The organism is Methyloversatilis discipulorum (assembly GCF_000527135.1).
GTDB lineage: Bacteria > Pseudomonadota > Gammaproteobacteria > Burkholderiales > Rhodocyclaceae > Methyloversatilis > Methyloversatilis discipulorum.
Genome location: NZ_AZUP01000001.1, coordinates 743,559 through 858,901, shown reverse-complemented (window position 1 = coordinate 858,901; position 115,343 = coordinate 743,559). Strand labels below are relative to the sequence as shown.

The 115,343-nt window shown below is 64.8% G+C and carries 97 protein-coding genes; 30 read left to right on the top strand and 67 right to left on the bottom strand.

Annotated features, from left to right (window positions below; genetic code table 11):
• Positions 1–173 precede the first annotated feature (173 nt).
• From METFAM1_RS0103830 to METFAM1_RS0103805, 6 genes are all read right to left on the bottom strand, one after another.
• A complete protein-coding gene (locus METFAM1_RS0103830; RefSeq protein WP_019918242.1) occupies positions 174–1,817 on the bottom strand; it encodes an electron transfer flavoprotein-ubiquinone oxidoreductase in 1,644 nt (547 codons plus the stop codon).
• Between the two features lie 144 nt (positions 1,818–1,961).
• Complete coding sequence (locus tag METFAM1_RS0103825) at positions 1,962–2,825, bottom strand: SPFH domain-containing protein (RefSeq protein ID WP_019918241.1); 864 nt, start codon at positions 2,823–2,825, stop codon at positions 1,962–1,964.
• Positions 2,826–2,837: 12 nt separating this feature from the next.
• A complete protein-coding gene (locus tag METFAM1_RS0103820) occupies positions 2,838–3,296 on the bottom strand; it encodes an NfeD family protein (RefSeq protein WP_019918240.1) in 459 nt (152 codons plus the stop codon).
• A 31-nt stretch (positions 3,297–3,327) separates the two neighbouring features.
• A complete protein-coding gene (locus tag METFAM1_RS0103815) occupies positions 3,328–4,254 on the bottom strand; it encodes a histone deacetylase family protein (protein WP_019918239.1) in 927 nt (308 codons plus the stop codon).
• Positions 4,255–4,371: 117 nt separating this feature from the next.
• Positions 4,372–4,560: a hypothetical protein gene (locus METFAM1_RS0103810; RefSeq protein WP_019918238.1), complete on the bottom strand. Its 189-nt coding sequence runs from the start codon at positions 4,558–4,560 to the stop codon at positions 4,372–4,374.
• A gap of 188 nt (positions 4,561–4,748) precedes the next feature.
• A complete protein-coding gene (locus METFAM1_RS0103805) occupies positions 4,749–4,943 on the bottom strand; it encodes a hypothetical protein (RefSeq protein WP_019918237.1) in 195 nt (64 codons plus the stop codon).
• Positions 4,944–5,147: 204 nt separating this feature from the next.
• On the opposite strand from METFAM1_RS0103805, the gene METFAM1_RS0103800 reads away from it, so the two are divergent.
• Complete coding sequence (locus tag METFAM1_RS0103800) at positions 5,148–6,500, top strand: sensor histidine kinase (RefSeq protein ID WP_019918236.1); 1,353 nt, start codon at positions 5,148–5,150, stop codon at positions 6,498–6,500.
• Between the two features lies 1 nt (position 6,501).
• Positions 6,502–7,185: a response regulator gene (locus tag METFAM1_RS0103795; RefSeq protein ID WP_019918233.1), complete on the top strand. Its 684-nt coding sequence runs from the start codon at positions 6,502–6,504 to the stop codon at positions 7,183–7,185.
• A 7-nt stretch (positions 7,186–7,192) separates the two neighbouring features.
• Here the strand turns inward: METFAM1_RS0103795 and METFAM1_RS0103790 are convergent, their stop codons facing one another.
• The 11 genes from METFAM1_RS0103790 to METFAM1_RS0103740 all read right to left on the bottom strand — a co-directional run bounded on the left by METFAM1_RS0103790 (position 7,193) and on the right by METFAM1_RS0103740 (position 18,507).
• Positions 7,193–10,750: a TonB-dependent receptor gene (locus METFAM1_RS0103790; RefSeq protein ID WP_019918232.1), complete on the bottom strand. Its 3,558-nt coding sequence runs from the start codon at positions 10,748–10,750 to the stop codon at positions 7,193–7,195.
• A gap of 77 nt (positions 10,751–10,827) precedes the next feature.
• A complete protein-coding gene (locus METFAM1_RS0103785; RefSeq protein WP_019918231.1) occupies positions 10,828–11,832 on the bottom strand; it encodes a FecR domain-containing protein in 1,005 nt (334 codons plus the stop codon).
• A 2-nt stretch (positions 11,833–11,834) separates the two neighbouring features.
• Positions 11,835–12,347 carry a sigma-70 family RNA polymerase sigma factor gene (locus METFAM1_RS0103780; RefSeq protein ID WP_019918230.1) on the bottom strand — a complete coding sequence of 171 codons (513 nt, stop codon included), beginning with the start codon at positions 12,345–12,347 and terminating at the stop codon, positions 11,835–11,837.
• Between the two features lie 131 nt (positions 12,348–12,478).
• Positions 12,479–13,255, bottom strand: a complete 777-nt coding sequence (locus METFAM1_RS0103775) for a TrmH family RNA methyltransferase (RefSeq protein WP_019918229.1) — start codon at positions 13,253–13,255, stop codon at positions 12,479–12,481.
• Positions 13,252–13,719: a CopD family protein gene (locus tag METFAM1_RS0103770; RefSeq protein ID WP_019918228.1), complete on the bottom strand. Its 468-nt coding sequence runs from the start codon at positions 13,717–13,719 to the stop codon at positions 13,252–13,254. Before METFAM1_RS0103770 ends, METFAM1_RS0103775 begins: the two co-directional genes overlap by 4 nt.
• Before the next feature lie 105 nt (positions 13,720–13,824).
• Positions 13,825–15,399, bottom strand: a complete 1,575-nt coding sequence (gene ahpF / locus METFAM1_RS0103765; protein ID WP_019918227.1) for an alkyl hydroperoxide reductase subunit F — start codon at positions 15,397–15,399, stop codon at positions 13,825–13,827.
• Between the two features lie 134 nt (positions 15,400–15,533).
• On the bottom strand, positions 15,534–16,097 hold the full coding sequence (ahpC, locus tag METFAM1_RS0103760; RefSeq protein ID WP_019918226.1) for an alkyl hydroperoxide reductase subunit C: 564 nt from the start codon (positions 16,095–16,097) through the stop codon (positions 15,534–15,536).
• Between the two features lie 74 nt (positions 16,098–16,171).
• Positions 16,172–17,197 carry an ACR3 family arsenite efflux transporter gene (arsB, locus tag METFAM1_RS0103755; protein WP_019918225.1) on the bottom strand — a complete coding sequence of 342 codons (1,026 nt, stop codon included), beginning with the start codon at positions 17,195–17,197 and terminating at the stop codon, positions 16,172–16,174.
• A gap of 9 nt (positions 17,198–17,206) precedes the next feature.
• Positions 17,207–17,698: an arsenate reductase ArsC gene (locus METFAM1_RS0103750; protein WP_019918224.1), complete on the bottom strand. Its 492-nt coding sequence runs from the start codon at positions 17,696–17,698 to the stop codon at positions 17,207–17,209.
• A 1-nt stretch (position 17,699) separates the two neighbouring features.
• Complete coding sequence (locus tag METFAM1_RS0103745; RefSeq protein ID WP_019918223.1) at positions 17,700–18,170, bottom strand: ArsI/CadI family heavy metal resistance metalloenzyme; 471 nt, start codon at positions 18,168–18,170, stop codon at positions 17,700–17,702.
• A gap of 13 nt (positions 18,171–18,183) precedes the next feature.
• Positions 18,184–18,507 (bottom strand): ArsR/SmtB family transcription factor, encoded by a 324-nt coding sequence (locus METFAM1_RS0103740; RefSeq protein ID WP_019918222.1) that lies wholly within the window; start codon positions 18,505–18,507, stop codon positions 18,184–18,186.
• A 92-nt stretch (positions 18,508–18,599) separates the two neighbouring features.
• On the opposite strand from METFAM1_RS0103740, the gene METFAM1_RS0103735 reads away from it, so the two are divergent.
• Positions 18,600–18,971, top strand: coding sequence for a cupin domain-containing protein (locus tag METFAM1_RS0103735; protein WP_019918221.1), 372 nt, complete (start codon positions 18,600–18,602; stop codon positions 18,969–18,971).
• Positions 18,968–19,303: a cupin domain-containing protein gene (locus METFAM1_RS0103730; protein WP_019918219.1), complete on the top strand. Its 336-nt coding sequence runs from the start codon at positions 18,968–18,970 to the stop codon at positions 19,301–19,303. The genes METFAM1_RS0103735 and METFAM1_RS0103730 overlap by 4 nt, the downstream gene beginning before the upstream one ends.
• A gap of 12 nt (positions 19,304–19,315) precedes the next feature.
• Here METFAM1_RS0103730 and rnhB read toward each other — a convergent pair whose 3' ends face one another.
• The 15 genes from rnhB to rpsB form a co-directional block, all read right to left on the bottom strand.
• On the bottom strand, positions 19,316–19,897 hold the full coding sequence (gene rnhB, locus METFAM1_RS0103725; RefSeq protein ID WP_019918218.1) for a ribonuclease HII: 582 nt from the start codon (positions 19,895–19,897) through the stop codon (positions 19,316–19,318).
• Positions 19,894–21,045: a lipid-A-disaccharide synthase gene (gene lpxB, locus METFAM1_RS0103720; RefSeq protein WP_019918217.1), complete on the bottom strand. Its 1,152-nt coding sequence runs from the start codon at positions 21,043–21,045 to the stop codon at positions 19,894–19,896. Before lpxB ends, rnhB begins: the two co-directional genes overlap by 4 nt.
• Entirely contained in the window at positions 21,045–21,824 is a 780-nt protein-coding gene (lpxA, locus tag METFAM1_RS0103715; RefSeq protein ID WP_019918216.1) for an acyl-ACP--UDP-N-acetylglucosamine O-acyltransferase, read from the bottom strand. Before lpxA ends, lpxB begins: the two co-directional genes overlap by 1 nt.
• Positions 21,824–22,258: a 3-hydroxyacyl-ACP dehydratase FabZ gene (gene fabZ, locus METFAM1_RS0103710; RefSeq protein ID WP_019918215.1), complete on the bottom strand. Its 435-nt coding sequence runs from the start codon at positions 22,256–22,258 to the stop codon at positions 21,824–21,826. The genes lpxA and fabZ overlap by 1 nt, the downstream gene beginning before the upstream one ends.
• A gap of 10 nt (positions 22,259–22,268) precedes the next feature.
• Positions 22,269–23,309 carry a UDP-3-O-(3-hydroxymyristoyl)glucosamine N-acyltransferase gene (gene lpxD / locus METFAM1_RS0103705; RefSeq protein ID WP_024300434.1) on the bottom strand — a complete coding sequence of 347 codons (1,041 nt, stop codon included), beginning with the start codon at positions 23,307–23,309 and terminating at the stop codon, positions 22,269–22,271.
• A 4-nt stretch (positions 23,310–23,313) separates the two neighbouring features.
• Complete coding sequence (locus METFAM1_RS0103700; protein ID WP_020164754.1) at positions 23,314–23,835, bottom strand: OmpH/Skp family outer membrane protein; 522 nt, start codon at positions 23,833–23,835, stop codon at positions 23,314–23,316.
• Between the two features lie 31 nt (positions 23,836–23,866).
• Positions 23,867–26,161, bottom strand: a complete 2,295-nt coding sequence (bamA, locus tag METFAM1_RS0103695) for an outer membrane protein assembly factor BamA (RefSeq protein ID WP_019918212.1) — start codon at positions 26,159–26,161, stop codon at positions 23,867–23,869.
• A gap of 28 nt (positions 26,162–26,189) precedes the next feature.
• Positions 26,190–27,548, bottom strand: coding sequence for an RIP metalloprotease RseP (rseP, locus tag METFAM1_RS0103690; protein ID WP_019918211.1), 1,359 nt, complete (start codon positions 27,546–27,548; stop codon positions 26,190–26,192).
• The gene (gene ispC, locus METFAM1_RS0103685) at positions 27,545–28,705 is read right to left on the bottom strand and encodes a 1-deoxy-D-xylulose-5-phosphate reductoisomerase (protein WP_019918210.1); all 1,161 of its coding nucleotides are present in this window, start codon (positions 28,703–28,705) and stop codon (positions 27,545–27,547) included. The genes rseP and ispC overlap by 4 nt, the downstream gene beginning before the upstream one ends.
• Positions 28,705–29,541, bottom strand: a complete 837-nt coding sequence (locus METFAM1_RS0103680) for a phosphatidate cytidylyltransferase (RefSeq protein ID WP_019918209.1) — start codon at positions 29,539–29,541, stop codon at positions 28,705–28,707. Before METFAM1_RS0103680 ends, ispC begins: the two co-directional genes overlap by 1 nt.
• Entirely contained in the window at positions 29,534–30,286 is a 753-nt protein-coding gene (uppS, locus tag METFAM1_RS0103675; RefSeq protein WP_024300433.1) for a polyprenyl diphosphate synthase, read from the bottom strand. The genes METFAM1_RS0103680 and uppS overlap by 8 nt, the downstream gene beginning before the upstream one ends.
• 16 nt (positions 30,287–30,302) lie before the next feature.
• The gene (frr, locus tag METFAM1_RS0103670) at positions 30,303–30,860 is read right to left on the bottom strand and encodes a ribosome recycling factor (RefSeq protein WP_019918207.1); all 558 of its coding nucleotides are present in this window, start codon (positions 30,858–30,860) and stop codon (positions 30,303–30,305) included.
• Positions 30,861–30,936: 76 nt separating this feature from the next.
• Positions 30,937–31,650 (bottom strand): UMP kinase, encoded by a 714-nt coding sequence (pyrH, locus tag METFAM1_RS0103665; protein WP_019918206.1) that lies wholly within the window; start codon positions 31,648–31,650, stop codon positions 30,937–30,939.
• 14 nt (positions 31,651–31,664) lie between these two features.
• A complete protein-coding gene (gene tsf, locus METFAM1_RS0103660) occupies positions 31,665–32,567 on the bottom strand; it encodes a translation elongation factor Ts (RefSeq protein ID WP_024300432.1) in 903 nt (300 codons plus the stop codon).
• A 68-nt stretch (positions 32,568–32,635) separates the two neighbouring features.
• Complete coding sequence (gene rpsB, locus METFAM1_RS0103655) at positions 32,636–33,394, bottom strand: 30S ribosomal protein S2 (protein WP_020164763.1); 759 nt, start codon at positions 33,392–33,394, stop codon at positions 32,636–32,638.
• Between the two features lie 279 nt (positions 33,395–33,673).
• Here rpsB and map point away from each other — a divergent pair, with 279 nt between their 5' ends.
• The 3 genes from map (at position 33,674) to METFAM1_RS0103640 (ending at position 39,789) form a co-directional block, all read left to right on the top strand.
• Positions 33,674–34,492, top strand: coding sequence for a type I methionyl aminopeptidase (gene map / locus METFAM1_RS0103650; RefSeq protein ID WP_019918202.1), 819 nt, complete (start codon positions 33,674–33,676; stop codon positions 34,490–34,492).
• Between the two features lie 3 nt (positions 34,493–34,495).
• Positions 34,496–37,078 (top strand): [protein-PII] uridylyltransferase, encoded by a 2,583-nt coding sequence (locus METFAM1_RS0103645; protein ID WP_019918201.1) that lies wholly within the window; start codon positions 34,496–34,498, stop codon positions 37,076–37,078.
• A gap of 107 nt (positions 37,079–37,185) precedes the next feature.
• The gene (locus METFAM1_RS0103640) at positions 37,186–39,789 is read left to right on the top strand and encodes a bifunctional diguanylate cyclase/phosphodiesterase (protein WP_019918200.1); all 2,604 of its coding nucleotides are present in this window, start codon (positions 37,186–37,188) and stop codon (positions 39,787–39,789) included.
• A gap of 240 nt (positions 39,790–40,029) precedes the next feature.
• Here METFAM1_RS0103640 and def read toward each other — a convergent pair whose 3' ends face one another.
• Both def and METFAM1_RS0103630 read right to left on the bottom strand, forming a co-directional pair.
• The gene (def, locus tag METFAM1_RS0103635; protein ID WP_019918199.1) at positions 40,030–40,560 is read right to left on the bottom strand and encodes a peptide deformylase; all 531 of its coding nucleotides are present in this window, start codon (positions 40,558–40,560) and stop codon (positions 40,030–40,032) included.
• Positions 40,557–41,306, bottom strand: coding sequence for an S-methyl-5'-thioinosine phosphorylase (locus tag METFAM1_RS0103630; RefSeq protein ID WP_019918198.1), 750 nt, complete (start codon positions 41,304–41,306; stop codon positions 40,557–40,559). The genes def and METFAM1_RS0103630 overlap by 4 nt, the downstream gene beginning before the upstream one ends.
• 128 nt (positions 41,307–41,434) lie before the next feature.
• Between METFAM1_RS0103630 and typA the strand changes: the two genes are divergently transcribed.
• Positions 41,435–43,249: a translational GTPase TypA gene (gene typA / locus METFAM1_RS0103625; protein WP_019918197.1), complete on the top strand. Its 1,815-nt coding sequence runs from the start codon at positions 41,435–41,437 to the stop codon at positions 43,247–43,249.
• 78 nt (positions 43,250–43,327) lie between these two features.
• Here typA and METFAM1_RS0103620 read toward each other — a convergent pair whose 3' ends face one another.
• The 8 genes from METFAM1_RS0103620 to METFAM1_RS0103585 all read right to left on the bottom strand — a co-directional run bounded on the left by METFAM1_RS0103620 (position 43,328) and on the right by METFAM1_RS0103585 (position 54,125).
• Complete coding sequence (locus METFAM1_RS0103620; protein WP_019918196.1) at positions 43,328–43,852, bottom strand: 3'-5' exonuclease; 525 nt, start codon at positions 43,850–43,852, stop codon at positions 43,328–43,330.
• Positions 43,853–43,855: 3 nt separating this feature from the next.
• A complete protein-coding gene (locus METFAM1_RS0103615) occupies positions 43,856–44,401 on the bottom strand; it encodes a hypoxanthine-guanine phosphoribosyltransferase (RefSeq protein ID WP_019918195.1) in 546 nt (181 codons plus the stop codon).
• Entirely contained in the window at positions 44,398–45,300 is a 903-nt protein-coding gene (gene galU / locus METFAM1_RS0103610) for a UTP--glucose-1-phosphate uridylyltransferase GalU (RefSeq protein WP_020164771.1), read from the bottom strand. Before galU ends, METFAM1_RS0103615 begins: the two co-directional genes overlap by 4 nt.
• A gap of 4 nt (positions 45,301–45,304) precedes the next feature.
• The gene (ligA, locus tag METFAM1_RS0103605; RefSeq protein ID WP_019918193.1) at positions 45,305–47,374 is read right to left on the bottom strand and encodes an NAD-dependent DNA ligase LigA; all 2,070 of its coding nucleotides are present in this window, start codon (positions 47,372–47,374) and stop codon (positions 45,305–45,307) included.
• The gene (locus METFAM1_RS0103600; protein WP_019918191.1) at positions 47,374–48,552 is read right to left on the bottom strand and encodes a cell division protein ZipA C-terminal FtsZ-binding domain-containing protein; all 1,179 of its coding nucleotides are present in this window, start codon (positions 48,550–48,552) and stop codon (positions 47,374–47,376) included. The genes ligA and METFAM1_RS0103600 overlap by 1 nt, the downstream gene beginning before the upstream one ends.
• A 20-nt stretch (positions 48,553–48,572) precedes the next feature.
• Positions 48,573–52,079 carry a chromosome segregation protein SMC gene (gene smc, locus METFAM1_RS0103595; protein WP_019918190.1) on the bottom strand — a complete coding sequence of 1,169 codons (3,507 nt, stop codon included), beginning with the start codon at positions 52,077–52,079 and terminating at the stop codon, positions 48,573–48,575.
• A gap of 270 nt (positions 52,080–52,349) precedes the next feature.
• Positions 52,350–52,976: a PEP-CTERM sorting domain-containing protein gene (locus tag METFAM1_RS0103590; RefSeq protein WP_019918189.1), complete on the bottom strand. Its 627-nt coding sequence runs from the start codon at positions 52,974–52,976 to the stop codon at positions 52,350–52,352.
• A gap of 234 nt (positions 52,977–53,210) precedes the next feature.
• On the bottom strand, positions 53,211–54,125 hold the full coding sequence (locus METFAM1_RS0103585) for a hypothetical protein (RefSeq protein ID WP_019918188.1): 915 nt from the start codon (positions 54,123–54,125) through the stop codon (positions 53,211–53,213).
• A gap of 309 nt (positions 54,126–54,434) precedes the next feature.
• Between METFAM1_RS0103585 and METFAM1_RS0103580 the strand changes: the two genes are divergently transcribed.
• Positions 54,435–55,346: a bifunctional GNAT family N-acetyltransferase/nucleoside diphosphate kinase regulator gene (locus METFAM1_RS0103580; RefSeq protein ID WP_019918187.1), complete on the top strand. Its 912-nt coding sequence runs from the start codon at positions 54,435–54,437 to the stop codon at positions 55,344–55,346.
• Between the two features lie 89 nt (positions 55,347–55,435).
• Here the strand turns inward: METFAM1_RS0103580 and METFAM1_RS0103575 are convergent, their stop codons facing one another.
• Complete coding sequence (locus tag METFAM1_RS0103575; protein ID WP_019918186.1) at positions 55,436–56,362, bottom strand: DMT family transporter; 927 nt, start codon at positions 56,360–56,362, stop codon at positions 55,436–55,438.
• A 75-nt stretch (positions 56,363–56,437) separates the two neighbouring features.
• Here METFAM1_RS0103575 and dapC point away from each other — a divergent pair, with 75 nt between their 5' ends.
• The 7 genes from dapC to METFAM1_RS0103540 are packed head-to-tail and all read left to right on the top strand — an operon-like array spanning position 56,438 to position 65,248.
• Entirely contained in the window at positions 56,438–57,652 is a 1,215-nt protein-coding gene (dapC, locus tag METFAM1_RS0103570) for a succinyldiaminopimelate transaminase (RefSeq protein ID WP_019918185.1), read from the top strand.
• A gap of 49 nt (positions 57,653–57,701) precedes the next feature.
• Positions 57,702–58,520, top strand: coding sequence for a 2,3,4,5-tetrahydropyridine-2,6-dicarboxylate N-succinyltransferase (dapD, locus tag METFAM1_RS0103565; RefSeq protein WP_019918184.1), 819 nt, complete (start codon positions 57,702–57,704; stop codon positions 58,518–58,520).
• A gap of 43 nt (positions 58,521–58,563) precedes the next feature.
• A complete protein-coding gene (locus tag METFAM1_RS0103560) occupies positions 58,564–59,745 on the top strand; it encodes a PilT/PilU family type 4a pilus ATPase (RefSeq protein WP_019918183.1) in 1,182 nt (393 codons plus the stop codon).
• A 33-nt stretch (positions 59,746–59,778) separates the two neighbouring features.
• Entirely contained in the window at positions 59,779–60,924 is a 1,146-nt protein-coding gene (gene dapE, locus METFAM1_RS0103555) for a succinyl-diaminopimelate desuccinylase (RefSeq protein WP_019918182.1), read from the top strand.
• Positions 60,921–61,850, top strand: a complete 930-nt coding sequence (gene prmB / locus METFAM1_RS0103550) for a 50S ribosomal protein L3 N(5)-glutamine methyltransferase (RefSeq protein ID WP_019918180.1) — start codon at positions 60,921–60,923, stop codon at positions 61,848–61,850. The genes dapE and prmB overlap by 4 nt, the downstream gene beginning before the upstream one ends.
• Positions 61,847–64,771: a PAS domain-containing sensor histidine kinase gene (locus tag METFAM1_RS0103545; protein ID WP_019918179.1), complete on the top strand. Its 2,925-nt coding sequence runs from the start codon at positions 61,847–61,849 to the stop codon at positions 64,769–64,771. Before prmB ends, METFAM1_RS0103545 begins: the two co-directional genes overlap by 4 nt.
• A gap of 27 nt (positions 64,772–64,798) precedes the next feature.
• On the top strand, positions 64,799–65,248 hold the full coding sequence (locus METFAM1_RS0103540; protein WP_019918178.1) for a response regulator: 450 nt from the start codon (positions 64,799–64,801) through the stop codon (positions 65,246–65,248).
• A gap of 309 nt (positions 65,249–65,557) precedes the next feature.
• On the opposite strand, the gene METFAM1_RS0103535 is transcribed toward METFAM1_RS0103540, so the two are convergent.
• A complete protein-coding gene (locus METFAM1_RS0103535) occupies positions 65,558–67,204 on the bottom strand; it encodes an ABC transporter permease (protein ID WP_019918177.1) in 1,647 nt (548 codons plus the stop codon).
• Positions 67,205–67,336: 132 nt separating this feature from the next.
• Between METFAM1_RS0103535 and METFAM1_RS21380 the strand changes: the two genes are divergently transcribed.
• From METFAM1_RS21380 to METFAM1_RS0103505, 6 genes are all read left to right on the top strand, one after another.
• Entirely contained in the window at positions 67,337–68,434 is a 1,098-nt protein-coding gene (locus METFAM1_RS21380) for an ABC transporter ATP-binding protein (RefSeq protein ID WP_019918176.1), read from the top strand.
• Positions 68,431–69,135 (top strand): leucyl/phenylalanyl-tRNA--protein transferase, encoded by a 705-nt coding sequence (gene aat / locus METFAM1_RS0103525; protein WP_019918175.1) that lies wholly within the window; start codon positions 68,431–68,433, stop codon positions 69,133–69,135. The genes METFAM1_RS21380 and aat overlap by 4 nt, the downstream gene beginning before the upstream one ends.
• 25 nt (positions 69,136–69,160) lie before the next feature.
• The gene (locus tag METFAM1_RS0103520; RefSeq protein WP_019918174.1) at positions 69,161–69,913 is read left to right on the top strand and encodes an arginyltransferase; all 753 of its coding nucleotides are present in this window, start codon (positions 69,161–69,163) and stop codon (positions 69,911–69,913) included.
• Between the two features lie 294 nt (positions 69,914–70,207).
• Complete coding sequence (locus METFAM1_RS0103515) at positions 70,208–71,224, top strand: quinone-dependent dihydroorotate dehydrogenase (protein ID WP_019918173.1); 1,017 nt, start codon at positions 70,208–70,210, stop codon at positions 71,222–71,224.
• Positions 71,221–72,600, top strand: a complete 1,380-nt coding sequence (locus METFAM1_RS0103510; RefSeq protein WP_019918172.1) for an MATE family efflux transporter — start codon at positions 71,221–71,223, stop codon at positions 72,598–72,600. Before METFAM1_RS0103515 ends, METFAM1_RS0103510 begins: the two co-directional genes overlap by 4 nt.
• Positions 72,601–72,730: 130 nt before the next feature.
• Entirely contained in the window at positions 72,731–73,507 is a 777-nt protein-coding gene (locus tag METFAM1_RS0103505; protein ID WP_019918171.1) for an energy transducer TonB, read from the top strand.
• Between the two features lie 42 nt (positions 73,508–73,549).
• Here METFAM1_RS0103505 and METFAM1_RS0103500 read toward each other — a convergent pair whose 3' ends face one another.
• From METFAM1_RS0103500 to METFAM1_RS0103490, 3 genes are all read right to left on the bottom strand, one after another.
• Positions 73,550–74,557, bottom strand: a complete 1,008-nt coding sequence (locus tag METFAM1_RS0103500; protein WP_019918169.1) for an NAD-dependent epimerase — start codon at positions 74,555–74,557, stop codon at positions 73,550–73,552.
• A 10-nt stretch (positions 74,558–74,567) separates the two neighbouring features.
• Positions 74,568–75,890 carry a UDP-glucose dehydrogenase family protein gene (locus METFAM1_RS0103495; protein WP_019918168.1) on the bottom strand — a complete coding sequence of 441 codons (1,323 nt, stop codon included), beginning with the start codon at positions 75,888–75,890 and terminating at the stop codon, positions 74,568–74,570.
• Positions 75,891–75,963: 73 nt separating this feature from the next.
• Complete coding sequence (locus tag METFAM1_RS0103490) at positions 75,964–77,094, bottom strand: M14 family metallopeptidase (protein ID WP_019918167.1); 1,131 nt, start codon at positions 77,092–77,094, stop codon at positions 75,964–75,966.
• A gap of 328 nt (positions 77,095–77,422) precedes the next feature.
• Here METFAM1_RS0103490 and METFAM1_RS0103485 point away from each other — a divergent pair, with 328 nt between their 5' ends.
• Positions 77,423–77,869 carry an REP-associated tyrosine transposase gene (locus METFAM1_RS0103485; RefSeq protein ID WP_024300430.1) on the top strand — a complete coding sequence of 149 codons (447 nt, stop codon included), beginning with the start codon at positions 77,423–77,425 and terminating at the stop codon, positions 77,867–77,869.
• Between the two features lie 215 nt (positions 77,870–78,084).
• On the opposite strand, the gene METFAM1_RS0103480 is transcribed toward METFAM1_RS0103485, so the two are convergent.
• Positions 78,085–79,272 carry a helix-turn-helix domain-containing protein gene (locus METFAM1_RS0103480; RefSeq protein WP_019918165.1) on the bottom strand — a complete coding sequence of 396 codons (1,188 nt, stop codon included), beginning with the start codon at positions 79,270–79,272 and terminating at the stop codon, positions 78,085–78,087.
• A 140-nt stretch (positions 79,273–79,412) separates the two neighbouring features.
• Here METFAM1_RS0103480 and adh point away from each other — a divergent pair, with 140 nt between their 5' ends.
• Both adh and METFAM1_RS0103465 read left to right on the top strand, forming a co-directional pair.
• Entirely contained in the window at positions 79,413–80,927 is a 1,515-nt protein-coding gene (adh, locus tag METFAM1_RS0103475) for an aldehyde dehydrogenase (RefSeq protein WP_019918164.1), read from the top strand.
• 243 nt (positions 80,928–81,170) lie between these two features.
• Positions 81,171–81,560, top strand: coding sequence for a DUF779 domain-containing protein (locus METFAM1_RS0103465; protein ID WP_019918163.1), 390 nt, complete (start codon positions 81,171–81,173; stop codon positions 81,558–81,560).
• A gap of 219 nt (positions 81,561–81,779) precedes the next feature.
• On the opposite strand, the gene METFAM1_RS20495 is transcribed toward METFAM1_RS0103465, so the two are convergent.
• From METFAM1_RS20495 to METFAM1_RS0103410, 16 genes are all read right to left on the bottom strand, one after another.
• A complete protein-coding gene (locus METFAM1_RS20495) occupies positions 81,780–83,009 on the bottom strand; it encodes a DUF1501 domain-containing protein (RefSeq protein ID WP_081627188.1) in 1,230 nt (409 codons plus the stop codon).
• A gap of 36 nt (positions 83,010–83,045) precedes the next feature.
• On the bottom strand, positions 83,046–86,240 hold the full coding sequence (locus METFAM1_RS20325; RefSeq protein WP_157256969.1) for a DUF1800 domain-containing protein: 3,195 nt from the start codon (positions 86,238–86,240) through the stop codon (positions 83,046–83,048).
• A gap of 15 nt (positions 86,241–86,255) precedes the next feature.
• Complete coding sequence (locus tag METFAM1_RS0103455) at positions 86,256–87,686, bottom strand: collagen binding domain-containing protein (RefSeq protein WP_157256967.1); 1,431 nt, start codon at positions 87,684–87,686, stop codon at positions 86,256–86,258.
• 202 nt (positions 87,687–87,888) lie between these two features.
• Positions 87,889–88,659 carry a WecB/TagA/CpsF family glycosyltransferase gene (locus tag METFAM1_RS20490; RefSeq protein WP_081627187.1) on the bottom strand — a complete coding sequence of 257 codons (771 nt, stop codon included), beginning with the start codon at positions 88,657–88,659 and terminating at the stop codon, positions 87,889–87,891.
• 2 nt (positions 88,660–88,661) lie between these two features.
• On the bottom strand, positions 88,662–89,813 hold the full coding sequence (locus tag METFAM1_RS20485; protein ID WP_081627186.1) for a glycosyltransferase: 1,152 nt from the start codon (positions 89,811–89,813) through the stop codon (positions 88,662–88,664).
• Positions 89,810–90,892 (bottom strand): glycoside hydrolase family 26 protein, encoded by a 1,083-nt coding sequence (locus tag METFAM1_RS20480; protein WP_157256658.1) that lies wholly within the window; start codon positions 90,890–90,892, stop codon positions 89,810–89,812. The genes METFAM1_RS20485 and METFAM1_RS20480 overlap by 4 nt, the downstream gene beginning before the upstream one ends.
• Positions 90,889–91,854, bottom strand: coding sequence for a glycosyltransferase family 2 protein (locus tag METFAM1_RS20475; RefSeq protein WP_081627184.1), 966 nt, complete (start codon positions 91,852–91,854; stop codon positions 90,889–90,891). The genes METFAM1_RS20480 and METFAM1_RS20475 overlap by 4 nt, the downstream gene beginning before the upstream one ends.
• Positions 91,851–93,335, bottom strand: coding sequence for an O-antigen ligase family protein (locus tag METFAM1_RS20470; protein ID WP_157256657.1), 1,485 nt, complete (start codon positions 93,333–93,335; stop codon positions 91,851–91,853). The genes METFAM1_RS20475 and METFAM1_RS20470 overlap by 4 nt, the downstream gene beginning before the upstream one ends.
• A gap of 35 nt (positions 93,336–93,370) precedes the next feature.
• Positions 93,371–94,588, bottom strand: coding sequence for a Coenzyme F420 hydrogenase/dehydrogenase, beta subunit C-terminal domain (locus tag METFAM1_RS20465; protein WP_024300427.1), 1,218 nt, complete (start codon positions 94,586–94,588; stop codon positions 93,371–93,373).
• Positions 94,585–95,775 (bottom strand): polysaccharide pyruvyl transferase family protein, encoded by a 1,191-nt coding sequence (locus METFAM1_RS0103440; RefSeq protein WP_024300426.1) that lies wholly within the window; start codon positions 95,773–95,775, stop codon positions 94,585–94,587. Before METFAM1_RS0103440 ends, METFAM1_RS20465 begins: the two co-directional genes overlap by 4 nt.
• 50 nt (positions 95,776–95,825) lie before the next feature.
• The gene (locus METFAM1_RS0103435; protein WP_019918156.1) at positions 95,826–97,049 is read right to left on the bottom strand and encodes an oligosaccharide flippase family protein; all 1,224 of its coding nucleotides are present in this window, start codon (positions 97,047–97,049) and stop codon (positions 95,826–95,828) included.
• A complete protein-coding gene (epsI, locus tag METFAM1_RS0103430) occupies positions 97,046–97,777 on the bottom strand; it encodes an exosortase-associated protein EpsI, B-type (protein WP_024300424.1) in 732 nt (243 codons plus the stop codon). Before epsI ends, METFAM1_RS0103435 begins: the two co-directional genes overlap by 4 nt.
• Positions 97,778–98,187: 410 nt before the next feature.
• Positions 98,188–99,603: an esterase-like activity of phytase family protein gene (locus METFAM1_RS0103425; protein ID WP_019918154.1), complete on the bottom strand. Its 1,416-nt coding sequence runs from the start codon at positions 99,601–99,603 to the stop codon at positions 98,188–98,190.
• Positions 99,604–99,928: 325 nt separating this feature from the next.
• Positions 99,929–102,733 carry a formate dehydrogenase subunit alpha gene (fdhF, locus tag METFAM1_RS0103420; protein ID WP_019918153.1) on the bottom strand — a complete coding sequence of 935 codons (2,805 nt, stop codon included), beginning with the start codon at positions 102,731–102,733 and terminating at the stop codon, positions 99,929–99,931.
• Positions 102,734–102,749: 16 nt separating this feature from the next.
• Positions 102,750–104,438 carry an NAD(P)H-dependent oxidoreductase subunit E gene (locus tag METFAM1_RS0103415; protein ID WP_019918152.1) on the bottom strand — a complete coding sequence of 563 codons (1,689 nt, stop codon included), beginning with the start codon at positions 104,436–104,438 and terminating at the stop codon, positions 102,750–102,752.
• Positions 104,439–104,535: 97 nt separating this feature from the next.
• Positions 104,536–105,459 carry an MBL fold metallo-hydrolase gene (locus tag METFAM1_RS0103410; protein ID WP_232419644.1) on the bottom strand — a complete coding sequence of 308 codons (924 nt, stop codon included), beginning with the start codon at positions 105,457–105,459 and terminating at the stop codon, positions 104,536–104,538.
• A 186-nt stretch (positions 105,460–105,645) separates the two neighbouring features.
• Between METFAM1_RS0103410 and METFAM1_RS0103405 the strand changes: the two genes are divergently transcribed.
• Positions 105,646–105,999, top strand: a complete 354-nt coding sequence (locus tag METFAM1_RS0103405; RefSeq protein ID WP_019918150.1) for a hypothetical protein — start codon at positions 105,646–105,648, stop codon at positions 105,997–105,999.
• Between the two features lie 55 nt (positions 106,000–106,054).
• On the opposite strand, the gene METFAM1_RS0103400 is transcribed toward METFAM1_RS0103405, so the two are convergent.
• Entirely contained in the window at positions 106,055–106,879 is an 825-nt protein-coding gene (locus METFAM1_RS0103400) for a quinoprotein dehydrogenase-associated SoxYZ-like carrier (protein ID WP_024300422.1), read from the bottom strand.
• A 305-nt stretch (positions 106,880–107,184) separates the two neighbouring features.
• A complete protein-coding gene (locus METFAM1_RS0103395; protein ID WP_232419643.1) occupies positions 107,185–108,030 on the bottom strand; it encodes a quinoprotein relay system zinc metallohydrolase 2 in 846 nt (281 codons plus the stop codon).
• Between the two features lie 162 nt (positions 108,031–108,192).
• Here METFAM1_RS0103395 and METFAM1_RS0103390 point away from each other — a divergent pair, with 162 nt between their 5' ends.
• The 3 genes from METFAM1_RS0103390 to METFAM1_RS0103380 all read left to right on the top strand — a co-directional run bounded on the left by METFAM1_RS0103390 (position 108,193) and on the right by METFAM1_RS0103380 (position 114,064).
• Positions 108,193–109,581: a TolC family protein gene (locus tag METFAM1_RS0103390; RefSeq protein WP_019918147.1), complete on the top strand. Its 1,389-nt coding sequence runs from the start codon at positions 108,193–108,195 to the stop codon at positions 109,579–109,581.
• The gene (locus METFAM1_RS0103385) at positions 109,578–110,624 is read left to right on the top strand and encodes an efflux RND transporter periplasmic adaptor subunit (protein WP_020647618.1); all 1,047 of its coding nucleotides are present in this window, start codon (positions 109,578–109,580) and stop codon (positions 110,622–110,624) included. Before METFAM1_RS0103390 ends, METFAM1_RS0103385 begins: the two co-directional genes overlap by 4 nt.
• Positions 110,625–110,899: 275 nt before the next feature.
• Complete coding sequence (locus METFAM1_RS0103380; RefSeq protein ID WP_019918145.1) at positions 110,900–114,064, top strand: efflux RND transporter permease subunit; 3,165 nt, start codon at positions 110,900–110,902, stop codon at positions 114,062–114,064.
• Positions 114,065–114,231: 167 nt separating this feature from the next.
• On the opposite strand, the gene METFAM1_RS0103375 is transcribed toward METFAM1_RS0103380, so the two are convergent.
• Positions 114,232–114,711: a DUF6647 family protein gene (locus tag METFAM1_RS0103375; RefSeq protein WP_019918144.1), complete on the bottom strand. Its 480-nt coding sequence runs from the start codon at positions 114,709–114,711 to the stop codon at positions 114,232–114,234.
• A 92-nt stretch (positions 114,712–114,803) separates the two neighbouring features.
• On the opposite strand from METFAM1_RS0103375, the gene METFAM1_RS0103370 reads away from it, so the two are divergent.
• Positions 114,804–115,247 carry a putative toxin-antitoxin system toxin component, PIN family gene (locus METFAM1_RS0103370; RefSeq protein WP_019918143.1) on the top strand — a complete coding sequence of 148 codons (444 nt, stop codon included), beginning with the start codon at positions 114,804–114,806 and terminating at the stop codon, positions 115,245–115,247.
• Positions 115,248–115,343: the final 96 nt, after the last annotated feature.

Here is a 115,343-nt window from a genome sequence, read left to right as displayed (position 1 = left end):
CCGTGTCGGGGTCAGAAGACCCCTCCCACAGAGGGCAGCCCAGGCTCAGGTCGCCGGCCGGGTGCGCAGCTCCTGTGGGAGGGGTCTTCTGACCCCGACAGCGGCAGTGAGCAGAGTGACAGCGCCGGGTCCCGGCCCAGTCGCGGCCAGGGCCGCTTCCACAGGAAACTGACCTACATGCCGTTGTAGATCGGCCCTTCCCCACCCTGCGGCGTGACCCAGGTGATGTTCTGCGTGGGGTCCTTGATGTCGCAGGTCTTGCAGTGCACGCAGTTCTGCGCGTTGATCTGCAGCCTCGGACCGGTCTGTTCGCGGACGATTTCGTAGACGCCGGCCGGGCAGTAGCGCTGTTCCGGTGCGTCGTAGGCGGCGAGGTTGACGGTGATGGGCACCGCCGCGTCCTTGAGCCGCAGGTGACAGGGCTGGTCCTCTTCGTGGTTGGTGCTCGACAGGAAAACCGAGGACAGGCGGTCAAAGGTGAGCACGCCATCCGGCTTCGGGTAGTTGATCGGCGTACAGCTGGCGGCCGGTTGCAGTGAGGTGTGGTCGGCGGTGTTGCGCAGCGTCCACGGCACGGCGCCCTTGAACAGCAGCTGTTCGGCGCCGTACAGGAAGGCGCCCAGCCACAGGCCTTTCTTCATATAGGGCTTGAAGTTGCGCGTGCGGTAGAGCTCGTCGCGCAGCCAGCTGATGCGGAAGTTTTCCGGGTAGGCGGCGAGCGCGTCCTGCGCGCGTCCGGCGGCGATGGCCTCGACCGCGGCGTCGGCGGCCAGCATGCCGCTCTTGATCGCGGCGTGGCTGCCCTTGATGCGTGCGGCGTTGAGGAAGCCGGCGTCGTCGCCGATCAACGCACCGCCCGGGAACACCAGTTTCGGCAGGCTCTGCAGGCCGCCGGCGGTGATGGCCCGCGCGCCGTAGGACAGGCGCTGGCCGCCCTCGATGTGGGTGCGGATGACCGGGTGCGTCTTGTAGCGCTGGAATTCCTCGAACGGCGACAGGTGCGGATTGCTGTAGTTGAGCCCGACCACGTAGCCGATGGCGACCAGATTGCCCTTCAGGTGATAGATGAAACCGCCGCCGTAGGTGGCGTTATCCACCGGCCAGCCGGCGGTATGCACCACCAGGCCCGGCTGGCTCTGCGCTGCCGGCACCTCCCACAGTTCCTTCAGGCCGAGGCCGTAGGCCTGCGGGTCGACGCCGTCGCGCAGATTGAAGCGCTGTTCCAGCTCCTTGCCCAGATGACCGCGGCAGCCTTCGGCGAACAGCGTGTATTTCGCGCGCAGCGCCATGCCCGGCTGGAAGTTCGGCCCCTGCTCGCCGTCGCGCGTGAGGCCCATGTCGCCGGTGATGACGCCGGCCACCTTGCCGTCCTCGATCAGCAGCTGCGCGCCGGTGAAGCCGGCGAACACATCGACACCCAGCGCTTCCGCCTGTTCGCCCAGCCACTTGACGACGTGGCCCAGGCGCACGATGTAGTTGCCGTCGTTGTGGAAGCTCTGCGGCAGCAGCGCGTGCGGCAGCGATCGCGCGCCGGTTTCGGACAGGAAGAGCATGCGGTCTTCGGCGACCGGCGTATCGAGCGGCGCGCCGGTCGAGGCCCAGTCGGGCAGCAGCTCGGTCAGCGCGCGCGGGTCCATCACCGCGCCGGACAGGATGTGGGCGCCGATTTCGGCCGCCTTCTCGATCACGCACACCGACAGTTCGATGCCGGCCTGTGACGCCTGCTGTTTCGCGCGGATCGCCGCCGCCAGCCCGGCCGGGCCGGCGCCGACGACCAGCAGGTCGAATTCCATGGATTCGCGTTCGATGTCGCTCATTCGTGTTGTCTCAGGTGCGGGGGCGGGCAATGCCGCCTACGGGCCGATTCTCGCCGATCAGGTGCCGGCCCGCGCGTGCGGGCCCGGCATGTCAGGATTCCTGCAGGTTCTGGATCGGCCGATCGGCGGGCCGGGCTCCGGGCCTCAGCCCTTGCCGCCGGCGCGCGCGAAGATGCCGGCGACGGCGTCCTGCAGGTCGGCCGGCAGCACGACGACCTTGGCGTTCGGCGATTCGCCCAGCTTGTTCAGCGCGGCGATGTACTTCTCGCCGAGCAGATACATCATCGGCAGCTGCTGCTCGCCCAGCGATGCGGTGACGCGGCGGATCGATTCGGCGCTCGCCTCGGCCAGCGTCACCTGGGCGGCAGCGTCACGCTTGGCCGACTCCAGCCGCGCCTCGGCTTCGAGAATCATCGACTGCTTCTGCCCTTCGGAGCGCGTCACCATGGCCTTGCGCTCGCGCTCGGCGCTGGCCTGCTGTTCCATCGCGCGCTGCATCGAGTCGGACGGGTTGATGTCCTGGATCTCGACCGACTTGACGGTCAGGCCCCAGTCGATCGCCTCGTCGGCGATGCTCTCGCGCAGCCGCACCTTGATCTTGTCGCGACTGGACAGCGCCTGGTCGAGATCCATCTCGCCGACGATGGAACGCAGCGTGGTCATGATCAGGTTGCGGATGGCCTCGGAAAAGTCGGTCACGCCATAGACCGCCTTGACCGGGTCGGTCACCTTGATGAAGGCGACCGCATTGGTGCGGATGACCGCGTTGTCGCGGGTGATCACCTCCTGCTCCTGCACGTCGAGGATGATGTCCTTGGTCACCACCTTGTAGGCGACGTCGTCAAGGTAGGGAATGATGATGTTGAGGCCGGGCAGCAGCGTGCGCAGGTATTTGCCCATGCGCTGTACCACCCACTCCTCGCCCTGCGGCACCACGCGCAGGCCCTTGGCCAGCGTGACGGCGACGAATATCAGCAGTGCGATGACGACGACCAGTCCGGAACTCATGGGCAATCTCCCTCAGTTTTTGTTGATGTGCGTGCGTCCGACCTTGAGCAACGAGCCCTCGACCGACAGTACCTTCACCCGCTCGCCGACCGGCAACGTGTCGTCGGCGATGCAGTCCCACACGTCGGCGCCCAGCAGCGGCTTCTGGAAGCGCACCTGGCCGCGGCCGAAAGGCGTGATCTCGTGCACCACCAGACCGACCTCGCCGAGCACGTCACCGGCCGACATGCCGGCGTGCGTGCGGTGCTGGTCGGCGCGGAACACGCGGAACCAGGCGAACACCAGCACGCAGGACAGCGCCGCCCACAACGCGAGCTGCAGCGTCAGCGAAAGCGTGGGCACGGCCCACAGCAGCAGACCGATGCCGATCGCGGCGACGCCGAACCACAGCACCACCATGCCGGGCACGGCCAGTTCGATCACCAGCAGCGCAAGACCGGCAACCAGCCAGTGCCACCATTGAATATCCATTTTGAAAGTCCGCAGTGAACGCCGGCGCAGTCTAGACGCTGCAGTCGCCGAGCGCCATCAGGTGAGCCGCCACCGCCGGGCCGATGGCCGGCAGGCCGTAGCCGCCTTCCAGCGTCGACACGATGCGCCCCTGCGCCGACGCCTCGGCGATGTCGCGCAGTTCGTGCGTGATCCAGCGGTAGTCGGCGGCTTGGAGTTCGATATTGGCCAACGGGTCGTCGCGTAGCGCGTCGAAGCCGGCGGAGATCAGCACCAGCTGCGGCCGGAAGGCGCGCAGCTTCGGCAGCGCGACCTCCTTCCAGTGGCGGCGGAAGGCGTCCGAACCCTCGCCCGCCGCCATGCGCAGCGGGATGTAGCCGGCACGCTCGGGAAACTCGCCGCGCGGGTAATACGGATGCTGGAAGCTGTCGGCCATCAGCACACGCGGCTCGCGCCTGAACATCAGTTCGGTGCCGTTGCCGCGGTGCACGTCGAAGTCGGCGATGGCCACGCGCTCGATGCCGTGCGTCGCCAGCGCGTGCGCGGCGCCGACCGCAACGTTGCCGTAGATGCAGAAGCCCATCGCCTCACCCGGCTTCGCGTGATGGCCGGGCGGGCGCGTCGCGCAGAAGACCGCCTTGGCCCGCCCGCTCATGACCAGATCGACGCCCTGCACGACGGCGCCGGCGGCGCGCGAGGCGGCGGCGAGCGAGCCGGGCGACATCACGGTATCGCTCTCCAGTTTGTAAGTGCCGCTCTTGGGGGCGACCCGCTCGACCTCGTCGAGATAGGCGGCGGTGTGCACGCGCTCCAGCTGCGCGCGGGTGACCAGCGGTGCTTCGGCGCGCCGCCAGGTGCGCGTGATGCCGGTGCGCTCCAGTTCGGCGAGCACGGTCTGCAGGCGCGCCGGGGATTCGGGGTGACGGTCGCCCGGACGGTGCTCCAGACAGTCGGGATGGGAAATCAGTACGCAGTCCATGGCCGCAGTGTAGGCGGCCTCGGCGTCGGCGTGGCATACCGGACGCGCACAAAAGAACGGGAGCCGCAGTGCGGCCCCCGTCGGTGCGACAGACCGGGGGCGCCCTGCCCCCCGACCTCACTTCTTCTGCGCAGCCTTCTTCTTTTCGTAGTTGACCATTTCGTCCGGCGTGATGTGGCCGTCACGGTCTACGTCCATCGCCACCCAGTCGCGCGCCAGCTCGGGTTTGTCGGCCTTCGCGTCGGCGGCGTAGGCGCCGGCGCTCATTACGGCGCAGGCTGCAAAAACAAGACTGAACTTCTTCATTGCCATCTCCTGTCGTCGGTTGTGGGATGCATCGTTGCGGCAATACTTAGCGCGCAAATCGAATGCACCGCATAGAGACGGGACCGCACTTTGCAGTTCCGTCCGCCGACAGGCTCTTACCGGTTTTTGCTTTTTGAAAAGTCTTGAAAAAACCATGCGGGGTGCCGGGCCTTGCCGGCACCGTCCGCTCACTTCTTGGCGTCGGCGCGCTTCTTCTCCCAGGCGACCATTTCGTCCGGCGTGATGTAGCCATCCTTGTTGGCGTCCATCTCGACCCAGTCGCGGGCCAGTTCGGGTTTGTCCGACGACGGCTTCTTCGCGTCGGCGGCGAAGACCGGGGCGGCAAGCAGGGCCAGCGTGCAGATCAGGGCAGTTTTCTTCATGGCTTTCTCCTCAGTGACGTGCCGCTCGAACGGCGACAGCGCCGTTCAATATCGGTGAGTCACGCCCGGCGCCGGCAGGGAAATCCAACCTCACGAAAAGGGAGTGTGTCCCGCGCCACGGCTGGCGGCGCGCGATGCGCGGGAGGATTTCCCGATAGCGTTCGCATTACGATGCCCGGTCACGCAACTTCCGGAAATGCCTGCATGAGTCTGCGTTTCAGACTCACCCTGATCATCGCCTCGCTGATGACCCTGCTGGTGATTGCCGACAGCGGGCGCAGGCTCTACGACGCCCACGACGACGCAGTGACCGAGATCGATTCGGTGGCGCGTCTTGCGCACGCGCTGCTGCCCAGTGTGCTGACGCCGGCACCGCCCGGCATGTCGACCGAGTCGCTGCTCGCGCACATCGAGCTCACGCAGGAACTGCGTACATTGCGCCACCTCACCGTCGAGGTGCACGCGCTGGACGGGCGCACCATACTGAGTTCGCGCGACGCGCCGCCGATCGAGGCGCCGGCCGCGCTGAACTGGATGGGCGAACGCCTGCGCAACCTGCCGCCGCTGCGCAAGGACATCCGCGTCGGTGAGCGCGTGGTCGGTTACTACCTGCTGGTGCCGAACGCCGACGACGAACTGCGCGAGATCTGGGACGACTACATCAAGCAGACCAGCATGGTGCTGGCGATCGGGCTGATCGCCTGCTTCATGGTGTACTGGGCGGTTGGCCGCGCGCTGCAGCCGCTGGGCAGCGTCATGCGTGCGCTGTCGGCGATCGGCGAAGGCCGGCTCGACGCGCGGCTCGACAACGTCGGCCCGGGCGATCTGGCGCCGCTGTCCGATTCCTTCAACAGCATGGCGGCCACGCTGGAGGCCGCCGTGAACGAGCGCGCGCGGCTGCTGCGCAAACTGATCACGCACGAAGAGGAAATCCGCCAGTCGCTGGCGCGCGATCTGCACGATGAACTGAGCCCCTACCTGGTGGCCATCCATCCGCATGCGCGTCTGCTGGCCGACGCCTGCGAGGGCCGGCCCGAACTGGCCGAGCACCGTGAGGCAGCGCGCTGGATGTCGGAACAGGTGGGCCACCTGCTGCGTCTGGTGCGCAACCTGCTCGAACACCTGCGCCCGCCGGACATCGAGGAACTGGGCTTGCGCCACGCGCTGGCCGAACTGGGCACCCAGCGCAGCCGCGGCGCGGACAAGGTCGAGGTGGTATTCCATCTCGACGAGGACCTCGGCCAGCTGTCGGCCATGCATGACATCACGCTTTACCGCATCGTGCAGGAGTGTCTGACCAATACGGCCAAGCACGCACGGTGCACCCGGGTCGATGTGCATCTGAGCATCGACCCGCGGCTCGGCCGCGTATCGCTGCGGGTGACCGACGACGGCGAACCAACGCCCTACGTCGCACCCGAAAGCGGCTTCGGTCTGGTCGGCATGCGCGAACGCGCGCTCGCACTGGGTGGTGACTGCCAGGCCGGTCCGCGTTCGCGCGGCGGCTGGGAAGTGACGGCCTGGCTGCCCCTGAAAACCTCGGTACAGGAACACTGACATGGCTCCGAACACTCCCATCCGCGTTCTGCTCGTCGACGACCACGCCGTTGTGCGCGCCGGCTACCGCCGCTTCCTCGAACACAACCGCATGATGGAGGTGGTGGGTGAAGCCGGCAGTTCCGACGAGGCCTACCAGCTGTTCCGGCTGATGAAACCGGACGTCGTGGTGATGGACATTTCGCTGCCCGGCGCCAGCGGCATCGAGGCGGCGCGCCGCATGCTCGCACTCGACGGCCGGGCGCGCGTGCTCATGTTCTCGATGCACGCGCAGCCGGCCTTCGCCCGTCAGGCGCTGGAAGCGGGCGCGATCGGTTTCCTGACCAAGGACACCGAGCCGGAAGCGCTGGTGCAGGCGGTGATCGCCGCCGCCCAGGGCCGGCGCACGCTGAGCCCGCGCGTGGCCGAACAGCTGGCGCTGGACAACGTGATGCCGGACGAAAAGCGGCTCGACGTGCTGACGCCGCGCGAATTCGAAATCTGCCGCCTGCTGCTGGCCGGCATGACCGTGGACGAAATCGCCGACGCGCTCAAGCTGAGCCCGAAGACGATCTCGAACCGGATGAGCGAAATCCGCCAGAAGCTCGACGTGCGCAGCGACGTCGAGCTGGTGCGTCTGGCCACCGCCGCCGGCCTCGTGCCGTGGGCGGCCCGGCCGGACGTGGCCGGAGAATCGGCCGCCTGATCGCTGCTCAGCGCGGATCGAGCTGATAGCTCAAGGTCAGCCAGATTCCGCGCCGTGCGCCCGGTGCCAGGAAGTTGGTGCTGAGCCAGTCACTGGAGTTGTGGTTGTAGCCGTCCGGCCCGATGGCGCCGTGTATCGACGGCGAAAACGGATTCACGCCGAGGCGGCCGGCGCTGAAGTATTCCTTGTCGAGCAGGTTGTTGATGCGCATGCCCAGCGTCCATTCCGGCGTGAGCTTGTAGCTCGTGTGGACGTTGAAGACGACGTGTCCCGGCACCGAACCCTTGTTGCCGGTCGGCTGCAGTCTGACGATCTGCTGGCCGATAACGGCGCCGTTGCCGTCGTAGATGTCGACCGGCACCTGCCGCACGACCCCTTCCCTGTGTTCGTTGTTCTCGTTGCCGCGCACGTAGGCGGTCGAATGGGCGATCGCCGTCACGCCCACCGTCCACTTGTCGGTCACCTCGTAGCTCAGCGTGGCGTTCAGGTTGTGCAGCGGTATGCCCGGCATGCGGTTGCCCGGCTTGACGCGGATGCGCCCGACCGGGTCGTCGAGATCGTAGATGCACTGGCCGGAGGCATTGCAGTAGGGCTCCAGCGTCGCACTGCTGTTGTCGTTCGCCGCCATGACGAATGACTCCTGGAAGGTGGCGTCGGTCAGCGCGTAGTTCAGCCGCAGGCGCGCCTTGCCCAGTTGGGCGGTCATGCCCGCTTCGATGCCCTGCCGGCGGGTGTCGCCGATGCTGTCGAAGAAGCTGCGGTTGCCCGGATAGGTCACCAGGTAGATGTCGTCCTTCAGATCGGTACGGTAGGCGCCGAGATTCCACTCGATGTTGTCGCCCCAGCGGCCGCGCATGCCGAAGTCGATGGTTTCGGCGCGGATCTGCGGCAGGTAGGGGTCGCCCGAAAGCGTCGAGGGCAAGGAGCAGGAGCGGTTCTCCAGCAGCCCCTTCTCGATGTACTTGTTGCCGCTCATCTTGACCAGAGTGTGGTCGAGCGCGCAGCCAAGTTCGATCACCGACGGTGTGCGGGCACCGCGTGCCCAGTTGCCATAGACGTTCAGGTCCGGCTGCGCCTGCCAGGTGCCACCGAACGAAGGATTCAGCGAGCGATAGGTGAAGTGCTCGGTTTCTGCCGGGTTCATGATGCGCGCAAGGTCGGGCACGCGATAGCCGGTGGTCGGACACACGCCATCGACACAGATGTCGTAGAAGTTCGGATAGGCCTCGTACTGGGCAAGATCGAACACGGTGAAGCCGTAGCTGCGCGAGGCCAGTACGTTCTTGACCCGCGTGTGGTTGAAGCGCACCGCGCCGGTCAGGTGCACCGTCTCCACCGGGCTCCATGTTTCGCTCGCATACAGGCTCTTGGTGATCGAGGTGCCGGCGAAGTCGTTGTTGCGCACCTCTTCGTCGGCCGCGGCGTACTGATCGCGGATCTCGTCCGGCGCAAGGTAGGCATTGCGCTCGGCGTCGAGCAGTCCGAGCATCTGCCCGCTGCCGTAGCGCGCCTTCGCGCGATCAACCGAGGCGCCGACCATGAATTTGTGGCGGTCGTAGTTCCAGTTCAGCTGCATCGAGGCGCCGTGGATGATCTGTTCGATCCGCGTATTGGTCAGCACCGCAGTCGGCGTGCCCTCGACCACGCCCGGTCGGGTGGTGCCGAAACCGTCGGTCATCAGCACGTTGCCGGTTACCGGGTCGCGCTGGGTCAGTTCGCCGCGCTGCGAGGTCACGTCCCGGTCCTGCGTGGCGGCACAGTTGTCGCCGTTGAAGGGGGTGACCGTCATGACGGCGTGCTTCACGCCGTCCTGCGTATAAAAGAAGCTCGCAGTCATGCCGCCGATGACGTCGATGTCACCGGCCGGCACTCTGGGTGCGCTGCCACCGACCCAGGTGCCCGCCGTGTACGACGGTTCGCCATTCGAATACGAGGTTGGGTCGCCCGGCAGCACCGGCGGGCGCGTCACCGCCTGCGGCACGTAGAACAGCGCCTGGTGGTAGTTCTTCCAGGTGTCGAACTCGTACTTCGCGTGCGCCGCGTAATCGTCAGGCAGGTCTGCATTGAATGCGCCGTCCGGCAGCAGGGCCGGGTTGGCGACGCCATTGGTCGCGTAGTCAATCAGGAAGTTGAGGAACTCAGGATAGGCCGGCGAGAACCAGTCGTTCGGATCGAAAGCGACGACGTAGTAGTCGGGCAGACCGTACTTGTTGCTGCTGTTGTACAGGCAGGTGTACTGCTCGCCCGGATCGAGCTTGCGCCGCGCGTAGTCGCCGCGCAATTCGGTGTAGACGTCGGCCCCCAGGGCGCGACGATTGCTGTCGCGCTGGTAGACCTGGCCGGTAATGGTGAAGTTGTCGTTGACGATGAAGCTGCCGGACAGCTGCAACTGCAGCAGCCTGTTCTTCGTCGTATCCGGCGACGTGAATACGCCGTTGCGATCCTGCGCATACATCTGGCTCGGAATCATCCCATTGCCGACGAGGTCGTTCCAGACGTACAGCGAGCTGAGGTTCAGGTCCAGCCGGTCGCTGCGATAGCTGCCCTTGCCGAACACCTGGTTCACCTTGGTTGGAGAATTGTCGCGCCAACCGTCTTCGACGAAGAAGTTGCCGGCGCCGAAAAGGCCCACGCTGCCGTTGTTCCAGCCGCCCGAAACCAGCAGCTGGTTGCGGCCGAAGGCGCCGGTGAGCAGTTCGGCCTCGACGCCGGGGCTGTCGAAACCGCTCTTGGTGCGCATCGAGAAGGCGCCGCCCAGCGTGCCGAGACCAAAGATCGGATTCGAGCCCGGAAAGACGTCGAAGCCCGACAGTGCGTTCATCGGAATCATGTCCCAGTTCACGACGTCGCCGAACGGTTCGTTCACGCGTATGCCGTCGATGAAAACCGACAGGCCCTGCGGCGTCCCGAGCTGCGGACTGGCAGTGAAGCCGCGGTAGTTCACATCCATCTGGAACGGGTTGCCCTGGTAGTCGTTCACGTTGACCGACTGCATGGTCGAGTTCAGCAGATCGGCCACGCTGACCGCGTGGGCATTGCGGATGTCCTCGGCGGAGAGGCTCTGCACATTGCCCGGGATTTCCTCTTTCGTCAGACCGAGGCCCGGCAGCGGACCGATCTCGTGGAAACGCTTGGCGCGCACCTGGATCGCTTCGAGCTGATGGACGGACGAGGATGGGTCACCGAGGGCAGGCAGCGGCTGCGCCGGGGCACGGCGCAGTGTGTATCCACCCGCTTCGTCGATACGCAGTTCGAGCCCGCTTCCCTGCAGCGCGGCGGTGAATGCCTCGCGCACCGAGAAATCCCCGCGGACACCGGCGCTGCGCTTGCCGCTGACCAGCGAAGGTTCGAACGTGAACACCACAGCTGCCCGCCGTGCGACCCGATTGAGTGTGTCGCCGAGCGGCCCCGGCGCGATGTCGTAACTGCGCACCGCATCGTTGCGCGTCGCGTCGGCCAGTTCGAGCCGCAGCGCATCGGCCGCCGCCGGCATGCTGACGACGGCCAGCCCCAGCGCAGCCGCACCGAGTACGCGCCTGCCCTTGCCACCCTCTGACCTCTTCATGTGCTCCCCCGCTTTTTTTGTGTAGTCGCGGGCAATGACGAAGGACGAAGACGAAAGTACAGCCGGCGTCGAAAAAATCAGCGGCGTTCGATACGGACGACGTAAAAAGTGAAGCGGGTGATGCGCAGCGGCAGGTTCGCGCTCAGCGCGGCAAGTGCCCGGTCGGTGTCGTCGAGCGGGAACACGCCCGAAACCGAGAGGCCCTGCAGCGCTTCCGCGTCGTAGTAGAGCGTGCCGCGGCGATAGCGCTCGAGTTCGGCAAGTACCTCGGTGAGCGGCTTGTCGTCGACCGCCAGCACGCCATCGCGCCAGCCGATGAGCGCATCGATATCCGCCGCCTCGGCCGCACCGACACCCTCGTCGGTGATCCGGGTCGCGCTGCCGGGCGCCAGCGTGGTGCAGGTGCCGACGGCGCGGCTGCACGCCTCGACGGTGGACTCGATCACCGCGACGCGCGTTGCATCGGCGTCGTCGCGCACCACGTACTGCGTGCCGAGCGCACGCGCCGTCGCGTGCCGGCTTTCGACCACGAATGGACGCTGCGGGTCAGCGCTCACTTCGACCAGAATCTCGCCCCGCCGCAGCACGATGCGACGTTCCTGACCGGTGTACTGCGCGTCTATCGCCGAGTCGGTGTTGAGCGTGATGCGGCTGCCGTCGTCCAGCGTGATCGTCAGCCGCTCGCCCGGCGCGGTGCGATGGTCGGCCAGCAGATAGCGTGCGGTCTGTGACTGCAGCGCCAGCCAGCCGCTACCGGCCACGGTGCACGCGAGCATCAGCGCACCGGCCAGGGCGCGACGGCGGCGCCCGGAGCCGGCGAGGCTCGCGTCAAGGGCAGCCTTTCCGGCGCGCGCATCGACCTGACCGAAGCGCGACCATATCGAATCGATGCGGCCATAAGCGAGACGGTGCATCGGATCGGCCTGCAGCCAGTCGTGCAGCGCGGATCGTTGTTCCGGCGTGCAGGCGTCGTCCTGCGTCTTCAGGTACCACTCGGTCGCCGCGGCCACGACAGCCGCCGACGGCGTACCCTCCTCGGTGGCGCGCTCATGCTGCGCAGCGGTCGATGCCGAATGCGACATGGTCAGCCGTACAGCACGCGGTAGCACTGCATCAGGACGGTAGCCAGATACTGTTTGATCATGCTGACCGACACACCGAGGCGAACGGCGATCTCGGCGTGCGGCAGCCCTTCAAGCCGGTACAGCAGGAAGGCCTTGCGCGGCTTCGGCGGCAGCGTCTCCAGCATCGTTGCCAGTGCATTCAAGGTTTCCAGCGCCGCGTGATGATCTTCGGCCGAGGGCGCGGACGCGTCCGACGAGTACAGCGCCAGCGCGCCCAGATACGACTGTTCGAGCTTGCGACGGCGCAGATGATCGATCAGCAGCCGACCCGCGGTCGTCGTCAGGAAGGCGCGCGGCTCACGCAGTTGCGCCAGTTCGTCGCACTGCATGACGCGAACGAAGGTGTCCTGCGTCAGATCGGCCGCGTCTGAAGGGCAGCGGAGCTTCTTGCGCAGCCAGCCGAACAGCCATCCCCGATGGTCGATATACAGGTCCTTGACCAGTTCCTGACGGACGGGATGTTCGATCTGCATGGCGGGAATCGGAGGGCGCGTGCACCGGTGGATGAGCAGACCTTCAAGTCCGCGGATGCCCGATTCTCAAAACTGCCTCGACGCTTGTACAGGGAAAAGCTCCCTGCCCCACCCGACCACTTTGCGACGCTTCAATCGCGCGTGCGCTGCCTCACCTGCTCGAACAGGCAGACGGTGGCGGCCATCGCGACGTTCAGCGATTCGGCCGCACCGGGCATCGGAATGATGGCCGGGTCGGTCGCCAGCGCGCTGACGGCCGGCGACAGACCGGCGCCTTCGTTACCGAACAGCCAGGCGACCGGACCGCGCAGGTCGAGCGCGTAGAGCGAGCTGCGCGCGTCGAGCCGGGTGGCGACGATGCGGCCCGGATAGCCGGCCAGCGCAGCCGCCACGTCGCAGTGCTCACGGATGCGCAGGCTGAAATGAGCGCCCTGCCCGGCACGCAGCACCTTGGGGCTCCACGCCTGGGCGCAGCCGGTGGTCAGCAGCACGTCGCGTACGCCGGTGGCCCAGGCGGCGCGCAGCAAGGTGCCGAGGTTGCCGCTGTCCTGCACCGCGTCGAGCACCAGACAGTCGCCGGTAATCGGTTCGCCGGGCTCGGCGGGGATGTCGATCAGCCCGAGCAGGCCGGTCGGCGTGTCGGTCGGGCTCAGTTCGTCGAACAGCGCGTCGGCGAGCAGCAGCATCGCTTCGCCCTGCTCCGCCAGCGCCGCCTTCACCTCGGCGTGATCGAGCGCGCGCTCGGCAACGATGGCGAGCTTGGGGCGCACGCCGGCGTCGAGCGCGCTGCGGAACAGGTGCAGGCCGTCGATCAGCGTTTCCGCCGCTTCGCGCCGCGCGCGCGACGAGGTCGCCAGCTTGCGCAGCTGCTTGAACTGCGCGTTGTCGCGCGACTGGACGTGCTTCATCCGGCCACCAGTGCGCGCCCCAGCGTGGCCAGCGCGATGGTGATGAAGCCGAGCACGGTGTTCAGCCCGACCAGCTTGCGTATCTGCGCCAGCGCCGCGCCACCGGCCGGCCAGTCCGATGCGTCGACGGCGCGCAGCAGCCGCTTGTACGGCGCGAAGAACACGTGCATGAAGATGAACATCATGATCAGACCGACGCCGAACATCAGATGCCAGTGGATGGGCGCGGCCTTCATGCCGACCGCCAGCATCATTCCGAGCCCAGTAGCGAGGATGACCGCGACCGAAGCCCACACCAGCGGAAAGAAACCGCCGAACACGCCGCGCCACAGCCGCAGCCGCGCCGGCGGTTCGAGCTGCACCGCGGCCACCGGGCGCAGACAGACATAGGCGAAGAACATGCCGCCGACCCAGATCGTGACTGCGGCGACGTGCAGGAAAAGCAGCAGCGGAGCGTGGCTCATGACGTGAAGACCCTCGGTGAATGGCGCGCATTGGAGGGCGCGCGGCCAAGAAAAAGCCCGCACATCCTGCGATGCGCGGGCTCCGATGTTAACGCGTCCCGGCGATCAGGCCGGTGCCGACGTGCGGATCAGGTGGTCGAAAGCCGAAATTGCCGCCTTCGATCCTTCGCCCATCGCGATGATGATCTGCTTGTACGGCACGGTGGTCACGTCGCCGGCGGCGAACACGCCCGGCGTGCTGGTCTCGCAGCGCGCATCGACCTGGATTTCGCCGTACTTGGTCAGTTCGATCGAACCCTTCAGCCACTCGGTGTTCGGCACCAGACCGATCTGCACGAAGATGCCTTCCAGTTCGACCGTGTGCGACTCGCCGGTGGCGCGGTCGGTGTACTTCAGCGCATTGACCTTGCCGTCGGCCCCACCCGTCACTTCGGTGGTCTGCGCCTGCAGGATCACCTTCACGTTGGGCAGGCTCAGCAGCTTGCGCTGCAATACGGCGTCAGCGCGCATCTGCTTGTCGAATTCCAGCAGCGTCACGTGGCCGACGATGCCAGCCAGATCGATCGCCGCCTCGACGCCCGAATTGCCGCCGCCGATCACCGCCACACGCTTGCCCTTGAACAGCGGGCCGTCGCAGTGCGGGCAGTAGGCCACGCCCTTGTTGCGGTATTCGCGTTCGCCCGGCACGTTCATTTCACGCCAGCGTGCGCCGGTCGCCAGGATGACCGAACGCGACTTCAGCTGGCCGCCATTGGACAGTTGCAGCGTGATCAGGCCGTCGCCCGATTCCGCGGCCGGAATCAGCTTGTCGACGCGTTGCAGCGCCATCACGTCGACCTCGTAGCTCTTCACGTGCTCTTCGAGCGCGGCGGCGAGCTTGGGGCCTTCGGTCTCCTTGACCGAAATGAAGTTCTCGATGCCCAGCGTGTCCATCAGCTGACCGCCGAAGCGCTCGGCAACCACGCCGGTGCGGATGCCCTTGCGCGCGGCGTAGATCGCCGCCGCCGAACCGGCAGGTCCACCGCCCACCACCAGCACGTCGAACGGCGCCTTGGCGTTCATCTTCTCCGCGTCACGCTTCGCCGCACCGGTGTCGACCTTGCCGACGATCTCTTCGAGCGTCATGCGGCCGGCGCCGAACAGTTCGCCGTTCAGGAACACCATCGGCACTGCCATCACCTGGCGCTCTTCGACTTCCTTCTGGAACAGCGCACCGTCGATGGTGACCACCTTGACGCGCGGGTTCAGCACCGCGATCAGGTTCAACGCCTGCACCACATCCGGGCAGTTGTGGCAGGACAGCGACATGAACACTTCGAAGCTGTAGTCGCCGTCGAGCGACCTGATCTGTTCGATCATTTCGTCCGACACGCGCGGCGGGTGGCCGCCGGCCTGCAGCAGCGCGAGCACCAGCGAGGTGAATTCGTGGCCGAGCGGAATCGCGGCGAAGCGCAGCGACATGTTGCCGCCCTTGCGATTGATCGCGAACGACGGCGTGCGCGCGGCACTGCCCCGTTCTTCGCTCACCGAAATCTTGTCCGACAGTTCGGCGATGTCAGCCAGCAGACCCTGCAGTTCGCGCGACGCGGCGCTGTCGTCCAGCGCGGCCGTCAGTTCGATCGGGTGCTGCAGCTTTTCGAGATAGGCCTTCAACTGGCCCTTGAGAGTGGCGTCCAGCATGGTGTGCTCGGCTTTCGAAACGGATGATGCGGAAAACAAAACGCCCGGGCCGGGCGCCGTCAGGGCATGTTCTCAAACCGCTTGAGAACACACCCTGGCACCTGACCCGGGCGCCTCTGCGAAGCGTTGTGCGCTTAGATCTTGCCGACCAGGTCGAGCGACGGGGTCAGGGTTTCGGCGCCTTCCTTCCACTTGGCCGGGCAGACCTGGCCGGGGTGGCTGGCGACGAACTGGGCAGCCTTGAGCTTGCGCAGGGTTTCGTTCATGTCGCGGGCGATCGCGTTGTCGTGGATTTCGGCGGTCTTGATCTGACCTTCCGGGTTGATGATGAAGGTGCCGCGCAGCGCCAGGCCTTCTTCATCGATGTGCACGTCGAACGCGCGGGTCAGTTGGTGGGTCGGGTCGCCGACCAGCGGGAACTGGGCCTTGCCGACGGCCGGCGAGGTTTCGTGCCACACCTTGTGCGAAAAATGGGTGTCGGTGGTGACGATGTACACTTCGGCACCGGCCTTCTGGAATTCGGCGTAGTTGTTGGCCGCGTCTTCGACTTCGGTCGGGCAGTTGAAGGTGAAGGCAGCCGGCATGAACACGATCACCGACCACTTGCCCTTCAGGCTCTCGTCGGTCACGGTGATGAACTTGCCGTTGTGGAAAGCGTTTGCCTTGAAGGGCTGGACGGTGCTGTTGATGATGCTCATGTCGAGATCCTCTTTTGTGGGTGGGGTGAAAGTCGCAATGATATTGCGAAACTGCCTCTTTGTTTAGACTTGATCTAAAAAAGTTCAGCGGAATCCGGAAAAAGATGCGCGCTGCGCCGCGTGAAGGCGACCAGCGACAGCATGACCGGCACTTCGACCAGCACGCCGACCACGGTCGCCAGCGCCGCGCCCGAGTGCAGTCCGAACAGGGAGATCGCAACGGCGACCGCAAGTTCGAAGAAATTCGACGTGCCTATCAGGCAGGCCGGTGCGGCCACCGGATACGGCAGCTTCATCGTCCGCGCGGCGACGAAGGCGATGGCGAAGATGCCGTAGGTCTGCAGCACCAGCGGCACGGCGATCAGCGCGATCACGAAAGGCTGGGCGACGATGGTTTCCGCCTGGAAGCCGAACAGCAGCACGACGGTCGCCAGCAGGCCGACGATGGACCAGGGCTTGAGGCGCGCGACGAAGCCGGCCAGTGCCGCGCCGTTGCCAAGCGCACGGCGGGTGAGCACGCCAGCAAGCAGCGGCAGCACCACGTAGAGCGCGGTGGACAGCAGAAGCGTTTCCCACGGCACGGCCACGTCGGTCACGCCGAGCAGGAAGGCGGCGATCGGCGCGAAGGCGAACACCATGACCAGATCGTTCACCGACACCTGCACCAGCGTGTAGTTGGGATCACCGCGCGTGAGCTGGCTCCAGACGAACACCATGGCCGTGCACGGCGCCACGCCGAGCAGGATCATGCCGGCGATGTATTCGGACGCCGATTGCGGATCGACCCAGGGCGCAAACAGGTGCTGGAAGAACAGCACGCCCAGTGCGGCCATCGTGAAGGGCTTGATCAGCCAGTTCACGACCAGCGTCAGCACCAGCCCCTGCGGCCGGCGACCGACGTCGCGCACGGCGGCGAAATCGATCTGGATCATCATCGGGTAGATCATCACCCAGATGAGCACGGCCACCACCAGATTGACGTGCGCCAGTTCCAGCGCCGCGACGGCGGCAAAGGCCGACGGCGCGACCAGACCCAGCGCGACACCCGCGACGATGGCCAGGCCCACCCACAGGGTGAGCCAGCGTTCGAACATGCCCATGGAAAGACCTCAGTGTGCGGCCAGATCGCGCGCGGTCTGCTGCAGCGCCAGCGCGTGCAGACGTTCGTCCGGCATCGCGACCAGGATTTCGAGACGACGGCGGATGAGCGCCAGCGTGTCGCGAAAGGCGGTCAGCTTCGCCGCATCGCTGCCGGTGGTCGCAGAGGGATCGGCGTAGCCCCAGTGCGCGGTGGCCGGATGGCCCGGCCAGACCGGACAGGTTTCGCCAGCGGCGCTGTCGCATACGGTGATGATCAGATCCATCGTCGGCGCGCCGGGCGCGGCGAATTCGTCCCAGGCTTTGCTGCGCACGCCCGTCGTGTCGATGCCCTGCTCGGCCAGCGCCTGCAGCGCGAACGGATTCACCCGCCCGCTCGGCTGGCTGCCGGCGGAAAAGGCGCGGAAACGGGCGCCGCCAAGGTGGTTGAGCAGGCACTCGGCGAGCACGCTGCGCGCCGAATTGTGGGTGCACAGAAACAGCACGTTGAGCGGACGCGCCATGTCAGCAGCAGCCGGAGGACTTGACGCCGATGTTCAGCGGCTTGCCACGGGTGACCGGCGCCTCGGGGGCACAGCAGGCAGCGCCGCCGCTGGCCGCTTCGTTGAACACCGGAATGTTGCCCAGCGTGTGGAAGTGCTCCCAGGCAATGCCCTGCGGGTCGGTCACCCAGTGCTTTTCGCTGCGCGCGTAACAGCAGGTGGTTTCGCCTTCGTCGAGCAGCGCCATGTCGGCCGATTCGGCGCGCGCCTTCATCGCCGCCAGTTCGGCCGGATCGTCGGTCTGGATGCCGAGATGGTCGATGCCTGCTTTGCTGCCACGGGTCGAGATCGCGAAATTGACCGGCGGATCTTCGAGCATCCACTTCGCGTAATCGGCTTCGCTGCGCGCCGGTTGGGCGTCGAACAGCTTGTTGTAGAAGGCGATGCTCTTCGTCAGATCGTCGACGTGCAGATGGACGTGAAAGCGCTTCATTGCGGTTCTCCGGTCAGCAGTTCGTGCAGGAAGGTGCAGCCTCGACACAGGGTGTGCCACGGCAGCAGTTTTCGGTGAGATAGGCCATCAGCGCGCCCATGCGGGCGTAGTCGGCGCGGTAGATCAGGTGGCGGCCGTCGCGCGACTGCAGCAGCAGGCCGGCCTGGGTCAGTTCCTTCAGGTGGAAGGACAGCGTGGTCGGTGCCACCGACAGCGCCTCGCCAAGCACGCCCGGCGTCATGCCCTCCGGGCCGGCAACCACCAGCGCGCGGAACACGCGCAGCCGGATTTCGTGCGCCAGTGCGGCCAGTGCGCGGATGATGTCCTGCTCTCCCATACTTCAACAATATTTGAATCATTGAATCGATGCAAGTGCCGCGTGCTTTCGACTACGCTGGCGCCCCACCCTGCTTGCGCGCCCGCCCTCCGATGAAAACCCGCTACAAAGACATTGCTGCTTACGTGACCAAGGACGGCTCGCTGATCCGCGAATTGATGCATCCGGCGCAGCACGGCGGGCAGGCTCAGAGCCTGGCCGAAGCGACCGTGCCGGCCGGCACGCGCACCGCGCTGCACCGCCACCGGGTGACCGAAGAGCTGTATCACGTGACCGCCGGTCGCGGCCGCATGACGCTGGGCGACGATCACTTCGACGTGACGGTCGGCGACACCGTGCTCATTCCGCCCGGCACCCCGCACTGCATCGAGGCGACCGGCGGCGAGGCGCTGGTCATCCTCTGCTGCTGCAGCCCGGCCTATGCACACGACGACACCGAACTGCTGGACGAGGCCGCAGCGTGAGCGCCAATCTGTTCGACGGCCTGCCGCCGGCGCCGCAGCCGGAAGAGCTGTTCGAAACGCTGTGCGCGCGGCCCGGCATGCGCATCGAGCGCATCGTGTCGACCGGTCAGTGCAGCCCGCCCGGCTTCTGGTACGAACAGCCGGGCGACGAGTGGGTGGCGCTGCTGAGCGGCAGCGCGACACTCCGCTTCGAGGACGAGGACGCAGGCCGGGAACTGAGGCCGGGCGATTGGGTATTCATCGAGGCACACCGGCGCCACCGCATCGACCGCACCGACGCCGTGAATGCCTCGGTCTGGCTGGCCGTGCATCTCGATCCTGCGGAGGGCTGAGCCGGAGCGGCGTCAGTCGGGCATGCCGAAATCCAGTGCGCTCTGCGCGACCGGCGCAAAGCTGCGCCGGTGTATCGGTGACGGGCCGTGGACGCGCAGTGCGGCCAGATGCTCGGCGGTCGGGTAGCCCTTGTGCTTGGCGATGCCGTACTGCGGATACAGCGCCGCCAGCGCCATCATTTCTTGGTCGCGGCCGGTCTTGGCCAGGATGGAGGCGGCCGAGATCGCCGCTTCCGACGCATCGCCACCGACGATGGCGCGCGCCGGCACGCTGAGGCCGGGCGGCACACGGTTGCCGTCGATCAGCACCCGATCGGGCGGCACGGCAAGGCCTTCGACCGCGCGACGCATCGCCAGCATGGTGGCGTGCAGGATGTTCAGGCGGTCGATCTCCTCCACCGTCGCGATGCCGACCGCCCACGCCAGCGCGCGCTCGCGGATCAATGGCGCCAGCGCTTCGCGCTTCTTTTCCGACAGCTTCTTCGAATCGTTCAGGCCGTCTATGGGGCGCACGGGATCGAGAATGACCGCAGCCGCATAGACCGGACCGCACAAAGGGCCCCGGCCTGCCTCATCGACGCCGGCGATCTTCATGCGCGTGGCAGATGCGGAAGGATGGCCGCGGCAGCTCGCGCCGCCGTACCCTGGCGCAGCGTGAAATGGATGCGCTCGAATTCGTCGATCTGCGCCGCCCGCGCCACCGCGTCGCCGAGCAGCGCGTCGAGCGCGTCAGCGAGCTTTTCGGGCGTGGCGTCGTGCTGCAGCAGCTCGGGCACGATGCTGCGGCCGGCCAGGATGTTGGGCAGGCCGACCCAGGGCTGGTAGGCCATGCGCTTCATGATGCGATAGCTCAGCGCGTGAATGCGGTAGGCCACGACGTGCGGCGCGCGGCACAGGGCCGCCTCCAGCGTCGCCGTGCCACTCGCGACCAGCGCCACGTCGCAGGCCATCAGCGCGTCGCGCGCGTGGCCGAACAGGATGGACACCGGCAGCTCGGTCGCCTCGCAGTCCCACAACGCCTGCTCGAACTGGGTACGCGTTTCGCGCGTGGTCAGCGGCACCAGGAAGCGGATATCCGGATGGCGCTCGTACAGCAGTTTGGCGGCACCGATCCAGGCGTGCGCGTTGTACTGCAGTTCCGACTGCCGGCTGCCCGGCAGCAAGGCCACGATACGCGCATCGACCGGTATGGCCAGCCGCTCGCGCGCCGCGAAGCGCTGTGGCTCGGGCGAAATCTCGTCGGCGAAGGGGTGGCCGACATAGCTCACCGGCACACCTGCCTTTTCGTAGATCGCCGGTTCGAACGGGAACAGGCAGAGCACGCGCGACACACTGCGTGCGATGCCCTTGATGCGGCCACCGCGCCAGGCCCAGATCGACGGGCTCACGTAGTGGATGGCCGGCACGCCGGCGTCGCGCAGCTTGCGTTCCAGCCACAGATTGAAATCAGGCGCGTCGACGCCGATGAAGGCGGCCGGCTTGTCCTTGAGGAGGCGATCAAGCAGGCTGCGGCGGATGCCGGCCAGTTCGCGGTAATGCTTGAGCACTTCGAAATAGCCGCGCACGGCCAGCTTCTCGGACGGCCACCAGGCGTCGAAGCCGGCCGACTGCATGCGCGGCCCGCCGATGCCGACGAAGTCGATATCGGGCCGCGCGTCGCGCAGAGCCTTGATCAGATGCGCAGCCAGCAGGTCGCCCGACGCTTCGCCAGCGACCATGGCCACCGTGATGCGGGAGGCCATTATCGGATGATGCCGCGTCCGCCGGATGCGAGGAAATCGGACAGCAGCGCCACCTCGGGCGTCGCTTTCGCCGCCTCGGCGATGGCTGCCTTGGCGTCGTCCAGCGTCAGCCCTTCGCGGTACAGCGTCTTGTAGGCGCGCTTGATCGCCATGATGGCTTCGCTGCTGTAGCCGCGGCGGCGCAGGCCCTCGCTGTTGATGCCATGCGGGCTGGCCGGCACGCCATTAGCCAGCACGAAGGGCGGCACGTCCTGCAGCACGCTCGAATGCACGCCGCAGAAGCTGTGCGCGCCGACACGCACGAACTGGTGCACGCCGGTGAAGCCGCCGAGAATGGCCCAGTCGCCGACATGCACGTGACCGGCCAGCGCGGTGTTGTTGGCCATGATGGTGTGGCTGCCGACCTGGCAGTCGTGCGCCACGTGCACGTAGGCCATGATCCAGTTATCGTCGCCCAGGCGCGTGACGCCGCCGTCCTGCACGGTGCCGCAGTTCATCGTCGCGTATTCGCGCACGGTGTTGCGGTCGCCGATCTCCAGACGGGTCGGTTCATTGGCGTACTTCTTGTCCTGCGGAGCACCACCTATCGAACAGAAGGGGTGGAACGCGTTGTCGCGTCCGATGCGGGTGTGACCCTGGATCACCACGTGCGCATGCACCTTGGTGCCGGCACCGATCTCGACGTTCGGCCCGATGATGCTGTAGGCACCGATCTCGACACCGTCGGCGATCTGCGCCGCCGGATCGACGATGGCGGTCGGATGAATCAGCGTTGCCATCAGGTCGGACGCACCGCACAGAGCAGTTCGGATTCGGCCACCACGCCGCCGTCGACGCGGGCACGCGCCTGGTACTTCCAGATACCGCGAGAGTGCTTCAGCAGGTCGACTTCGAGGATGAGCTGGTCGCCGGCCATGACCGGCTTCTTGAAGCGGGTGTTGTCCACGCCACAGAGGTAGTAGACCGAATCGGCGTCCGGTGTGGTGCCCAGCGTTTCGAAGGACAGGATGGCTGCCGTCTGGGCCAGCGCCTCGACGATGAGCACGCCCGGCATCACCGGGTGGTTCGGGAAGTGGCCGGGGAAGAAGGGCTCGTTGATGGTGACGTTCTTCAGCGCGCGGATGTACTTGCCTGCCTCGACTTCAAGCACGCGGTCGACCAGCAGGAAGGGGAAACGGTGCGGCAGCGACTTCAGCACCGCGTGGATGTCCATCGATTTCAATTCAGTCTTCCTTGTTGCCTTGCAGCGTTGCAAGTTGTTGCTCGAGCGCCTTGATGCGGTCGGCCATCGAGTCGAGGTGGCGCAGGCGCGAGTAGTTGCGCGTCCATTCCTTGTGTTCCATCGACGGCACCGAACCGGTATAGACGCCCTTTTCCGGAATCGACTTGGTCGCGAACGACACCGCCGATACCACCACATCGTCGACGATGTCGATGTGACCCATGATGTTGGCTGAACCGCCGATCATGCAGCGCTTGCCTATCGTCGTGCTGCCGGCCACACCGGAACACGCCGCCATCGCAGTATGGTCGCCGATGCGCACGTTGTGGGCGATCTGGATCAGGTTATCGAGCTTTACGCCGTCGCCGATCACCGTGTCTTCGAGCGCGCCGCGGTCGACCGTGGTGTTGGCGCCGATTTCGACGTCGTTGCCGATCAGTACGCGACCGATCTGCGGAATCTTGACCCAGCTGCCGTCCGTCTCGCGGGCGAAACCGAAGCCGTCGGCGCCGATGACCGCGCCCGAATGCAGGATGCAGTGCTCGCCGATCACGCAATGCGCGTACACGACGACGCGCGGATGCAGCCGCGTGCCGGCGCCGATGCGCACGCCCTCGCCCACCACGCAGCCGGCGCCGATCAGCACGTCGGCACCGATGTCCGCACCCTCGCCCACCACCGCACCGGCGGCGACATGGGCGGACGCATCGACCCGCGCCCCCGGATGCACGCTGGCAGCCGGATCGATGCCACCTGCCGGCCGCAGATCGGGATTCAGCAGCTGGGCGACGCGGGCGAAGTACAGATAGGGATTGCGCACGCGGATGTGCGTGCGGGCGAGATTCTCGCCGTCGGCCGGCGGCACGATGACTACACCCGCACCGCTGCTGGCGAGAACGCTGCGGTACTTCGGGTTGGACAGGAAGGAAATGTGAGCCGGGCCGGCGCTGTCGAGCGGCGCCACCTGCTCGACCAGCAGGTCGGCGTCGCCATGCAGTTCGCCGCCCAACCGGGCGACGATGTCGCCAAGACGGGCTGCCATGTTCTTACTTGCTTGCCGGCGGGTCGGCCAGCGCCTTCAGCACCTTCTCGGTGATGTCGATGCGCTGGCTGCGATACACCACTTCCTGGAAGATGATGTCGTACTTCTCGGCCTCGGCGATCACCTTGATCGCCTTGTTGGCCTTGTCGAGCACGCCAGCCAGTTCTTCGTTGCGGCGCTGGTTCAGGTCTTCGCGGTACTCGCGCTCGCGACGCTGCATGTCGCGGGTCAGTTCGCTGAATTCGCGCTCCTTGGCGCGGCGGTCGCTGTCGGACAGCGTGACCGCATTCTTTTCCATGTTCTGCTGCATGCCCTGCAGCTGCTTGGCCAGCTTTTCCAGCTCCTGGCTGCGCTTCTCGAATTCCTTTTCGAGCTTCTTCTGCGCGCGCACCGCCGGTGCCGCCTCGCGCAGGATGCGTTCGGTGTCGACGAAGCCGATCTTGACGTCGCTTTCTGCGCGCACCGGTGCGGCCGTCAGCAAAGCGAGCGAAGACAGCAATGCAATGAATATGGAGCGTGCGGACATACTCGACCTGTTCATACGGAGCTCTTCTTGATCAGAACACATTGCCCATCTGGAACTGGAAGCGCTGCAGACGATCGAGCGGATCCTTGTTCAGGGGCTGTGCAATGCTGAACTTCAGCGGTCCCATGGGCGAACTCCACGCCACGGAAAGGCCGGCACTATAACGCATATCGCCCAGACTCAGGCTCTGGCCGTCGGCCCAGACGTTACCCGCATCGACGAAGGTGCCCAGACGCAGCGATTTGTCCTGTCCCATGCCGGGGAAGGGGAACAGCACCTCGGCGTTCATCACCAGCCGGCGGTCGCCGCCAATGGTGGTGCGCAGCAGGTTGCCATTGCCATCGCGGTCACGCTGGCCGATCGACGCCGTTTCGAAGCCCCGCACCGAACCGATGCCGCCGACGTAGAAGTTCTTATAGAAGGGCAGCGGCTTGTCGCCATAACCGCGACCATAACCCAGTTCGCCGTTGAGCATCAGCACGAAGTTGCCCCACAGCGGGAAATAGGTCTGGTGCTGGTAGGAGGCCTTCATGTAACGCAACCCGCCGGGCGGAATGGCGACTTCACCGTTGACCCGCTGGATCGAGCCTCGCGTCGGGTAGATGAAGCTGTCGCGCGTGTCGCGTGCCCAGCCTATGGTGCTCACCAGCGAGTTGTTGGTGTCGCCGAATTCATTGACGAAGTTCTTGTAGCGCTGCGGGCTGTCGGAGAAGGTGTCGATCGAGGTCTGATCGACCGCCAGACCGAAATTGATGCGGTCGTCCTCGCGGATCGGGAAACCCCAGCGCAGACCGGCGCCGACCGACGACGTGCGGTAGTTGCCGATACGCAGGCGGGACGGATCAACGTTGCGCAGATAGACGTCGAAACCACGCGAAATGCCGTCCGGCGTGTAGTACGGATCGGTGAAGGACAGCGCGTAGGTCTTGTTGATACTGCCGCTGTTCAGGCTCAGCGACATCGACTTGCCGCTGCCGAACAGGTTCTGCTGCGAAATCGAGGTCGACAGGATCAGGCTTTCCGAGCTGGAGAAGCCGGCACCGAACATCAGGTTGCCTGTCGGCTTTTCCTTCACCGTCAGGTTCACGTCGACCTGGTCGGTGGTACCGGGCACGGCCGGCGTTTCCACCGTGGCCGCATCGAAGTAGCCAAGACGATCGACGCGGGTACGCGAGCGGTTGATCTTTTCGCCGTCGTACCAGGCGCCTTCCATCTGCCGGAATTCGCGGCGGATGACCTGGTCGGCGGTCTTGCTGTTGCCCAGCACGTTCACCCGGCGCACATAGACGCGGCGGCCCGGATCGACAAACACGGTGAAGGAGACGGTCTGCTTCTCCTTGTCCGGTTCCGGCACCGCATTGACGTTGGCGAAGGCATAGCCTTCGTTGCCGAGACGGTCGTTGATCGCCTTGGTGGTGTCGGTCAGGTTCTTGCGCGAGAACTCGTCGCCCGGCTTCAGCTTCACCAGCTTGCGCAGTTCCTCTTCCGGCAGCAGCAGATCGCCCGACAGCTTGACACCGGACACCGTGTATTTCTTGCCTTCGGTGATCGAGATGGTGATGTAGATGTCCTGCTTGTCCGGCGTGATCGACACCTGGGTCGAATCGACGTTGAATTCGAGGTAGCCGCGATCGAGGTACCAGCTGCGCAGCGTTTCCACGTCGGCGCTCAGCTTCTGGCGCGAATACTGGTCATTCTTCGTGTACCAGGTGAGCCAGTTCGGCGTGGTCAGCGTGATCATCTTCAGCAGGTCCTTCTCCTTGAAGGCACTGGCACCGACGATATTGATCTGACGGATCTTGGCGACCTCGCCTTCGTCGACCTGGAAGTTGATCGCCACGCGGTTGCGCTCGAGCGGCGTCACGGTGGTCTTGACCTCGACCGAGTAACGGCCGCGCGACAGGTACTGTCGCTTCAGTTCCTGCTCGGCGCGCTCCAGCACGGCGCGGTCGAAGATGCGCGACTCGGCCAGGCCGACGTCACGCAGACCCTTCTTGATCGCTTCCTTGTCGAATTCCTTCATGCCGGTGAAGTCGAGCGAGGCGATCGCCGGGCGCTCCTCGATCACCACCACCAGCACGTCGCCCTCGACCTCGATGCGCACGTCCTTGAAGAAGCCGGTCGCGAACAGCGCCTTGATGGCCTCGGCCGCCTTGTCCTCGGTGAAGCTCTCGCCGACGCGCACCGGCAGATAGTTGAACACCGTGCCGGCTTCGGTCCGCTGGATTCCCTCGACGCGAATGTCGCGGACGACGAAAGGCTCGAAGGCGTGAGCATGAGCCGACAGCAGTCCCGCGATCAGGGCGGGCAGGAGAAACTTGCGCATTGGGGGAAGTGGGGAATTCAGTCGGTAGTCAACCGAAAAGGCGATTGATATCGTTGTAGAAGGCGAACGCCATGAGCATCAGCAGGATGGCGAGGCCGACCTGTTGCCCGATTTCCATGACCCGCTCCGGAACCGGACCGCCCTTGAAAAATTCGATCGTATAGTACATCAAGTGCCCACCGTCCAGCAGCGGGATGGGCAGCAGGTTGAGCACGCCCAGACTGATGCTGATCAGGGCGATGAACTTGATGTAATGGGTCAGCCCCATGGCCGCCGACTGACCCGCGTAGTCGGCGATGGTGACCGGTCCGCTCAGGTTCTTCCACGACAGTTCGCCGGTGATCATGCGGCCGAAGGCCTTGAGGCTGAACAGGGCCGTGTCCCAGGTCTGGCCCACCGCCAGCAGCAGCGATTCGCCGACACCGTGCCTCACCTCGACGAAAAGCCGCTCACGCAGGCTCGGATCGGGTTCGGGGCCGATGCCCAGGCGGCCGAAACGCTGTCCGCCCTCCTCCACCGTCGCGACGTCGGCACGCAGCACCTTCTCGGCACCGTCGCGCAGCACCACTACATCGACCGTCCGGCCGCCCAGTTCGCGCACCTGCTGCACCATGGCCGCCCAGTCGTCGACCGCCCGGCCGTCGATCGACAGCACGCGGTCGCCTTCGCGCATGCCGGCCTTGTCCGCCGCGCTGCCCTCGCCTACGCTGCCGACCACGGTCGCGACGCGCGGGCGGAACGGCAGCAGGCCGACCCGCTCCATCAGCGTGGCATCGACATCGCTGCCTATGCCCGACAGGTCGATACGGCGGCTGTTGATCTCCGCGCGCTCGTTGATCGTTTCGAGCACCAGCGAACGGCCCTCGACCGCGGCTCGCGCAACGTGCCAGCGCAGATCCTGCGCCGACGCAATCGCTTTGCCATCGACCGCGCGTACCTGTTCACCGTCGGTGACGCCGGCTACCGCTGCCGGCGTGCCCGCCGCAGGCGCCGCCAGCAGCGCACGCGGCTCTTCCATGCCGTAGATGAACAGGCCCCAATAGACAACGATGGCGAGCAGGAAATTGGCGATCGGCCCGGCCGAAACGATGGCGAAACGGCGCCCGACGGTCTGCCGGTTGAAGGCGCGGTCGCGTTCGTGTTCGGCCACTTCGCCTTCGCGCTCGTCCAGCATCTTGACGTAGCCGCCGAGCGGAAACACCGACAAGGCCCACTCGGTCTGGTCCGGTCCGTAACGACGCATCCACAGCGGGCGGCCGAAGCCGACAGAGAACCGCAGCACCTTGACGCCGCACAGCCGCGCCACGCTGTAGTGACCCAGTTCGTGCACGGTGATCAGGATGCCCAGCGCCAGCGCGAAGGCTCCCAGATAGAACAGCGGATTCAAGCGCGCGCTCCGACCTGGCGCCGCGCGACCTCGCGCGCCGCAGCGTCGGCGGCGAACACCTCGTCGAGCGTGCTCGACGGCTGATCGGGAAGGGTGTCGAGGGTGGCGGCAATCACGTCGGCTATGGCACGGAAACCGAGCCGATGTTCCAGGAAGGCGGCAACCGCAACTTCGTTCGCCGCATTGAGCACGGCCGGCGTGCCGGCGCCGGCGCGCAGCGCGTCGAAAGCCAACTTGAGGCAGGGGAAACGGTCGAGATCCGGGCGCTCGAACACCAGATCGGCCCCCGCCGCCAGATCGAGTACGCCGACGCCGGATTCAATCCGCTCCGGCCAGGCCAGTGCGTGGGCGATCGGCGTGCGCATGTCCGGGTTGCCCATCTGCGCCAGCACCGAGCCGTCGACGTACTCGACCATCGAATGCACGATGCTCTGCGGATGGATCACCACGTCGATGCGCTCGGCCGGCGTGTCGAACAGCCAGCGCGCCTCGATCACTTCGAGGCCTTTGTTCATCATGGTGGCCGAATCGACCGAAATCTTGCGTCCCATGTCCCAGTTCGGGTGCGCACAGGCCTGCGCCGGCGTCACGCTGGCCAGATCGGCGATCGGTGTGCGGCGGAACGGGCCACCCGACGCGGTGAGCAGGATGCGGCGCACGCCTTCGCGACCTTTGGCCGGCATGCACTGGAAGACGGCGTTGTGTTCGCTGTCGATCGGCAACAGCGTTGCGCCGTGGGCGGCGACCTCGCGCATGAACAGGTCGCCGCTCATCACCAGGCTTTCCTTGTTCGCCAGCAGGATGCGCTTGCCGGCGCGCGCCGCCGCCAGTGCCGGAAGCAGGCCGGCGGCGCCGACGATGGCCGCCATCACGGTGTCCACCTCGGGCAGCGCGGCGACCATTTCGAGCGCGTCGACGCCGTGCATGACCTCGGTCGGCACCCGACCAGCCAGGCGTTCGCGCAACACGACGGCAGCGTCCGCGTCGGCCACCACAGCGATGCGTGGCGCGAAGGCGAGGCACTGTTCGGCCAGGCGGTCAATCTGGCGATGGCCAGACAGCGCAACGATTTCGAAGCGGTCCGGATGGCGCGCGACGACGTCCAGCGTGCTGACGCCGATCGAGCCGGTCGCGCCCAGTACGGTCAGTCTGCGCATCAGTTCGACGCTCCGGGTATCAGGTTAAGCAGATAGAAGCCTATCAGGGGAAGCGTTGCAGTCAGGCTGTCGACGCGGTCGAGCACGCCGCCGTGGCCGGGCAGCAGCTGGCTGCTGTCCTTCATGCCGGCCTGCCGCTTCATCATCGATTCGAACAGGTCACCGACGATGCTCACCGCCGTCAGCAACAGCAGCATCGCCGCCCAGAACGGTGCCGAGGGCATCTGCACCGCGTCGAACAGCGCCGGCTTGATGGCGAGGCCGTACAGCTGGACGGCGACCACGGCGCCGGCTGCGCCTTCCCAGGTCTTGCCCGGGCTGATCGACGGTGCCAGCTTGTGCCGACCGAAGGCCTTGCCGGTGAAGTAGGCGGCGATGTCGGCGATCCAGACGACCGCCATCAGCAGCAACAAGGGCAGCACGCCGATGGCGCGCAGCTGTATCAACGCCAGTGCTGGCGGCAGCAGCACGAGCAGGCCGGTCAGAACAAGCCAGACCTGCGCCGGGCGTGCGCCACGCGACATCCAGAACGGTACGATCAGCAGCCAGAACAGAATGGCCAGCGCATGCAGTGCGGACAGCGCGGGCGCCGCGTCGGCAACAACGCCCAGCGCGTCGAAAGCGCGTTGCGCGCAGAAACCGACCACGGCGAATGTGAGCACGCCCGCGACACGCGCGCCGAGCGGCGCGAAACCGATCAGGCGCGCCCACTCCCAGCCGGCGAAACCCAGTATTGCGGCGACCAGCCAGCCCCAAGCGGCCAGATCCATGCCCCACAGTGCGGCCGACAGTCCGAGCAGCAGGACGATGGCCGTCAGTACGCGCTGCTTAAGCATGCTGGCCGGCGGCGGCCGCTGACTGGACCTGTTCGCTGGTTCGGCCAAAGCGACGTTCCCGCTGCTGGTAGGACTTGATGGCTTCGTCGATCGCGGCGCCGTTGAATTCCGGCCACAGGCTGTCGGTGAAATAGAGTTCGGTGTAGGCCAGTTGCCAGAGCAGGAAATTGCTGATGCGCTGTTCGCCACCGGTGCGGATGAACAGATCGGGCTCGGGCGCATAGGCCATCGACAGATGTGGCGCCAGTTCCTGTTCGGTGAAGCCGTCACGACGCTCGGGGTGCGCCTTCAACATGCGCTCGACCGCCTGAAGGATGTCCCACCGGCCGCCGTAGTTGGCGGCTATGGTCAGGTTGAGGCCTGTATTGCCCTCGGTCAGCGCCTCGGCATTGCGAATCAGTTCGACCAGACGCGGCTCGAAACGGCCCAGATCACCGACCACGCGCAGGCGGATGCCGTTCTCGTGCAGACGGACGACTTCGTCCTCCAGCGCCCGCACGAACAGCTGCATCAGGAAATTGACTTCCTCGGCCGGCCGCCGCCAGTTCTCGGAACTGAAGGCGAACAGCGTCAGATAGCCGACACCGCGCTCGGCGCAGCGCTTGACCACCGCGCGCACCGCCTCGACACCCTTGCGGTGGCCGGCGACGCGCGGCATGAAACGGCGGCGCGCCCAGCGGCCATTGCCATCCATGATGATGGCGATGTGTCGCGGGACCGCTGACGTGCCGGTGCTGGAAGACAAGATCCGGTGCCTGGCTTCAGACGGCCATCAGGTCTTGCTCTTTTTGCGCCAGTTGCTTGTCGACCTCGGCGATGTAGCGGTCGGTCAGCTTCTGCACGTCGTCCTGCGCGCGGCGCTCGTCGTCCTCGGAAATTTCCTTTTCCTTGACGGCTTCCTTCAGCGCGTTGTTGGCGTCGCGACGCAGATTGCGCACGGCCACCCGCGCGTTCTCCGCTTCACCACGGACGACCTTGATCAGCTCCTTGCGGCGCTCTTCGGTCAGCGGCGGCATCGGCACGCGCACGATATCACCCATGGCCGAGGGGTTCAGACCGAGGTCGGAATCGCGGATCGCCTTCTCGACGACCGACAGCATCTTCTTTTCCCACGGCTGAACGCCGATCGCGCGCGCGTCGATCAAGGTCACGTTGGCGACCTGCGACAGCGGCACCAGCGAGCCGTAGTAATCGACCTGGATGTGATCGAGGATGCCGGTGTGCGCACGACCGGTGCGCACCTTGCCGAAGTCGGTCTTCAGCGACTCCAGCGTCTTCTGCATCTTCTGTTCGGTGGTTTTCTTCAACTCGGGGATCATGACGTCGCCTCTTGTTGGAAGGGACGGTCGCGTCAGAGCGACCGCTGAAACAAAGGGGCCCAAGGCCCCTGCACCACTATATATGGACCAGCGTCCCTTCGTCTTCGCCCATCACGACACGCTTGAGCGCGCCCGCCTTGAAGATGCTGAACACCTTGATCGGCAGTTGCTGGTCGCGGCACAGCGCGAGCGCGGTGGCGTCCATCACCTTCAGGTCGCGGCTGATGGCCTCGTCGAAGCTGATGCGGTCGTAGCGCGTGGCGCTCGTATCCTTCATCGGATCCGCGCTGTACACGCCATCGACCTTGGTCGCCTTCAGCACGATTTCGGCTTCGATCTCGCGACCGCGCAGCGCAGCCGCGGTGTCTGTGGTGAAGAAGGGATTGCCGGTACCTGCGGCGAAAATGACGACCTTGCCCTCTTCGAGGTAGCGGATCGCCTTGCCGCGGATATAGAACTCGACCACGGGCTCGATGCTGAGCGCCGACTGCACGCGCGCGGCGACGCCGGCCTGACGCATCGCGTCGCCCAGCGCCAGCGCGTTCATCACGGTCGCCAGCATGCCCATGTAGTCGGCGGTGGCGCGGTCCATACCGGCCGCGCCGCCCGCCACGCCGCGGAAGATGTTGCCTCCGCCGATCACGACGCCCACTTCCACGCCCAAGGCGCGGATTTCGGCAACTTCAGCGACGATGCGTGCAAGCATGTCGCGGCTGATGCCGTAGTCGTCGTCGCCCATGAGGGCTTCGCCCGACAGCTTCAGAAGGATGCGGCGATAGGCAACAGTCATGCAGGCTCCCGGGCTCAGGCCTTGGCGGCCGCTGCTGCGGCAGCCTGGGCGGCGACTTCGGCTGCGAAGTCGGTGGTCTTCTTCTCGATGCCTTCGCCGACCACGTACAGCGTGAAGGAGGCGATCTTTGCAGACTTCGCCTTCAGCAGCTGCTCGATGGTCTGCTTGCCGTCCTCGGCCTTGACGAAGACCTGACCCAGCAGGGTGACTTCCTTCAGGTACTTCTGCACCGAGCCTTCGGCGATCTTGGCGATCATCTCTTCCGGCTTGCCGGCTTCGCGCGCCTTCTCGATCGCAACGCGACGTTCGGCTTCGATCAGGTCGGCCGACACGCCGGTCGAATCCAGCGACTTCGGCTTCGACGCGGCGATGTGCATCGCCAGATCCTTGGCCATCGCGTCGTCACCGCCGACGACATCGACCAGCACGCCGATCTTCGAACCGCCGTGGACGTAGCTGGCAACCTTGCCTTCGGCCTGCACGCGCACGAAGCGGCGGATCGACATGTTCTCGCCGATCTTGCCGACCAGTGCGGCGCGGGTCGATTCGATGGTGCCTTCGCCGAACGGCAGTACCGACAGCGCGGCCACGTCAGCCGGGTTGCTATCGGCGACCAGCTTGGCAGCGCCATTGACCAGCGCCAGGAAGTCGTCGTTCTTGGCCACGAAGTCGGTTTCGCAGTTCACTTCGACCATGGCGGCAGTCTTGCCGTCGGCCGACAGGAACAGACCCACCACACCCTCGGCGGTCACGCGGGCGGCGGCCTTGCTCGCCTTGTTGCCCAGCTTCACGCGGAGGATTTCTTCGGCCTTGGCCAGGTCGCCGCCCGCTTCGGTCAGCGCCTTCTTGCATTCCATCATCGGAGCGTCGGTCTTTTCGCGCAGCTCCTTGACCATACCTGCGGTGATTTCCGCCATGCTCATTCCTGCCTATAAGTTCGAATCGGTAAAACAATCGCGGGCGCCTGGGCGCCCGCGGCAATCGATCAGGCCTGGGCTTCGCCTTCGCCTTCGACCTCGACGAATTCGTCGTCGGACTTCAGCTGCGCAACCAGGTCCTGGGCGGCGCTGTTGCGGCCTTCCAGGATCGCATCGGCCACGCCGGAGGCGTACAGACGGATGGCGCGGCTCGAATCGTCATTGCCCGGAATGACGTAATCAACGCCCAGCGGCGAGTGGTTGGTATCGACCACGGCCACGACCGGGATGCCCAGCTTGTTGGCTTCGGTGATGGCGATCTTGTGGTAGCCGACATCGATCACGAACAGCGCATCCGGCAGGCCGCCCATGTCCTTGATGCCGCCGATGCTCTTCTGCAGCTTGACCAGCTCGCGCTGCAGCACCAGAGCTTCCTTCTTCGGCATGCGTTCCATCGAGCCGTCTTCGACCATGGCTTCCAGGTCCTTCAGGCGCTTGACCGACAGCTTCAGCGTCTTGAAGTTGGTCAGCATGCCGCCGAGCCAGCGCTCATCGACATAGGGCACGCCAGCGCGCTGCGCCTCTTCGGCCACGATTTCGCGGGCCTGGCGCTTGGTACCGACCATCAGGATGGTGCCCTTGTTGGCGGACATGCGGCGGATGAAGGCCATCGCGTCGTTGTACTTGGCGACGGTCTTTTCCAGGTTGATGATGTGAATCTTGTTGCGATGGCCGAAAATGAAGGGGGCCATCTTGGGGTTCCAGAAGCGGGTCTGGTGTCCGAAATGGACACCCGCTTCCAGCATTTCGCGCATGGATACGGACATTCGAGATTACTCCGAACAGGGTTTGACCTCCGCCCGGCCGTGTTCACAGCCGGTGTTCCGGCTGCGCACCCTATCGGTTCAGTCGCCGTATACATATGCGGCGACACCGGGCGTGTGGATTTGCCTGACGCACCCGCCATCGGGTACTGAAATCAGACAGCCTGCGATTCTAGCAGCCGCAATGCAACAAACTCAAGTCGGCCGGATGACAGCAGTTTGCCGCCCGGAACCGCTTCCGCTAACCTGCTGTCCCTCGGAACACCCTTATAGAGCCTTTTCATGAGCGTCACCATCAAGACAGCGGAAGAAATCGAGAGCATGCGCGTTGCGTGCAGACTGGCGTCGGAAGTGCTCGACTACATCGAGCCTCACGTGCAGCCGGGCGTCACCACGGCCGAACTCGACCGCCTGTGCCACGAATACATGGTGAACGTGCAGCAGACCATCCCGGCGCCGCTCAATTACGCACCGCCCGGCTACAGCCCCTACCCGAAGTCGATCTGCACCTCGGTGAACCACGTCGTATGCCACGGCGTGCCGGCCGACCGGGCACTGAAGAAGGGCGACATCGTCAATCTGGACATCACCGTCATCAAGGACGGCTTCCACGGCGACACCAGCCGCATGTTCATCGTCGGCGGCGAGACGACCAAGCAGGCTGCACGCCTCTGCCTGATCACCTACGAATGTCTGTGGCTGGGCATTTCGAAGGTGAAGCCGGGCGCCCGCCTGGGCGACATCGGCCACGCCATCCAGCGCCACGCCGAGAACAACGGCTTTTCCGTCGTGCGCGAATTCTGCGGTCACGGCATCGGCCGGAAATTCCACGAGGAGCCGCAGGTGCTGCACTACGGCAAGCCGGGCACCGGCATGGAATTGAAGGAAGGCATGATCTTCACCATCGAGCCGATGATCAACGCCGGTCGCGCCGCCGTGTCGGAACTGCCGGACGGCTGGACCATCGTCACCCGCGACCGCAGTCTGTCCGCGCAATGGGAACATACGGTGCTGGTCACCGCCGACGGCTACGAGGTGCTGACCGTGTCGGCCGGCAGCCCGCCGCCGGCGCTGAGCGGCGACACTGCCCGGGCCGCCTGAGCGGTGAACGGTCCGGCCGATTCCGACGCGCTGCGCCAGCTCGCCGGCGCACTGCGCAGCGAACTGGCGGCCAGCCAGCTCGAATTCCGCACCCGTTTCGAACAGGACGGCAACAGCAGCCGCATGCTCGCGGCGCGCGCCCGCGCCGTCGACAACGCGCTGCGCCGCCTGTGGGCAGCGGTCGGCCTGCCGCGCACCGCGGCGCTGATCGCGGTCGGCGGTTACGGCCGCGGCGAGCTGTATCCGGCGTCAGACGTCGATGTGCTCTTCCTGACGCCAAGCGAGGTGTCGGCTGACATCGAGGCCAAGCTCGAACATCTGGTCGGACTGCTGTGGGACATCGGCCTGGACATCGGGCACAGCGTGCGCTCGGTCGCACAGTGCGTCGACGAAGCCTCGCGCGACATCACGGTCGAAACCACACTGCTCGAAGCACGCCTGCTCGCCGGCTCGCGCAAGCTGTTCCGCGAACTGAGCGACACGCTGGAAGCGCAGCGCGACCCGGGCGCCTTCTTCAAGGCCAAGCGGCTGGAGCAGGACGAACGCCATCAGCGCTACCAGGAAACGCCCTACAGCCTCGAACCGAACTGCAAGGAAAGCCCGGGCGGTCTGCGTGACCTGCAGGTGATCCAGTGGATCGCGCGTGCGAGCAAGCTGGGCGCAAGCTGGGCCGAACTGGCCGCCCGCGGCCTGATCACCACCGAGGAAGCGCGCCAGCTGGCGCGTGTCGAACGCTTCATGCGCGACACCCGGGTACGGCTGCACCTGATCGCGCGTCGCCGTGAAGATCGCCTGATCTTCGATCACCAGGAGGCAATGGCCGCCGCCTTCGGTCTGGCCGCGACGCCGACGCGGCGCGCTTCAGAAGTGTTCATGCAGCGCTACTACCGCAGCGCCAAGACCATCACCCAGCTCAACACCATTCTGCTGCAGAACATTTCTGCCGCGCTGTTCCCGGCCGACGAGTCGGCCGTGTTGCCGATCAATGCGCGTTTCCAGTCCAGCCGCGAACTGCTGGACGTGGTCGATGAGCAGGTTTTCGAGCGCGAGCCGAGTGCGCTGCTCGAATGCTTCACGCTGCTGCAGCGGCACAGTGAACTGAAGGGCATGACTGCGCGTACGCTGCGCGGCCTGTGGCGCGCGCGCCGGATGATCGACGCGAAGTTCCGCCGCGACCCGAAGAACCGCGCCCTCTTCCTGTCGCTGTTCCAGCAGACGCGCGGTCTGGTGCATGAAATCCGCCGGATGAACCAGTACGGCATCCTCGGCCGCTACCTGCCCGCCTTCGGCCGCATCGTCGGCCAGATGCAGCACGACCTGTTTCACGTCTACACGGTCGACCAGCACATCCTGCAGGTGATGCGCAACGTACGCCGCTTCACCATGTCGGAACACGCGCACGAATACCCGCTGCTGTCGCGCCTGATCACCGGCTTCGAGCGGCGCTGGCTGCTCTACCTGTCGGCGCTGTTCCACGACATCGCCAAGGGCCGCGGCGGCGACCACTCGCAACTGGGCATGCGCGACGCACGTCTGTTCTGCCGCCAGCACGATCTGAGCCCCGTCGACACCGATCTGGTCGTCTTCCTGGTCGAGCACCACCTGTCGATGTCCTCTGTGGCGCAGAAGCAGGACCTGTCCGACCCGGACGTGATCCGCGACTTCGCACGTGTGGTGAAGAGCGAACGTCGCCTGACCGCGCTCTACATCCTCACCCACGCCGACATCCGCGGCACCAGTCCAAAGGTGTGGAATGCCTGGCGCGGCAAGCTGCTGGAAGATCTCTACTTCTCGACCCTGCGCGTGCTGCAGGGTGACGGCGCCCATGCGCCCGGCAGCGGTGACCGGCAGGAGGAGGCACGCAGCCTGCTGCGCTACTTCGGGCTGCGCGAGGGTGTCGAACAGGCTTTCTGGTCCCGCCTGGACACCGTCTATTTCATGCGCCACGACCCGGACGAGATCGCCTGGCACACGCGCATGCTGTATTTCCAGGTCGATGCGACGGTGCCGGTGGTCAAGGCGCGGCCGAACCAGGTTGGCGACGGCCTCCAGGTAATGGTGTACGCGCCCGACCAGCTCGACCTCTTCGTGCGGCTGTGCGGCTTCTTCGGCCGGCTGGGATACAGCATCGCCGACGCCAAGATTCACACGACGACCGACGGCCACGCGCTCGACAGCTTCGTGCTGCTGGACCCGAACGGCCACCTCAATTCGCGCGACATGATCGCGCTGATCGAGACCGGACTGGTCGAGCGCCTGCAAGCGCAGCTTCCAGCCGAACAGCCGATCGCCGGACGGCTGTCGCGCGAGGTGAAGCATTTCCCGATCACGCCGGAAATCGTCATCAAGCCGGACGAGCGCAAGCAGCACCACATCATGCACGTCACCGCGGCTGACCGTCCCGGCCTGCTCTACTCGGTGGCGCGCGTGCTGGCGGCGCACGCGATCCGCCTGCACACCGCGAAGATCACGACGCTCGGTGAGCGCGCCGAGGACGTGTTCCTGATCTCGGGCGAGGAACTGGACAACAGCACGACCTTGATCCGGCTGGAGCAGGAACTGCTGGACGAACTGGCCGTTTCCTGAGCACGGTATGACGGGCGCGACGCAGTGCTCGCTGCGCCGCGCAGCTTTCCGGACATACTGTTGATGCCGACGCACCCGGGCATCCCCGACGAGGACGGAACCCTGCCTTGAGCCTGACCCGCGACGAACCCGCATTCACGATGACCGACCGCGCGCGACCGCTGATCGTTGCGCTGGTAGCGCTGCTGGCGGGTCTGGCACTCACCGCCTACATCGCAGGCAACGAGGCGGCGGAACTGCATCAGCGCGAGCGCAGCGCCGTGACGGCGCAGGCCGGACAGGTGCGGGCGCGGCTGGAGAGCGAGGTCAACAGCGCCGCCCACCTGTCGCTCGGCCTGGTCAGTTTCATTGCCGCCAATCCCGACTTCGACCGCGCTTCCTTCGATCGCGTCGCCGAACGCATGCTGGCTTATGGCCGCCATCTGCGGAACATTTCGGTGGCGCCGGACAACGTGGTGCGTGAGGTCTATCCACTCGCCGGCAACGAACGCGCGATCGGTCTGAGCTACCTCGATACGCCATCCCAGCGAGACGCGGTGGTGCAGATGATGAACTCGCGTCGCTTCGTACTCGCCGGCCCGCTCGAACTGGTACAGGGTGGCATCGGGCTGATCAACCGCTTTCCGGTCTATCTTCCGGCGCGAAACGGACAGCCCGAGCGTTACTGGGGCCTGGTTGCCGTCGTGCTGCGCTTCGATTCACTGCTCGAAGCCAGCGGTCTCGTACCTGAGCGCGGCGACCTGCGTTATGCGCTGCGCGGTCGCGACGGGCTGGGAGCGGCAGGTGAGGTCTTCCATGGCGACGCGGCGCTGTTCGACCAGACACCGGTGCTGGTCGACGTCGTGCTACCCGACAACGCACGCTGGCAACTGGCCGCCGTTCCCGCAGGCGGCTGGCAGAGCGGATATGGCAGCGCGCGCGTGCTCGGCATCTGGGGAGCCGGCACGGCCGTGTCGCTGGCCATTGCCGCCCTGCTCTATCTGCGACAACTGCAGTTGCGTCGGCTGCAGATGCGCGACGCCGAACTGTCACTCGCAGCCAGCGTGATCGACAGTCTGAACGAAGCCATCATGGTCACCGATGCACGCGGACGCGTCGTCACCGTGAATCCTGCATTCAGCGCGCTGACCGGCATAGCGAGCAGCGCCGCCTGCGGTCGCCCCGCGTCGGCGGTGGTGAGCTGTCCGTACAGCGAGGAATCGCGTAACGAATTCGCCGATCAGCTCGAACGCGACGGCTACTGGCGAGGCGAACTCGACGACCGGCGCGCCAGCGGCGAAAGCTACCCCAAGTCGCTCAGCATCTATCCGGTGCGCGAACCGGGTGGGCGCATCGCCCACTACGTGCATTCCTTTGCCGACATCAGCGAGCGCAGGGAGGCGGAAAGGAAGATCCACCACCTCGCCCACCACGACATGCTTACCGGCCTGCCCAACCGTCTGTCGCTGCAGTTGCGCATGGAACAGGCGATGGCGCACGCGCGTCGTCACGGCACCCTGCTGGCGGTGCTGATGATTGACATGGACCACTTCAAGGACATCAACGACACGCTCGGCCACCATGTCGGCGACGCGCTGCTGGTCGAAGTGGGCAAGCGTCTGCTGCGCTGCGTGCGGCAGAGCGACGTCGTCGCGCGCCTCGGTGGCGACGAGTTCGTCGTCCTGGTGACCGACATGGTGACCACGCTGACCGCGGCTGCGGTGGCCGAGAAGATCGTTGGCGCGCTGTCGGCGCCCTACGCCGTCGAGGCCTACCAGCTGCACTCGACGCCCAGCGTCGGCATCGGCGTGTTTCCGAACGACGGTGAAACGGTCGATGACCTGCTGCGCAACGTCGATAGCGCGATGTATCACGCCAAGGCCGCGGGCCGGAACAACTACCAGTTCTTCAACGACAGCATGTCGGCCAACGCCAGCGAGCGGCTGAGCCTGCAGAGCAGCCTGCACCAGGCGATCGCCAAGCGGCAGTTCGTGCTGCACTACCAGCCGCAGATCGAAACCGGCAGCGGTCGGCTGATGGGGGTCGAAGTGCTGGTGCGCTGGGAGCACCCCGAGCGCGGTCTGGTGCCGCCGAACAAGTTCATCCCGATCGCCGAGGAGAGCGACCTCATCATCCGTCTCGGCGAGTGGATACTGCAGGAAGCCTGTCGGCAGCTCAGCGTCTGGCGCGCGATGGGTCTGCAGATGCGGATTGCCGTCAATCTGTCGGCACGCCAGCTGCGCTCGAAGAACCTGCTGCGGCAGGTGAAGGACGTGGTGCTGAAGTACGACCTGAAGCCGGGCGACCTCGAACTGGAAATCACCGAGAGTGTCGCCATGGAGGACGCCGACAATACGCTGCGCATGCTGGCGCAGTTGCGCGAACTGGGCCTCGAACTGGCGATCGACGACTTCGGCACCGGCTATTCATCACTGAGCCATTTGAAGCTGATGCCGCTGCAGCGGCTGAAGATCGACCGTTCCTTCGTCAAGGACATCGAGAACGATCCGGACGATGCGGCCATCTGTGCCGCGACCATCAGCCTGGCGCACAACCTCGGCCTGACGGTGATCGCCGAAGGCGTGGAAACCGACGCGCAATACGCCTTCCTCGGCAACCTGGGCTGTGAATGCGTGCAGGGCTTCCTGTTCAGCAAACCACTGCCGGCGGCCGAACTGGAAGCCTGGATCGCGGCGCGCGCAGCCAGGGCCTCCGTTACTAGCGGCATCTAAGCAAAGACCGTTCGACTGCGATTTCTGCCTTCGAATGGCCGGTGGTTGCTGATCGCCGGCCCCGTCGGGGTCAGAAGACCCCTCCCACAGAACCCCGGCTCCGACCGCCCATCGGGCGCGAGCCCTGTGGGAGCGGCCTTGGCCGCGACGCAGCGGTGGCCATCCACAGACTTCGATGCCGGCTTGTGCCGGGACAAGAAGACCCCTCGGTTCCGGACAGCAGCACCCGCTCAGACCCCGTCAGTCGTCCCCATCCTCGACGCCCGGGAACAGCACGTCGGTGTAGCCGAAGCGGCTGAAGTCGCGCACCCGCATCGGGTAGAGGATGCCATCCAGGTGATCGCATTCATGCTGCACGACGCGCGCGTGGAAACCTTCGGCATCGCGCGAGATCGGCTTGCCCGCCGGATCGAAGCCGCTGTAGTGCAGCCGGTTGTAGCGCGGCACGACGCCGCGCAGGCCAGGCACCGACAGACAGCCCTCCCAGCCCTCCTCCATGTCGTGGCCGAGCGGCATCAGCAGCGGATTGACCAGCACGGTGAAGGGGACCACCGGCGCGTCCGGATAGCGCACGGACGGCGAGCCGCCGAAGATGACGACGCGCAGGTCCACGCCGATCTGCGGCGCCGCGAGGCCGGCGCCATTGGCCGCCTGCATGGTGTCCATCAGGTCGGTTACCAGTGCATCGAGTTCGGCCGTGTCGAAACGCTCGACCGGTCGCGACACGCGCAGCAGGCGCGGGTCGCCCATGCGCAGGATGTCGCGGATCACGGGCACACCCCTTCCTGGCACAAGCGTTCGAGCAGGTGGCGCACGCGCATCATTGCCTCCTGCAGCATGGCTTCGATCGCCGACATCTGGATGCCGTGCGCCGAATCGCCGCGGCCGGCCGCGTGATTCACGACCACATTGAGTGCCGCATAAGCCAGACCGGCTTCGCGCGCCAGCACGGCTTCGGGCATGCCGGTCATGCCGACGACGTCGGCGCCGTCGCGCTCGAAACGGTTGATTTCGGCCGCGGTTTCAAGACGCGGTCCCTGGGTGGCCGCATAGACGGCACCGTCGACCACCGCCTCGCCGGCCAGCGCCGCGGCAGCGAGCAGACGGGCACGCAGGGCACTGTCGTAGGGTTCAGTGAAATCGACATGCTTCACCTGTCCGTCGTGACCATCGAAAAAGGTCGAGTGGCGGCCCCAGGTGTAGTCGATGATCTGGTCCGGCACGACCAGGCTGCCCGGTGCAAGGTCTGCGCGGATGCCGCCGACAGACGCCACCGATACGACCTTGTCAACGCCGACGTTCTTCAGCGCCGAGATGTTTGCGCGGTAATTGACGCGATGCGGCGGAATCGTGTGGCCATAGCCGTGGCGGGCGATGAACACCAGTTCGTGACCACCGAGGCGGCCGAAGGTGAGCGGACCGGACGGTTCGCCGTAAGGGGTGCGCACAACCTCGCGCCGCGTGACGTCAAGGTTGGCAAGCTGGGTCAGCCCGCTTCCGCCAATGATGGCCAGCATCGTTCCGGAACTCCTGATTGAATGACCGGCGAGTCTAGCAGCCGGGACGCCCTCCGTCCGGGCACCTGACGTCTTGCGACCTTGGCATGCTAAACTCGCGTGTTTATCTTTTGCGCCGCACCATTCCCATGTCCCGCTCCATACGCAACATCGCCATCATCGCGCACGTCGATCATGGCAAGACCACGCTGGTTGACCAGCTGCTGCGCCAATCCGGCACCTTCGCATCGCACCAGCAGGTGTCCGAGCGGGTCATGGATTCCGGCGATATCGAAAAAGAACGCGGCATCACGATTCTCGCCAAGAACTGCGCGATCGAATACGAAGGCACGCACATCAACATCGTCGACACCCCGGGCCACGCCGACTTCGGCGGCGAGGTCGAGCGCGTGCTGTCGATGGTCGATTCCGTGCTGCTGCTGGTCGACGCGGTCGAGGGCCCGATGCCGCAGACCCGCTTCGTCACCCGCAAGGCGCTGGCCCTCGGCCTGAAGCCCATTGTCGTGGTGAACAAGATCGACCGTCCGGGCGCCCGTCCGGACTGGGTGATCAACCACACCTTCGATCTGTTCGACAAGCTGGGTGCCACCGACGAACAGCTGGATTTCCCGGTCGTATTCGCCTCGGCGCTGAACGGCTTCGCGATGCTGGACGCCGACAAGCCGGGCACAGACATGCGCCCGCTGTTCGAAACCATCCTGAAGCACGTGCCGCAGCCGGAAGTCGATGAAGACGCCCCGCTGCAGCTGCAGATCTGTTCGCTCGACTACTCGACCTACATCGGTCAGCTCGGCATCGGCCGCATCAAGCGTGGCCGCATCAAGCCGAACCAGGAAGTGGTCGTCTATTACGGCGACGAAAGCCGCGGCAAGGCCAAGGTCGGCCAGGTGCTCACCTTCAAGGGTCTGGACCGCACGCAGGCCGAATCGGCCAGCGCCGGTGACATCGTGCTGGTGTCCGGCATCGAGCAGGTCGGCATCGGCGTCACCATCTGTGACCCGGATTCGCCGGAGCCGATGAAGCCGATCGCGGTCGACGAGCCGACGCTGACCATGAACTTCATGGTGAACGCGTCGCCGCTGGCCGGTCGCGAAGGCAAGTTCGTCACCAGCCGCCAGATCCGCGAGCGCCTGGAAAAGGAACTGCTGAAGAACGTGGCGCTGCGCGTCGAGTACACCGACGACTCCGACGTGTTCCTGGTGTCGGGCCGCGGCGAACTGCACCTGACCATCCTGCTGGAAAACATGCGCCGCGAAGGCTACGAGCTGGCGGTCGGCCGCCCGCGCGTGGTGTTCAAGGAAATCGACGGCGTGAAGTGCGAGCCGTACGAAATGCTGACCGTCGACGTCGAAGAAACCCATCAGGGCGGCGTGATGGAAGAACTCGGCCGTCGCCGCGGTGAAATGCAGGACATGCAGCCGGACGGCAAGGGCCGCGTGCGTATCGAGTACCGCATTCCGGCGCGTGGCCTGATCGGCTTCCAGGGCGAATTCCTGACGCTGACCCGCGGCACCGGTCTGGCCAGCCATGTGTTCGACGACTACGGCCCGATGGCCGGCGCCATGTCGGAGCGTCGCAACGGCGTGCTCATTTCGCAGAACGACGGCGAGGCGGTCGCCTACGCGCTGTGGAACCTGCAGGACCGCGGCCGCATGTTCGTCAATCCGGGCGATGTGCTGTACGAAGGCATGATCATCGGCATCCACTCGCGCGACAACGATCTGGTGGTGAACCCGATCAAGGGCAAGCAGCTCACCAACGTGCGCGCCTCGGGCACCGACGAAGCCGTGCGTCTGATTCCGCCGATCGCGCTGACGCTGGAATCGGCGATCGAATTCATCGCCGACGACGAGCTGGTCGAGATCACGCCGAAGAACATCCGCCTGCGCAAGCGTCACCTGAAGGAACACGAGCGCAAGCGCGCCTCGCGCGACGAAGCCTGATCTCCGGGCAGCGTCGAATGAAATGAAAAGAGCGCCCCTGGGCGCTCTTTTCATTCGTGCCTCAACCAGAGACCGGCTTCAGGTGCGGCGTTCGATCGCCGCCTGCGCGCGCAACCTTGCGTAGGTGGTCTGCAGCACGCGCGCGTCGTTGCTGGCGCGATGGCGTGTGGTGTGCAGTTCTTCCGCCACCGCCTGCTTGACCCCATGCCAGCGCGCCGCCTGGTCCTCGTTCAGCAGTTCGCGCAGGCTGCGCAGATGAAAGCGCGGCACGCGATCCGCTTCGTCGTAGAGGCGCGACAGCCAGGCGTAATCGTTACCCCAGGCGTCGCTGTAGACCTCGCGTCCGCGCAGCGCCTCGTCCAGCCGGCACACGACTTCCTCGACCGGCAGGCCATGCTGCATCAGCACGTCGCGTGTGATGTGGTGGATGGACTCGGCGCTGGCATCCCAGTGCCGCCACCCGTCCGGCGGGCGCACCAGACAGCACAGCGTGCGCCCGTCCGGCAGCACGCAGCCCACTTCTATCGGATAGCTGCCGGCACCGAAGCCGGACGCCTCGATGTCGAGGAAGACCGGCAGCGCATCGGTTCCGGCGTCCGTCACGCCCTACTCCTTCAGCGCGTAGATGGCCGGCAGATTGCGCCACGCACCGCGCACGTCCATGCCGTAGCCAAAGACATAGCGGTTGGGCAGTTCCAGCCCGGTGAAATCGGCGGTGATCGGCTTGGCGCGACCGATCTGCTTGTCCGAGAAGACCGCGGTCAGGCAACGCGTCGCGCCCTTGGACAGGATGTGCTGGCGGATCGCCGCCAGCGTGATGCCCTCGTCGAGGATGTCGTCGAGCACGAGCACGGTGCGGCCGACCAGCGGCGTGCGCGGCTCATTGATCCAGCGCAGTTCGCCGCCCGAGGTCTCGTCGCCGTAGCGGGTGACGTGCAGGTAGTCGAAGTCCAGCGGAAACGCGAGTTTCGGCAACAGGTTGCCGGTGAATACTACGGCGCCGCCCATCACCGACAGCAGCAGCGGATAGCTGTCGCCGACCGCCGCGGTGATCTCCTGTGCGACCCGATCAACCGCCGCGTCCACTTCGGCAGCGGAACAGATCAGGTCGGCACCTTCAAGCAGTGCCTGCGCGTCGGCGAAGCGACTCACGCTGCGTCGGCTTCGCGCGAAATCTCTTCGCGCGACACTTCCTGCGCGTCCATCCAGGCGGTGAACGCGGCACCGACTTCCGGATGCTTGCGCGCCAGCGCGACGGTCGCCTGCAGATAGCCCAGCTTGGAGCCGCAGTCGTAGCGGGTGCCCTTGAACGGATAGGCCAGCACCGCCTCTTCCTTCAGCAGTGCGGCGATCGCGTCGGTCAGCTGCAGTTCGCCGCCGGCGCCCGGCGTGATCGCGCGCAGGTGATCGAAGATGCGCGGCGTCAGCACATAGCGGCCGACCACGGCCAGCGTAGACGGCGCCACTTCGGGCTTCGGCTTCTCGACGATACCGGTCACGCCGTACAGGCCGCCAACGTCGGCGTCGGTGCTGACGATGCCGTAGCTGCCGGTCTGGCTGCGCGGCACCTGCTGCACGCCGAGGATGGAGCGGCCGAAGCGGTCGAAGATGTCGGTCATCTGCTTCAGGATGGGCGGCTCGCCGTCGATCAGGTCGTCGGCCAGCAGCACGGCGAACGGTTCGTCACCGACGACCGGTGCGGCGCACAGCACGGCGTGGCCCAGGCCCAGCGGCTCGGACTGACGGATGTAGATGCAATTCACGTGCTTGGGCACCGTGTTGCACAGCGCCAGCAGGTCGTGCTTCTTCTTCATTTCGAGCTCGTGCTCAAGCTCGTAGGCCTTGTCGAAGTGGTCGGCGATCGAACGCTTGGTGCGACCGGTGATGAAGATGAGGTCGGTGCAGCCGGCGGCCACGGCTTCTTCGACGGCGTACTGGATCAGCGGCTTGTCGACCACCGGCAGCATTTCCTTCGGGTTGGCCTTGGTGGCGGGCAGGAATCGGCTGCCCAGGCCGGCGACGGGAAATACAGCTTTGCGTACGGATTTCATCGTTCTAAGGCTCCCTTTTCTCGAGCATCGACATGAGCCCGGATTCATCGAGAATATTAATGCCCAGTTCTTGCGCTTTTGTGAGCTTGGAACCGGCGTCCGTGCCAGCCACCACGAAGTCGGTCTTTTTCGACACGCTGCCGGCCACTTTTGCACCCGCAGCCTCAAGCAAGTCCTTGGCCTGATCGCGCGAAAGCGTGGGCAGCGTGCCGGTGAGCACTACTGTCTTGCCGACCAGCGGACCGCTCGCCACCTGTGCTTCGCCCTCTTCCCAGACGATGCCGCAGGCGCGCAGCTGCTCGACCACCTCGCGGTTGTGCGGCTGCGCAAAGAAGGTGTGGATGCTGGCCGCGACCACCGGGCCGACGTCCGGCACCTGGGCCAGTTCCTCGACCGAGGCGTCCATGATGCGGTCCATGCTGCCGAGGTGGCGCGCCAGATCCTTGGCGGTCGCCTCGCCGACGTGGCGGATGCCCAGACCGAACAGGAAACGCCCCAGCGTGGTGCGCTTGGATTTCTCCAGCGACGCCACCAGGTTCTCGGCCGATTTCTCGGCCATGCGGTCCAGTTCAGCCAGCTTGAGCACGCCGAGCCGGTAGAGGTCGGGCAGGCTGCGGATCAGTCCGCCGTCCACCAGCTGCTCGACCAGCTTGTCACCCAGCCCCTCGATGTCCATCGCGCGGCGCTGCGCGAAATGCAGCAGCGCCTGCTTGCGCTGCGCCGAACAGTACAGCCCGCCGGTGCAGCGATGATCGACCTCGCCTTCTTCACGCACCACGTCCGAACCGCAGACCGGACAGTGGCTGGGCATGGAGAATGCCCGCGCATCCGCCGGTCGTCTGTCCGACAGCACCGACACGACCTCCGGAATCACGTCGCCGGCACGGCGCACGATGACGGTGTCGCCGACATGCACGTCCTTTCGGCGGATTTCCGATTCGTTGTGCAGCGTCGCATTGGTCACCGTCACGCCGCCGACGAACACCGGCACCAGCCGCGCCACCGGCGTGAGCTTGCCGGTGCGGCCGACCTGCACCTCGATGTCCTGCACCGTGGTCAGCGCTTCCTGCGCCGGGTATTTGTGCGCCACCGCCCAGCGCGGCTCGCGGGTGACGAAACCCATGCGCTGCTGCAAGGCCAGGCTGTTCACCTTGTAGACCACGCCGTCGATGTCGAAGGGCAACGTGGGGCGCGCCTCGGCGATGCGCACGTGAAAGGCCGCCAGCGCCTCGCCGCCGTTGCACACCGCGCGGTGCTCGCTGACCGGCAGGCCGAAGGCGGCCAGCGCGTCGAGCACGCCGGCGTGGGTGTCGGGCAGCGTCCAGCCGCGCACCTCGCCGAGGCCGTATGCGTAGAAAGACAAGGGCCTCTTCGCCGCGATGGCCGGGTCGAGCTGACGGATGCTGCCGGCCGCGCCATTGCGCGGATTCACCAGCGTCTTCTCGCCCGCTTCGATGGCTCGCGCGTTGAAGGCGTCGAAATCGTCGCGCCGCATGTACACCTCGCCGCGCACTTCCAGCACCTCGGGCAGGCCGGGCGCGTCGAACAACGAGGGTTGCCCCTTCGCAGGAAGCGGCGTCAGCGCGAGCGGCACGTCGCGGATGGTGCGTACGTTCTGCGTCACGTCCTCGCCGGTTTCGCCGTCGCCGCGGGTGGCGGCGAGCACCAGCACACCGTTTTCATAACGCAGATTGATGGCCAGGCCGTCGAACTTCAGTTCGGCGGCGTACTCGACCGGCGGCGCCTCCTCGCTCAGTCCAAGTTCGCGCCGCACGCGGGCGTCAAAGTTCAGCGCACCGCTCGCCTCGGTATCGGTTTCGGTGCGGATCGACAGCATGGGCACGACGTGACGCACCGGCGCGAAGCTGTCGAGCGGCTTGCCGCCGACGCGCCGCGTCGGCGAATCGGCGGTGCGCAGCGCCGGGTGCTCGGCTTCGAGCGCCTGCAGTTCGCGGAACAGGCGGTCGTATTCCGCGTCCGGAATTTCCGGGGCGTCGAGTTCGTAGTAGAGGCGGTCGTGACGGGCAATCTGCGCGCGCAGTTCGACCGCGCGCGCAAGGACAGCAGCGTCCATCAGCTGAACAGGCGGCGCGCCGACGCGCTGCCCGGGGCGACGCCGAACTGCGTCATGCGGGTCTGGAATTCGGCGATCTTGCTGCGGATCACACCGAGTGAAGCAGGAGACAGCGGCTGCCGGTTGTCATCGACCACGCGGGCGCCGAGCGCGTGCGCGAACTGTTCAGCCATCGTGACCATGCGGTCGAAATTGCGCGCGCCATCGGCGACCGTGGGCACATCGAGCAGCAGTGTCACGCCCGGCGTCTGCAGGTTCTTCATCGTTTCGGCGATGAATTCGGCGGCGTCCAGATTGCCCAGCGTATAGAGCGTCGCGCCGGCATCGTCGCGCGCGCGGAACAGGCCGTTATCGAGTGCGAAGCCCTGCGCTTCGGCCAGACCGCGCAGCTTGGTGCCGGAAATCGGGTTCTCGCCGGCGACCAGATTGATGCCGATCTGCACGTCGACCGACGCGGCGAAGCTGTCCAGCTCACGCGCCCGGCCGAGCAGATCGCGTGCGTCGGGGAAATGCACGACGGCGAGGAAGCGGTCGGCAACCGCCTGCAGCGCGTGCGCCAGCGCCGACAGCGAGGCCTCGCTGAGCGGGCCACGGCGATCGGCCAACTGCACCGCCATTTCGATGCGCGACAGATTGCCGGCGGTCTCCGGCGTCAATTCCAGCCAGCGGCCGGCCTGTTCGTCGCGGCCGCGCAGGCGCAGGCCGGTGTCGACCTGGCGGGTCAGCTCGCTCCACGCGCGCTGGAACTCCGTCGCGGCGATCGGCGCTTCGAGCTCGACGACGATGACTTCCTCGACCTTGGCGTCGGCCCAGGCCGGCGCTGCGTCATCAGCCGGCGCCGCCTTGAGCACCGGCTCACGCTGCGGGGCAAGCTGCACCGTGTCGTCGGCCGCGGCGCTCATCCGCTCGTCGGTCGGCAGATCGATCGCCGGCTCGACCGACGTGTCGCTCGCCGGGCTGCTGCCGAGGTCACTGCCCAGGTCGAAATCCAGCGTCGGCTCGACGCGGCGCGACGGCTGGTGCAGCGGATCGATCAGCACGTCGGGCTGGGCGTCGCCGAGCGCGCGTTCGGCGGTGCGGCGGTGACGTCTTTCCTGCCACAGGTTGTAGCCGATCACGGCGCCGACACCGACCACGCCGAGCGCGATCAGCCCCATCTGCAGTTCAGTCAGTTGCATGAATCCGTATCCCTTTTTGTTCAGACGCTGAGCGCTTCGTCGCGCAGCTTCAGCGCCGCTTCCATATCGACCTCGACCACGCGCGAACACCCGCGCTCCTGCATGGTGACGCCAACCAGCTGTTGCGCCATTTCCATCGTGATCTTGTTGTGACTGATGAACACGAACTGCGTCGAAGCGGACATGCGCTTCACCATTTCGCAGAAGCGTTCGGTATTCGTGTCGTCCAGCGGTGCATCGACTTCGTCCAGCATGCAGAACGGCGCCGGATTGAGCTGGAAGAAGGCGAACACCAGTGCCGTCGCGGTCAGCGCCTTCTCGCCGCCGGACAGCAGCTGGATCGACGCGTTGCGCTTGCCCGGCGGCTGCGCGAACACCTGCAGCCCGGCATCCAGAATCTCGTCGCCGGTCATGACCAATCGGGCCTCACCGCCGCCGAACAGTTCCGGGAAGATGCGGCCGAACTCGGTATTGACGCGATCATACGTCTCCTTGAGCAGGGCGCGCGTGTCGCGGTCCATGCGGCGGATGGCGTCTTCCAGCGTGGCGATGGCGTCGCGCAGATCGGTCGACTGCGCGTCGAGATAGCCCTTGCGCTCGTTCGCCTGCGCGAGCTCTTCCAGCGCGGCGAGGTTCACCGCGCCGAGCGCGGCAATCTCCCGCGTCAGGCGGCTGATTTCGGCGCTGAGTGCGCCTTCGCGCACCTTCTCCGCTTCGCCTTCGGCGAGCAGCGCATCGAGCCGGCCCTCCGGCAATTCGATCTCGCCCAGGCGCTGCGCGTACTGTTCGGCATTCAGCGCCGCCGCCTGCTGCTTCAGCTTCAGTTCGGCCAGCCGCTCACGCGCCGGCGCCAGCAGGTGTTCAGTGTTGGCGCGCTGAGATTCCAGTTCGCGCAGCTGGGCGGCCAGCACTTCCTGCGCGTCGCGGCAGGTGGCCAGCACCTGTTCGCGCGCGCGGCGGTTGTCCAGCACCTGCTGCAGCCGGCTGTCTATGCTGCCTTCGTCGATCTGTGCGAATTCGTCGCTGCGCAGCGCGCGCTCCAGTTCGGCGTTTTCGAGCTGGGTTTTCGCCATCGCGAGATTGTTCGCCAGATCGGTCAGACGGCTCGTGCATTCACGCTGCGAGAAGTTCGCTTCCTGCAGCTCGCGCGCCGCCGCCTGGTCGGCGAAGCGCGCCTCGCGCAGCTGGCTGTCGGCGTTCTTCTGCGCCTCGGTCGCGGCGTCCAGCCGCATGCGCTGCACCTCGATCAGTTCGCGCGCGCGCTCGATTTCGGCGTCGGCGCGCTCCAGATGTGCACGCTCGGTCTGCTCGGCCTGGTCGACTTCGGCGCGGTCGCGCGCCAGCGCCGCTTTCTGCTCGTCGAAGCGCGACACCGCCTGCGCCAGCTTGATCTGTTCGACCTGCGCGCTGTGCGCCGCCTGGGTCAGCGACTGCTGTTCGCGCCGCGCCGCCGCCTGTTCCTCGTGCGCACCGGCCAACGCTGCCTCGGCTTCGCGCAGCGCCTCGCGCGATTCGGCGAGCTGGGCGTCGGCGAGGTCGATTTCCTCGGCGAGACGTTCGATGTCGCGCGCACGTTCGAGCACGCCGTGCGTGCGCGCATCCGGCGCATACAGCGTCAGCGAGGCGCCCTGCGCGACGCGGCCTTCACGATCGACGCGCAGGCCGCTGGCGGCGAAATCCAGCGACTCGACGGCGGCGACCGGACCCAGCCACAGATCGAGCAGTGCGTCCCAGCGCGCGTCGTGCGCACGCACGCGATGGCGCAGGCTGTCGGCGCCGACGTCGGCACGCGCATCGCTGCCGGGAAGTGCGAGCGTCAGGTTCTGGGGCGCCGCGCCGGCTGCGCAGGCGGAGGCCAGCGTATCGGCCGACGCTGCCTCGAGCGCGCCCAGCCGCTCACGCAGCACCGCTTCGACCGCCAGTTCCCAGCCGGCTTCGACCTGCAGCGACTGCCACAGCGGCTTCGCGTCCTGCAGGCCGAGCGCGGCCAGCCAGGGCGCGAGCTTGCCGTCGGTCTGCGTCTTGCGCTGCAGTTCGACCAGCGCGTCGCGACGGGCGCGCGTTTCGGTCAGCGTCCGCGTTGCGGCGCGCTCGGCGTCCTGCGCGTTGCGCACCTGCGCCTGCAGTTGCGGCACCGCGTTCTGTGCGGCCTGCAGACGCTGCTGCGCCGCCTCCTGCGCCATCTGCAGCGATTCGAGCTTGTCCTGCGCCAGCGCCAGCGCCTCGCGGTCGGGCTCGATCAGCTGCGCCTCGTCGTGCGCGATGCGCTCGCGCCGGCCAGCCAGCGAATTGAGCGTGCGCCCGGCGTTGGCGCGGTGGGTTTCCTCGACCTTGAGCTGCTGCTCGACCGCCGCCAGTTCGCGCCGCGCCAGATTGGCTTGCTGCTCCGCCTCCTGGAAGGCTGCTTCCGCCTCGGGCAGCAGCGCGCTGGTCGTTTCGTGGCGCGCTTCCGCCTGTTCGATGCGGTGCGCCGCGTGCTCGGCCAGTTCGGTCCAGCGGCCGGTATCGGTTTCGATGCTCTCGATGCGCGCGCGCCAGTTCGCGACCTCGGCTTCGAGCTGGGCAATGCGCGCTTCCAGCTTGTGCCGGTTCTCTGCCGCGCGCTTCAGGTCGTCCTCCAGCCGGCTGGCTTCGGCATTGGCGGTCAGCAGTTCGGCCTGGGCGGCATGAACCGCCTCGGAACTGGCGAAATGTTCGGTGCGGATGCGTTCCAGCGCCGCCTCGTGGTGGCGCAGCGCCGCGGTTTCGCGCTCGATGTCGTTCTCGATGCGGCCTGCTTCCAGCGTCAGCGCGTCGGCCTCGGCGGCGGCCGAACGCTGCTTCATCGCCCACAGCAGCGCCTGTCGCTCGGACAGCCGGCGGTTCATGTCGGTGTAGCGGGCGGCGATCTCCGCCTGCTTCTGCAGGCGCTCGATGCGTGTACCCAGTTCGCCGACGATGTCGTCCAGCCGCACCAGGTTGTCGCGCGCATCGTCGAGCCGGCCCTGCGTTTCCTTGCGCCGCTCGCGGTACTTGGTGATGCCCGCCGCCTCTTCGAGGAAGGCGCGCAGCTCTTCCGGCCGCGCCTCGATGATGCGGGTGATCATGCCCTGCTCGATGATGGCGTAGGCGCGCGGCCCAAGGCCGGTGCCGAGGAACACGTCGATCACGTCGCGCCGGCGCACGCGGGTGTTGTTGATGAAGTAATCCGACTGGCCATCGCGCTCCAGCACCCGCTTGACCGCGATTTCGGCGTACTGCGACCACTGCCCGGCCGCCCTGCCCTGCGCGTTGTCGAATACCAGTTCGACACTGGCCCGGCCCACCGGCTTGCGCGTGCCCGAGCCATTGAAGATGACGTCGGTCATCGCGTCGCCGCGCAAGGCGGACGCACGCGACTCGCCGAGCACCCAGCGCACCGCGTCGATGATGTTGGATTTGCCGCAGCCGTTCGGCCCCACCACGCCGACCAGCTGGCCGGGCATCTGTATGGTGGTCGGGTCGACGAAGGTCTTGAAACCGGCGAGTTTGAGCTTTGACAGTCGCACGGGTCGGCGGCGGGAGGGATGAGTTCGGGCGGAAAACGGGGCGAATGATAGCACCCGCCCTACTCACCGGCCCTTACCGACGATGCTTCACAGCCAAGTCACCCGCTCCCGGCCTATCAGCCCGTTTGACCCCTTGGAGGACGTCCTCCTGGGAAGGACGTAGATGCCATGCGCAGGAGCCGTTCGATAGCAGACTGAAGAGAGGCCGGCTATCGATATCAACACGGACGAATGCAAGCGAGCACTGCAGCGATCAAGCGCTCATTCGCGTCAGCCATTCATGCGCCGGCGACAAATTGGCGCCACTGCCAGCAGACCGGCGGCAAACAACCACGCGGTGCTAGGCTCAGGAACGATCGCGATCGACAGAACTTCGAAGGCGAGGATGGTGCCGCTTTGTCCACCATCGCGCTGCAAGAATCCGTAATTCAACGACGAATGCCCGTCGAATGCCGACACATCGATAAGGGACGGTAGTCCGTGATCACGGATGACCTCGGTGTTGCCTGGTCTCGTCGCAAGCTTGAAACCGAAGTCTCCATTCGCATAGCTTGCACCATTCACGATGATCGGGTGGCCACTGTTCATGTTGAAACCGTCCTCCACGTTTCCACCAAAATCGTCGATAACGGCAATCGAGGGCCTGCTGCCGCTGATGGTATAGCCGGCGACGTTCGCGACAACCTGACCGGAGGCAAAACTGTAAACGGTGGTGCCGTTCGGAATACTGTAGTTCGCTGGACCGCCTGCCACGAAATGTCCTTGCAGCAGAGCTCCGTCTGTAACGTTGATCAGGGTGCCGTCGGTGTAGGTAACACGTCCAGTAAATTGAAATTCATAGGCTTGGGCACTGAAAGTCAGCGCGAACAATGCAATGGCAACGATGGCATTTTTCATGTGAATGGCTTGTCCGGATGATTGAATGTCGAGGATCGATTGGTGACGATTTCCACCTTCTTGAAGTCTTCATCATCCGCATTACATATGCATGAAGCAATCCCCCCCACCCGAATCTGACGGGAGATCCAGTCAGGAGCGACATTTGGCCGCGCGTCGCTCCCCCGGCGCTTGCAGGAAATCGGCGTCGATCGGCCTGAACAGAACCCTGACGCCAACGCGCACGCGTTCCGGTCAACAGGACGGTGCGCGCAAGCGGTAGTCGGCACACCGCGCGACGAATTCGCGCGTGCTCTTGGGCATGGGCACCCGTGCCCGCGTGATGTCGCTCAGCAGTTGCGTGCCCTGACGGATCAGGCGCACACCCAGATCGAGATCGCGCCGTTCGGCGTCCGTACAGTCCGCATCGTCCGGCACGAAGGCAAGCAGCTCTTCCGCCGACACCGCGAAGCCGGCCCAGACATCGAAGATGGACTTGTCCGTGCGCAGGGTTTCCGTCTTGATCTTGGCCGCATCGGCGAAGCTCACGACAAGGTCGGAAAGGCCTTTGAAGCGCGGGCGATTGCCGAAGGTGTCGCACAGTTCGCCGGCGATCAGGTCGATATCGCGCATGGTGAGCGCGATCTTGATGTAACGGCTTTCGTAGAACGACTCGACCGGCACCGAAAATGCCTTGAACGGCTCGCCCCACATTTCGTCGATGCCTTCTTCGCCGCTGCGGTGCCGCACCGAGCGACCGAGCTCCAGCGCTTCCTGAAGACAGTGGCCGCACTCGCGCATCAGGCCGTTGTCGCTGTCGATCTCGACGCCCGCCGCCTGCAGTTCGACCAGTCTGGTGAAAATGTCCGTCGCGCGGTTGAAAAGCGCCCCCGCGAGCATGCCGCCCTTCACCCGCTTGAGCGCGGGATCCTGCTCGGCATCGTAGGCGGCGCGTGCCTCGTTCAGGCGGGAGCCCGGAATGTTGATGCCGTGCTCGACATGGTTGAACAGGCGCCGGGTCAACGCCTCGATCAGCTTCTTCTTCGCCGACAGCGAGTCAGCGGGCGGCTCGTAGATCTTGATCCAGTAGCCGTAGTAGTGCACCCGGTACTCGCCCGCCACCTTGCGCTTGCACCCGAGTGGGTAGATTTCTTCGGTATCGCGTTGCATCGCTCGGTCCACACGAAGTCAATGGTTTCATGCTAGGCCAAAAGTCGTATCTTGTGCAGTGCAACACCTGTCACATCCGTACCAATTCACGCATTCTTGCGAACGCGTGAAAAGTGACCGTACGGCTCCCTCGCCGCGCATGACGCGCAAGCACGCGCATCGGCCCCTCTGCCTCAAGCAAGCTGTGCCCGCCGCGGCGCGCGAACTGGCCCGTTCGTGCCCACTGCCCTAAAATGGCAGGTCCGTCGAAAGAACCGTCATGGCACTGACCATGGAAGGCTTTCATCCTTGAAATCGAATGGGGTGAAAATGAGCAAGCCTTTCATTTCTCTGTGCCCGGAAATCACCCGGGCCAACGCGCTGGATCTGATGGACTGGCTGGAGGACGAGAACGTCGTCCGCTATCTGAGCGATTCGCGACACGTCTCCCGCCACATCGAACAGGTCGTCAGCCGCGTCCAGCTCCCCGTGCTGACCCATCTGTTCAACCAGGGCGGCCGCTTCTTCATGGCCTGCGACCGGGACGACCGGCCGGTGGGCTTCGTCCGCCTGGTCAAGACCGGCGCGGACTGCGAAATCGTGCTGGTCATCGGAGACCGCGACAACTGGGGCCGCAGGCTCGGCGCCAGCGCACTGCGCGAAGGCATGAAGCTCGCCTTCTTCGACATGCGGGCCCAAAAGCTGATCGCCAGGATTCACGCCGACAACACCCGCTCGCTGAACGCCTTCCTGCGCTGCGGCTTCGTGCTCGAAAGCGAGACACCGACGCTGAAGTCATTCGCCATGAGCTGGGAGCGCTATCTGCAGCGCCTGCGCGAAGACACGGTGAGCGACCCCGCCGGCATCTACGTCACCGAAATCGACCAGGCCCGGCTGCGCAACCTGATCGCGCTGGAGGTCGACGCGGACGTGGTCGATCTCGAACACGAGGTCGAGCGCGCCATCGTCGTCGATTCACATCAGGTGGCGCGGGACGTCGTCACGATGAACTCGCGCGCCGTGCTGCATCTGGACGACGAGGAAATGGAAGTGGCCTTGGTCTACCCGCAGGACGCCGACGGCAGTGCCGGGAAACTGTCGGTCTGCTCCAGCGTCGGCACCGCCATCCTCGGTTACCGGGAGGGCGATTCCATCGACTGGCGGACGCCGCACCGGACCCGGCGCATCCGGATCGAGCGTGTGCTTTACCAGCCGGAAGCGGCGGGCGATTTCCACCTCTAGGATCGCAGGCCACGCCTCCGCGGCAGGTTGCACATCAGTGCCACGACCTGTGCGCCGTGGCTCAGCGTCTGCCGGATACCGATCGGCCGCTACGCGCCGGGAGCGGTTCCGCTCTCCGGCCGGTCCGCCACCGGCGATTCCAGATGCCCCGAAAACAGGCTGGCCGCGATGATCATCGCGCCGCCGACCCACTCCTTCACGCCCATCACCTCACCCGCCAGCCACCAGGACGAAATCGCGGCGACCACCAGTTCGAACAGGAAGAGCGCGATGGCCGCGTTGGCGCTGAGGAAGGTGATGCCGTACTGCACCACCAGATTGACCAGCAGCAGCACGCCGCCGATCAGTGCCAGCAGAACCCAGGTGTCGGCACCGATGGCGGAGAACTGCTGCAGTGGGGCTTCGCCGCGCAGCCAGGCGGCGACGGGGGCTACGGCGATGACGCCAAGGAAGACGGCCATCACCTTCTGTTCGATCTCGATGTGGGCCGTGCGGCGGATGAGCACGTTGGCCAGCGCGAAACAGACGCCGGCGCCCAGGCCCATCCACTCGGCGGAGCCCTGTGGCCAGGGCAGGCCCAGTTCCGGGCGCCACAGCATGACGAAGGCGCCGGCCAGCGACAGCGCGATCACGCCGGCACCCGCCCGGCTCAGCCGTTCGCCCAGCAGCAGGCGCGACAGCAGTACGGTCCATAGCGGCGACAGGTAGAACAGCAGCAGCACGCGCATCACCACGCCGTCCAGCGTACCCAGCACATAACCCAGATTGGTGCCCGCGGCCGCCAGCGCCAGCGCGACCAGCCAGAAGCTGGGCCGTGTGCGGCGCAGCACCGGCCACAGCGGGATCAGACCGAACAGGAAGGCGAGGCCGTAGGTGATGAAGGTGGCGGTGACGCCGCCCATGCCGGCGGCGTCGATGACGCGGTAGGGGTACCAGATGAGCCCCCAGATGACGGCGCCGGCGAGCAGCGCGATCGAGGGCAGCAGCCGTGAAGACGGCCGGCGGGAAGTGAGCATCGGGACGTATACTTATGCGTTTCCGGGCGCCGCGGTCGGCGTCACCGGCTTCAAGGACCGAAACTGCTGACTTTCATGCTGAACGACACCCTGCCCGTCACGCCCCATCTGTCGCTGCTCCAACCCTATCCCTTTGAAAGACTGAAGGAATTGACCGCCGGCGTGACCGGCCCGGCCGACCTGCCGCTGGTGCGCCTGTCGATCGGCGAGCCACAGCATGCCACGCCGCAACTGATCAAGGACGCGCTGACCGGCGCGCTCGACGGCCTCGCGGTCTATCCGACCACGGCCGGCATTGACGCGCTGCGCGAGTGTATCGCGGCCTGGCTGCAGCGCCGCTACGGTCTGCCTGCCGTGAATGCGGCGACCCAGGTGCTGCCGGTGAATGGCTCGCGCGAGGCGCTCTTTTCGTTTGCGCAGTGCGTGATCGACGCCAGCCGGCCCGACGCCAAGGTGCTGGCACCGAATCCGTTCTACCAAATCTACGAAGGCGCGGCCCTGCTGGCCGGCGCGCAGATCGCCTTCTATAACCAGTTGCCGGACGATCGCTTCGCCTGCAACTTCGACCGCATCGCCGACGCCGACTGGAAGGGCGTGCAGCTTGTGTACGTGTGCTCGCCGGCCAATCCCTGCGGCAAGGTGATGACGCTGGACGAGTGGCGCACGCTGTTCGAACTGGCCGACCGCCACGGTTTCGTGATCGCCTCCGACGAGTGCTATTCGGAAATCTATTTCGACGAGGCGGCCCCGCCGCTCGGCGGCCTGCAGGCGGCGAAGGCGCTGGGCCGCGACGGTTTCGAGCGGCTGGTGGTGTTTTCCAGTCTGTCCAAGCGCTCCAACGTGCCGGGCCTGCGCTCCGGCTTCGTTGCCGGCGACGCCCGCCTGCTCAAGCGCTTCCTGCTCTACCGCACCTACCACGGCAGCGCGATGGGGCTGGCGGTGCAGCGCGCCAGCATCGCCGCCTGGCAGGACGAGGCCCACGTGCGCGACAACCGCGACCAGTACCGTGCCAAGTTCGACGCGGTGCAGCCGCTGATCGCCTCGGTCATGGATTCGCCGCTGCCGGACGCCAGCTTCTACCTGTGGGCGCGCACGCCAATCGATGACGCCGAATTCGCCCGCCGGCTGCTCGCCGAATATAATGTTGCGGTTTTGCCGGGCAGCTACCTTGCCCGCAACGCCCACGGCATCAACCCGGGGGCAGGCTTCGTCCGCATCGCGCTGGTGGCACCCGCCGGCGAGTGCATCGAGGCCGCTGAACGCATCGTGCAGTTCTGCCGCGCGCTCTGAGCCGCGGCGCCACTACCCTCCACACCATAAAACTTACGGGACACCCTCCATGCAGGCCGCACAGCAGATCATCGAAACCGCCTTCGAAAACCGCACCCAGTACTCGCCGACCAATGCGCCGGCCGAGGTGCGCGAAGCCATCGACTTCGTCCTTTCGCAGCTGGACAGCGGCGCGCTGCGCGTCGCCGAGCGCATCGACGGCGAGTGGGTCACCCACCAATGGATCAAGAAGGCGGTGCTGCTGTCCTTCCGCATGCAGGACAACGTCGTCATGGACGGCGCCGAAACGCGCTACTACGACAAGGTGCCGATGAAGTTCGCCGGCTACGACGAAGCAGCCTTCCGTGCCGGCGGTTTCCGTGTCGTGCCGCCGGCCACCGTGCGCCGCGGTGCATTCATCGCGAAGAACGCAGTGCTGATGCCGTCCTACGTGAACATCGGTGCCTACGTCGGCGAAGGCACCATGGTCGACACCTGGGCCACCGTCGGTTCCTGCGCCCAGATCGGCAAGAACGTGCACCTGTCGGGCGGCGTCGGCATCGGCGGCGTGCTGGAGCCGGTGCAGGCCAACCCGACCATCATCGGCGACAACTGCTTCATCGGCGCCCGTTCGGAAGTGGTCGAAGGCGTCATCGTCGAGGACAACTGCGTCATCTCGATGGGCGTGTACATCGGCCAGAGCACCAAGATCTACGACCGCGCCACCGGCGAGGTGATGTACGGCCGCGTGCCCGAAGGTTCGGTCGTCGTGTCCGGCAACCTGCCGTCGGCCGACGGCAAGTACAGCCTGTACTGCGCGGTCATCGTGAAGCGGGTCGACGCGCAGACGCGCGCCAAGACCAGCATCAACGAACTGCTGCGCGCCTGAGCCCATACTGATCCACTGAAGTCGCTGCCGTCGGAGGCCCGCCGTGATTCTCGACAAGCTGTTCCAGGTCATGGCGGACAAGAACGCCTCCGACATCTTCATTTCGGCCGGCGCGCCGATCGCGATCAAGATCCAGGGCACCACGGTGCCGATCAACCAGCGCGTGATGGATCCGGAAACGATCCAGCGCATGGCCTACGAAATGCTCAGCGAAGAGCAGCAGCAGAAGTTCGAGAAGACGCGCGAACTGAACCTGTCCTTCGGCCGGCGCGACCTTGGCAACTTCCGCGTGAACATGTTCTGGCAGCGCGGCAGCATCGCCATGGTGGTGCGCTACATCCTCGGCGACATTCCGCCGCTCGACACGCTGGGCCTGCCGCCGGTGCTGACCGAGCTGATCATGGAAAAGCGCGGCCTCATCCTGGTCGTCGGCGCCACCGGTTCCGGCAAGTCGACGACGATGGCGGCGATGATCGATCATCGCAACGCCAACAAGTCGGGTCACATCCTGACGGTCGAAGACCCGATCGAGTACCTGTTCAAGCACAAGAAATCGATCGTGAACCAGCGCGAGATCGGCATGGACACCGAAGGCTGGGCGCCGGCGTTGAAGAACGCGATGCGCCAGGCGCCTGACTGCATCCTGATCGGCGAAATCCGCGACGTCGAAACGATGCAGGCGGCCCTCGCCTACGCGCAGACGGGCCACCTCTGCCTGGCCACGCTGCATGCCAACAACGCCCACCACGCGCTGAACCGCATCGTCAATTTCTTCCCGCTGGACAGCCGCCCGCTGCTCTTCCTCGACCTGTCGGTCACGCTGAAGGGCATCATTTCGCAGCGCCTGGTGCGCAAGCCGGATGGCCGGCGCATGCCGGCGGTCGAAGTGCTCCTGAACACGCGCCACATTTCCGAACTGGTCGAGCGCGGCGAGATCAACAGCGTCAAGGAAGCGATGGAGCGCAGCATGGCGCCCGGCTCGCAGACCTTCGAGCAGGACCTGTTCCGCCTCTACCGCGAAGGCGAAATCACGCTCGACGAAGCGCTGTCGAATTCCGACTCGCCGACCAATCTGTCCTGGCTCATCAACAATTCGCAGTTCGGCGTCACCGAAACGCCCAAGGTCGACGCACCCAGCCCTGAACTGCGCGACCTCGAATCGACCGAGCCGAGCGGCGCCTCCTTCGCCGAATTCTCGCTCAACCTCGACGAAGGCGGCCGCTGACCGCACTGCCCGACCTACCCCGGATTTTCCCCGATGTCAGAAGCAACCCTTGAGCTCACCCGTCAGCTCATTTCCACCCGTTCGGTCACGCCGGTCGACGGCGGCTGCCTTGAAACCATAGGTGCCCGGCTGGCCGCGGCCGGATTCACGCTGGAGCGCATCGACGCCGGCGGCGTATCGAACCTGTGGGCGCGCCGCGGTAGCGCGGGCCCGCTGTTCTGCTTCGCCGGCCACACCGACGTGGTGCCGACCGGCCCGCTTGATCAGTGGAACAGCGACCCGTTCGAGCCGGTCGTGCGCGACGGCATGCTCTATGGCCGCGGCGCGGCCGACATGAAAGCTTCGCTGGCCGCCTTCGTCACCTCAACCGAACGCTTCGTCGCCCGCGTGCCCGATCACGCCGGCTCGATCGCCTTCCTGCTCACCTCCGACGAAGAAGGCGATGCCATCGATGGCACCGTCCGCGTGGTCGAGGCCCTTGCCGCGCGCGGCGAAAGACTGGATTACTGCGTGGTGGGCGAACCCACTTCGGTGACGAAGCTGGGCGACATGATCAAGAACGGCCGCCGCGGCTCACTGTCCGGCAAGCTCACGGTCAAGGGGGTGCAGGGGCATATCGCCTATCCGCACCTGGCGAAGAACCCGATCCACCTGTTCGGTCCGGCGCTCGCCGAGCTGTCAGCCATCCGCTGGGACGAGGGCAACGAATACTTCCCGCCGACCAGCTGGCAGATTTCGAACATCAAGGGCGGCACCGGTGCGACCAACGTCATTCCGGGCACACTCGAAGTGCTGTTCAACTTCCGTTTTTCGACCGCCAGCACGCCGGAATCGCTGAAGGCGCGGCTGGTCGACGTGCTGGACAGGCACGGCGTCGAGCACGACATCGTCTGGACGCTGGGCGGCAAGCCCTACCTCACGCCGCGCGGCACGCTGGTCGAGGCGGCCGAAGCCGCCATCCGCGATGTGACCGGGCTGGCGACCGAACTGTCGACCACCGGCGGCACCTCGGACGGCCGCTTCATCGCCGACATCTGTACCCAGGTGGTCGAGATCGGTCCGAGCAACGCCACCATCCACAAACTGAATGAATGCGTGGCGGTCGCCGACATCGAGCCGCTGTCGCGCATCTACGAAAACCTGCTCGACCGGCTGCTCGGTCAAGGAAACACAGCATGAAGCTCAAGACCAGCGACAAGGCACCCGCGAAGAAAACGGTGCCGCCGGAAGAACTGATGTCGGTGCGTGACTGGGTGCGTTACCTGGTCAGCCGCATGGGCGCAGCCGAGGTCGCCTTTGGCCAGGGCTTCGTCGACGCCTGGGACGAGGCCGTCTATCTGGTGCTGCACACGCTGCACCTGCCGCTCGACCGCCTCGAACCTTTCCTCGACGCCGCGCTGACGGTGGACGAATGCGAGCGCCTGATGCGCGTGACCGAACGCCGCTGCGAAGAACGCGAACCGGCCGCCTACATCACCGGCGAGGCCTGGCTCGGCCCCTTCCGCTTCCGTGTCGATCCGCGTGTCATCATTCCGCGCTCGCACATTTTCGAACTGATGCAGGACGGCTTCGCACCGTGGCTGGACGACATGGGCGAACCGGAGCGCATCCTCGACCTGTGTACCGGTTCCGGCTGCCTGGCGATCGCCGCCGCGCACTTCTTCCAGGAGGCACGGGTCGATGCCGTCGATCTGTCGGCCGACGCGCTCAAGGTGGCCCAGCTCAACATCCACGACCACGCACTGCGTGATCGCGTCGAAGTGCTGCACGGTGACCTGTTCGAGCCCGTGGGTGAGCGACGCTACGACCTCATCATTTCCAATCCGCCCTACGTGACCGAAGCGGCCATGGCTGCGCTGCCGGACGAATTCCGTCGCGAACCGGAGATGGCACTCGGCGCTGGCGCCGACGGCATGGACATCGTGCGTCGCATCGTTGCCGAAGCGGGCCGCCACCTGAACCCGGGTGGCCTGCTGCTGGTCGAGGTCGGTCGCAACCAGGCCGAAACCGAAGCTGCGCTGCCCGACCTGCCGCTGGTCTGGCTGGACACCGACTCGGCCACTGCTCCCGTATTCCTGCTGCGGGCAGAAGATCTGGAGCAATGAGCAGCAGCGAAACGCCTCCGGCCGACACCACACCGCATCGCCGTTCGCACCGCCTGTCCGCCGCGACCTGGCAGGCGATCGCGCTCGGCATTTTCGTGCTGATGATTTCGCTCGGCCTGGCCAGCCTGTCAGCGCGCGGCGACCTGCGCGCCGTTCACGCGGAACTTGCGCACACGCTGGTGGCGCCACTGCAGGCGCGGCAGACGCCCGAACTGCGCCGCATCCTGTCGGAAGCGCACGACCGCGGCCTGCTGACCGAAGCCAGCCTGCGCGACGCGAAGGGCGAACTGCTGGTCGATCTGCCGCCCTCGGTCACCGACGACAGCGCGCTCACGCTGCGCGCCGAAGGCAGTCTGCGCGTCGACGACGTGCTGGTCGGTACGCTGACCATCGCCGCATCGCGCGACACCGGTCTGCCGGTGCTGCTGACCACGCTGTTGCCGGCCTGTGCGCTGGCCGTCTTCTGCGTGCTGGTCGCCTGGGGCGCCCGCACCGCCGAGCGACGGCGCGTCGTCGATGCCATCGGTCCGGTCGAGGCGGCAGCGACGGCACTGGTGCGCGGCGAACCGGTGGGGCGTGTCGCCCTCCCGGCGGGGCATCCTCTGAGCGCACTGGCACAGGCGCTGGAAGCCGCTTGCGTGGCCCTCGAACAGCGCCGTCGCGACGCCGTCGCCGACGCCGAGCGTCTGGCGCGAGTGGCCAGCGCGCACGACGAAGCGCAGTGGGAATGGAATCTGCAGACCGGTCAGATCTGGTACAGCGATCGCTTCCCCGACCTGCTCGGCTACGGCGGCGACGCCTCGTTCGCGCAGCAGTTCAACTGGGGCGCCGCCACCCACCCGGACGACGCCGGCACCGTCCGGCGCGCGCGCGAACGGCTGTTCGGGCGCGAAATGACGCACAGCGACGACCAGATCCGGCTGCGCGTTCGCGACGGCACCTACCGCTGGTTCCGCCTGCGCGCGAGCGCCCACCATGATGCCGTCGGCAAGCCGCTCTACGTGTCCGGCACGATAGAGGACGTGACACGCGACCGCATGACGCTGGACGCGCTGCGCGAAAGCGAGGCGCGGCTGTTCCACGCGGTGCGCGGCTCCTTCGACGGCGCCTGGGACTGGGACATCGGCGCCGGCCGCTACTTCCTGTCGCCGCGGCTGAGCGAGATTCTCGGCCTGCCGCAGTCGATGCAGCCGCAGACACACGACCAGCTGCTCGAACGCGTACACCCGGACGACCTGTCGCGGCTGCAGCACGCGATCGACGAGCACTTCCTGCGCCGCGAATCGTTCGACATCGAGTACCGCATGCGGCACGAAGACGGTCGCTACCTGTGGGTGCGTGACCGCGGGCTGGCAACGCGCAACACGGTGGGCAAGGTGCTGCGGTTCTCCGGCTCGATCACCGACATCACCGAGCGCAAGCTGGCCGAACAGGCCGTGCGTACGCTGGTGACCGAAAAGCAGGCCCTGCTCGACGACGTGCCGGTGGCCATCGTCTATGTGCGCGACGACCGCATCGCCGACTGCAACCGGCGTTGTCAGGAAATATTCGGCCACGACCGCAGGGCGCTGATCGGGCAGACGATGGAACCCTTCTTCCGCGACGACATGGAACTGTCGCGCCTGCTCGAAGGCGCTGCGCGCGTGAAGCCACAGCCCTATGCACAGGAAACCACGCTGCAGCGGCGCGACGGCAGTCCGCTGCACGCCTACGTGTCTGTTCGCCAGCTGGCCAGCGAAGCGGGTGAAGCGGGCGAAACCATCTGGATCTTCTCCGACGACACCGCCCGGCGCCGTGCGCTCGACACCGCGCGCCGCGAGGAGAACTTCTCGGCGGCGCTGGTGCGCAGCATGCCCGGCGCCTTCTTCCTGCTCGACGCGCGCGGCGCGCTGCGTCGCTGGAACGAGAACCTGCAGGCGGTCACCGGCCACCGCGCACTCGATCTGATCGGCAAGCCGGCGCTCGACCTCTTCCCGCCTGAGTTCCACCCACTGCTGCGGCGTCAGGCGCGGCGTGCCCTGACGCACCGCGATGCCACCTTCGAGGCCGAACTGCTGTCGGCGACCGGCGAGCATCTGGCGCACGCCTTCAGCCTCTATCGCATCGACCTCGACGGTCTGCCGCACCTGCTCGGTACCGGTCTGGACATCCGCGCGCAGAAGGACGCCGAGCGCAGCGTGCTGGCGCTGAACCAGCAGCTGGAAACGCGCGTGCGCGAGCGTACGGCCGAACTGGTCACCGCGATGCGCGAACTGGAAAGCTTCAGTTACTCGGTGTCGCACGACCTCGCCGCACCGCTGCGCGGCATCGACGGTTTTTCGCGGATGATCGAAGAGGATTACGCCGACCGACTCGACGAACGCGGCCGCGACTACCTGCAGCGCATCCGCGCCGGTACGCAGCGCATGCACCGGCTGATCGACGACCTGCTCGGCCTCGCCCGCATCACGCGCAACGAAATGAACCGGCAGGTTGTGGATCTCAGCGCGATGGCCTCGGAACTGGCCGCCGACCTGGCCCGGACCGAGCCCGAGCGCAGGGCAGAATTCCTCATCCAGCCGTCGATGCGCGTGTATGCTGACGCCAACCTCTTGCGCATCGCGATCGACAATCTGTTGCGCAATGCGTGGAAGTTCACCAGCCGCCACGACGCCGCCCGCATCGAGATCGGCTGCTTGCAGCGTGGTCGAGAGCTCGTGTATTTTGTGAAGGACGACGGCGCGGGCTTTGACATGCGATACGCAACAAAGCTCTTCGGCCCCTTCCAGCGACTCCACTCGGTCGGTGAGTTTTCAGGTAGCGGCATCGGTCTGGCCATCGTCCACCGCATCGTGCAGCGACACGGCGGGCGGATCTGGGCCGAAGCCGAGGTGGAACGCGGAGCAAGTTTCTTCTTCACGCTGGAACCTGCATCGCAGTGATGCAGGTGACCTGGACAGGCTGGTTTTATGGCAAGCGAACGCCCGATACTGCTGGTTGAAGACAATCCTGACGACGAGGCGCTGACGCTTCGAGCCTTTCACAAGAACCGCATCGCCAACGAAGTCGTCGTGGCCCGCGACGGCGTAGAAGCGCTCGACTATCTCTTCGGCACCGGCCACCACGCCGGCCGCGACCTGTCGGTCGCACCGGCCGTCATCCTGCTCGACCTGAAGCTGCCGCGTGTAGACGGCCTGGAAGTGCTGCGCCGCGTGCGTGCCGATGCGCGAACCAATCTGCTGCCGGTCGTCATCCTGACCACATCGCGCGAGCAGCAGGACATCTACGAGGCCTACCAGCTCGGCGCCAACAGCTACATCCGCAAGCCGGTGGATTTCGAGAAGTTCATCTACGCGGTCGGCCAGCTCGGCCTTTACTGGCTGGTGCTGAACGAGCCGGTCGATCCGCCCACGAACTGAGCGAGCGCCGAGGTTCCGTGGGAGGGGTCTTCTGACCCCGACACGGCCTGAATCGAAGCCTACAGATGGCGGCGGCCGTGTCGCGGCCAAGGCCGCTCCCACAGGAACGATGCGCTAGATCCACGACTTGTGCCTGAGCCGGGGTTCTGTGGGAGGGGTCTTCTGACCCCGACAACAGCCTGTATCGAAGCCTGCGGACATCAATGGCCGTGTCGCGGTCAGAATACCGCTCCCACAGGGGCGTCGCGCCCGATCCATGATCTGAGCCTGGGCCGGGGTTGATCTTCCAACCCTACTCGCCGCCCCGTCTCAATTCCGCCGCGATCGCGCGATCTGTCTCGACAGCGCGATCAGCGGCAGCAGGCCGACCGCGACGATGGCCAGCGCCGCCGTCGATGCTTCCTGCAGACGTTCATCGCTGGCCAGCGTGTAAGCCTGGGTGGCCAGCGTGTCGAAGTTGAACGGCCGCATCACCAGCGTCGCCGGCAACTCCTTCATCACATCGACGAACACCAGCAGCGAGGCGGTGAGCAGGCTGCCGCGCAGCATCGGCCAGTGCACGCGGCGCAGGGTCGCGCCGACACCGAGGCCGAGACTGCGCGCCGCTTCGTCCATGCTGGGCGTGATGCGCGCCAGGCCCGACTCGACCGATTGCAGCGACACCGTCAGGAAGCGCGCCAGATAGGCATACACCAGCGCCGCGATGCCGCCGGTCAGCAACAGCCCTGGATTGCTGCCCGTCCATTGCTGCCACAGCCCGGACAGCAGGTGATCGAGACGGGTGACCGGAATCAGGATGCCGACCGCGATCACCGCGCCCGGTACCGCGTAGCCCAGACCGACGGCCGAGCGCGCCAGCGCCACCAGACGCGAGCGGCTGGAGCGCACCGCGTAGGCAAGGAGCAGCGCGAGCGCCACCGCACAGACACTGCCGACGGCGGCCAGCGTGAAGCTGTTGATCGCCAGCCCGACGAAACGCTCGCCGAACTGCGCGTCGCCCTCGGAAAACGCCCACTTCAGCAGCACCGCAGCCGGCACGATGAAACCGGCCGCCAGCGGCAGTACACAGGCGACGGTGACGCCCCAGCCGGCGGCGCGCGGCAGCGTGTGGCGGCGCGCACTGCCGCCGGCGCGACCACTGTCGTGGAAGCGCGCGCCACCGCGGCTGAGCCGCTCGGCCAGCAGCAGCATGGCGACGAAGCCGAGCAGCAGCGCGGCCAGTTGCGCCGCGGCGACGCGGTCGCCGAGCGAAAACCAGGCGCGGTAGATGCCGGTGGTGAAGGTCTGCACGCCGAAATAGCTCACCGCACCGTAATCGGCCAGCGTTTCCATCAGCGCCAGCGACACGCCGGCGGCGATCGCCGGCCGTGCCAACGGCAGCGTGACGCGGAAGAAGGCTTCCCAGGCGCCCTGCCCCAGCATGCGCGCCGCCTCGTTCAGTCCGGCGGCACGCTCGATCAGCGACTGCCGGGTCAGCAGGTAAACGTAGGGATAGAGCACGGCGATGAACATACAGGCCGCACCGCCCACCGTGCGCACGTCGGGGAACCAGTAGTCGCCGCGCTCCCAGCCGAAGGTTTCGCGCAGCGCGGTCTGCACCGGGCCTACGTACTGCAGCAGGTCGGTATATGTATAGGCCATCACGTAGGCGGGTGTGGCCAGCGGCAGCACCATGGCCCATTCGAGCACGCGGCGGCCGGGGAACTCCCACATCACCGTCGCCCAGGCGGTCGACACACCGATCACCGCGGTACCCAGCCCGACCCAAAGACAGAGCCACAGCGTGCTGGCGACGTACTCAGGCAGCACGGTCGACGCCAGGTGCGCCCAGGTGTCGCCGGTGCCGCCTCTAAACAGGTTGAACAGCACCGACAGCACCGGTGCGGCCACCAGCAGCGCCAGCAGCAGGGCGATCAGCGACAGGGGATGGAGACGGCGGGCAGACAAGTGGGGCATGCCGGCTGTCCCGGCTTGAGTTATCGGTGGCCGGTACGCTCACGCAGCGGCAGGCGCATTATAATTGAGAGCGATTATCGGTCTTGATCCGGATCACCTTTTTGTACCGCCTCCTCCGCCACACTTCGGTCCATGTCACAGTTGCTGCTTGAATCCGTGCGCATCGCGTACGGCACCACCGAAGTGGTCCGCGACCTGTCGCTGCGTCTCGAACGCGGTCAGATCGGCTGCCTGCTTGGCCCTTCGGGCTGCGGCAAGACGACGGTGCTGCGTGCCATCGCCGGCTTCGAGCGGCTGCGCGAGGGGCACATCGACATCCACGGTGTCACGGTGTCGTCCAGCCGCCAGCATCTGGCGCCGGAACAGCGGCGCGTCGGCATGGTGTTCCAGGACTTCGCACTGTTCCCGCATCTGAGCGTGGCCGACAACGTCGCCTTCGGCCTGCGCAGCGGTTCGCGTGACGACAAACGCGCGCGCGCCGACGAAATGCTGGCGGTCGTCGGGCTGACCGAGCACGCCGACAAGTACCCGCATCAGTTGTCGGGCGGCCAGCAGCAGCGCGTCGCACTGGCCCGCGCGCTGGCACCGGACCCGGAACTGCTGCTGCTCGACGAGCCTTTCTCCAGCCTTGACGTGGAACTGCGCACCCGGCTGGCGACCGAGCTACGCGACATCCTGAAGGCGCGCGGCATCACCGCCATCCTGGTCACGCACGACCAGCAGGAAGCCTTCGCCATCGCCGACGAGATCGGCGTCATGCAGGGCGGCCAGCTGCTGCAGTGGGACAGCGCGTACAACCTCTATCACAAGCCGGAGAGCCGTTTCGTCGCCGATTTCGTCGGTCAGGGCGTATTCCTGCCGGGTACGCTGCGCGGCGACCACGAGGTGGAAATGGAGCTGGGCGTGCTGCGCAGCGAATTCCCCTTCCGCTGCGACGACGGCTGTCCGCACTGCGCCGCCGACAACCGGGTCGACGTGCTGCTGCGTCCGGACGACGTGGTGCACGACGACGCCGCACCACTGCGCGCCGAAGTGCTGTGCAAGTCCTTCCGCGGCGCCGAATTCCTGTACACGCTGCGACTCGGCTCGGGCCGCCGCGTGCTGTCGCTGGTGCCGTCGCACCACAACCACGCGATCGGCGAATTCATCGGCATCCGTCTCGATGCCGACCACGTGGTGGCCTTCCGCCATCCCGAGTCCGCAGCCGAAGCGCTGTCCAGCGCGGCGTGATTCCCTGGCTGGAACCGGGCGACCCGTTTCCGCCGGTCGATACGGCGCTGCGCGACCCGGACGGGCTGCTGGCGGCCGGTCTCGAACTGACGCCGCAGCGCATCCTCGACGCCTACCGGCAAGGCATTTTCCCGTGGTTCTCCGAAGGTCAGCCGGTGCTGTGGTGGAGCCCCGACCCGCGCATGGTGCTGGTACCGGCCGAAATCCGCATCACGCCGTCGATGCGCAAGGTGCTGCGCAACCGGCCGTACGAAGTCCGCTGCGACACCGCCTTCGAGGCTGTCATGCGCGCCTGTGCCGAGCCGCGCGATGGGCAGGCCGGCACCTGGATCAGCGACCACATGATCGCCGCCTACGGCGCGCTGCACGCGCAGGGCTGGGCGCACAGCGTCGAAACCTGGGTCGATGGCGAACTTGCAGGCGGTCTCTACGGTCTTGCGCTGGGGCGGATGTTCTACGGCGAATCGATGTTCTCGCGTGCCCGCGACACCTCCAAGATTGCGCTGGTGCATCTCGCACGCTATCTTGAATCGCAGGGCTATGCACTGATCGACTGCCAGATGAACACCGCGCACCTGGCGTCCATGGGTGGGCGTGAAATTGCACGCAGCGAATTCTGCCGCGTGCTGTCACAGTCGGTGCAGTCGGCCCATCCGCGGCGCTGGCGGCACGACGAAATACCGGCTTACTTCAGACTCTGAAACGGACACCGATTCCGCTGACGCAATGGCGCTGCTCAAGGACCTGCCCTTCACCACGCTGCAGTTCTATGCAACGGCACCCTATGCCTGCTCCTACCTGCAGGGCCGCACCGCGCGCTCGCAGGTCGCCACGCCGTCCAACCTGATCGACGCCCGCCTGTACAGTGATCTGGTGCGTGCCGGCTTCCGCCGCAGTGGTGTATTTACCTACCGCCCCTATTGCGACGCCTGCCGCGCCTGCACACCGGTCCGCCTGCCGGTCGACCGTTTCACCGCTTCGCGCACGCAGCGCCGCTCCGAAAAAAGACACGAGAACCTGGTTGCCCGCGAAGCGCCGCTGTCCTTCCGCGAGGAGCACTACGCGCTGTACCAGCGCTACCAGTCGAGCCGGCACAGCGGCGGCGGCATGGACCAGGACTCGCGCGAACAGTATTCGCACTTCCTGCTGCAGAGCCATGTCGATACGCGGCTGATCGAATTCCGCGAAGGCAGCGAGCCGGACGCCCCGCTGCGCATCGTCAGCATCATCGACATCCTCGACGACGGCCTGTCGTCGGTCTACACCTATTACGACCCCGACGTCGAAGGCGCCAGCTACGGCACCTACAACATCCTGTGGCAGGTCAGCCTGGCCCGCCTGCTCGGCCTGCCCTACGTCTATCTGGGCTACTGGATACGTGACAGCGCCAAGATGGCCTACAAGGCCCGCTTCCGCCCGCTCGAAGGCCGCATCGACAGCGTCTGGCGGGAACTGGACGACGGCGAGCTGGGGCTGTAGCACCGGGTGAGGGGCCGGAGCTTCGATCCCGACCGCAGTCGGGGTCAGAAGACCCCTCCCACAGAACCCCTGCTCCGGCCACAGATCGGGCGCGATCCCTGTGGGAGCGGCCTTGGCCGCGACAGGGCCTATGCATGCTGCAAGCTTTCATCCCGGCCGCCGTCGGGGTCAAGAACCCACCCACAGAACCCCGGCTCTTGTCACCGCCTCGCGCTGGTTGCCTGCCCCCGCCGCCGGACCGATAATCCGCGCCTTTGCGTCGCACCCCTGCGACCTGCGAACCGGATCCCACCCATGCTCTACCCGCTGCTGCGCCCGCTGCTGTTCTCGCTCGACGCCGAACGTGCCCATGATCTGACGCTGGGCACGCTGGCGAAACATCCCGGGCTGGTGCCGCTGCAGCGCGTCGCGCCCAGGCCGGTGCGCTGCATGGGTCTGGACTTCCCGAACCCGGTGGGTCTGGCGGCCGGTCTCGACAAGAACGGCGCCGCGATCGACGGTCTGGCGCGGCTCGGTTTCGGTTTCATCGAAATCGGCACCATCACGCCGCGCCCGCAGCCGGGCAACCCGAAGCCGCGCATGTTCCGGCTGCCGGCGGCGCAGGGCATCATCAACCGGATGGGTTTCAACAACCTGGGCCTGGACGCGCTGATCGACAACGTGAAGCGCTCGCGCTGGGTACGCGAGGGCGGCATCCTCGGCATCAATATCGGCAAGAACGCGGACACGCCGATCGAGCGCGCCACCGACGACTACCTGATCGGCCTGCGCGGCGCCCACCCCTACGCACGCTACATCACGGTCAACATTTCCAGCCCGAACACCAAGAACCTGCGCCAGTTGCAGGGCGCGGACGAACTGAACCAGCTGCTCGGCGCGCTCGACGCCGAGCGCCAGAAACTGGACGCCGCCGCCGGCCGCACCGTGCCGATCGCGCTGAAGATCGCGCCCGACCTCGACGCCGAGCAGATCGACGCGATCGCCGAGGCGACGGTGCGCCACCATATCGACGCGCTGATCGCGACCAACACGACGCTGTCGCGTACCGGGGTCGAAAACCTGCCGCACGGCGGCGAGGCGGGCGGCCTGTCGGGTGCGCCGGTGCGCGAGAAATCGACCGCCGTACTGCGCGCACTGGCGCAGAAGCTGGACGGCAGGGTCGCGCTGATCGGTGTCGGCGGCATCACCGAAGGTCGTCACGCGAAGGACAAGATCGACGCCGGCGCGCAGCTGGTGCAGCTGTACAGCGGCCTGATCTACCGCGGCCCGGCGCTGGTCGCCGACGCCGCGCGCGCGCTGGCGGAATCGTGACCACCGACGCCCGCCGCGGCACCGCTGCGGGCATCTTCGCGCTGGCCGCACCGATGATGGTGTCGCAGCTGGCGAGCATCGGCACCAACGTCGCCGACACGCTGATCGCCGGCCACCATGCGACCGCTGATCTCGCCGCCGTCGCGGTTGGCGGCGGATTGTTCATTTCGGTGGTGATCGCGCTGATCGGCGTCCTGTACGCCGCCGCCCCCATCATCGCCCACCACGTCGGCGCCAACCGGCGCGACGACATCGCGCCCGCCTTCCAGCAAGCGGTGTGGATGGCGCTTTTCCTGTCCGTCCCCGGCGCCTTGCTGCTGGCCCTGCCCGACCCGCTGCTCGCGCTGTCTCAGCTCGATCCAGTGGTCGAGGCGAAAACGCGCGACTATCTGCTCGCCCTCGCCTTCGCCGTGCCCGGTGCGCTGCTGTTCCGCGCCTTCCAGGCGCTGATGAACGGCATCGGCCAGCCGCGGCCGGTGATGGTGATCATGCTGGCCTGTCTGGCGGTGCATGTGCCGCTGGCCTGGGCACTCACCACCGGCGCTTTCGGCCGGCCGCTCGGTGCGCTCGGCTGCGGGCTGTCCACGCTGGTGGTGAACTGGCTGTCGGTGGGCTGCGCGCTGCTGTGGCTCAAGCAGTCGCCACAACTGCGCGCGCTGCGCCCCTTTCACGACTGGCAGGCGCCGAGAGCCTGGGCGCAGCGGGAGATGCTGCGTCTGGGTGGACCGATGGGCGTGTCGAACTTCGTCGAGATCACCAGCTTCACGCTGATCGCGCTGTTCGTCGCCCGGCTCGGTGCCGACGTGGTCGCAGGACACCGGGTGATCGCCAATATCAACGGCGTCTGTTTCATGCTGCCGCTGGCACTGGGCAGCGGCACGCTGGTGCTGGTCGGTCAGGCAGCCGGCGCACACGACTGGCTGCGTGCCCGACACACCGCACTGACCGGTCTGGCGATGGCCAGCGTGCTCGCGGTGTGCGTCGGCCTGCTGCTGTGGCTGTCACGCGAACCGGTGCTCGCCTTCTACAGCGACGATCAGGCGGTACTCGGTGTCGCCCGCAGCCTGCTGCCCTATGTCGCGCTGTTCGTGCTGATCGACGCCGCGCACACGCTGGCTTCGTTCGCGCTGCGCGGCTACAAGGTGACGGTGGCGCCGATGATCGTGCACACCGTCTGCTTCTGGGGCGTCGGGCTGGGCGTCGGTTACGTGCTCGCTTTTCGCGGTCTGCCTGAGGCCGGCCTCGCGCTGGTCGCACAGCCGATGGGGGCCGCCGGTTTCTGGCTGGCGACGCTGCTGTCCACCGTGCTGGCGGGGATGATGATGGGCTTCATCCTGCTGCGGGTAATCGGTCGGCATCCGCGTGCGGCGGCGTGACTGTTGCGAGGCAACACGATTCGGGATGTTTTCCCGATGGTGCACCGGACGCGGCAATTGAAGTAAAGTCCGCGGCTGCCCCGCCCGGAACAGAACAAACCACTCGTCCGGGCTCGCCACCGCCTCGCCGATGAATCCGACTTCCGTCCTCCGTCCGCCATACGTCGCCTACTTCAGCGACTTCACGCGATTCCGCTCCTGGCTCTGGGCTGCTGCCTTCGTCGCGTCCATCCTGGTGCACAGCTTCGTCGTCTGGCGCGCGTCGGTGTATGTACCGCGCGTGCCGCCGACCGAAATCCGCGTCGATGTACGGATGATCAAGGAAGAACCTCCACCCCCTCCGCCGCCGCCTCCCCCACCGCCCAAGCCGGTCGAGCCGCCGCCGCCTCCGCCTCCGCCGAAGCCGGTCCCCAAGCCGCCCAAGCCGGTGCCGCAGCAGGCACCGCTGCCGGTGCTGGCCGCACCGCCTGCGCCGTCGCCCGCACCCGAGGAGCGCGTGGTGCCGGTACAGCCGCCGCCGGCGCCGCTGCCGCCGATCGATGCGCCGCCACCTCCGCCCGCACCGGCACCGGTCCCTGCGCCTGCGCCGGCACCTGCCGCGCCCAGTGTCGATTTCCAGTCGCTGAAGGCGGGTTACGGCCAGGCGCTGTCGGCGGAGATCAAGAAAGGGCAGACCTATCCGCGACTGGCGGCAATGCGCGGGCTGGAGGGTACGCCCAAGGTGCTCATCGTCATCGAGAACGGCCAGCTCGTATCGGCCACCCTGGTCGACGAATCCGGGCAGTCGGTGCTGGACGAAGCGGCGCTGGCGCTGGTCAAGAAGACGAAACTGCCGCCGGTGCCGGCCGCACTCGCCGGCCAGCGACTCGAATTCCTGCTGCCGATCGACTATAAGCTGAAGAAATGACAAGGGCGCCAACGGCGCCCTTGTCTGCATGACGCGGATCGTTCAGACCCGGTAGTAGTCGCGGTACCAGGCGACGAAGCGCGCCACACCGTCGTCGATGGCAGTGCTCGGCGAGAAGCCGGTCCAGGCCGTCAGTTCCGACACGTCGGCATAGGTCGCCGGCACGTCGCCCGGCTGCATCGGCAGCAGGTTCTTCTGCGCGGTGATGCCCAGCGCCTTCTCGATTGCTCGGATGAACTCCATCAGCTGCACCGGCCCCTGGTTGCCGATGTTGAACACCCTAAACGGCGCTTTCGAATGCCCCGGGTGAGGGTGGTCGCCATCGAAGGCGGGATCGGCTTCGGCGACGCGGTCCAGCGTGCGGATGACGCCTTCGACGATGTCGTCGATATAGGTGAAATCGCGCTGCATGTCGCCGTGGTTGAACACGTCGATCGGCCGGCCTTCGATCATCGCCTTGGTGAACAGGAAGAGCGCCATGTCCGGCCGGCCCCAGGGGCCATAGACCGTGAAGAAGCGCAGACCGGTGGTCGGCAGGTCGTACAGATGGCTGTAGGTGTGCGCCATCAGTTCGTTGGCCTTCTTGGTCGCGGCGTACAGGCTGACCGGATGGTCCACGCTGTCGGCCTCGCTGAACGGCATCTTCGTGTTGCCGCCATAGACGCTGGAGCTGCTGGCATAGACCAGATGCTTCACCGCCGAATGCCGGCAGCCTTCGAGCACGTTCATGAAGCCGACGATGTTGGCGTCGATGTAGGCCTTCGGGTTCTGCAGCGAATAGCGCACGCCGGCCTGGGCGGCCAGGTGCACGACGCGGTCGAAACGCTCGGTTTCGAACAGCTTGGCCATGCCGTCGCGGTCCTCGACCGCCATCCTGACGAAGCGGAAGCCGGCGGCCGGCGTGAGCCGGGCCAGCCGCGCCTCTTTCAGCCGCACGTCGTAGTAGTCGTTCAGGTTGTCCAACCCGACCACTTCGTCGCCGCGTTCGAGCAGGCGCAGCGCCACGTGCATGCCGATGAAACCGGCGGCGCCGGTGAGCAGGACTTTCATCGGGCGGGGATCAGCGGCGGCCGATGGCCGAGTACTCGATGCCGGCGGCGCGCGGCACATCCGGCTCGTACAGATTGCGCCCGTCGAAGATCACCGGCTGCTTCAGCGCGCCCTTGATCCGCTCGAAGTCCGGACTGCGGAATTCCTTCCACTCGGTCACGATCACCAGCGCGTCCGCGCCTTCCAGTGCGTCCATCGGCTTGTCGGCCAGCGTCAGCCGCGACTCGTCGCCGTAGATGCGCTTCGTTTCCGCCATCGCCACCGGGTCGTAGGCCGTCACCGTCGCACCGCGACGGAACAGTTCGTTGATGATCACCCGGCTCGGCGCTTCGCGCATGTCGTCGGTGTTCGGCTTGAACGCCAGACCCCACAGCGCGAAGCGACGGCCCGACAGGTCTTCGCCGAACTTCGCGACGATCTTGTCCACCAGCACCATCTTCTGCACGTCGTTGGCGTCTTCCACCGCCTGCAGCACTTTCAGCTCCTGGCCGTTCTCGCGTGCGGTACGGATCAGCGCCTTTACGTCCTTCGGGAAGCAGCTGCCGCCGTAGCCGCAGCCGGCGTACAGGAAGTGGTAGCCGATGCGCGGGTCCGAGCCGATGCCCTGGCGCACCATTTCGATGTCCGCACCCATGCGGTCGGCCAGCAGTGCCAGTTCGTTCATGAAGCTGATGCGCGTGGCCAGCATCGCGTTGGCGGCGTACTTCGTGAGCTCCGCGCTGCGCACGTCCATCACGACCAGCTTGTCGCGGTTGCGCTGGAACGGGGCATAGAGGGCACGCATGAGGTGGATGGCGCGTTCGTCGTCGGCTCCGACGACGATGCGGTCCGGACGCATGAAGTCTTCTACCGCCGCACCTTCCTTCAGGAACTCCGGGTTCGACACCACAGCGAATTCCATCTCCTGGCCGCGCTTGGCCAGCTCGTCGGCAATCGCCGCGCGCACCTTGTCCGCCGTGCCCACCGGCACCGTGCTCTTGTCGACCACCACCTTGTAGTCGGTCATCAGCCGGCCGATGTTGCGCGCCGCCGACAAGACATATTGCAGGTCAGCCGAGCCGTCCTCGTCCGGCGGCGTGCCGACCGCGATGAACTGGATGGTGCCGAAGCGCACCGCTTCGGCCACGTCGGTCGTGAAGTGCAGGCGCCCCGCCTCGACGTTGCGCGCAACCACCGCGTCCAGACCCGGCTCGTGAATCGGGATGCCGCCTTCCTTCAGGATGCGGATCTTCTCCGGATCAAGGTCCAGACACAGCACGTCGTTGCCCATCTCGGCCATGCAGGCCCCGGAGACCAGGCCTACGTACCCGGTGCCGATTACGGTGATTTTCATTCAGGAGTTTCCGGCGAAAAGTGAAATCTGAGGTGAACGCTGCGGTGAGGAAAGCACGGAGGACGCAGACGGATCAGTCGCGGTCGAGCACGGCGAGCAGCGCCTGCAGCGTCGCGGCGCCGAGGCGCTTGCTGCGGGCGGCACTCCAGCCGAACAGTCCGTCGGGCAGATGGGCGTTGTCCTTGAAAGGCATTTCCAGCGTCAGTGAAAGGCAGCCGAAGTGGTTGAACACCCATTTCGACGCCAGCGTCAGCAACTCGTCGGTAAAGCGGTCCGGCGCATAGCCCTCGCCCACCTGGAAATCGGGGCTGGCGGCCAGCAGCGCATCGCAGAAACGCTTCTCCTGCGCACCTTGCGCCTCGGTGAAGCCCGGCACCATGCCGTTACCGTCGATGAACACGAACGGTAGTGTCTCGTCGCCATGGATGTCGAGGAAAACATCCACACCCGTGGCCAACATGCGATCGCGCACCAGCGCCACTTCGCGACTGAAATCCATGTCCGGCTCGCGCCATGCGCGGTTCAGATTGCAGCCGCGTGCATTGGTACGCAGATTGCCGCGCACAGAGCCGTCCGGGTTCATGTTCGGCACGACGTGGAAGCAGGCACGCTCGAGCAGCCGGCGCGACACCGGGTCGGACGTGTCGTAAAGCCGATCCAGCAGCCCCTCGACGTAGAACTCGGCCATCGTCTCGCCCGGGTGCTGGCGGGCGGTGATCCACACCTTGCGCTTGCCCGGGGCCGGGCGACCAACGGTGATCAGATTGAGATCACGCCCGTCGGGCGTCGCGCCCAGATCGTCGACCGATGCCACCGGCGCCGCATCCGCCGCGCCCAGCAGATCGAGGTGACGGTCCCAGCCGTAGGGCTCGAAATAGGCGAAATAGACGCTGTCGTAGTCGGGCGTGATGCGGAAGGTGTAGCGCTGACCGTCGTACTGACCGGCCGACAGCCGGAACCAGTTGCGCCGATCGTAGGACGCCACCACGCGGTAACCGTCCCAGCCACCCGGATACGCCGACTGCCCGGCATTCTCGAAGCTCAGCACGCAGGCCTGCCCGCGCGCGCCCTGCAGACGGAAGTGGAACCACTGACGGAAATCCGCCGCATTGTCGGCCGGCAGATTGAGACGGATGTTCGACGCGTCCGAGCAATCCAGCACCTCGATGGCGCCGCTGTCGAACTGGCTGCTGATGCGGATCAAATCAGGGCTCCCGGCGTGAAGTCGGGCGAAGTATACAGGGCTCCTGGCGACCGCTCGCGGCATGGAAGCCGACAGCGTCGCCCTCTTCATGCCGTGCCGGCATGGATCGAGGCAATCGGTCCGCAAAAGCCGCGTCGCGGCCAAGACCGCTCCCACAGGAGATGCGCCCGATGTGCCGTCCGAGCACGGGCGAGGTTTCTGTGGGAGGGGTCTTCTGACCCCGACAACGGCCTGTGATTATCGCGCATCGCTCTCTGCGTCGCCCAATGCTCTGTCGAGGGCTGCTTCCGCAATCGCACAATCGATTACACGATCCTATGATGAAGGCATGGATCAGAACCATGGATATCATCGCCTGCGCGACGGACGGGTGTCCTTGCCCGGTCAGATCTATCACGTGACCGTAAGCACCCAGTACCGCCAGCCGGTGTTCATCGACCTCGGCCATGCCCGGACAGTCATCCGGGTCATGCACTTCACAGCCGAGCGAACTCTTTCACGCAGCTTGTGTTTCGTACTGATGCCGGATCATCTGCATTGGCTGATCCAGCTCGGAGAAGCCATCAACCTCCCAACCCTGATGCGCACGATGAAGAGCATCAGCGCGCATCAAGTCGGGCGCCCGATCTGGCAGGCGGGCTATCACGACCGGGCAATCCGGGAGGAGGAGGACGTGCGCGCAGTCGCGCGCTATATCGTCGCCAACCCGCTGCGCGCCGGGCTCGTCGCTCGGGTGGGTGATTATCCGCATTGGGATGCTGTCTGGCTGGTTTGAGACTCGCGGACCGGCGGAAGCACCAAGGGTGATCCGGTTCGCTGTCGCGGTCAGAAGACCGCTCCTACAAAAAACCGCCATGGCGACCGTTCGCGCGCCGCTCTCCTGTGGGGAGCGGCCTTGGCCGCGATGCCGCCGATTGCGGTCCGCAGGCTTCGATTCAGGCCGTGTCGGGGTCAGAAGACCCCTCCCACAGAATCCCGGCGCGATGCCCTTCACACCTCGCCGAAGGTCCTCGCCAGCAATTGCCGACCAGGGTGGTCCGGCGGCAGCAGTTCGCCCAGGCGCTGCAGTGCGTCGACCGCTTCCGGCGACTGGCCGAGGTGGTTCAGCAGTACGTCCGGATCGTCGACACGGAAGATGGCGTCAGACAGACGGGATTCGAGGCAGTCGCGCCAGGCACGCAGCAGCGGGCTCTCGGTGCGCGGCAGGAAGGCGCCGCGATAGCAGCCGAGCGCGGTTTCAATGCGGCCGGCGTCCAGTGCCTGTTCGAGGTCTCTGAAATCCGCCTGCCAATTGACGAGCAGACGATAGGGCCGTGAGCCGATTGCGCCGCCGAGGCGGTCGCGCAGCTGCGAAACTTCGGTCTTCAGCGTCGCCACACCGACCGGGCGGTCGCCATACAAGGCGGCGTGCAGCCTTTCGAGATCCAGTCCTTCCGGATGCAGGGTGAGCAGGCAGAGGATCTCGAGCTGCCGCGGCGACAGTGCCAGCGGCCTGCCCTGCAGGAAGGCCTGCGGCGTGCCCAGCATGCGCAGGCGCAATACCGGCGCATGGCTCAGGGACTGCAGCGCCTGCGAAACGCGCTGCGCGAAACGTTCGACCGCGTGCAGGGCCAGCGGCGAATGGCGGTTCCAGGTGGTCGATAGATCGACCACGCCCATCACTTCGCCACTGCTGGCATCGCATACCGGGGCGGCGTAGCACACCCAGTCCTGTACCGCGGGAATGAAGTGTTCCGCCGAAAACACGCTGGCCGGGCGTCGGTAGCGCAGCGCCAGCGCCAGCGCGTTGGTACCGACCGAGCGCTCGTCCCAGCGTCCGCCGGGCACGAAATGCACGCGTTCGGCCCGGGTGCGCATGCTGCGGCTGCAGCCGGTCCAGAGCAGACGGCCGTCGGCGTCGCTGACTGCCGCCACCATGCCGCTCTCGCGGGCCACGGTTTCCAGTTCGTCGACGCATGAATTGACCGCCTCACCGTAAGGGGTCGTCGTCCAGTCGGGCGCGTCGGCGTCGATCGGCGCCGCCGAGCAGGTTTCCGACACGGCCTCCCGCGAGCGCTGCCACGAGCCGGCGATGTCCATGCCGACCACCACGATGCGCTCGCCGACCGTACGCTCGCCGCGCCGGATCGATTCGATGCGCCGCCGGCGTGCCGCCAGACTTGCACTTGAAGCTGTCATTGGTCTCGCTCCACCACTCAACCTGCAAGCTACCTACCGGATACCTACCTGCGCCGTATTAGCGTGCGCGGTGACCCTGTGTTGTTCTGTCGCGCATTGTTGCCGACCGCAGGGCAATCGACAACTCGAGGAGGAAGTAAATGCGTTACGCCGATCCCGGCCAACCCGGTTCGAAAATCACCTTCAAGCCCCGTTACGACAACTTCATCGGCGGCAAGTGGGTGGCGCCTGTCGAGGGTCAATACTTCGACAACATCTCTCCTGTCACCGGCAAAGTCTTCTGCCAGGCCGCCCGCTCGCAGGCTGCCGATATCGAACTCGCACTCGACGCCGCCCACAAGGCTCGTGACGCCTGGGGCCGTACCTCGCCGGCCGCCCGCGCCGCCGTGCTGCTGAAGATCGCCGACCGCCTCGAAGCCAACCTCGAAATGCTGGCCGTCGCTGAAACCTGGGACAACGGCAAGCCGATCCGTGAAACGCTGGCCGCCGACATCCCGCTGGCCATCGACCACTTCCGCTACTACGCTGGATGCATCCGCGCCCAGGAAGGTTCCCTGTCGGAAATCGACGACGACACCGTCGCCTACCACTTCCACGAGCCGCTGGGCGTTGTCGGCCAGATCATCCCGTGGAACTTCCCGATCCTGATGGCCGCCTGGAAGCTGGCTCCGGCACTCGCCGCCGGCAACTGCATCATCCTGAAGCCGGCCGAGCAGACCCCGGTTTCCATCATGGTGCTGGCCGAACTGATCGCCGACATCCTGCCGCCGGGCGTACTGAACATCGTCAACGGTTTCGGCATCGAAGCCGGCAAGCCGCTGGCCACCAGCCCGCGCATCGCCAAGATCGCCTTCACCGGCGAAACTACGACCGGCCGCCTCATCCTGCAATATGCTTCCCAGAACATAATCCCGTCGACCGTCGAGCTGGGCGGCAAGTCGCCCAACATCTTCTTCGACGACGTGATGGACAAGGACGACGATTTCTTCGACAAGTGCCTCGAAGGCTTCGCCATGTTCTCGCTGAACCAGGGTGAAGTGTGCACCTGCCCGAGCCGCGCCATGGTGCAGGAATCGATCGCCGACCAGTTCATCGAGCGCGCCATCGCCCGCGTCGCCAAGGTGCGCGGCGGCCACCCGCTCGACACCGACACCATGATCGGCGCCCAGGCCAGCTCGGACCAGGCCGAAAAGATCATGTCCTACATCGACATCGGCCGCCAGGAAGGCGCGCAGGTGCTGATCGGCGGCGCCAAACGCCAGGAATCGGAAACCGGCGGCTACTACATCCAGCCGACCGTGCTGAAGGGACACAACAAGATGCGCGTGTTCCAGGAAGAAATCTTCGGCCCGGTGCTCGCCCTGACCACCTTCAAGGACGAAGCCGACGCGCTGCAGATCGCCAACGACACGCTGTACGGTCTTGGCGCCGGTGTGTGGTCGCGCTCGGTGCATCGCACCTACCGCTTCGGCCGCAACATCCAGGCCGGCCGCGTATGGACCAACTGCTACCACCTCTACCCGGCACACGCCGCGTTTGGTGGCTACAAGCAGTCGGGCATCGGTCGCGAAACCCACAAGATGATGCTGGACCACTACCAGCAGACCAAGAACCTGCTGGTGAGCTACTCGCCCAAGGCTCTGGGCTTCTTCTGAGGCAGCACTGAGAGAGGGGCGCTTCGGCGCCCCTTTTTTCGTCGACCGCGCTGACTTTGTAGGAGCGGTCTTCTGACCGCGACAGCAGCGGCAAACGAAGCGCGGGCGCATCAATATCCGCCCTGTCGCGGTCAGAAGACCGCTCCTACAAAATCGGCACCCGTCCAACCGCCCCCGCTCCGGCAACCATCCCCGCACCATACGGTCATCATTCACACAAGAACCCACGCAGGAGGAGAACCCATGGTCACCCGCGTCAGCGCCACCCCCGAAGCGCTCGAATGGATCGCAAAGCTCGCCCGCAAGCACGGCGCCCTGCTCTTCCATCAATCCGGCGGCTGCTGCGACGGCAGCGCCCCGATGTGCTATCCGCGCAATGAATTCATCCTCGGCAGCTCCGACGTACTCCTCGGCGAGATCGGCGGCATGCCCTTCTGCATGAGCGCATCGCAGTTCGAGTACTGGCAGCACACCCACCTCATCATCGACGTCGTGCCCGGCCGCGGATCCGGCTTCTCGATCGAATCGCCGGAAGGCATCCGCTTTCTCACCCGCTCGCGGCTTTACGAGCCGGATGAAGAGGCCGCACTGGATAAGCTGGGGCCGCCGCCGCGAGGGGACACGGTGGTCTGAGCGCACGACGCGGGATTCCGCAGAAGAAGTCGGCGATTTATCTGAGAGGTCGGTCTTCTGTGGGAGGGGTCTTCTGACCCCGACAGCAGCCTGTATCGAACCTGCGGACAGCGACGGCCGTGTCGCGGCCAAGGCCGCGGCCACAAGAGACATGCGCCTGATGTCGCTCGAGGGACGGTTCCTGGAAGCGATCAAATCACCGCGAGCACTCGAATAAGTTCACGCGATGATGTCGAGCGAGCTGCCACTGTACTCGGGGAGGATTGCCGAAAGGTTTGATGCCCCGAGAAAACGGGACAAGACACTGCCGTAGACCGAACGGAAATCGATCGTATGGGCAAGAGCACGGCCATCGACCAACTGCGTCGCAGTCAAGCCTGGCCACTGCGTACCCAAGTGAATTCCTCCTCGCACATTCGCTCCGATCGCCAGCCACGTCGACGCGTTCCCATGATCGGTACCACGACTCCCGTTCTCGGCAGCGGTACGCCCAAACTCTGTTACCGCCAGCATCAGTACCCGCGACGCGTCACCACCGAGGTCCGAAAAGAATGCCCCGACCGAATCTGAGAAACCTCTCAGCAATACCGACATTCTTCCCGCTGGATCGCCGCCGCCTTGGTTGCTGTGCGTGTCCCATCCGCCCACATTCAGAGTCACAACCTCTAAACCTTCGCGCGCCCTAATTAAGGCAGCAGTCTGCCGCAACTGGCGCCCAAACGCTGTCATCGGATAAGTCGCGCCATTGGCAGGTAAGGTTTGCGCAACGGATTGCAGCCCCGACAACTCGTCGAGCAACCGCGCGCCCGTGCTGAAAAGAGCAGCGCCATGGGGGTTATTTGACGGTGGTGCCCAAGCATACGAACGCGAGATCACGTCGGCCAGCATGGCCCGATCGGAACTACTCGATGCCAGTTGCAACGAAGCGAGATCGGCATATGCAGAAACTGGCGTTGCCAACCCGGTCAAACTCAACGGCAACTGCTCGCTCACGCTCAGGGCCTTGGTTAGGGGGGTACCGCCAGAGTGCAGGAGGTAACGAGCAAGCCAGCCACTGTCATGATTCAGAAGCGATGCCGACTCGATGATGTCCTGACCTGCAAAGTGTGAACGCGATGAGCCGGAGTAATGCACACATGGCATTACCGCAACCTGACCACTTTGATAGAGATTGTGGAGCGCAGTCATTGATGGATGCATACCGAAGAAGCCATCAAGATCAAGCGCCGCAGCTGAATCGCCGTCGGAAGGAGGACGTACGGCGATGTTCGGCCTCAGTCCGTAATATGTGTCGTCGCCGTGGGGGACGATGACATTCAGTCCGTCCCAACCACCGCGCATGAACACAACCACGAGGACGCGCTGACTTGGCGCCGCATGAACGAAACTCGACAGCCCGCCGCACAACGGCAGCGCAAACAGTCCTTTGAGAAGATCTCTCCGGTTCATGAGTTCTTGCCCCTGACGTTCATTTTCTGTCTCGCGTCACTGAAGATGGAAATCTGGCAATGTAGTCAAAGCCTTACCAAGCCGACGCAAGCGAGATTCCGCATCGGGCGCGTTCGGTATGTACGGATAGGTCCCGTTTTCGGTAAGCAGATCAAGCGCCAGTTGTCGATGACGCCTGACGTAGGTCGGACCGAACAATCTCTCGAGCATGCGCCCGGCTACAGCCTCGGACGTTTGGTAACCCTCCTCCGCCATCTTCTCCGCCAGAGCGAATCGTGTCTGGGTAGCGCCCTCCGCGTAGATATCCGTGTCCGTCAGGAGTCTGTCTACGAACCGACTACGCAAGTGCAACATCCCGGAGCTGAGCCACTTGTCGCCAGTCTCGTGAAATCCTGTAGGGACGCTATACAGGAACAGCGGCATCCCCTGGCGCTGAACTTCATTCGAAATATCGTCACCCACTTGCTCACCGCCTAACTGACGTACTGTGCTAATTACATATTCCAATGGCGATTTCAGTTTTGCATTCCGGTAACTCGACCCGAGAAACTCGCTCGAAGTGAGAATTACCTGCAGCACCTGCGCAATCTGATCAGGAGCAACGTGCCGGGCTGCGAATGTTTGCGCACAGCGCGTGAGCAGAGAGTCAACCGGGCGATCTGACACGAAGAGGGTCACGAGCTTGCGACATATGAAATTCGCTGTCGCGGGATGTGAAGCCGCGATATCCAGAACCGTTTCGCCATCGACCATGCCCTGCCCAGCCGGCAGTGTTCGGTTGAGTATGGTTTTGGCATCGTTATCGTGGCTTGCGGTTACGAACGCGAACACACCATCTTTGACTGTCCAACCGGTGAAGGCGCGCGCAACCTCTTCGACATCCCTCTGGGTGTAGCCTCCATTCACACCCATCGTGTGCAGTTCAAGCAGCTCACGCGCATAGTTCTCATTCGGACGTCCCATCACGTTAAGCCGACCGTCAAGCGTATAGAGCATCGCCGGGCTCTTTGCACTTATTCCAAGCAAGTCGCGGAAGTTGCCTAAAGCGTGGAGCCGGAAAGCCTGATTCTCCTGTTGCTCAAAAGCACTGTTCTCGTGAGCGAAGAAATGCGTATTGAAGTGGTTATCCCAGAACCAGGTCATCACCTCACGGAGTTGCTGGTCCGCATACGCCGCATGCCGTACAAAATCCGTAGCAATATGGGTACCTGCGCTCAAGCTCGATGTTTGCTCGGCGTAACCCGCATCATTAACGCCATCGCCCATCATCTGTGCCTGTAAGGTCGCGTTGGGCCCAATCGCCGTCGCCGCGGAATATGCCTCTGGAGTGGGCCCGAACGACGTCCGCTGCAATACGTGCCAAGCTTGCGAGAAGACATCGGACGTCTGCAACGTGATCGTCTTTGATGCTGCGTTACCCGCTCCATCCGTCGCCTTCAACTCGAGTGAAAGCGATCCGGTAAAGCTGTCGTCAGGGGCAATGATGGCTGTCCAACGCCCACTCTCTTGAGCGACCTCAACCTCCTGCGTCTGACTGTTCGCAAGCCCTCCACCGCTGACCGCAATCTGGAGCGAAGAACCAATGGTGTCGTCAATCACCTGCCCTGAAAGAATGAATCCACGGGCAGGGACAATCGAACCTGATGTATGGGACGTCACTTCGATGGTCGGTGCTGTGCGGTCGACGACCAGATCTAGGTCTAACGATGTCTCGGCTTCGTTAAAGTCATGATCGATGGCGCGCATGATTACGCGTACCCGACCGCTCAACGCATCGTCGAGTACCCCGCTATGCACAAACCAACTCTTGCTTGACGCCCTCCATGTAGCGGCTTTTTCATTCACCTTACCCGATGGCAGGATCACTATCAGCCGGACCTCACGAATCGCCTCATCATCGTCTGCCGTGCCTGTCAGACGAGCTCCAGCAAGGGAAATCCGGGTAAGCGCTCTAGGCGTCTCGATCGATATCGTAGGAGGTACGCGATCCGGTTCGTTCACTTCGTCCTTCTGAACTGAAAAAGCGACAAGGCCACGAGACGCGATCACGTTGCTGAAATGATCGTTCGTATCGCCAAAGGGATTCAGTGCTTTCAGCACATATTCACGGCCGTTACCGACGCCGGCCAAGTCAAAACGCGCGATCCCGCTGCCGTCTGTGACAGCCTGTATCACGGGCGCTAAGGTACCGTTGGCCGTTTTCTCGTAAGCCTGAATGGTGACACCCGCGAGGCGTCGCCCGCTGCTCAATTCGGACAATGCAGCCGGTGAAGTGCCCACCCGAAACTGATACCAGAGCGGATTCGACAGAACATCGCTGTCCACTATCGTGCCGTGGGGCACGGCCCTGACAAAGTAACGGCGTCCTGCACCAAGCCCGTCCAGATCGAAGGTCGCGAGCCCCTGCGCATCCGTCGAGCGCTTCGCTTTCCAGACCTCGCTGCCGTCAGCCAGCTTCTCGTACGCGTTGACCTCGATGCCCGACAGCCGCGCATCGCTCACGTGGTCGATCACCACGATGTTCAGTCCCGCCGTACCCACCTTGAATTGCACGCTGCCCGTGCTTGCATAGGTCGCACTCGTGCGCTGGCTACCATCCACCAGGCTGGCCGCCCGCAGCGCGTAGCGCCGCGTTCCCAATTCCGACGGGTCCAGCTTCAGCTTCCCCTCGGCATCGGTCCTGAACGTCGCAACAAACCGGTAACTGCCGTCCGACAGCACCTCCTGCAAGCTCACGTCCCGCCCCGCATACGGCGTGCCGTTGCGACCATCGATCACCTGCGCCTGCAGCCTGCCAACACGCAGCGCCTTCTCGCCAGCGCTGCCGCCTACGTCCAGTTCCACCGCCTGCAGGTAAGGCTGTGCCTTCAGCACATACCGGCGCCCTTCGGCTACTCCATCCAGATCGAAACGCGCTATCCCCGTCCCGTCGGTCCAGCGTTTCAGCTTGAACACGCTCGCACCGCTGGGTAGCACCTCCCAGGCCTCCACCCACTGTCCGTCCAGCGCGCTACCCGACACTGCGTCCTGCATCCGCGCTACCACTGGCGCATTACCAAGGTAGAAACGATGCGGCCCCTTCGTCATCAGCTTCTCGCTGACCTTCTGCTGACCATCACTTGGGCTTGTTGCCGTCAGCACCAGCGGTTCAGTGCCTATCCCCTCCGGATCCAGCCTTACCCACCCTTCGCGCATCGGTGGTACCGCCCCATCACCCACGTGCGCTGCCACCGTCCGGCCAACGCATCAGCCCCACCGACTGCCCGTCTTCGGCTGGCCCCGTCTGCTCAATTCGGACAATGCAGCCGGTGAAGTGCCTACCCGGAACTGGTACCAGAGCGGATTCGACAGAACATCGCTGTCCACTATCGTGCCGTGGGGCACGGCCCTGACAAAGTAACGGCGTCCTGCACCAAGCCCGTCCAGATCGAAGGTCGCGAGCCCCTGCGCATCCGTCGAGCGCTTCGCTTTCCAGACCTCGCTGCCGTCAGCCAGCTTCTCGTACGCGTTGACCTCGATGCCCGACAGCCGCGCATCGCTCACGTGGTCGATCACCACGATGTTCAGTCCCGCTGTACCCACCTTGAATTGCACGCTGCCCGTGCTTGCATAGGTCGCGCTTGTGCGCTGGCTACCGTCAACAAGACTGACCGCCCGCAGCGCGTAGCGCCGCGCCCCCAATTCCTGCGGGTCCAGTTTCAGCCGTCCCTCGGCATCCGTTCTGAAGTTCGCAACGAACCGATAACTGCCGTCCGACAGCACCTCCTGCAGGCTCACGTCCCGCCCCGCGTAAGGCGTACCGTTGCGACCATCGATCACCTGCGCCTGCAGCCGACCAACACGCAGCGCCTTCTCGCCTGCGCCGCCGCCTACGTCCAGTTCCACCGCCTGCAGATAAGGCTGAGCCTTCAGCACATACCGGCGCCCTTCGGCCACACCATCCAGATCGAAACGCGCTATCCCCGTCCCATCAGTCCAGCGTTTCAACCTGAATACGCTCACGCCGCTGGGCAACACTTCCCAGGCCTCCACCCACTGTCCGCCCAGCGCGCTACCCGACACTGCGTCCTGCATCCGCGCTACCACTGGCGCATTACCAAGGTAGAAACGATGCGGCCCCTTCGTCATCAGCTTCTCGCTGACCTTCTGCTGACCATCACTTGGGCTTGTTGCCGTCAGCACCAGCGGTTCAGTGCCTATCCCCTCCGGATCCAGCCTTACCCACCCTTGCGCATCGGTGGTACCGCCCATCACCCACGTTGCGCTGCCACCGTCCGGCCAACGCATCAGCCCCACCGACTGCCCCGTCTTCGGCTGCCCCGTCGCACCGTCCAGCACCTGCACCTGCAGCTTGCCTACCCGGAACTGGTACCAGTTCGGCTGCGACAGTTCCTGGCTGCTCACCACCGCACCGTACGGCTTGGCTTTCATCACGAACTTGCGGCCGTCTCCAAGCCCGTCCAGATCGAAGGTCGCGAGCCCCTGTGCATCCGTCGAGCGCTTTGCCTTCCATACCTCGCTGCCGTCCGACAGCTTCTCGTATGCGTTGACCTCAATGCCCGACAGCCGCGCATCGCTCACGTGGTCGATCACCACCAGATGAATTTGCGCGGCAAATGCAGAAGCCGAAGAAAAGGCTAGTCCGAGAACTAGCGAGAAGAAGCGAAACGTTTGCACACCAAGACCCCACGTGATGCACACATCCAATGCAACAACCGTCCGAACAACGGCCGATCTTCAGGCGCGCGCAAATCAATAATCTCGAGTACGACCCACTCAACTAAAACTTAACGTATTATTACAAAGTGAAACAATAAGGAAAGTTGGGTTTGAGAAACTTCCATGGCCGAGGAAAACTCTCGAGAATGGGTGGTCTGTGTCAAATCTTTTTAAAAACCTCGTAGATTAGCAATCTCGGAAAAACGTATGCATCATGAATGTATCTTTTAACGAGCCTTCGAGGCTCACTTGCCATTCGATGTAGCCATTCCAATCCGAGAGTGCGCATCAATTTTGGCGCCCTTGATTTCTCTCCTGCCAAAAAATCGATCGTCGCCCCAACACAAAGCGCGACTTTCGCATTAAGCCTCGTGTGGAAGCGACTTACCCATAGCTCCTGTTTTGGTGCGCCAAGTCCCAAAACGAGCACATCAGGTGAAGCCTTCGTTACGGCCTCGCAGATGCGGTCGCACTCTTCGAGATCATGTTCAAAGCCCAATGGAGGGCTAAGCACGCCGACGATCTGTACACATGACCAACTGGATTGAATACGTTCCGCAGCCTTCAGTCCCACACCGGGAGCAGCGCCCAAAAGAAAGACTGAAAGCGGGCGATTCAAGGTCTGAAAGTGAGCGAAGAGGGCGGGTACCAGATCGCTGCCTGGAACAGTGCCGGGAAGCGGCAAACCAAGAACTCTCGAGGCAAGCACAACTGGCTTTCCATCCGCCAACACAAGGCTTGCACCCGAATAAGCGGTTCTGAAACCTTCATCCTTTTCGAGTTTTACAACATGATCAACATTAGGCGTAACGACATAACGACAAGACGAATGCTCAGTTGAAATCCAATGTTCAAGGATCTCAAGCGTACCTGCCATATCCAGCGCATCGATGTCGATGCCGAATATCCGCCTCTTCTCGTTTGGTTTCATGTTCAGGTCAGCCTATTTTCTATGTACGAAATCTCTGTCTCGATAACGTTTCGAAAGCGAGCGCCACGCGCCCTGCTCCACTCCAACGATTCATTTGCGACATTGCCCGCAGTGCGGCAGGCCCGCTCGATTGCAGAGGCGAAGGCGTCGGCTGTGTCGGCAGAGCAGACTGATCCGGGCACACGGTCTATGCCTCGCAATGCCGTCTGCGTCGCAACGACGGGACGACCGGTTGCGATGGCATCTAAGGTCTTGACCTGTATGCCACCTCCCGCTGTCGAGGGAATAGCAATCACTGCGCAACCTTCGAGAAACGTCACTGCGTCACTCACAAAGCCCAGCGCCTTCACCGGGGGGCGAACGATGCTCTCTGCGCCCTTGCCCGCGACGGCAATGCGTAGGTTCCTAGGCAAGCGAGGCACGATCTCGCGCTGAAACCACTCCAGCCCTTCTGCGTTGGCTCGCCACGACCAGGTTCCTATCAGACCCACGTCGTAGTCGTAATGACAGTCCGCATTTCCACTCCCAAATCTCGTTGCAGGGATCTCGGCGATCGACACATGCCTGCAACCGGAGTTTGCGAAATGAGCTCGGTCTGCTTCAGTCAACACCCACACACAAAGAGCGCGCCGACCGATGCGGCGTTCAAGCAATCCAATCAGTTTGGCTTCACGCGTAACCAGCCAACGCGTGAAGGGATTGCTAGCGGCATCGATCTGCGCACGATAGATGTCTTCCTCGATGTTGTGCGCAATAAACAAGACCGGGCACTCGGAAGGCACGACGTCGAGCAGAAACCCCATTTGCGCATGGTCGATCACTACAAGCGACTGCGGCTGACGGACAAGTTCGCTCGAGAGTAGATGCTGATAGCTCGCCGAGTGGTATTTTTGCGCCGAGTATGCTCGTCCGCGTGTAATAGCTTCAAGCATCCACAAGTATTTGCTCAGGCCGGCGCCATCTGTCTCGATAGGTCTGCGTCCAACGCACACCTCACCCCCTGAAGGGCCGTAATCATCATCGGGTCGCTGATATCCCAAAACCGTCACCGAGTGACCCGCAACTCTCATTGCATCGATGAATGACTGCGATGCGATTTCTCCACCCGTACGTTTTCTGCTCGGAAGCACTGTCGTACAGAACACGATATTCATCGGTGCCTCCCGATGCGAGCAAAGTTTTCACCGTAGAGATCGAGAGGCGAAACGTCGCCCAGCATCAGTACATCGCCACTATTCACCAGAGCCCGAAAGCTCGCTGCGGCTGGAGTACCGGGACGCGGTCCGTATTCGTAATTCCATACGAGCACATAACTCAGAGGTGGTAGGTCATTGCGAACCATAGTCCGGAACGGACCAGTCCAGAATCCAGATTGGCTCTGTGCGGCTACTTTGAACCCGATCTCAGAAAACGCGAGAGGCAAACCTTCTTTTCGCGCGATAGCTGCCACGGCCTGAGTGCTTGAAAGAAATCCCGTACGTTCGAAATCGGGGATGTTCGCGTTCTCGTAACCATCGAGGGCAACTACGTCGACATACTCGCGTCCGGGCCAATATCGCCGAAACTCGGTTTCACCCCAGCCGCGCGCGATATTTGGGGACCACACAAAAAGAACATTTTGAACACCCCGAACGTTGATCAGGTAGTTCCAGGTGAAGCGCCAGAGCTGGACAACGCGCTCCCCGGAGGAACGATCTCCCCACCAAAACCAACCACCGTTCATTTCATGAAATGGTCGCAACAGAACGGGAACCGATACATCCTCTACCTTAAGCTGGTTGAGAAAAGTGGCCATGCGATCAAGGTAGGCCTTGAATTCATCGTGCTTTGTCCCGCCCGGCATGATGGCCGACATAGCGTCTGCCGAGCGATCCCACGAATTGCCCCCGGTTAGGAAATTGGGCATATGGTCTGCGACCGTTATGACTCCGCAGTCCGTGAAATGACGCAGGATGATCGCCTTTCCTTCCTCGCGAGCATCCAGTCTTTTCTCTACAGGTCCATAGTCGTAATACTCAATTCCAAATATCAGCGGCAGTCGACCACCGGCCTCTTTCTGCTCAAGCCATCCGTAGCTCTTGTTGCCGCCATTCCATTGCGCCCCGAGCGCCGGAACCGTTTCGCTCCGCCCCAACCATTTAAGCAGAACGATCGTCTCCTGCGTTCGGTCGCCTGAATGAGCAAGTGCAGCGTAAAGCAGTCCTAATAATAAAAGCGCACCACGAACACTCACAGATGTTGTTTCCCTGCCAATATTTGAAAGATGAGCCACATGCGTTCGAACTGCCCTCGCAGGCCTCGACGAATTCCTTGGAGCAACATGACTAACCAGACAGAGGGAAGCGCTTCCGGAAAGAACCTCCGAGTGAAACGCAGCCGATTTCTAAACAGATAGAAATCCGAGAGACGACTTGTCTTCCGGGTATCGCTGCTTGAACCGATCGTTCCGCCTTCCTTATGGAAAACAATTGCTTTAGGCTCGTAACCCAGTCGGAAAATTCCCTTACCACGTAACGCCCAGTCTATCTCTTCGAAATAGAGAAAATAGTCCTCATGCATCAAGCCAACCCGTTCAACGAATTCGCGTCGCACGAACATCGATGCTCCTGCAACATAACTCAGTTGATTCTCGACAATGACTGAGTCGTGGGGATCGTCTGGATGAGAAAGATGCCCCAGGTAATGCGCCCGACCGGTCCATTTGTCATGAGAGGCGCCGCCGTAGGCCTGAACGCGATCTGGAGAGTGAAAATAGATGACCTTGGCGCCGCAGATGCCTACATCTGGGTGAGTGGTCATGTACTGGCAAAGATATGAAAGCGAGTCACCAGCCACAACACAGTCATTATTCAGCAACCAGAAAAAATCAACCCCCCCTAATTTTAATGCCAACCTTATGCCTACATTATTACCACCCGCAAAACCAAGGTTCGCACCCGTCTGAATCCACACGACGCGATTGACAAACGCATCTCTAATAGCATTGTCTTCGGACTCTAACGAAATAAAATTTTGCGCTGCCACATCGGGGTTCTCCGCGGACCAATCAAGAAAATCCTCTAAAGAGCCATCGGAAGATGAGTTATCACAAACTACAATTTTGAATTTGCGATAGCCTAATCCTAACAAGCTTTCGATACACGCTAATGTATCAATGGAGTTTCGCCAGTTAAGGATGATGATGACAACGTTCATTCAACCACCTTCCCCGGACTTATTGGTGATACACCTCTTTCAAGCCGTCGTATGTATTCAGTGAAGTACAACGCAATGCACACAGAAAGAACACCTGTGGACGTCAGCCAATTTGGCTGAGTGAATGCGGTAACTACACCACTAGAAAACAAGACCCAAAAGGAGACGAAAGACAATGCTCTGAATTTCTTCGTACGCCTGAAAACCATCCACCCCGAATGCAATAGATATAAAATTGCAAATACAAGTGCAATTAGCCCCGGCAGTCCCATCTTTGCGGCGGCGTGTAAATAAGTGTTGTGAATATAGCGGGACTCGGCCTCCCATGCAGCTGAGTCCACGCCGTATGGTTTATATCTGCCGCCGAGCCCAACCCCTTCGAGAGGATTTCCCAAAAATGCATTGATTGCGAATTGATTCTCGACTTTTCTACGTTCGAGAGATGTCCCCCGCTCAAACTCCTCGGTGAAACTTGTTGCTCGCTTTACAACTGCTTCAAGCAACTCGGGTTTTGCGATAACGGACACTGCGGACAAAACGGAAAATAGCAAACCGAGAACGAACAATGTTTTCAGGTAACGCGGCGTTAAATTAACCAACCCAGCGAGCACGAAACCAATGGCTAGAGAAACCCATAGCCCTCTACCAAAACCAACAACGATACCTCCGAGAAGTATTAAAACGCTAATGGCGAACAGAATGCTAAACTTAATCTCTCCGAGAGCATATGCAACCAGCAGCCAAAGTAGAGATCCGGCCATCAAGAACATTCCCGGTGTCGTGCTTCTGGTAATTCCTGCAACTGAATCGGAAACGTTCCACAACTCGGAAAATTGACCACGCGTCGTAATTTTCACACCCGTAGTCGACTGAAATATCATCGCCACCGCAATAATCATAGCCAGGGCAAATAGGAGCTTTGTAAATCTATGAAACTCTTCTTCCCGCCGTACCGCCAATGGAATTAAAGGCAGATATAGCCAGTATGCATAGTTTCGGGCCTCGTTAAAAACATCCTTGATGCCCGACTTTGCATAAATTATTGCAAGCATCGCTGAAATCAACGAGACAAGTACAAGCGGAGCAACCACTGCAATCGGTTTCGCGACTAAAGCAGCGAACTTGTATGAGCCCTGAAGATTCTTCACAACAAGCAAGGCGAATAGCGAAAACAATCCTAAATCCTCTGCTCTTAACGCTCCACCAGCAATCGGAATACTAGGCAAGATAAAATCGGGGATTAATCCAAACGACACCGCAGCGAGAAGCACTAGTGCCAAGTCAGGTATGCGCCAAGCGATCACCAAAAAAATCGGCGCAGCAGATACCGCAACTATGAGCCACCACGGAAGCAACGCCGCGAGAGCGCCAACGAAAATCAAAGTCAGCACGAATAAGATCATTGCCAGAGAAATGAGCGCCCATGCCCCGATACCTCGGCGCGCTGTATTTCCTGTGATGGGTTGAGCAACAGAAACCATTTTCACCTCGTACGAGTGATTTTCATCTGGCGCGCTCAGGGCGTCCGCCGTAGTCCGGTGGCGCGGAGCCATGCGCCAAGTGCATTCTTCAGATGCACACCAAGGGGCATAGCGCCTGCCGCCTTTGCCAATGCGAAGTTACGATAACGCGGGACTCTCTGGCCGCCGAGCCTGAAGCCCGCCAGTCGCGCAATAAGAGCCTGCTTTCGGTGCGTCTGATACGGTTGCATTGCTGCAACGGTCTCGACCTCGATTCCTTCCGTCCTCAGGTGCCCTGCCTGCTCAACGTCTTCGAGCGTGCTTCTGCCCTCGGCCGTTCTTGCGATGATTAGGCTGCGGCCACTCGTTTCGGTAAAGATTGGGTAGCCACGCTCGTCCGCATGCCAGGCGTCCGCACAACTGATGTCTGCAAACTCACCGGTCCCGTCAGGGCATATCTTGCATCTGAACTGCAGGTGCCGATTGAGTATCTTGCCCCACGAACTGTCGTAGTCCATTTCAGCACTGCGGCCGTCCGATGTTTCGGCGCGCGCCATGCCTGGCCATCCGTTGCCACGGTAACGGAAGCGCGTCACTTCGCTCGGATCGAATCCGAGGTGGCGTACAACCTGCTCGGTGCCGCGCAAACTTGGCGTACCGGCGCACATGAACGACAGCATGTAGCGAAACTTCGCTGCGACTTCCGGCATTTGGCGTGCCATCGCTCGGAGCGCCGCGACATCACAGGGTTTTCCGATGAAAGCAAAAACACCCGGACGGCCAAGACATTCGCGCACTCGATCAAGAGGTGACGCGGGCGCGTAGCGGGATCCTGCAGCGCGCAGTACGTCCTCGCGACTGCAGCTGATCTGGCTCGGATTGTCGAATGGCTTCGACGGATCGGGTGCGATGTGCAGAACGCCTTGTACCTGCCCACTTTCCAGCAGGTATATCGCAAGGGCACTAAGCGCGCCCCCCGACGACCCAAGATAGCGAACCTCTTCGTCCGAAGCGTGCCCGGCGCAGAGTTGCCGAACAGGCCCCCACAAAGGATGAAAACTAGCATCGCGTGAAGGGTGAGCCACAGTCACACCCGGGCAGACAGCGTCGAAAAGCTTCGTTTCCGAGGGGCTGAGACTACGAATCTGGCGCGGACGGATAAAACCGTCCTGCGCAAGTTCCATGCGCACAGCGGGTTGCTCGAACATGGACGCGCAAGCGCCGCATCCGACGCACAGTTTGTGCTCGACAACGGAGTCTATGACTTGAGTCATCGCCCGGCTGTCCTGAGTAGTTCGACAATTGCATCACGATACGGCTGCAACTTCCGCCGCGCGAGTTCGACGCCATGCGCAACTTGCGCAGCTACCTGCTCGCGGCGGGAAAAAGCACTCACCACGACGTCAAACGCTTCATCGAGATCCATCACCCGACAATCAGCCATGATCGGATACTCGAGCGACCGAAAGAGCCCATTGAACTTGCGACTGTAGGCGAGCGGAACGGTTGGCACGCCTGAGGAAAACGCGCCGATGCAAGCATGCATTCGCCCGCCTGTGAAGAAATCCAGCCCGGACATGAAAGACTTCGCTTCCGTCGGGCCTGAGAACGGACCGGCAATCCTGACCTTAGGGTAAAGGCGCTGCACCTCACGGGCGGCAGTCGGATCGTCTTCTTCGGGGATGTCCCGCGACATGACATGAGGGATGAGCCAGACCTCGGCATCTGGGACGGCCAGCGCCCACGCAACAATGCGATGGGTGAGCTCTTTGAAGTCGAGCGACAAACCCAAGCTATTCCCGCCGCCATAGCCTCCGAAATACAGTAGCGCCGATACGTTGATACCTATGCGTTTTGTGACACCCGAAGCCTTCGGCTGACGGTCGAAGGGCAAACAGAAGGCCATATCTATCGCCTCTGCCGCACGTTCGTGTGGCAACGAACTCATAGCCCACTCCATCGACATTGGATCACGGGCAAATACCCTGATCGCGTTTGCCAGCGACCAGCGGGCAAGCCTTTCGTTGAATTTCGATGCGAATGGTCCAAGGGTCTGCGGGCTCAAGACGAGGGCAGCGCCACGTGATGCTGCCGCCCTCTTAGTCAAGCAAAGAAAGAGCAGACGCTTGAATCCGTAGATGTCCGAAAAGCTGTCGCCCTCACCTACATCGAGAACGACACTGCAACTGGAAAGCGATTTGCGCAGTTCTGAACCAGGGACCAGGAGCGACTTGGCATCGATCGGAATGTATTCGACATCAGCAAATCCAGGCGCCGCCGTCATTGCCCCATCAAGCTTCCAGCCAAAAATCTTCACGCGAACAGTAACGTCGGCATCGCGAGCCGCTTGGCAAACGATGGATAGCTGTGAAAGCGTCAAGGCAACAACACCCAAGTTTCCCGAGGCGACCGAGTGCCAGAGCAAACCTACGACAACTTCTTTACCGGCTGAGAGATTCATCGACACTTGATTCAACTATGTATTTACCGAAGATTGCTTTGTTCGCCCCACTAAACCGGGGCGCACCCGGCACGGGACAACTTCCACCAATAGCCAACACCAATTAGCGAAAAACAGAAAATCATAACGCCTATGAGAAACTCAAGTGAAAGTCCAAAGGCGGCAGTTAAGGCAGCACCGGCAAGAAAAAGGAGCAGGCTAAGAGCCTGGACGCCAATCCTTTGCCCTTGCATGCCTGCACCGGTGAGTAGAATTCCAACCGCGGATGCAAGAAATCGCACGAGCACCAATAAACCGAAGAACGGAAAAATATCAGCAAGTCCGATGTAGCCCTGGCCGAAGAGAGTTATAGCAATCAACTCAGGATAAACAATCATAGGAATCGAGAAGAAAAGGCCAACCAACCCCATGGCTGCAATGCAAAACTTACCGTCGCTTTGCCAGTTACCCTCCCGTTGAGTCGATGACTGCGCGAGTCGCGGAATCATGACATTCCCGATCACTGGCGCAATTGAAGACGCGGCCTGAACGATTCTCTGCCCGGCCGCATAGAGACCAACTATCTGTGGACCAAAAATGAGGCGGACCAATACAATGTCAATTTGTACCCATGCAGTTGTCAACAATCCATCCAACCCATAAGGCATCGCCCGTCGAACAGCCTCCCGCAAGCTCAAGACGCCGGGAAAGGAGAGCCGGAGATTAGGAATTTGCCTGCGAAGCACGGCATACGAAACAGCTAGTTGCACACCTCTCGTAAAGACGAGCACCCACGCAAGTTCCACCGGTGCCCCCCCTTTCCAGACACATAGCGCGGCGATAAGAAGCTGAAAAGAGTTCGCGCCAATAATGATGTACGTTTCGAGATCGTAACGTCCCAGTGCTCTAAGGGGGGCTATGAAAAAGTCAGCAAAGGAAAGTGCTACTGCGGCAAAGGAGAGCGGCACTGCGATATCGGCAGGCGCCCCGCGATCAAGTACAAAAAAAACGGCCAAAGACAGAAGCGCGAAAAACGGGACAAAGATCAACTTTGCCCAAAGCGCGCTGCGTATCAACTCTGGACTGTCACTCGGCGCCGCTGCGATTTCGCGGAGCAAATAGCTCTGCAGACCGAACTCGACAATGAGCACCAAAAGAGCAGAAACACTGAACACGAAACTGAATACACCGAAATCCACCGGCCCCCAGAAACGAGCAAAGATGACAAACAGAACAAAGCTCGTTGATAGACGACTACCGATAGAAATTGAGGTCAGCAGAAAGTTTTTCTTCATCGTCCGGCTTCGCCACGCGCATCGGTACCCAATTGCGCGAGTGAAGCACTTCTCACCCCATACAGTCGCCCCCTCTGTTTCGAGTCAAGAGAGTCGTACAAAGAACTGATGAATTTCTCTTGCACATCGAATTGACGTGTCAGATCGCCTCCAATAGACGAGACTCTGAACAGTAAACCATGAGGAACCACGCCATTCATGCCATGTTTGACGATTGCGAGCTTCTGTTCAATGGAGCCGCGAACCACGAGATCACCGACCACTATCCAGTAGGTGATGGGCTCAACGCGCTGTTGCGCTACCGCGACTAGCTTCATGGCCGGCAACTGTCCATCGCTCAAGGATAACGAGAACTTCTCGGTTGATCTGATTTGAAATCCTTGGGCGGGATAGCACACCTCGGGTCGATGTACTTGAGTAGCTTTACTTTGGTCAGCGCCGAAAGCCAAGGACAACATGATTCGCTCGCCTCGGGGGTTTACATAAGTGCGCGAAAGCGTCTCGTCATAGATCGACTTCAGAAACTCCTCAGTCTGAGGATTCACCACTCCTCTGTTCATCGCGGGCTCTTCACGCCACTCGCCAAACTCGCGCGGAATGATGTCCTCGAGCTTTGCGAGACTCTGACTATCCACCATATGCCGAGTCGGTTTAAGCACGAATGCGAGTGCCGCGGCAGATGTCATTAACATTGCGGCAACTATGGCCGGAATGATGGCTTTCTTCATAGGACCTGAGTTTGGGAGTGGTCGGAAGGAGTGAGATTGTGACCGACAGCCCGCGTGGCGGCGCGACGACCTTCTCACAAAATGTGACAGCCTCGAAAATAGCCTGAACGCATGCTGCGGTGCAACCAGAGAGAAGAGTACTACGTCACGGTTGCACGGAAGTGACCGATGCGCGGCGCGATCCTGCACAGCGCCGCCGATGCGTCACAAGTCGACCTCATATATATATGGTGCGCGGCATCAGGGATCGGGATAACTTCCTGCGGTAAGTCGGCTTTCGGACCTCGCCGGGGACGGTCGCGACGGCAGATTGGCGCGCTACGCCTGAATACAGGCCGTATCGCGGCCAGGGCCGCTCCCACAAGGTGCTTCGCGCCTCCCCACCCACCCGGTGCGGAGGCGCGACTACGTCAGCCGACGCGGCGGCGGGCTGCGGCGCCGATAAGCGCCAGACCGGCGCCCAGCATGGCCCAGGTGGTGGGCTCGGGCACCGGGGCGGTGTAGCCGGCGAGTTCGGCCGGGCTGGCGCGGTAGGCGTGCAGCACGCCGGGGATCAGTTCGAAACCGTCGGTGCTGCCGTTGTAGGGCGTGGTGCTGGCGTGCAGCGTGCAGCCCTCTGTCGAGCCGAGCGGGCACTGGATACGGTGTTGCGTCAACGGGTTGAACAGCACGTCGAACTGCACCGCGCTGCCGTTCTGGGTGACCGAGTAGTCATTGTCGTTGCCGGCGACGATGAGCCACGAGCCGTCGTCGAGTTGCGGGCCGACGGCCAGGCCTTCCCACTTCTCCGGCGACACGCCGCCGGTTTCAGGCAGATTGTCGGCGGCGAGGTCGATGAAGGGCGTCGGGTTCTTGCTGACGGCGGTGAAACTGGCGCCAGCGGCATCGAGGTCGATGTCGGTCACGTCGGTCGCGCCGGCGAGATCGATCAGATAGACGTTCTTGTTGCCGGCGGTACCGGCGAAGGTGGCGTCGGCACCGAGGCCGCGGTTGTTGCGCTCCAGCACCATGAATTCGTGATCGTTGAGCGCCACCAGCGCCGAGATGCCACGGCCCTGGGCGGCCGTTTCCATCCGGTAGGCGTACTGGGCGACGGCTTCGCCGCTGGCGTTGTCGAACTTAACGATGCGGTTATAGACGCCATTGGCACCGCCCTCGTCCACCATCGCGCTCTGCAGCATGGCGAAGGTGTAGTGGCCGTCCGGCGAGATCGCCAGGCCTTCAAAGCCGCGGTTGGTGCGGCGGCCGATGTCGCCGTCGCCGTCGTAGTTGTAGCCGCCGGCCGTCAGCGCCGGGCGCAGCGCCTGCGGCGTGTTGAAGGCGCGGATCATCGTGCCGCTGCGGTCGAATTCATACAGCGACGTGCCGTACTCGTCGGACACCAGCAGGTGGCCGTTCAGCGGGTTGATCACGACGCCTTCCGGGTCGAAGGCGGTGCCCAGATTGCTGGCCGAACCGCCCAGCGTGCTCGGGAACTGGCCGCCGAGCACGGTGCCTGCGCCGTTGCGGAACTTGATCGTATCGACCACCTGGAAATTCGAGATCGCGCCGGTGCTGTGATCGACGTCGAGCGTGAAGCGCTGGACGCGCACGTCGTACGGCAGCGTGCCGCCGCCCGGGCCGCGGTCAGACAGGCCCCACCATTCCTTGCGGTTCGGGTCGTAGTAGATGTCGGAGAACATGCCCAGGCGGCCGTCGTTCACGCTGTTGCCGAACAGGTCACCGGTATTGCCCGGGATGGCGATGCCATTGACGAAGGACACGGCGGATGCCGGTGCAGCGGCGGCAGCCAGCAGCAGCGCCGCGGCGAGCGATGTGAGTTTCATGAAGACCCCCTGTTTGTCGATGTGTTGTTGGAAGGTCGAGCGTAGCGAGGGGATGTTTCAGCGATGCGACGCGGGTGGCGGTGGTCTTGCGGGAGCAGCCTTTGTGGGAGCGGCCTTGGCCGCGACAGGGCCTGTGCATGCCGCAAGCTTCAGCACAGGCCGCTTGTCGGGGTCAGAAGACCCCTCCCACAGAACCCCTGCCCAAGCTTCGGCGAAGGCCGCTGTCGGGGTCAGAAGGCTCCGCCTGCAGACGCCCTCGACGGCCCATGATGGCGAAAAAAAACCGGGGCACCTGGCCCCGGTTTCTTAATGCTGCTGCGGTTGCTTATGCCGTCACCGGCTTCGCCTGGCCGCCGCCGTAGGTCGACAGCTGGGTCGGCGTGCCGCCCTTCTTCAGACGCACTGCGCAGTACTTGAACTCCGGGATCTTGCCGAAGGGGTCGAGTGCCGGGTTGGTGAGCATGTTCGCCGCCGCTTCGTAGTACGCGAACGGAATGAACACGGCACCGACCGGCACGTGCGGGTCGATGCGCACGTACAGTGCGATCTTGCCGCGACGCGATTCGACGGTGACCACGTCGCCCGCCTTCACCTTCAGCTTCGCCACGTCGTCCGGATGCACGGTGACGGTGGCGATGGGCTCGATGCTGTCGAGCACCGAGGCGCGACGGGTCATCGAGCCGGTATGCCAGTGCTCCAGCTGACGGCCGGTGATGAGCACCATCGGGTACTCGGCGTCCGGCTTCTCGTTGGCCGTGATGAGCTTGGCCGGCACCAGCTTGGCGCGACCGTTGGGCGTCGGGAACTTGTCGATGAATACGACTTCGTCGCCCGGATCGCCTTCCTGCTCGCACGGGTAGGTGACCGAGTGCTCGGCTTCCAGACGTTCCCAGGTGATGCCGGCGATCGAGTGCATCGCCTTGCGCATTTCGTTGAACACGTCCTTCGAGCCGCCGTAGTTCCAGTCCAGACCGAGACCACGGGCCATTTCCTGGATGATCCACAGATCCTGACGGGCATCACCCGGCGGGTTGATCGCGGCGCGGCCCAACTGCACCTGACGGTCGGTGTTGGTGAAGGTCGCGGTCTTCTCGGGGAAGGCCGAGGCCGGCAGCACCACGTCGGCGAAGTAGGCGGTTTCGGTCAGGAAGATGTCCTGCACGACCAGCCAGTCGAGCTTGGCCAGCGCGTCGCGGGCGTGGTCGACGTCCGGGTCGGACATCGCCGGGTTCTCGCCCATGATGTAGCAGCCGTGCAGCTTGCCGGCGTGGATGGCGTCCATGATTTCGACCACGGTCAGGCCCGGGTTCGGGTCCAGCGTAGTGCCCCACAGCTCTTCGAACTTCTGGCGGATGGTCTGGTTGCCGACCGCCTGGTAGTCCGGGAACACCATCGGGATCAGACCGGCGTCCGACGCGCCCTGCACGTTGTTCTGACCGCGCAGCGGGTGCAGGCCGGTACCGCGGCGACCAATCTGGCCGGTCATCATGACCAGCGAAATCAGGCAGCGCGCGTTGTCGGTGCCGTGCACGTGCTGCGACACGCCCATGCCCCACAGGATCATCGAGGCCTTCGAGGTGGCGAACATGCGCGCGACCTCGCGCAGCGTCTCCGCCGGAATGCCGCAGATCTTGGCCATCTTCTCGGGCGAGAAGTCGGCCACGTTCTTCTTCAGCTCCTCGAAGCCGGAGGTGCGGTCCTTGACGAAGGCTTCGTCGACCAGACCCTCTTCGATGATGGTGTGCATCATCGCGTTCAGCATGGCGACGTCAGTGTCCGGCTTGAACTGCAGGAAGTGCGTGGCGTAGCGCTGCAGGTCGTTGCGACGCGGGTCGCAGACGATGAGCTTGGCGCCATTCTTCACCGCGTTCTTCATCCAGGTCGCGCCCACCGGGTGATTCACCAGCGGGTTGGAGCCGATCAGGAAGATCACTTCCGAATGCAGCACGTCGCGCACCGGGTTGGACACGGCGCCGGAGCCGACCGCTTCGAGCAGCGCAGCGACCGACGAGGCGTGGCACAGGCGGGTGCAATGGTCGACGTTGTTGGTACCGAAGCCAGTGCGCACCAGCTTCTGGAACAGGTAGGCCTCTTCGTTCGAGCCCTTGGCCGAGCCGAAGCCGGCCAGCGCGTTCGGGCCCTTGCTGTCGCGGATTTCACGCAACTTGCCGGAGGCCAGCGCCAGCGCCTCTTCCCAGCTTGCTTCGCGGAAGGCGGTCAGCGGGTTGGCCGGGTCGACGACGAAGTCCTTGTGCTTGGGCGCGTCGGCGCGGCGGATCAGCGGCTTGGTCAGACGCTGCGGGTGGCGGGCGTAATCGAAGCCAAAGCGGCCCTTGACGCACAGGCGCTCCTGGTTGGCCGGGCCGTCACGGCCGGTCACCATCAGGATCTTGTCGTCCTTGACGTGATAGGTCAGCTGGCAGCCGATGCCGCAATACGGGCAGACCGAATCGACCTTCTTGTCCGGCGTGACGAGGCCGACACCGCCGGACGGCATCAGCGCGCCGGTCGGGCAGGCCTGCACGCATTCGCCGCAGGCCACGCAGGTCGAAGCGCCCATCGGGTCGTCCTGGTCGAACACGATCTTCGATTCGGAACCGCGGAAAGCGTAGCCGATCACGTCGTTGCCCTGCTCTTCGCGGCAGGCACGCACGCAGCGGTTGCACTGGATGCAGGCGTCGAGGTTCACGCTCATCGCCGGGTGCGACTCGTCGCACTTCGGCTGTTCGCGCGCCTCGAAGCGCGAGTCGGTCACGCCGAGCTTGCCCGCCCAGTAAGCGAGTTCGGAGTCGGGCTTGTAGGTCTTCTCGGGCATGTCGGACAGCAGCAGCTCGACGACCATCTTCTGCGCCTTCACGGCGCGCTCGGATTCGGCCTTCACCTTCATGCCGGGCGTCGGTGCGCGGCAGCAGCTGGGGGCGAGCACGCGCTCGCCCTCGATCTCGACGACGCAGGCGCGGCAGTTGCCGTCCGGACGGTAGCCGTCCTTGTAGCAGAGGTGCGGAATGTCCACACCCTGGCGAGCGGCGGCCTGGATGATGGTTTCGCCGACGCGCGCCGTCATGGCCTGGCCGTCGAGCGTGAATTCGATGCTTTCCGCGGCGACCGCGGGATCAAGAGGTGCGTTCATGTGGGTTGCCGTCCCTTCACTTGATTTCGTCAGGGAAATACTTGATCACGCAGCGCACCGGATTCGGTGCCGCCTGCCCGAGACCGCAGATCGACGCATCGACCATGGTCTGCGACAGTTCCTCGACCAGCGCGGTGTCCCACACCGGCTTGTCGATCAGCGTGTTCATCTTCGAGGTGCCGACGCGGCAGGGCGTGCACTGGCCGCAGGACTCGTGCTCGAAGAAGTGCATCATGCTGCGCGCGGCGTCGGTCGCCGTGTCCTTGTCGGACAGGATGATGACCGCTGCCGAACCGATGAAGCAGCCATGCGGCTGCAGTGTGTCGAAGTCGAGCGGAATGTCGCCCATCGACGCCGGCAGGATGCCACCCGAAGCGCCACCCGGCAGGTAGCCGTAGAACGCGTGGCCATCGAGCATGCCGCCGCAGTATTCGGCGATCAACTCCTTGACCGAAATGCCGGCCGGCGCCAGATGCACGCCCGGCTTCTTCACCCGACCGGACACCGAGAACGAGCGCAGGCCCTTGCGGCCGTTGCGGCCGTGGCTGGAGAACCACTCCGGGCCCTTCTCGACGATGTCGCGCACCCAGAACACGGTTTCCATATTGTGTTCGAGCGTCGGGTAGTTGAAGAGACCGACCTGGGCAACATACGGCGGGCGCAGACGCGGCATGCCGCGCTTGCCTTCGATCGATTCGATCATCGCCGACTCTTCGCCGCAGATGTAGGCGCCCGCGCCACGGCGCAGGTGGATGGGCGGCAGCGCACAGGGCGGGTCGGCCAACAGCTTCTTCAGTTCCTTCTGCAGCAGTTCGCGCACGTGGGCGTATTCGTCGCGCAGATAGATGTAGACCTCGCCGATGCCGACGCAGTAAGCCGCGATCAGCATGCCTTCGAGGAAGCGGTGCGGGTCGCGTTCGAGGTACCAGCGGTCCTTGAAGGTGCCGGGTTCGCCTTCGTCGATGTTCACCGCCATCAGGCGCGGGGCCGGTTCGCTGCGCACGATGCGCCACTTGCGGCCGGCCGGGAAGCCGGCGCCACCGAGGCCGCGCAGGCCGGAGTGCTCCATCGCAGTGATCACGGTTTCCGGATCGCGGCGACCTTCGACCAGGTCGCGGAACAGCTGGTAGCCGCCGGCCTTCAGGTAGGCCTTGTAGCCGATGTACTTCGGCGCCGGCGCGGTCGTTTCCTTCGCTTTTACCGCCGCCTTGACCGCCGCTTCGGTGGCGCCGCCAAGCGCGTTCTGGCCAACGACGACCACCGGTGCCTGTTCACAGCGGCCGACACAGGGCGCCGGAATGACACGTACCTTGGTGCCGAGGATGCCCGGCAGCTTTTCGAGCAGCTGGTCGGCACCGGCCATCGCGCACGACAGCGTTTCGCAGACGCGCACCGTCAGTTCGGGCGGTGCCGCTTCGCCTTCGCGCACCACGTCGAAGTGGTGATAGAAGGTCGCGACCTCGTACACCTCGGCCTGCGACATCTTCAGCTCCGCCGCCAGGGCAGCCAGATGGCGGGCGTGGACGGCACCGACGTTGTCCTGCAGCAGGTGCAGGCACTCGATCAGCAGGTCGCGGCGGCGCGGCATCTTGCCCAGCAGCGCACGGACCTCGTCCACCGCCTTCTGATCAAGCGCGCGCCCCTTGGGCGTCGGCTTGACCATGCGGCGCATCTGTTCCAGCGGGATGGAAAACGGTTCCGACATTTACGGTGATCCTCTTCAGTCAGTTCGTTGTGCGTGACTTCTTCGCTTTGTCCGCGATGTAGTTTTCGGGGCGCCTGTACCGACACCCTCGCATTGTTCAGTGCTGTCCTTCTTCCGGTCCTGCGCCCTTGTCCGTCAGCGCGCCGAACTCGCCCTGCTCCCGGTGCAGATAGGCGAAATGCACGTTCCGCCGGTGCCACACCGAGTACCCATACCATTCATTGAAGCCGACGGCCTCGACCTTCTCCAGCGATTCGAGCAGCGACACGCCCTGCTCGAACATCACATCGACCTGCTCGATCAGCGTGTCGAGGTAGCGGCGCGGCGCGTCCAGCACCTCGCGACCACCCGGCGCGCCGTGCGCCGGCACCACCTGCTTCACGTCCATCCGGCCCAGCTGCACCAGCGCGTCGCGCCAGCCGCGTTCCTGCGCGTTGTACAGATCGGGCAGATAGCGCGCGGCGCCCAGCTCGCCGGCAAAAAGTGTTCCCGTCGCCTCATCGAGCAGCGCCGTCGCACCGGGCTGGAAGGTGTGGCCGAAGTGAAGCAGCTTCAGCCTGCGCGAAACGCCGGGCAGATGGCCCGTACCTTCGAACACCACCGTCGCCGGTGTCGGTTCGGTACTCGACATCATATTTTCGCCCAGTGCCGCGGTCAGGCGCTCGACACAGGTGTGGCAACTGGCCCGGATGAAGCGGTCTGTTTCAATCTGCGCCGCAACCGGCACACCCCGTGACACAAAAAAACCGTTGCCCAGCACGTGGTCGCCGCCGCCGTACAGATTGACCGCGGCGATCACCGGCTTGCCGAAGCGCGATTCGACGAAGGTTTTCAGGTGCTGTGCGAAGCGGTGGCTGGTGCCGGTGCCGATCAGCACCAGACCGCGCGCGTCCTCGATCACGCCGATGTTGGTGACGAAACCTGCGTTCTGCGGCGTGACCTCGAAGGACGGCGCCGGCAGCACGTGCACGCCGTCGGCCAGCGTGCGCACGGTCAGCGCCGGCAGAGCCTGCGCGTGCACCGCCGTCACGGGGAGGAACCAGAAAATCGCGATGACTGCGCGACACAACAAGGAAAGAATCCCGCGAAACTTGGGCATGCCGGCGGTGGTCTTCAGCGCTGTGCTAGCCTTTTCGGCACCCGACGAGGCCGAGCCACCGAGGTTCGCAGACAACAAGTCCGTCGATAACAATTGAGGAGAACCGGTTTGAACGTCCATCGTTTCCAGATCACTGTCGCCACGCTCGCCGCCCTGCTCGCACCGGGGCTGGCTTCCGCAGCGAACGACTACCCGACTTCGTCGCGCGTCGAGTTCGCGCTCGAATGTCTGCAGACCTATGGCAACAACCACGAATACATCTACAAGTGTTCGTGCCTTATCGACGAGATCGCCGAAAAGCTGAGCTACGACGAATACGTCGAACTGTCGAGCTTCAGCCGCTCGTCGGGCATGAGTGGCGAGCGCGGCGGCATGTTCCGCGGCACCGACCAGACCAAGGACGCGGTGAAGAAGTACATGGGCATCGTGTCCGAATCGAAGAAGCGCTGCTTCATCAAGTAATGCCCCCGCGGCCGGCACCGCCGGCCGCAGCCTGCCCGCCTCCAGGGCCGCCCACTCAGCTGCCGCCCTTCATCCCCGGCCGTATGGCCACCGCGCTCTCGAACTTCAGGTCCTTCGAATCGACGATGACCGCCTTCAGTTCGCCCTCGCCCTTGGGAACGAACCAGAAGCGGAAGTTGGGGTTCTCGCTGATCGAGAAATCGACGTCGGCGGTCATCACCGGTTCACCGGCGTAGCTCACCTCGACCCGGCGCACGAAATGCGGCGGCACGTAGAGCCGCGTGAGCTGGTCCATCGCGAGGCCGGAACTGTTGGGGTGACTGATCATCAGCTGTGCTGCGCTCGGCTGACCGGCCACGGCGTCGTCGTCGAGCTTGAGCTTCATCTTGCCCAGGCGCGCCATCGCCTCTTCCTGATCCTTGCCGGCCGGCGCCGAACAGCCGCCCGACGCCTTCACATAGCGGCGCGCCATATAGACCTTGCCGTCGCTGGTTTCGGCCAGCGCGCGCACCCAGCTGTAGGCTTCGATGCGCACCCGCGTCTCGATGTCGGCGCGCCCGGCAATGGGCGAGAAGGTGAAGGTGCCACCGATAGGCGACGGGTTCTCGTCGATCACGAGGTGCACCTTGCTGACGTGCACACCGCCCGGTTGCTGCTTCGTGCGCACCGCCAGCGGCACCACCGCGGCGTCCTCCGCGCGCACCGGCGCCTCCAGTTCGATCACGTTGCCGGCGGTGTCGTCGATCACCGGGCGATCACCGACCAGCAGCGTCTTCACTTTGCCCCAGATCGCCGTGTCGGACCCATCGTCGGCCGCCTGGACACCGGCGACCCACATGAAACCGGCCAGCACCATGGCAAGCCTGCTCGAAATACTCATGTCTACTCCTCCAGATGTACTGCTCCGCGGCGATCAGTCTGACGCCGATCGCTCGATTCTTCTGTAACCCAGGTCGCCTGGCCGCAACGCACCTGCATCCGCCGCCGTCGCGGTGTGGGAGCGGCCTTGGCCGCGACAGGGCCGATGCATGCCGCCCACTTCGACACAGGCCGCTGTCGGGGTCAGAAGACTTCTCCCACAAAAGCCCCGCTCCGGCCTACCTCCTGTGGGAGCGGCCTTGGCCGCGACACGGCCTTCGCATCATCGCCGTCCTCCCAGCACAGGCGCACCGCGCCCCGGCAATCTCAATCTTCCCACTCCAGCTCGGCGTAAGCCGCGGTGACGTTGCGCTTGTGGAACAGGTCGGCCAGTTCCCAGTTGCCGACCTGATCACGTCCCACTTCGTCCGCCGCCTGCGCCAGCTTGCGGCCGGCCTTGATGGCCGCTCTCGTTTGATCGGCGAGGGCCTGCAGGTAGTTCCCCTGTTTCGCAAAAGCTTCGCGCCAGGCTGGCCCGGCGTCGCCGTGGCCGGACACGACGCGCTTCACGTCGAGTGCGGCAAGTTGCGCATTCACCTTGATCCAGCCCAGCAGCTTGCCGTCGACCACCGGCATGTGACCGACGAACAGCAGGTCGCCGGCGAACAGCGTGCCGCTCGTTTCGTCGAGCACGGTGAGGTCGTTGTCGGTATGCGCGGTCGGCCACGCGCGCAGACGCAGTACGCGGCCGCCGAGGTCCAGCGTGTCTTCGCCGCTGACGGTACGTGTCGGCGCGACCAGTTCCAGCCCGCGCCCGGCGTCGCCCATCAGGCGTTCGGCGGAGGCGATGTAATTGCGGCCGCGCGCCGCCAGCGCCGCCGGCAGCTTGGCGTGGCCGACGAACTCGGGCTTGTCGGCGACGAAGGCCTGATTGCCCAGCACGTGATCCGGGTGCACGTGCGTGTTGATCACGTAACACACCGGCAGCGCCGTCTTCTGTCGCACGGTCTCGCGGAGCGCGGCACCGACCGCCGGCGATCCACCGGTGTCGATCACGGCGACGCAGCGACTGCCGACAACGAAGCCGAGGTTAGAGATCGCGCCCCGGTTGTGCGCATCCTGTTCGGCGGTGACGCCATTGAACACGAACACGCCGGGCGCCAGCTCCTTCATCGGCAGCGTCTCCGCCGCCATCGAAACAGTGACCGTCAGGGCGATCAGCCCACCCACCATCGACCGCCAAAAGCGCCCGGCAACGGCGCTTGCGGATTTGCACTCAACTGTCAGCATCGTTAGCATTCGGCGTCCATACGCGGCCCAGAATAACAAATCAGGATGCAGCGCCTCACTTCACTTCTTCCACTGCTGCTGCCGCTTCTGGCCCTGTCGGGTTGTGCCATGCAGCACGTGGAGCCGGCGCCGCTGCAGCCCGAAGCGTCGCAGTCGGCATTCCGCCAACGCCAGCTCACCGATGTGCAGACGCGCGACTTCCTGGCGCAGCGCAATATCGACGTCACGCAGTGGCCGCCCGCGACGTGGGCGCCCGAGCAGCTGGTGCTGGCCGCCCTCGACCGCCACCCGGCCACCGCGCAGGCGCGTGCCCGCGCCCAGCTCGCCCGCGCCGAACTGCAGACCGCCGGCCTGAAGCCGCGGATGTCGCTGGCGCCCGAGATCGAACGCACCAACGAGCGCGACCCTGGCCAGTCGGCCTGGAGTGTCGGACTGGCGCTGGACCTAGCAATCACCGGTCAGTCGGTGCGCGAAGCGCGCATCGAGCGTGCCCGCCTGCTGGCCGACAGCGCGCTGCTCGACGAAGCCGACGCAGCATGGACCATACGCAGCAACGCGCGCCGCGCCCTGCTCGAACTGTGGTCGGCCAGCGAAGAACTGAAACTGCTCGACCGCCTGGTCGTGAGCTGGCTGGACGCGCAGGCGGCAATGCAGAAGCGCTACGACCTCGGCGCCGCCGACGCGCTCGACCTGACGACGACGCGCACCGCCGGCGCGCAGGCGGAGTCGCGCTACGTGCTGACCGAGCAGCGGCAGATCCGCGCCCGCGGCGAACTGGCGCAGGCGCTGGCGCTGCCGCTGTCGGCCATCGACGCACTGACGCTGGACTTCGACGAATTCGAACAGCCGCCACCGCTGCCGGCCGACGCGGCGCTGCGCAGCGCGGTAACGCTGGACCGCATCGACCTGCGCCGTGCGCTGGCCCGCCACGCTGCCGCCGAAGCCGGCCTGCAGGTCGAACTGCGCGCGCAATACCCGGAAATCCGGTTGCAGCCGGGTCTGCTGTGGGACCAGGGCGCGACCGTCTGGAAACTTGGCGCGTCGCTGCCGCTGTTCGCGGCGCAGCGCCAGGCCGGCCCGATCGCAGAAGCCGTCGCACGGCGCGAAATCGCGGCGCAGGACTTCCTGTTGCTGCAATCGCAGGCACTTGCCGCACTCGACCTCGCGCACGCCCGGGTCAAGGCCGCCACGCTCGATACCGACGGCGCCGAAGCGGAACACGACGAGGCGCGGCTGCAGCTCACCCGCACCGAACAGCGCTTCACCCGCGGCGACGCCGACCGTCTGGATCGCGTGCTCGCCCTCACCCGCCTGCTCGAAGCCGACATCAGGTTGCTGCAGGCGCGCGCCCGCACACTGGCTTCGCGCCTCGCGCTCGAAGACGCCATGCAGCGCCCGCTTGCGGCCCGCGCCGCCACGGAAGGACAGCCATGAAAGCACTGACACCGCATCGCGCGATGTTCCTGATGGGTCTGCTCATCATCGCCCTGGTCTGGGCGCTCATCTATTACGCACGCGACGAATGGAAGCTCTACGAGGCGCCGGCCGATGACGACATCGCTGTGCCCTCGCTGGTCGAGCGCGACGAAAGCGGCATGACCAGCGTCAAGCTGACCGCCGCCGCACAGAAGGCGAGCGGCATCGAAGTCGGCCAGCCGCTGACCGTGCGCGCCGGCACCGAGCGCGAGGCGCAGGCAGCCGTGCTCGACGTCGAGCCGCTGTTCGCACTGCGCGCGCAACTGCAGGAGGCGCGCGCCGACATCGCGCGGCTCGCTTCGCAGCTGGCCCGTTCCGAGGCGGAGCGCGACCGCATCCAGGCGCTGTACAGCGACGACCGCAACGCGTCGGAGCGCGCATTGCAGACCGCCCGCAGCCAGGCCGAACAGGACCGCGGCGCGCTGGCCGCCGCGCGTGCCCGCGCCGACGGTCTGCACGCGCGACTGGTGCAGGGCTGGGGTGCACTCGGCGGCACCGCATCCGGCGAGGCGCCGCCCGAACTGGACAAGCTGGCCGACCGCCGCGCCTCGCTGGTGGCGATCGCGCTGCGCGGCGCCGGCGACGCGCCGCCGACCATGCAGCTGCGCCTGCCCGATGGCGACGAATCGATCGAAGCGCGACGCATCGGTCTGGCACCGCGCAGCCTGGCGCACGCGGCCGGCGAAACCTGGCTGTACAAGACCGAGCGCGTGCTGCCCACCGGCACCCGCCTCGCCGCACGCGGCGTCACCGGCACCGCGGTGCTGCACCTGGTGCCGAACAGCGCGGTGGTCTGGTATGCCGGTCTGCCGTGGATCTACGTGCGCGACGACGACGAACCGGAAGAATTCATCCGCCAGGCCCTGCCCGCCGAATCGCAGCGCCCGGACGGCTGGCTCGCGCCGGCACTGGAAGACGACGCCCGCGTGGTCACCCGCGGCGCGCAGCTGCTGCTGTCGGAAGAGCTGAAGCACACGCTGGCGGACGAGAACGATGATTGAGCGCAGCCCCCTCGCCTCACCGTACTCGGCCGGTTCATGCGAAAGCGAGCATGCTCGCGCCGCGGCCGTCGCCACCCTTGCCACCGCCGCTGTCGGGGTCAGAAGACCCCTCCCACAAAGTGCTCGCTCAGGCGACGGATCCCGCGCAGCTCCTGTGGGAGCGGCCTTGGCCGCGACGGGGCCGGTGCAGACCGCGACCGTCGGCACAGGCTGTTGTCGGGGTCAGAAGCCCCCCTCCCACATAAGGCAGGTCTTCGCTCGGGCAGGTGCGCGCGATGATTGAAGCCATCGTCCGCTTCTCCGTCCGCCGGCCGGGCATCGTGCTGGCGCTGGCGCTGGTGCTGACGATCTACGCCGTCAGTCGCATGGCCGACGCGCGGCTGGACGTGTTTCCGGAGTTCGCGCCGGCGCAGGTGGTGATCCAGACCGAAGCGCCCGGACTGCCGGCCGACCTGGTCGAAACCCGGGTCACCACGCCGATCGAGGCGGCGGTGTCGGGCACGCGCGGGCTGAAGGAACTGCGCTCGCAGTCCATCCCCGGCCTGTCGGTGGTGACCGTCATCTTCGACGAGAAGTCCGATCTGTTCCGCAACCGCCAGCTGGTCGCCGAACGACTGGGCACGCTGGGTGCGCTGCTGCCGGCCGGTGTCACGCCGGTCATCACGCCGCTCACCTCGTCGGCGTCGACGCTGCTCGGCGTCGGCATCACGTCGGACAAGCGCAGCCTGATGGACATGCGCTACCTGGTCGATTCCGTCGTGCGCCCTCACCTGCTGGCGGTGCAGGGCGTGGCCGACGTGAATGTGTTCGGTGGCGACGTGCGGCAATGGCAGATCCAGCTCGACCCGGCACGGCTGCGCGCGCTCGGTGTCACGCTGGCCGATGTCGAGACGGCGGCGCGCGGCGCGGCGACGGTGGCCGGCGCCGGTTTCGTCGAGAACGACAACCAGCGCCTGCTGATCGCGATCGACGCCACACCGTCGGCAGCGCGCAGTCTCGAACAGCTGACCGTCACGCTGCCCGACGGCCGTTCGCTGGCGCTGGGCGACATCGGCCGCGTGCGCGAAGCGCCCGGCCCCGCCATCAGTGCGGCGCAGATCAATGGCACGCCGGGCGTGTTCATGATGGTGCAGGGCCAGCTCGGCGCCGACACGCTGGGCGTCACGCTGGAACTGGAAAAGGCGCTGGCCGATCTGGCGCCGCTGCTCGAACGCGAACAGCTGGTGCTGCACCCGGCCCTGTTCCGGCCCGCCAACTTCATCCAGACCGCGCTCGGCAACGTGCGCGCGGACGTGATCATCGGCGCCTCGCTGGTCATCGTCGTGCTCTTCCTCTTCCTCTACAACCTGCGCACCGCCTTCATATCGGCGGTGGCGATTCCGCTGTCGCTGCTGGCGGCCGTGCTGGTCATGCTGGAGACCGGCGCCAGCCTAAACATCATGGTGCTGGGCGGGCTGGCGATCGCGCTGGGTGAGGTGGTGGACGACGCCATCATCGACTGCGAGAACATCTACCGCCGCCTGCGCGAGAACCGTCACAAGGGCTCACCGGTGGCGACCTGGAAAGTCGTGTTCGACGCGTCGATGGAGGTACGCAGTTCAGTGGTCTACGCCACCTTCATCGTGGCGCTGGTGTTCGTGCCGCTGCTGACGCTGTCGGGCGTGGCGGGCAAGCTGTTCGCACCGCTGGGTACCGCCTACATCCTGGCCATCCTCGCCTCGCTGGTGGTGGCGCTGACCGTCACGCCGGCGATGAGCTGGCTCATGCTCGGCCGACGCGAACTGCCGGACGACGACCCGCCGCTGATCCGCTGGTTGCGCCCGCGCTACGAACGCACGCTGCGCGCCATCGAGCGCCGGCCGCACGGCCTGATCGCCGGCGTCATGTTCATGCTGGCCGGCGGCATCGGCGTGCTGCCGCTGTTCGGCGGCGAGTTCATCCCGCCGCTGCGCGAGGGCCACTACATCGTGCACCTGTCCACCATCCCGGGCACGGCGCCGGGCGAGGTGCTGCGCGTCGGTCAGCGGGTGACCGAGAAGATTCTGGAGATCGACGGCGTGAAGTCGGTCGCGCAGTGGGTGGGCCGCGCGCAGAACGGCGCCGACCCCTTCGGCCCGCATTACAGCGAAGTCGAGATCGAGATCGGTCCGCTGCCGGCGAAGGATCAGGAGCGCATCCTGGCCGACATCCGGCGCACCGTCACCGGCGACGACGGCGACGAGGACCGCTCGGACGAGGAAGCGCAGAACACGGTCGGCTTCCCCGGCCTCGCCTTTTCGGTGAACACCTTCCTCACCGAGCGCATCGGCGAAACCGAATCAGGCTTCCCGGCGACGCTGGTGGTGCAGGTGTTCGGCACCAATCTCGACCGGCTGGACGCGGACGCCAGCGCGGTCGCCGCCGCGCTGGCGCGGGTCAAGGGCGCGACCGACGTGCAGGTGCTGGCGCCGCCGGGCACGCCGGAGATCGTCGTGCGGCCGCGTCTGGACAAGCTCGCGGTCTGGCGCCTGTCGCCGGACGAGGTGCTGGCCGCGGCGCAGACCGCCTTCGCCGGCCGCCGCGTGAGCGAGGTCTATCGCGGCACGCTGGCGACGCCGCTGGTGGTCACGCTGGACCCGGACCACCGTCGTTCGCCGACCGAAATCGGCCGCCTGCCCTTGCGCACGCCGGACGGTCGCCTGATCGAACTGCGCGACGTGGCCGACATCGCGATCGAGAACGGCCGCTACAAGATCCTGCACTCCGGCGGCAAGCGCGTGCAGACCATTACCGCCAACCTCGCGGCGGGCCACGATCTGGGTCGCTTCAGCGACGACGTGCAGCGCACGCTGCGCGAGGACGTGAAGCTGAACCCGGGCAGCTATTACAAGGTGACCGGTGCGGCTGAGGCCCAGGCCCAGGCGCGGCGCGAACTGGTCACCCATTCGCTGCTCGCCGCCGCCGCCATCGCCGTGCTGCTGATGCTAGCCTTCACCAGCCTGCGCAACCTGATGATCACTTTCGTGAACCTGCCGTTCGCGCTGATCGGCGGCATCCTCGCCGCGCTGGCCGGCGGCGGCTGGCTGTCGCTCGGCTCGGTGGTCGGTTTCGTCACGCTGTTCGGCATCACGCTGCGCAACTCCATCATGCTGGCGTCGCACTACCAGCATCTGGTCGAGCAGGAAGGCCACCGCTGGAACGTAGACACCGCCATCCTCGGCGCCACCGAACGCCTGCCCTCCATCCTGATGACGGCGCTGGTGACCGGCCTCGGCCTGATGCCGCTGGTGATCGGCTCAGGCGAACCCGGCCGCGAGATCGAGGGCCCGATGGCCGCCATCATCGTCGGCGGCCTGGCCACCTCGACCATCCTGAACCTGCTGGTGCTGCCGACGCTGCTGCTGCACTACGGGCGCTTCGAAGCGAAGGACGAAGATCGCCGCGAGGCAACGTCCCGGTAAGCCGTCTCCTTGAATCACAGCCCTGTCGCGGCCAAGGCCGCTCCCACAAGAAGCGCCCCCGGATCGCAGCAGGAGCCGAGGTTCTGTGGGAGGGGTCTTCCGACCCCGACATCGGCGGTGAAGCGCGCGCGGCGTGAGATCGACGCCGGCGGCCCGCACCGTCGGCGCTACTTCACGATCAACGGATCGATCATGATGTCGCGCGTGAAGAAGGTGTTCTGCTCGCCGGCGCAACTCATGAAGCCGAGCGCCTCGCCGAAGCGCAGGAACTGGCCCTCGCGCTTCAGGTAGGCGTTCTGCGCCTGATAGGCCTCGGTTTCGGTCTTCAGCGTGGTCGGGCAGTCGGCGAAGATGGCGTCGCCGCGGGCCTTGTGCTGCAGCACATGCACCAGCTCATGCAGCAGGAAGGAGTTGTCAGCGGCGTTTTCGAGGTCCAGCGTATCGCGCAGGTAGATGACGTAGTGCTCCGTCTCGAAAGTGGCCGCGATATTGGTGCAGCCCGCCGCGGCGTCGGGGCAGACTGCCTTCGCCAGCTCGGCCTCCGACAGCACCTGAACCGGCGGCAGCGCGTCCACCGGAATGGGCGGATAGCCGGACAGCTTGGCCGCGAGGTCGAGCAGAAATGCCAGCAACTCCTGCGACACCATGACGCACCTCCTCCGGCCGATGCGCAACAGACCGCACGCCGGGCGGAAACGTTCGCCGCCGCGACAGCAAAGCCCTACACTGCGCGCCCATCATGAAGCACACCGTGAAGCACATCGTTCTCGACACCAACGCGGTACTGGACCTGCTGCTGTGGCACAACGCCGAACTGGACTGCGTTGCGCAGGCGCTGGCCGACGGCCGTGCGCGTCTGTCGTGCGACGAGGCCTGCCTGCGCGAATTGCGCACCGTGCTGCGCTACGACAAGTTCGGTCTCGACGAGGAAGGTACTGCCCGACTGTACGCCGACTATCTCGCCCTCGTCGAACTGCATCCACTGCCCGATCAGCCCGATGCTTCGCTGCCGCGCTGCCGCGATCGCGAAGACCAGAAGTTCTTTGACCTCGCGGTGCGCTGTGGCGCCGACCTGCTGGTGTCGCGCGACCGCGCCGTGCTGCGCCTTGGGCGACACCGTCTGTGCCCGACGACATTGAAGGTGGTGGCTCCTCCTGCACTCGCCGACCTGCTGGCGCCCTGACCCTCATGGGCGCCGGACGCGCCGGTTCAAGTTTTTCGTGAGGCTTTGTAAGGAGCGGCTGCCTATACTCGCGCCCGTTCGATCAGGCGCGCACAG

What these genes read in the sequence shown, in the direction of transcription:
- METFAM1_RS0103830 (WP_019918242.1), bottom strand. Translation starts at nt 1,817, where the DNA reads ATGAGCGACATCGAACGCGAATCCATGGAATTCGACCTGCTGGTCGTC.
- lpxD (WP_024300434.1), bottom strand. Translation starts at nt 23,309, where the DNA reads ATGGCAGCCCGTCTTGGCGACATCGTCGCCCGGTTGGGCGGCGAACTG.
- bamA (WP_019918212.1), bottom strand. Translation starts at nt 26,161, where the DNA reads ATGCGCAAGTTTCTCCTGCCCGCCCTGATCGCGGGACTGCTGTCGGCT.
- ahpC (WP_019918226.1), bottom strand. Translation starts at nt 16,097, where the DNA reads ATGAGCATCATCAACAGCACCGTCCAGCCCTTCAAGGCAAACGCTTTC.
- METFAM1_RS20485 (WP_081627186.1), bottom strand. Translation starts at nt 89,813, where the DNA reads ATGAATATCGTGTTCTGTACGACAGTGCTTCCGAGCAGAAAACGTACG.
- METFAM1_RS0103825 (WP_019918241.1), bottom strand. Translation starts at nt 2,825, where the DNA reads ATGAGTTCCGGACTGGTCGTCGTCATCGCACTGCTGATATTCGTCGCC.
- tsf (WP_024300432.1), bottom strand. Translation starts at nt 32,567, where the DNA reads ATGGCGGAAATCACCGCAGGTATGGTCAAGGAGCTGCGCGAAAAGACC.
- dapE (WP_019918182.1), top strand. Translation starts at nt 59,779, where the DNA reads ATGTCAGAAGCAACCCTTGAGCTCACCCGTCAGCTCATTTCCACCCGT.
- METFAM1_RS0103415 (WP_019918152.1), bottom strand. Translation starts at nt 104,438, where the DNA reads ATGTCGGAACCGTTTTCCATCCCGCTGGAACAGATGCGCCGCATGGTC.
- METFAM1_RS0103440 (WP_024300426.1), bottom strand. Translation starts at nt 95,775, where the DNA reads ATGAATCTCTCAGCCGGTAAAGAAGTTGTCGTAGGTTTGCTCTGGCAC.
- METFAM1_RS0103480 (WP_019918165.1), bottom strand. Translation starts at nt 79,272, where the DNA reads ATGACAGCTTCAAGTGCAAGTCTGGCGGCACGCCGGCGGCGCATCGAA.
- METFAM1_RS0103390 (WP_019918147.1), top strand. Translation starts at nt 108,193, where the DNA reads ATGCAGCGCCTCACTTCACTTCTTCCACTGCTGCTGCCGCTTCTGGCC.
- dapD (WP_019918184.1), top strand. Translation starts at nt 57,702, where the DNA reads ATGCAGGCCGCACAGCAGATCATCGAAACCGCCTTCGAAAACCGCACC.
- pyrH (WP_019918206.1), bottom strand. Translation starts at nt 31,650, where the DNA reads ATGACTGTTGCCTATCGCCGCATCCTTCTGAAGCTGTCGGGCGAAGCC.
- METFAM1_RS0103540 (WP_019918178.1), top strand. Translation starts at nt 64,799, where the DNA reads ATGGCAAGCGAACGCCCGATACTGCTGGTTGAAGACAATCCTGACGAC.
- METFAM1_RS20465 (WP_024300427.1), bottom strand. Translation starts at nt 94,588, where the DNA reads ATGACTCAAGTCATAGACTCCGTTGTCGAGCACAAACTGTGCGTCGGA.
- METFAM1_RS0103580 (WP_019918187.1), top strand. Translation starts at nt 54,435, where the DNA reads ATGAGCAAGCCTTTCATTTCTCTGTGCCCGGAAATCACCCGGGCCAAC.
- fabZ (WP_019918215.1), bottom strand. Translation starts at nt 22,258, where the DNA reads ATGGACATCCACGCGGTGCTGAAGTCGCTGCCGCACCGTTTCCCCTTC.
- METFAM1_RS0103585 (WP_019918188.1), bottom strand. Translation starts at nt 54,125, where the DNA reads ATGCAACGCGATACCGAAGAAATCTACCCACTCGGGTGCAAGCGCAAG.
- METFAM1_RS0103465 (WP_019918163.1), top strand. Translation starts at nt 81,171, where the DNA reads ATGGTCACCCGCGTCAGCGCCACCCCCGAAGCGCTCGAATGGATCGCA.
- METFAM1_RS0103385 (WP_020647618.1), top strand. Translation starts at nt 109,578, where the DNA reads ATGAAAGCACTGACACCGCATCGCGCGATGTTCCTGATGGGTCTGCTC.
- METFAM1_RS0103785 (WP_019918231.1), bottom strand. Translation starts at nt 11,832, where the DNA reads ATGTCGCATTCGGCATCGACCGCTGCGCAGCATGAGCGCGCCACCGAG.
- METFAM1_RS0103600 (WP_019918191.1), bottom strand. Translation starts at nt 48,552, where the DNA reads ATGCAACTGACTGAACTGCAGATGGGGCTGATCGCGCTCGGCGTGGTC.
- lpxB (WP_019918217.1), bottom strand. Translation starts at nt 21,045, where the DNA reads ATGGCCTCCCGCATCACGGTGGCCATGGTCGCTGGCGAAGCGTCGGGC.
- galU (WP_020164771.1), bottom strand. Translation starts at nt 45,300, where the DNA reads ATGAAATCCGTACGCAAAGCTGTATTTCCCGTCGCCGGCCTGGGCAGC.
- METFAM1_RS0103395 (WP_232419643.1), bottom strand. Translation starts at nt 108,030, where the DNA reads ATGAAGGAGCTGGCGCCCGGCGTGTTCGTGTTCAATGGCGTCACCGCC.
- METFAM1_RS0103370 (WP_019918143.1), top strand. Translation starts at nt 114,804, where the DNA reads ATGAAGCACACCGTGAAGCACATCGTTCTCGACACCAACGCGGTACTG.
- METFAM1_RS20490 (WP_081627187.1), bottom strand. Translation starts at nt 88,659, where the DNA reads ATGAAACCAAACGAGAAGAGGCGGATATTCGGCATCGACATCGATGCG.
- METFAM1_RS0103575 (WP_019918186.1), bottom strand. Translation starts at nt 56,362, where the DNA reads ATGCTCACTTCCCGCCGGCCGTCTTCACGGCTGCTGCCCTCGATCGCG.
- METFAM1_RS0103380 (WP_019918145.1), top strand. Translation starts at nt 110,900, where the DNA reads ATGATTGAAGCCATCGTCCGCTTCTCCGTCCGCCGGCCGGGCATCGTG.
- adh (WP_019918164.1), top strand. Translation starts at nt 79,413, where the DNA reads ATGCGTTACGCCGATCCCGGCCAACCCGGTTCGAAAATCACCTTCAAG.
- METFAM1_RS0103400 (WP_024300422.1), bottom strand. Translation starts at nt 106,879, where the DNA reads ATGAGTATTTCGAGCAGGCTTGCCATGGTGCTGGCCGGTTTCATGTGG.
- dapC (WP_019918185.1), top strand. Translation starts at nt 56,438, where the DNA reads ATGCTGAACGACACCCTGCCCGTCACGCCCCATCTGTCGCTGCTCCAA.
- METFAM1_RS0103500 (WP_019918169.1), bottom strand. Translation starts at nt 74,557, where the DNA reads ATGAAAGTCCTGCTCACCGGCGCCGCCGGTTTCATCGGCATGCACGTG.
- METFAM1_RS21380 (WP_019918176.1), top strand. Translation starts at nt 67,337, where the DNA reads ATGTCACAGTTGCTGCTTGAATCCGTGCGCATCGCGTACGGCACCACC.
- METFAM1_RS0103700 (WP_020164754.1), bottom strand. Translation starts at nt 23,835, where the DNA reads ATGTCCGCACGCTCCATATTCATTGCATTGCTGTCTTCGCTCGCTTTG.
- ligA (WP_019918193.1), bottom strand. Translation starts at nt 47,374, where the DNA reads ATGGACGCTGCTGTCCTTGCGCGCGCGGTCGAACTGCGCGCGCAGATT.
- METFAM1_RS20495 (WP_081627188.1), bottom strand. Translation starts at nt 83,009, where the DNA reads ATGAACCGGAGAGATCTTCTCAAAGGACTGTTTGCGCTGCCGTTGTGC.
- METFAM1_RS0103820 (WP_019918240.1), bottom strand. Translation starts at nt 3,296, where the DNA reads ATGGATATTCAATGGTGGCACTGGCTGGTTGCCGGTCTTGCGCTGCTG.
- METFAM1_RS0103775 (WP_019918229.1), bottom strand. Translation starts at nt 13,255, where the DNA reads ATGAAGCACGTCCAGTCGCGCGACAACGCGCAGTTCAAGCAGCTGCGC.
- METFAM1_RS0103780 (WP_019918230.1), bottom strand. Translation starts at nt 12,347, where the DNA reads ATGCAGATCGAACATCCCGTCCGTCAGGAACTGGTCAAGGACCTGTAT.
- prmB (WP_019918180.1), top strand. Translation starts at nt 60,921, where the DNA reads ATGAAGCTCAAGACCAGCGACAAGGCACCCGCGAAGAAAACGGTGCCG.
- METFAM1_RS0103545 (WP_019918179.1), top strand. Translation starts at nt 61,847, where the DNA reads ATGAGCAGCAGCGAAACGCCTCCGGCCGACACCACACCGCATCGCCGT.
- METFAM1_RS0103590 (WP_019918189.1), bottom strand. Translation starts at nt 52,976, where the DNA reads ATGAAAAATGCCATCGTTGCCATTGCATTGTTCGCGCTGACTTTCAGT.
- lpxA (WP_019918216.1), bottom strand. Translation starts at nt 21,824, where the DNA reads ATGGCAACGCTGATTCATCCGACCGCCATCGTCGATCCGGCGGCGCAG.
- METFAM1_RS0103425 (WP_019918154.1), bottom strand. Translation starts at nt 99,603, where the DNA reads ATGAAACTCACATCGCTCGCCGCGGCGCTGCTGCTGGCTGCCGCCGCT.
- METFAM1_RS0103770 (WP_019918228.1), bottom strand. Translation starts at nt 13,719, where the DNA reads ATGAGCCACGCTCCGCTGCTGCTTTTCCTGCACGTCGCCGCAGTCACG.
- METFAM1_RS0103735 (WP_019918221.1), top strand. Translation starts at nt 18,600, where the DNA reads ATGAAAACCCGCTACAAAGACATTGCTGCTTACGTGACCAAGGACGGC.
- METFAM1_RS0103495 (WP_019918168.1), bottom strand. Translation starts at nt 75,890, where the DNA reads ATGAAAATCACCGTAATCGGCACCGGGTACGTAGGCCTGGTCTCCGGG.
- map (WP_019918202.1), top strand. Translation starts at nt 33,674, where the DNA reads ATGAGCGTCACCATCAAGACAGCGGAAGAAATCGAGAGCATGCGCGTT.
- fdhF (WP_019918153.1), bottom strand. Translation starts at nt 102,733, where the DNA reads ATGAACGCACCTCTTGATCCCGCGGTCGCCGCGGAAAGCATCGAATTC.
- epsI (WP_024300424.1), bottom strand. Translation starts at nt 97,777, where the DNA reads ATGAAGAAAGCCATCATTCCGGCCATAGTTGCCGCAATGTTAATGACA.
- rpsB (WP_020164763.1), bottom strand. Translation starts at nt 33,394, where the DNA reads ATGTCCGTATCCATGCGCGAAATGCTGGAAGCGGGTGTCCATTTCGGA.
- arsB (WP_019918225.1), bottom strand. Translation starts at nt 17,197, where the DNA reads ATGGGCATGTTCGAACGCTGGCTCACCCTGTGGGTGGGCCTGGCCATC.
- METFAM1_RS0103800 (WP_019918236.1), top strand. Translation starts at nt 5,148, where the DNA reads ATGAGTCTGCGTTTCAGACTCACCCTGATCATCGCCTCGCTGATGACC.
- ispC (WP_019918210.1), bottom strand. Translation starts at nt 28,705, where the DNA reads ATGCGCAGACTGACCGTACTGGGCGCGACCGGCTCGATCGGCGTCAGC.
- METFAM1_RS0103505 (WP_019918171.1), top strand. Translation starts at nt 72,731, where the DNA reads ATGAATCCGACTTCCGTCCTCCGTCCGCCATACGTCGCCTACTTCAGC.
- METFAM1_RS0103805 (WP_019918237.1), bottom strand. Translation starts at nt 4,943, where the DNA reads ATGAAGAAAACTGCCCTGATCTGCACGCTGGCCCTGCTTGCCGCCCCG.
- METFAM1_RS0103520 (WP_019918174.1), top strand. Translation starts at nt 69,161, where the DNA reads ATGGCGCTGCTCAAGGACCTGCCCTTCACCACGCTGCAGTTCTATGCA.
- typA (WP_019918197.1), top strand. Translation starts at nt 41,435, where the DNA reads ATGTCCCGCTCCATACGCAACATCGCCATCATCGCGCACGTCGATCAT.
- METFAM1_RS0103630 (WP_019918198.1), bottom strand. Translation starts at nt 41,306, where the DNA reads ATGCTGGCCATCATTGGCGGAAGCGGGCTGACCCAGCTTGCCAACCTT.
- METFAM1_RS0103790 (WP_019918232.1), bottom strand. Translation starts at nt 10,750, where the DNA reads ATGAAGAGGTCAGAGGGTGGCAAGGGCAGGCGCGTACTCGGTGCGGCT.
- METFAM1_RS0103680 (WP_019918209.1), bottom strand. Translation starts at nt 29,541, where the DNA reads ATGCTTAAGCAGCGCGTACTGACGGCCATCGTCCTGCTGCTCGGACTG.
- METFAM1_RS0103810 (WP_019918238.1), bottom strand. Translation starts at nt 4,560, where the DNA reads ATGAAGAAGTTCAGTCTTGTTTTTGCAGCCTGCGCCGTAATGAGCGCC.
- METFAM1_RS0103435 (WP_019918156.1), bottom strand. Translation starts at nt 97,049, where the DNA reads ATGAAGAAAAACTTTCTGCTGACCTCAATTTCTATCGGTAGTCGTCTA.
- METFAM1_RS0103375 (WP_019918144.1), bottom strand. Translation starts at nt 114,711, where the DNA reads ATGGTGTCGCAGGAGTTGCTGGCATTTCTGCTCGACCTCGCGGCCAAG.
- METFAM1_RS0103815 (WP_019918239.1), bottom strand. Translation starts at nt 4,254, where the DNA reads ATGGACTGCGTACTGATTTCCCATCCCGACTGTCTGGAGCACCGTCCG.
- METFAM1_RS20470 (WP_157256657.1), bottom strand. Translation starts at nt 93,335, where the DNA reads ATGGTTTCTGTTGCTCAACCCATCACAGGAAATACAGCGCGCCGAGGT.
- METFAM1_RS0103745 (WP_019918223.1), bottom strand. Translation starts at nt 18,170, where the DNA reads ATGAAGCGCTTTCACGTCCATCTGCACGTCGACGATCTGACGAAGAGC.
- METFAM1_RS0103795 (WP_019918233.1), top strand. Translation starts at nt 6,502, where the DNA reads ATGGCTCCGAACACTCCCATCCGCGTTCTGCTCGTCGACGACCACGCC.
- METFAM1_RS0103515 (WP_019918173.1), top strand. Translation starts at nt 70,208, where the DNA reads ATGCTCTACCCGCTGCTGCGCCCGCTGCTGTTCTCGCTCGACGCCGAA.
- METFAM1_RS0103535 (WP_019918177.1), bottom strand. Translation starts at nt 67,204, where the DNA reads ATGCCCCACTTGTCTGCCCGCCGTCTCCATCCCCTGTCGCTGATCGCC.
- ahpF (WP_019918227.1), bottom strand. Translation starts at nt 15,399, where the DNA reads ATGCTGGACGCCACTCTCAAGGGCCAGTTGAAGGCCTATCTCGAAAAG.
- METFAM1_RS20475 (WP_081627184.1), bottom strand. Translation starts at nt 91,854, where the DNA reads ATGAACGTTGTCATCATCATCCTTAACTGGCGAAACTCCATTGATACA.
- METFAM1_RS0103750 (WP_019918224.1), bottom strand. Translation starts at nt 17,698, where the DNA reads ATGGCGCGTCCGCTCAACGTGCTGTTTCTGTGCACCCACAATTCGGCG.
- METFAM1_RS0103740 (WP_019918222.1), bottom strand. Translation starts at nt 18,507, where the DNA reads ATGGGAGAGCAGGACATCATCCGCGCACTGGCCGCACTGGCGCACGAA.
- rnhB (WP_019918218.1), bottom strand. Translation starts at nt 19,897, where the DNA reads ATGAAGATCGCCGGCGTCGATGAGGCAGGCCGGGGCCCTTTGTGCGGT.
- METFAM1_RS0103485 (WP_024300430.1), top strand. Translation starts at nt 77,423, where the DNA reads ATGGATCAGAACCATGGATATCATCGCCTGCGCGACGGACGGGTGTCC.
- frr (WP_019918207.1), bottom strand. Translation starts at nt 30,860, where the DNA reads ATGATCCCCGAGTTGAAGAAAACCACCGAACAGAAGATGCAGAAGACG.